The following is a 113,811-nucleotide window of genomic DNA, read 5'->3' on the forward strand; positions in this document are numbered from 1 at the left end:
CCGCGGAAGCTGGTGCCGGAGGTGCGGTTGGCCTTGTCGAAGCTGGACTTGAAGATGAAGTTGATGCCCAGCCGGCCGGTGATCTCCTTGAGCCTGCCGGCGACGTCGAGCTGCAGCTGCATCGACTCGATCACGCACGGGCCGGCGATCAGGAACAGCGGCTGGTCCAGGCCAACGTCGAAGCCACACAGTTTCATTGGATCACCTATCGGTTGAGCGACGCCCAGCCGGGCGCGAGATTGGGGCGAGATTACTCCCCTCTGCCATCGGCAGGGGGTCGGGGTGAGAGTCCGGACGAAGCCCCTGGAATCAAGCCCCTCTCCCACCGGGAGAGGGGTTGGGGTGAGGGTCCGAGCGAAGCCTCATGGAATCGAGCCCCTCTCCCGCCGGGAGAGGGGTTGGGGTGGGGTGCGTGCGACGCCCAGGGAACTGAAACTACACGAAGCTTCGCCCGCACCCTCATCCGGCGCTGCGCGCCACCTTCTCCCGAAGGGAGAAGGAAGTTACGCGCGCGCTTCCTTCAGCAGCTTGCCGCCAGCCTTGCGCTCGCGCGCAGCGCGGACGAAGCCGATGAACAGCGGGTGGCCATCGCGCGGCGTGGAAAGGAACTCCGGGTGCGCCTGGCAGGCCAGGAACCACGGATGCGTCTCGCGCGGCAGCTCCACCATCTCCACCAGGGTGTCGTCCATCGACTTGGCGGCAATCACCAGGCCGGCGTCCTCCAGCTGGGTGCGGTAGCGGTTGTTGAACTCGTAGCGGTGGCGATGACGCTCGGCCACCACGTCCTTGCCATACAACTCGCGCGCCAGCGTGCCCGGCTTGAGCCGCTGCTCCTGCAGGCCCAGGCGCATGGTGCCGCCAAGGTCGGACTTCTCGTCGCGCTTTTCGACATCGCCGCTGGCGGTGCGCCATTCGGTGATCAGGCCGATCACCGGGTACGGCGACTGCCGGTCGTTCTCGGTGCTGTTGGCCGCATCCAGTCCGGCGACATGCCGCGCATAATCGACCACCGCCGCCTGCATGCCGTAGCAGATGCCGAAGTACGGCACGCCATGCTGGCGCGCGTAGCGCGAGGTCAGCACCTTGCCTTCGAAGCCGCGGTCGCCGAAGCCGCCCGGCACCAGAATGCCGTCCACGTCGGCCAGCGCCGCCATGTCGCTGCCTTCCAGGTCCTGCGCTTCCAGCCACTTCAGGTTGACCTTGGTGCGCTGGCGCAGGCCGCCGTGCTTGAGCGCCTCACCGACCGACTTGTAGGCGTCCTGATGGTCCACGTATTTGCCGACCACGGCGATGGTGACCTCGTCGAGCGGATGCTTGATCGCGTCGACCACCGCTTCCCACTCCGACAGGTTGGCCGCGCCGACCTTGTCGCGCAGCTTGAACTGCTCGATGACGATCTCGTCCAGGCCCTGCCGGTGCAGTTCCAGCGGCATGCCGTAGAGCACGTCGATGTCGGCGGCGCTGATCACCGCGCGCTCGGAGACGTTGGTGAACAGCGCGATCTTGCGCCGCTCCGAATCCGGGATCGCCTGCTCCGAGCGGCACAGCAGCACGTCCGGCTGGATGCCGATCGAGCGCAGTTCCTTGACCGAATGCTGGGTCGGCTTGGTCTTCAGCTCGCCGGCCGCGGCGATGTACGGCACCAGGGTCAGGTGCATGAACATGGCCTTCTCGGCGCCGCGCTCGGTACGCACCTGGCGGATCGCCTCCAGGAACGGCAACGACTCGATGTCGCCGACGGTGCCGCCGATCTCGACCAGGGCCACGTCGTAGCCGGCGGTGGCTTCATCCACGCAGCGACGGATCTCGTCGGTGATGTGCGGAATCACCTGCACGGTGGCGCCGAGGTAGTCGCCGCGGCGCTCCTTGCGGATCACGTTCTCGTAGATGCGCCCGGTGGTGACCGAATTCTTGCGCGACAGCCGCGTGCGCACGAAGCGCTCGTAATGCCCCAGGTCCAGGTCGGTTTCGGCGCCGTCGTCGGTGACGTACACCTCGCCGTGCTGGAACGGGCTCATCGTGCCCGGGTCGACGTTGATGTAGGGGTCCAGCTTCATCATCGTGACCGACAGGCCACGTGCTTCGAGAATGGACGCAAGCGAAGCGGCCGCGATGCCCTTGCCAAGCGAGGACACTACGCCGCCGGTAACGAAGATCAGGGGGGTCATGGCTCAAAGGCCTCCCGGAAAGCCATAGTTTAACGGGTGAAGCGGATTTGCCCAAGCGCTTTCGCGCAACAGCCGCCCCACAAAAAAGCGACGCCCCGGGCGACCGGGGCGTCGTGTGCAGGAAACCGTGCGCAGGCTCAGGGCTTGCGCGCTTCCTCTTCCTCTTCCTTCTTCGGCGCGGCCGCATCCTTGCCGGCCTTGTGCTCGGCGGCCGCGGCGGCGCGGCGCTTGGCCTTGGCGTCGGCCTCGGCCTTTTCCTTGGCGACCTGCGCCTCGTAGGCGGCAGCACCGGAGGCGGCCGGGTCGGCGCTCTGCGCCTGGGCCATCGCGACCGGCACGGCCACCGCGGCGGCGACCAGGGCGGCCAGGGTCAACAGCTTGCGAACGTTCATGGCGGACTCCTTTGGGACATGCGACGAAGATGTGGGCGACGTCGCGGTTTTTCCAGGGCCAGCGTAGCGCGGTGCCGCCGCACCCGCCCTGAACACCGGCGACGTGCAAAAAACCGCCGCAGACCGCACACTTCCGGATCTGCTTCGCGCCACCTGCTGAGACGCATGAATACCCGCTACAACGCCGCCGACATCGAAGTTCTCTCTGGCCTGGACCCGGTCAAGCGCCGGCCCGGCATGTACACCGACACCGCACGGCCAAACCATCTGGCGCAGGAAGTCATCGACAACGCCGTGGACGAGGCGCTGGCCGGCCACGCCCGGCACATCGAGGTGACGCTGTACAAGGACGGCAGTTGCGAGGTGTCCGACGACGGCCGCGGCATGCCGGTGGACATCCACCCGGAAGAGAAGATCTCCGGCGTCGAACTGATCCTCACCCGGCTGCACGCCGGCGGCAAGTTCAGCGACCGCAACTACACCTTCAGCGGCGGTCTGCACGGCGTCGGCGTCAGCGTGGTCAATGCGCTGTCCAATCGGGTGGAACTGTTCATCAAGCGCGAAGGCAACGAGTACCGCATGGCCTTCGCCGACGGCCACCCTGCCTCCAAGCTGGAGATCGTCGGCAGCGTCGGCAAGAAGAACACCGGCACCCGGCTGCGCTTCTGGCCGGACCCGAAGTATTTCGACACGCCGAAGTTCGCGGTGCGCGCGCTGCGCCACCTGCTGCGCGCCAAGGCGGTGCTGTGTCCCGGCCTGACGGTCAAGCTGCACGACGAAGCCACCGGCGAGCAGGACACCTGGTACTTCGAGGACGGCCTGCGCGACTACCTGCGCGGCGAACTCGCCGAGCGCGAACTGCTGCCGGCCGAGCTGTTCGTCGGCAGCCTGAAGAAGGACCGCGAGATCGTCGACTGGGCGGTGGCCTGGGTGGTGGAAGGCGAGCTGGTGCAGGAAAGCTACGTCAACCTGATCCCCACCGCGCAGCACGGCACCCACGTCAACGGCCTGCGCAGCGGCCTCACCGACGCGCTGCGCGAGTTCTGCGATTTCCGCAATCTGCTGCCGCGCGGCGTGAAGCTGGCGCCGGAAGACGTGTGGGACCGCGTCGCGTTCGTGCTGTCGCTGAAGATGACCGACCCGCAGTTCAGCGGCCAGACCAAGGAACGCCTGTCCTCCCGCCAGGCCGCCGGCTTCATCGAAGGCGCCGCGCACGATGCCTTCAGCCTGTGGCTGAACCAGAACGTGGAGACCGGTACGCGCATCGCGCAGATCGCCATCGATCGCGCCAGCGCGCGGCTGAAGACCGAGAAGCAGATCGTGCGCAAGAAGGTCACCCAGGGTCCGGCGCTGCCGGGCAAGCTGGCCGACTGCATCAGCCAGGACCTGTCGCGTACCGAACTGTTCCTGGTCGAGGGCGACTCGGCAGGCGGCAGCGCCAAGCAGGCCCGCGACAAGGATTTCCAGGCGATCCTGCCGCTGCGCGGCAAGATCCTCAATACCTGGGAAGTGGCCTCCGGCAGCGTGCTGGCCTCGGAGGAAGTGCACAACCTGGCGATCGCGATCGGCTGCGACCCAGGCAAGGAGGAGATCGACGGCCTGCGCTACGGCAAGGTGGTGATCCTGGCCGACGCCGACTCCGACGGCCTGCACATCGCGACCCTGCTGACCGCGCTGTTCCTGCGCCACTTCCCCGCCCTGGTGCGCGCTGGCCACGTGTTCGTGGCGATGCCGCCACTGTTCCGCGTGGATGTGGGCAAGCAGGTGTTCTACGCGCTGGACGAGGAAGAGAAGCGCTCGCTGCTGGACAAGATCCAGCGCGAGAAGATCAAGGGCCAGGTCAGCGTGACCCGCTTCAAGGGCCTGGGCGAGATGAATCCGCAGCAGCTGCGCGAATCCACCATCCACCCGGACACCCGGCGCCTGGTGCAACTGACCGTGGACGACGGCGACCAGACCAGCTCGCTGATGGACATGCTGCTGGCCAAGAAGCGCGCCGGCGACCGCAAGCAGTGGCTGGAGACCAAGGGCGACCTGGCGTCGCTGGAGGTCTGAGCGGCTGCAGGCGCCACCGCTCGCCTCCGTCGTAGGAGCGGCTTCAGCCGCGACAGGGCTTTCCCGACAACGCCGGGTCGCGGCTGAAGCCGCTCCTACGACAGGCGGCGGCAGCGAAGCTTTCGCACCAGCACGCCTGTTAGTCAGGCAACCGGCGATCGACCGCCACCGGGGGCTCAACCGTGCGCAGGCACCGCCGGCACCACGCCCGTGCATTCGTGATCCTGCAGTTCCTCCGCACCGACCCCGTCGCCGGGACGTGCAGTGGCCGCGAGCAGCACAAAGCCGGGGCGGCCATCGAAATCCGCTCCGACCACCGCCAGGGTCTGCTGCGCCATGCGCTGCTGCGGCGGCAGGTTACGCGCCAGCAGCGTCAGCGGATTCGCATCCAGTTCCTCGCCCTCCACGCGCATCGCGCGATAGGCGTGGCCGTGCAGCGGCCGCGGCAGCGGCGCCCACGCCGGGCCGATCGAGGCCCGCATTGCCTGCAACTGATCGCGCACCTGCGGCGCCAGGCAGTCGATGTGGATGTGCAACTGGTCCTGCGAGCGCGCCGACGGCGGATTGATCGTCAGGCTGGCCAGGTCGTGCGGCAGCGGCCGGCCCAGCGCATCGGCGACCCGACTCCGCGCCTGCCAGGCCAGGCCCAGCCAGTTCGGCGCAGCGGCGGAACGCGCGCGCGGATCCTCGATCCCGCTGACCGGCACGGTCGGAATCAGCAGGTACTGGTAGGCGCCGTGCAGATCCTTCATCAGGGCGTAGCGCTGACCGGGGTCGGCATGCACCTCGCTGCATGGCGCCGGATCGGCGCCGGCGCGCGCCTGCGGCAGGCAGCGCGTGCTCAGCAGCCGCCACAGGCGCTGGCGATCGTGGGCATGCGGATCGTGCGCCGCTGGCGAATCGGCCACGGGCGGCGGCGATGGCATGCTGGCGCAGCCGGCCAGCAACGCCGCCAGGAACAGGCACAGCGGCAGGCGTGAACGAAGGACAGGCATGCGCAGCGGACCGGACACGGGACGAACCGGCGATTGTAGCCAGCGCCGATGAACCGGCATGGCGCGTCCGCGCCGCCGGCGACCATGCCTTTGTGCACATCCGCGCACGCCGCGCCGCGGCCTAGCATGCCGGCTCCCTCACTGCGAGCGACCGCCCGTGCCGACCTTCCCCTCCGTGCTGCTGGCCATGCTGCTGGCCGCGACGCCGATGACCGCGGCGCTGGCCGCCGAGGCCGATGCGGCGAACGCCGACAAGGCCGACAAGCCCGCCGCCACCGAACCGGCGCCGCTGCCGGCCGACGCGCAGACCAGCCAATCCATCCAGCTCGACGGCCGCACGCTGCGCTACGCGGTCAAGGTCGGCACGCTGCCGGTGAAGGACAAGCAGGGCAAGGTCGTCGCCGACGTGGTCTATACCGCCTACACCATGGACGGCAAGGACCGCCCGGTCACCTTTGCGCTCAACGGCGGCCCTGGCGCGGCCTCGGTGTATCTCAACCTGGGCGCGATCGGGCCGAAGGTGGTGGCGTTCGGCAGCGAGGGCGACAGCGCCTCGGCGCCGGCGCAACTGCGCGACAACCCCGGCACCTGGCTGGACTTCACCGACCTGGTGTTCATCGATCCGGTCGGGACCGGCTTCAGCCGCTCGCGCGTGCCCGACGAGCAGGCCAAGAAGCAGTTCTACAATCCGCAGGCCGACATCGAATACCTCTCGCGCACCATCTACGACTGGCTGCTGAAGAACCAGCGCCTGCAATCGCGCAAGTATCTGGTCGGCGAAAGCTACGGCGGCTTCCGCGGCCCGCGCATCACCCACTACCTGCAGACCAAGCTGGGCGTGGCGATGAACGGCGTGGTGCTGGTCTCGCCGTATCTGAACCCGACCCTGGACGACAATGGCGACGTCTCGCCGCTGCCGTGGATGCTGACCCTGCCCTCGATCGCGGCCGCGCGCCTGGAGCGCGAGGGCAAGCTGACCCCGGAGGCGATGCGCCAGGTGATCGACTACACCCGCGGCGATTACGTCACCGCGCTGCTGCGCGGGCGTTCCGACCCGGCCGGCACCACCCGCATGATCCAGCAGGTGACCGCGATGACCGGCCTGGATCCGGCCTTCGTGCGCCGCGCCGGCGGCCGCCTGGAGACCCAGGCCTATCTGCGCGAAGTGTTCCGCGACAAGGGCGAACTGGGCAGCCGCTACGACTCCAACGTCACCGCCTTCGACCCGTTCCCCAACGCCCCCGAGCAGCGCGCCAACGACCCGCTGCTGGACAGCATCATCGCCCCCACCACCACCGCGATGGTCGATTTCGTGACCCGCGTGGTCGGCTGGAAGGTCGACGCCCGCTACCAGGCGCTGAACTACGACGTGAACCGGCTGTGGGACTGGGACGACGAACTGCGCAAGGGCTCGGTGACCGAACTGCGCCAGTCGGTGGCGATCGACCCGAAACTGCGGGTGCTGATCGTGCACGGCTGGAACGACCTGTCGTGCCCGTTCATGGGCTCGGTGCTGACCGTGGACCAGATGCCGGTGATGGGCAACGACCCGACCCGCGTGCAGGTCAAGAACTACCCCGGCGGCCACATGTTCTACAACCGCGCCGACAGCCAGCGCGCGCTGCGCCAGGACGTGATGGCGATGTATCGGGCCAACTAGCGGGGATTGGCCATTAGGGATTCGGGATTGGCAAGAGCGGGCTTCCGGCGCGCGCCGGACCTGCTTCTACGAATCCCTAATCCCGACTCCCCAATCCCTCACGTCCAACCGAACAGCGCAAATCCCCGGAAAATCAGGTACGCCACGCCGGCAGCGGCCGGAATGGTCAGGATCCAGGCCCAGACGATGCGTTCGATGACGCCGAAGCGCAGCGAGCGCGGGTTCTTGGCGAAGCCCACGCCCATGATCGCGGTGGAGATGCTGTGGGTGGTGGACACCGGCATGCCGAAGTGCGCGGCCAGGGTCAGGATCGTGGCCGAGCTGGTCTCCGCGGCGAAACCGTGGATCGGGTGCAGCTTGACCATCTTGTGGCCCAGGGTCTTGATGATCTTCCAGCCGCCGGAGGCGGTGCCGGCGGCCATCACCACCGCGCAGGTCAGCACGATCCAGGTGGCGATGCCCTGCCCCTGACTGGAGCTCGGATGCAGGAACCCCAGCCACGACGGCAGCTCGTCCAGGGCGCCGGTGCTCTGCGCGCCGACCAGGGTCATGGCGATGATGCCCATGGTCTTTTGCGCGTCGTTGTGGCCGTGCGCGTAGCCCATGTATGCGGCCGAGGCGATCTGCGCCTTGCCGAAGAAGGCGTTGACCCAGCGCGGCCGCGCCAGCCGCCCGAGTCGGCCGCCCAGCTTCGCCAGGCCGGCGATCGCCGCCCACAGCAACAGCATCACCGCGATGCCGAGCAGGAAGCCGGCGATCGGCGAGGTCACCATCGGCACGAACACCTTCCACAGCAGGCCCTTGTTCTTGGCCCAGTCGCCGACGTTCTGCGACCAGATCAGCGCGCCCCAGTTGTTGTGCGCGGCAGCCAGGCCGGCGCCGCACAGCCCGCCGATCAGCGCGTGCGAGGACGAGGAAGGCAGGCCCTTCCACCAGGTGATCAGGTTCCAGACGATGCCGCCGAGCAGCGCGCACAGCACCACCTGCGGAGTCACCGCGACCACGTCGGTGTTGAGCAGACCGGAGGCGATGGTCATCGCCACCGCGGTGCCGGTCAGCGCGCCGACCAGGTTCATCGCCGCGGCCAGCATTACCGCCCAGCCGGGGCTGAGCACCTTGGTGGCGACCACCGTGGCGATCGAGTTGGCGGTGTCGTGGAAGCCGTTGATGAACTCGAACACCAGCGCGGCCAGGATCACGATCAGGACCAGGGTCAGCATCGGCGCGCCTCCGCGCACGGGACGGCGACAGCCGGCGCGCGCAGGGCGCCGCGGCCGCGCAGGCAGCAACTCCGCAACGCGTCCATCAGGAGTTCTTCAGTACGATCTGGTAGACCACCACGCCGGCCTCGCGGCAGCGGTCGATGGCCTTCTCCAGGATTTCGAAGAACTCCTTGAGCAGGAACATCTGCAGGTTGTCCAGGCGCCCGGAGTAGATGTCGCGGTACAGCTCCAGCATCAGCCGGTCGGCCTCGTTCTCCAGCGAGCGCAGCTTGTCGTTGAGCGCGCTCATCCGGTCAAGATTCATGTTGCGCAGGTCGTGGACCATGTCCACCACCACCGCCGCGGCCTGCTCCAGCATCGCCGCACGCGGCGCGAAGTCGATGTGCTCCAGGTGCTGGATCGCCAGCGAGTAGCGATCGGCGAACTTCTCCACCTGCTTGGGAATCTTGTACAGCGCCGAGCCCAGCGCCTCGATGTCCTCGCGCTCGATCGGGGTCATGAAGCTGTCCACCAGCGCCTGGCCGATCTTGTCGGAGGCCGCACGCTCGCGCAGGCGCGCCAGCTTGAAGCCGTCCAGCGCCGGCTGCCGGTCGGACTCGCGCATCATCGCGTGCAGGGCCTTGGTGCTGTCGTAGGCGGCCTGCGCCGCCTCGTCGAGCAGGGTGTAGAACTGCTTGCCGGAACCGAAGATGGTCTGCAACGAAAACATGCAACGCGCTTCCCGCCGTCGCGGGAAGGACGGCACTGGGGCGGAATTATGACTGTTTGCTGACACCTGCGGGTAGTCGCGGCCGGTTACAGGGGCTGCGGGCGTGGGCGCGGCGTGGAAGCGGCGCCCTGCGGGGTTTGTTACCATCCCAGCCGCGCCCTTCGTGGGTGCACCCTATGGACGACCACCCTAGCCCCCCTCCCCCGCGCCGCAACGGCGCCCATGTCCCCGCTTTCCTTGGCGCCAAGGAGCGCGCGCATGCTTGAACTATTGATCGTGGCAGCCCTGGTGCTGCTGAACGGTTTCTTCGCGATGTCCGAGATGTCGCTGATGACCTCGCGCAAGAGCCGGCTGAAGCAGATGGCCCAGTCCAGCACGCGTGCGGCCAAGGCGCTGGCGCTGGCCGAGAACCCCGAGCACTTCCTGTCCACCGTGCAGATCGGCATCACCGCGATCGGCATCCTGACCGGTGTGTTCGGCGGCGAGGCCATCGGCGTGGCGATCGCGACCAAGTTGCAGGCGCTGTTCCCGGCGCTGGCAGCCAACTTCACCCTGTTCGGCGATCCGCAGCCCTGGTCGGCGCTGATCGGCAAGACCCTGGCGATCGTGCTGATCACCTTCATGACGCTGATCTTCGGCGAACTGGTACCCAAACGCCTGGCGCTGACCCGTTCGGAAACCATCGCCAGCTTCGTCGCGGTGCCCATGGGCTGGCTGGCCTGGATTGCCGCGCCGTTCGTGTGGGTGCTGTCGCGCTCGACCCGGCTGGTGCTGCGCCTGTTCGGCCTGGGCAAGGAGCAATCGGCCTCGGTGACCGAAGAGGAGATCCGCATGATGGTGGCCGAGAGCCACGAGGCCGGCGTGATCGACGCGCACGAGCGCGACATGATGAACCGGGTCATGCGCCTGGGCGACCGTACCGCCGACAGCCTGATGACCCCGCGCAACCGCATCGCCTGGCTCGACGCCAACGCCGAGCCGCAGCGCAACTTCCAGACCATGCGCGAGCACGAGTTCTCGCGCTACCCGGTGTACCGCGGCAGCGACCAGGACATCGCCGGCGTGCTGGAGGTGAAATCCCTGGTCACGCGCATGGACGGCGACGCCACCCAGCTGTTCCAGAGCCTGCGCGACACCTTGTTCGTGTCCGAATCCACCCACGCGATGAAGCTGCTGGAGATCTTCCGCGAGGAGCAGCAGTCGATGGCGCTGGTGGTGGACGAATACGGCGAGATCCAGGGCCTGGTGACGATCAGCGACCTGATGGGCGCGGTGGTCGGCCGCCTGCAGTCGGCCGACAACGCCGACGAGGACGCGCTGGTGGTGACCCGCGCCGACGGCTCGCTGCTGATCGACGGCTCGCTGGCCATCGAGGACCTGCGCGAACTGCTGGGCGGCGCCGAACTGCCCAGCGCCGAGGAAGGCGACTACAACACCCTGGCCGGCCTGTGCATCTACTACTTCGGGCGCATCCCGCACGCCGGCGAGTTCTTCGACTGGGCCGGCTGGCGCATCGAGATCGTCGACCTGGACGGCGCGCGCGTGGACAAGCTGCTGCTGCGCAAGCTGCAGGACGAGAACAGCGATGACATCACCGGGTGACGTACCCGGTGGCGAGCCGCACGAGCGCGACCACGGCTACAGCGCCGAGGGCATCCGCACCCTGCTCGACACCTTCGTCCTCGGCGATCCCGAGGAGCACCTGCGGCTGCGGCTGATCCTCGCCGACCTGCAGCAGAGCGCGTTCGGCGTGTTCCTGTTCGTGGCGATCCTGCCGGCGTTCCTGCCGGTGCCGGGCCTGGCCGGCGGCATCAGCGGGCCGCTGGTGACGCTGATCGGCCTTCAGATGTTGATCGGGCTGCGCAAGCCGTGGCTGCCACGCTTCATCGGCGAGCGCGGGCCGCGCCGCCGCACCATGCAGCGCTTCGTGGGCCGCATCGCGCCGTGGCTGCGACGCCTGGACCGGCTGCTCAAGCCACGCCTGTCGGTGCTGGTCGACACGCTGCCGGCGCGCGCCTTCAGCGGGCTGTTGCTGATCGTGCTGGGAATCCTGCTGTCGCTGCCGATCCCGTTCACCAACTACGCCTTCGGCGCGATGCTGCTGCTGTTCGCGCTGGCGTTGCTGGAGCGCGACGGTGGGTTGATGCTGCTTTCGTGGCTGGGCAGCATCGCCGTGGCGCTGAGTCTGGGATTGGCCTCGGACCAGGTGGTCGACCTGGGCCGGGAGTGGATGCAGAAGCTGCGCTGATCGCGCGACGGCAGCGGCGATGGTCCGCTTGCCTGCCTCACCTCACCAGCGACAGTTCTGCATCGCTGGCGAACACGTTGCGCATATGCGACGGACGCGGCGATGTGGCCTGCGTCGTACGCTCGGTCGCGCGGCTGCGCGCGCGCTCCAGATACTTGCTCATCTGTTGCAAGGCTGCTTCCAGCCCGCACTCATGCACCGGCGCCTTCGGATGCTGTGCGTTCATTACTGCCCCCTGTTCTACGTCGTTGTCCGGCCATGTTTTCGGGCCGAGCGCCACGCTGATGCGCGACGTGGACCGATGACATACCCGGGAAAATCAAGAGCTCGTGAAACCCGCACATGATGTGATGCATATCAATGCAAATCCAGCACTCCTCGCGGGAGTGTGTCTGCGCTCGTAGACACGCGCGCAGACGCGCGCATCAGGCGGCCGCAGCGACCTGCGTCCATGCGTCCGCCGCCAATTGGAACGAGCGCAAGCGCGCGGCGTGATCGTGGATGTTCGCGGTCAACAGCAACTCGTCCGGACGGTGCCGCGCGACGAAGTCGGACAGGCCCTGCGCGACCGTATCGGCATCGCCGAGCACGGTGCAGGCCAGCGCGCGTTCCACGCCCGCCTTCTCGTGCGGTGCCCAGAATGCCTCGATGTCGTCGATCGGCGGCGGAATCAATCCGGGGCGGCCGCGGCGCAGGTTGACGAAGCTCTGCTGCTGGGTGGTGAACAGGCGCCGCGCCTCGGCCGTGGACGCGGCGGCCACCACGTTCAAGGCCAGCACCGCATACGGTGCCTGCAGCCGCGCCGAGGCACGGAACTCGCGGCGATACACCGCCAGCGCCTCGTCCATCGCGTCCGGGGCGAAATGCGAGGCGAAGGCGAACGGCAGCCCCATCGCCGCGGCCAGGCGCGCGCTGAACAGACTGGAGCCGAGCAGCCACACCGGCACCTCGATGCCGGCGCCCGGCACGGCGCGCACCAGTTGCCCGTCCACCGCCGGTTCGAAATAGCGCAGCAGTTCGGCGACGTCGTGCGGGAACTGGTCGGCGCTGTCGAAGTAGCGGCGCAACGCGCGCGCGGTTGCCTGGTCGGTACCGGGCGCGCGGCCCAGGCCCAGGTCGATGCGGCCGGGATACAGCGAGGCCAGGGTGCCGAACTGTTCGGCCACCTGCAGCGGCGCGTGGTTGGGCAGCATGATGCCGCCGGCGCCGACGCGGATGCGCTTGGTGCCGCCGGCCACATGTCCGATCAGCACCGCGGTGGCGGCGCTGGCGATGCCGGGCATATTGTGATGCTCGGCCAGCCAGTACCGGTGGTAGCCCCAGCGTTCGGCGTGCTGGGCCAGGTCCAGCATGTTGGCGAAGGCGCCGGCGGTGTCGCTGCCTTCGCAGACCGGGGCCAGGTCGAGGATGGAGATCGGCATCATGGTGAGGCGGTTTCCTGCAGGCGATGCGATCGAGGTGGGGACGCCGGCCGCCGATTGCAGCGGTCGCGACCGGAACGCTGATTTGCGCTGGGTGTGGGTGTGGATGAGGCAGGATGCTTGGCTGGCGGCCGTACCCTCACCCCCAACCCCTCTCCCGGCGGGAGAGGGGCTTTGGCGTCTCCCTTCTCCCCTCGGGACCATGGCCCCCTTTTCGGGGGAAAGTGCCCCGCAGGGGCGGATGAGGGTACGGGCGAAGCCTCGCATCGCCAAACCCGCTCGAGCGCTGCGCGCTCCGTACCCTCACCCCAACCCCTCTCCCGGGGGGAGAGGGGCTTTGGCGCCTCCCTTCTCCCCTCGGGACCATGGCCCCCTTTTCGGGGGAAGGTGCCCCGCAGGGGCGGATGAGGGTACGGGCGAAGCCTCGCATCGCCAGACCCGCTCGAGCGCTGCGCGCTCCGCACCCTCACCCCAACCCCTCTCCCGGGGGGAGAGGGGCTTTGGCTCTTCCCTTCTCCCCTCGGGAGAAGGTGCCCCGCAGGGGCGGATGAGGGTACGGGCGAAGCTTCGCATCGCCAGACCCGCTCGAGCGCTGCGCGCTCCGTACCCTCGCCCCAACTCCTCTCCCGGGGGGAGAGGGGCGTTGGCTGCTTGCATTACCGCGCTACCACACGGGTTGCACGGCGCGCTGGCTACGCTGGCGCCCCCGCCCTCGCCTGGTCGCTGCCATGTCGCTGATTCCGCCGCCCGCCCCTGTCCCCGCTTTGCCCTTGCGCGACCGTGTGGTGCTGGTCACCGGCGGCGCCCAGGGCATCGGCCGCGGCGTGGTGCAGGCAGTGCTGGGCGCTGGCGGCAAGGTCGTGTTCGGCGATCTCGACGCCGATGCCGGGCGCGCCTGTGTGGCCGAACTGGATGCCGGCGAACGCCTGCTGTTCCGCCGCGTCGACGTGGCCGCCGAAGCCAGCGTGCGCCGCTTCATCGATGCCGCGTTGGCCCGGTTCGGTCGCATCGACGGGCTGGTCAACAACGCCGGCATCGCCGATCCGCACACCGGACCGCTGGAGCGGCTGTCGCTGCGCGAATGGAACCGACGGCTCGGGGCGAGCCTGGGCGGCGCGTTCCTGTGCAGCAAGCACGCCCTGCCGGCGCTGCGCGACAGCCGCGACGGCGGCGCCATCGTCAACATCGCCTCCACCCGCGCGCAGCAGTCCGAACCGGACACCGAGGCCTACGCCGCGTCCAAGGGCGGACTGGTGGCCTTCACCCACGCACTGGCGATCAGCGCCGGGCCGGCAGTACGGGTCAACTGCATCAGCCCCGGCTGGATCGCCACCGACGCCTGGCGCAAGCCGAACGCGCGACGCACGCCCAAACTGTCGCGGCAGGATCATGCGCAACACCCGGCCGGGCGGGTCGGCACGCCGCCGGACATCGGCGCGCTGGCGGTCTATCTGCTGTCGGCACAGGCCGGCTTCATCACCGGCCAGGAGTTCGTGGTCGATGGTGGGATGACGCGGAAGATGCAGTACGCCTGACGGCGTGGGGATTGGGGAGTCGCTAAAGCGCTGGGATTGGGGAGTCGGGATTGGGGATTCGCTGGAGCGGATTCCTTTGAAGCTCCGAGGGGACGCGGCGGCATGCAGCGAGCCGAAACCCAACGCGCAGAGCGCGAGTGTTCGGGCAGTCGCGGGGCAGCCCGCCTTTGCCAATCCCCAATCCCGACTCCCCAATCCCGCGACGATCAGCCGCCCACCAGCGGCCGCAACTGCGGATCCAGCGCCACGCGCTCGTCGAAGACGAAGCAGCGGCCGTCATAGCCTTCGCCGCCCACCTCCTCGAAGTAGCCGAGGATGCCGCCGTCCAGTTGCAGCACGTTGTCCATGCCATCGGCGCGCATCCACAGCGCTGCTTTTTCGCAGCGAATGCCGCCGGTGCAGAAGCTGACCACGGTGGCGTCGGCCAACGCCTCACGATGCGGGGCCAGCGCTTCCGGCAGGTCGGTGAACTTGACGATCGGCAAGGTCAGCGCACCGGCGAAGGTGCCGTGGACCACTTCCTGCGTGTTGCGCGTGTCCAGCAGCACCACGCGCCGGCCGGCGTCGTCGTGACCCTGGCGCAGCCAGCGCTGCAGCGTGGCCGGCGCCACCGCCGGCGCGCGCGCCGCGTCCAGTGGCGAGGCGGCGGCGCGGCGGAAGCTGATGATCTCCGGCTTGACCTTGACCTTCAGCCGCGCGAACGGCTGCTGGGCGCTGGGGCTGGTCTTGATCCGCAGATCGGCGAAGCGCGGGTCGGCGCGCAGTTGCGCGTAAAAGGCGTCGATCGCCTCTGCCGCGCCGGCCAGGAACAGGTTGATGCCCTCGCCCGCCACCAGGATCGTGCCGCGCAGGTCGCCGTCCTGCGCCCAGGCGTGCAATTGCGCGGCGAGCGCGTCGGGGTCGGCAATGGCGACGAAGTGATAGGCAGCGGTGTTGGCGATCATCGGCGCATTTTAGGGCCTGCGACGCGCGACCGCTGCAGTGACAGCTCTGCCACTGTTGCGCACCGGCGCGTCGGCGAAGCGTGCCGATGCGTTGCCCCGCAGCGCCGCCGCTAGCCGCGCAGCAGCAGGAACGGCAGCAGCACCAGCGAGGCGATCAACAGCATGCCCAACAGCGTCGCCAGCACGAACAGGGGGCGCTGCCGCAGCAGGCTGGCGAAGGTCTCCGCACTGCCATCGCGCAGCGCGGCGGCGCGCTCGGCGCGGGCGCGTTCGCCGCGTCGGGCCTGGTAGTCGGCCAGCAGCGCCTTGGCCCGCGGCTGCTCGGCGTCCTCGCGCAGCCAGATGCCGCCGGCGGAAATGCCGAAGGTACCGGCGCGGGTTTCGTAGTAGCCGATGCCGGCGTCGTCGAGCAGCGCGCAGACCTCGGCGCGTTCGTCGTCGGGCACGTGACGCAGATTGAGCAGCAGTTTGGCCATGCGCCGCATGATAGCCGCTGCGGCGATGCGCTACCCTTGCACGCCCTGCCCGCCGTGGACGTCCCGCATGCGCCGAATCCTGCTGCTGTTGAGCCTGTCGTTGCCGGCGTGGCTGCTGAGCGGCTGCACGCCGCCGGGTCCGCCGCCCGGTGGCAGCATCGCCGCCTTCCAGGCCACCGACGAGCGCGTCGGCGACGGCGCCGAAGCGCGTCCCGGCAGCCGGGTCACCGTGCACTACACCGGCTGGCTGTACGACGAGCATGCCAAGGACAAGCGCGGCGAGAAATTCGATGCCTCCGCCGACCACGGCCAGCCCTTCAGCTTCGTGCTCGGCGCCGGCCAAGTGATCCGCGGCTGGGACGAGGGCGTGGCCGGCATGCGCGTGGGCGGCAAGCGCCTGCTGATGCTGCCGTCGGACTACGGCTACGGCGCCAACGGTGCCGGCGGGGTGATCCCGCCGGGCGCCTCGCTGGTGTTCGAAGTCGAACTGCTCGATGTCCAGCCACGTTGAGCCGCACCCACGCATGTCCGCTGCCAAACACGCCGCGCCGGTGCGCGGCCGACTCGTCATCGTCGGCGGCGGCCCGGCCGGGCTGATCGCCGCCGAGACCGCGCGCGCCGCCGGCGCCGAGGTCGATGTGTACGAGGCCAAGGGCTCGGTGGGACGCAAGTTCCTGATCGCCGGCAAGGGCGGCCTCAACCTGACCCACTCCGATCCGTTCGAGCGTTTCGTCGCGCGCTATCGCGAACGCGCGACGGCGGTCGGCGACTGGCTGGCCGACTTCGATGCCGACGCGTTGCGCGCCTGGGCGCAGGCGCAGGGCGTGGAGACCTACGTCGGCAGCTCCGGGCGGGTGTTCCCGCTGGACCGCAAGGCGGCGCCGCTGCTGCGCGGCTGGGTACGGCGGCTGAAGGATGCCGGCGTGCGCTTCCACGTGCAGCAGCGCTGGCTGGGCTGGGACGCGGACGGCGCGCTGCGCTTCGCCGGCGACGATGGCGAGCAGCGCGTCCAGGCCGAGGCCTGTGTGCTGGCGCTGGGTGGCGGCAGCTGGCCGCAACTCGGGTCCGACGGCGCCTGGCAGGACACGCTGCGCGCGCGCGGCGTGGAAGTGGCGCCGCTGCAGCCGGCCAACTGCGGTTTCGACGTGGACTGGAGCGCGCATTTCCGCGAACGCCACGCCGGCGCGCCGCTGAAGCCGGTGGTCGCGCACTGGCACGATGCGCAGGGCCAGGCGCAGTCGCTGCAGGGCGAATGCGTGGTCGGCGAACACGGCATCGAGGGCAGCCTGATCTATGCGCTGGCCGCGGATCTGCGCGAGGCCATCGCCGCACACGGCCCGACCACGCTGTGGCTGGACCTGGCACCCGGCCGCGACCTGCCACGGCTGCAAGCCGAACTGGGCAAGCCGCGCGGCGGGCGCAGCTTCGGCGAGCACCTGCGCCGCCAGGCCGGTATCGACGGGGTCAAGGCGGCCCTGCTGTTCGAGATCCTCGGCAAGCAGGCCGGCCAGGATCCGGCGCTGGCCGCGGCCACGCTCAAGCGCCTGCCGCTGACCCTGCAGCGTCCGCGCCCGCTGGCCGAGGCGATCAGCAGCGCCGGCGGCGTGCGCCTGGAGGCGCTGGACACACAGCTGATGCTACGGGCCCTGCCGGGCACCTTCTGCGCCGGCGAAATGCTCGACTGGGAAGCGCCGACCGGCGGCTACCTGCTCACCGCGTGCTTCGCCAGCGGCGTGCGCGCCGGGCGCGGCGCGGTGACCTGGCTGCAGCGCCACGCCGCGCACTGACGTCCGGTACGCGCGGCACGCGACGCTCAGAGCACCGCGATCTGCACCCGCGCCTGCGGATCGCGCTTGGCCACGTACATGGCCTCGTCGGCGCGCTGGGTGAGCAGGACCGGGTCGAAGCCGGGCCCGGCCTGCACGGCGATGCCAATGCTCGGCTGCAGCGGCAGATGCCGGCCGCTGACCACGCAGCCATCCGCGCACGCCTCCATGATCCGCGCCGCAGTAGCCAGCACTTCGTGTTTGGCGTCGGCCAGCCCTTCCAGCAGGACCACGAATTCGTCGCCACCCAGCCGGGCGATGCTGTCCTGCCCGCGCAGGCAGCGCTGAAGCAGCCGCGCGAAGTGCACCAGCAGCGCGTCGCCGACGTGGTGACCGAAACGGTCGTTGACGCTCTTGAAGTCGTTCAGATCCAGGAACATCACCGCCACCTGGCCCTGGCTGCGGTGCTCGTTCATGCGCCGCCGCAGGGCCTGGTTCCAGGCCATCCGGTTCGGCAGTCCGGTCAGTTCGTCGCGCAGCGCACGCTCTTCCAGCAAACGCGCCAGCCGGGTCTGCCCGGTGATGTCGCTGATCATCAGGTGCAGGCCGACCCGCTGCGGCGCCAGCGCCACGTCCGGGATCAGGCTGAAATGCATGATCCGCAGGGCATCGGCGGCATCGCACAGTTCGGCATCGAACTGCGCCGGCTCGCCCTGCAGCGCCGCCGGCAGATGCGGTTGCAGCAAGGCAAGTTGCTGCGGGTCCAGCACCTCGTGCAGGGGACGGCCGACGATGTGCTCCGGCGCCAGCGCGAACCACTCCGCATACGGCCGGTTGACGAACTGGTAACGCAAGTCGCGGTCGAGGTAGGCGATCAGCGCCGGCGCGTTGTCGGCGATGGTGCGCAGTTGCGCCTCGCTGTCGCGCAGGCGGTGCTCGGCCAGGTGCTGCTCGGTGATGTCCTGGACATGGGTGACCAGATGCAACGGACGGCCCTGCTCGTCGCGCACCAGCGAGACTGCCAGGCGTGCACGTACGGTATGGCCGTCGCGGTGGCGGTAGCGCTTTTCGACGCGGAAGTCGCTGCCCTGCCCGCTGCGCAACGCCACCGCCCGTTGCATGTCCTCGGCGAGATCGTCCGGATGGGTCAGATCCTGGAAACGTAATTCCAGCAACTCCGCGCGGCTGTAGCCAAGCATCGCGCACAAGGCGTCGTTGACATCCAGCCAGCGCCCTTCCAACGACACCAGCGCCATGCCATGCGCGGCCGCCGAGAACGCGCCGGAGAACCGCTGCCCGGCCAGCAGCGCGGCCTGCGTCGCCGCCCGTTCGGCGCTGACATCGCGTATCACGCAGACCGCGCCCAGGCTGCGGACACCGCCGCCTTCCAGCCGTTCCGCATTGCACAGCACGCTACGTGGCGCCTGCCCCTTGGCGGCGATCACGATTTCCGCATCGCGCACCGATTCGCCGCGCCAGGCGCGGAACAGCGGCACCTCCTCGCGGGACAGTGGGCGCTTGCCGCTGGCGTCGAACAGATCGAAATACTGCGACCACTGCTCGGGCGGCAAGGCGCGCGGATCGGCCCCGTGCCAGTGACGCGCCACCTGGTTGAACTCGCCCAGGGTGCCATCGGCCAGGCACGACACCACGCCATCGGGCATGGTCTCCAGCAGCATGCTCAGGGTCCTGGCCTGCTCGTGGGCGATGCGCGCGTCGCGGCGCGCCTCCAGTTGCGCGGTGACCTGCCTGGCCAGCCGCTGCAGCCCTTCGCGCTGGCGCGCGTCCAGTTGCCGCGGACGGATGTCGATCACGCACAGGGTGCCATAGCTGTGGCCTTGGTCGCCGACCAGCGGCATGCCGGCATAGAAGCGCAGGTGCGGCGCCCCGCCCACCAGCGGATTGCCGGCGAAGCGCGGGTCCAGCGTGGTGTCGGGGATCTCCAGCAATTGCGGCGACAGCAAGGCATAGGTGCAAAAGGCCAGCTCGCGGGGATAGCCGGTGGTGCCGGCGGGCAGGCCGCAACTGGCCTTGAGCCATTGCCGGCGTTCGTCGATCAGCGAGACCAGCGCGATCGGCGCCTCGCACAACTGGCTGGTCAGCCAGATCAGGTCGTCGAATGCCGGCTCCTGCGGGGTATCCAGCATTCCCAGCTCGGCCAGCGCACGCAGGCGCCCCGCTTCGTCGGCAGGCAACGGCACGGGGGCCGGATCGGGGACCGAGGGTCGGTTCATGCGCGGCACCAAGGGAGGTTCCCGCACGATAACGGGCGGCCGCAACGATGGCGAGCCCACCGCGAATGCCACGGCGCAAAACAGCATGGCGACCGCGACCGCCACCTCCGTGCTCCGCCCCTGCCATTCCCACGACGTTCCACGCCCTGCGCCCGCGCCACCCGGGCCACGCCCCGCCGGCAACGATTACCCAGCGACGCCGCGCTTCTCCATGAACACGCACGCGAGGACAATCCCGCTGGGATGCGGATAGCCTCCCTCGCGCAGCACCGCGTAGCCCTGGGCGCGGTAGAACGCCACCGCATTGAGCGCCGCGGCCAGGTGAATGCGCGGGCACGGCGCCAGGCGCTGCTCCAGCGCCTGCAGCAGACGCCGGCCGAGGCCGCTGCCGCGCAGCGCAGGGTCCACGAACAGGCCGTCGATTTCCGCGCCGGCCACGTCGACGACACCGAACCCGAGCACGCGACCATCGGCGTCCTCGGCGACGAGGGCGCCGCCGGTGGCGACCAGCCCGCAGTACGACGCCGGCGCCGGCGCCGCGGACCAGCGCGCGATCACCTCCGGCGGATAGTGGCTGCTGCAGACCTCGCGCACGCAGCGAGTGCGCAGCGCCCACAGCGCCGGGATGTCCTCGGGCACTGCCTGCCGCAATCGCGCCGACGCCGCTTCGCTCATTGCGACTTGCTGTCGCGCAGGCGGCGGATGCGTTCCGGCGGCTGGAACGAATCGCTGCGCGCATCGCCCCAGTAGTCGTGGAAGACCGCGTGGTCGGGCACCGTGCGCAGCAGTTCGCCCGGCTCCAGGTAGCGGTACAGCGAGGCCAGCGAGCGGATCTCCACCTGCGAGATGCGGCGCAGGATGTGTTCCGGCCCCAGCTGCGAGGGATGCGCCAGCCCGGCGGCGCTCAGCAATTCGCGCAACGCCTTGAGCGTGTTGGCGTGGTAATGCGCAACGCGGGTGGCCTTGTCGGTGGGATCCAGATGCTGCCAGCGGCGCCGGTCCTGGGTGGCGATGCCGGTCGGGCAGCGGTCGCTGTGGCAGCTCAGCGACTGGATGCAGCCCAGCGCGAACATGAAACCGCGCCCGGCATTGCACCAGTCCGCGCCCAGCGCCAGGGTGCGCGCGATGTCGAAGGCGCTGGTGATCTTGCCGGCGGCGCCGAGCTTGATCCGTTCGCGGATGTCCAGCCCGACCAGGGTGTTGTGCACCAGCAGCAGGGCTTCGTGCATCGGCACGCCGACGTGGTCGATGAATTCCGCCGGCGCCGCGCCGGTGCCGCCCTCGGCACCGTCGACGACGATGAAGTCCGGATACAGCTCGCTTTCCTGCATCGCCTTGGCGATGGCGAACCACTCCCAGGGGTGGCCGATCGCCAGCTTGAAGCCGGTGGGCTTGCCGCCGGACAGCTCGCGCAGCCGCGCGACGAACTGCAGCAGTTCCAGCGGCGTGGTGAACGCCGAATGCCGCGACGGCGAGACGCAATCCTGGCCCATGGCGACGCCGCGGGTGGCGGCGATCTCGGCGCTGACCTTGGCCGCCGGCAGCACCCCGCCGTGGCCGGGCTTTGCCCCCTGCGAGAGCTTGATCTCGATCATCTTGACCTGCTCCAGCGTCGCGTTGGCGACGAAGCGCTGCGGGTCGAAGCGCCCTTCCTCGTCGCGGCAGCCGAAGTAGCCCGAGCCGATTTCCCACACCAGGTCGCCGCCGCACTCGCGGTGATAGGGCGAGATCGAGCCCTCGCCGGTGTCGTGGTAGAAGCCGCCCTGGCGCGCGCCGGCGTTGAGCGCGCGGATGGCGTTGGCCGACAGCGCGCCGAAGCTCATCGCCGAGATGTTGAACACGCTGGCCGCGTACGGTTGCGCACAGTCGGCGCCGATGGTGACGCGGAAGTCGTGGTCGGCGATCTCGCTGGTGGCCAGCGAATGGTTGATCCACTCGTAGTCCGGCGCATAGGTGCTGCGCTGGGTGCCGAACGGCACCACGTCCATCACGTTCTTGGCGCGCTGGTAGACCAGGGCGCGCTGCTGCCGCGAGAACGGCGCCTCCTCGATGTCGCTCTGCAGGAAGTACTGGCGCATCTCCGGGCCGACCGATTCCAGGCCGTAGCGGAAATGCGCCAGGATCGGATAGTTGCGGCGCAGGGTGCTGCGGGTCTGCAGCAGGTCCACGGTGCCCAGCAGCGCCAGCACGGCGAAGGCCACCACGCCCCAGCCCCACAGCGGCCAGATCGCGCACAGGGCAATGGACAGCGCCAGCAGCAGGCAGCTGGCGATATAGGCTAGGTAGCGGTGCATCGCGGTCCTCGCAGGAGTCGGAAGCCGGCGAGTGTAGAGGGTGTCGCGGGCGTGGCGTTGCCACGGCCGCCGGGTCCGCTCCGCGCAGGTACAGCTTGCGCATGCCCGCCGCGCCGGTGGCGCGGCATGGCGAGCCCCCCTGGGGAGGCGCCTACAGCCGGTCGTCCACCGCCGCGCGCGGCCACACCGACTTGACGTCGTAGACCACCAGGTCGGGCGTGCCGAGTGCGCGGATCTGCGCCGCGTCCAGGTCGCGGTAGGCGGCGTGCGCCACCGCCAGCACCACCGCGTCGTAGCGGCCGGGCACCGGTTCCGGCAGCAGGTCGACGCCGTGCGCCTGCGCCGCCTGCGGATCGGCCCAGGGATCGCAGGCGTCGACGCGGGCGCCGGCCGCGGCCAGCGCCTGCACCAGTTCCAGCGCGCGGCTGTTGCGCAGGTCCGGGCAGTTCTCCTTGAAGGTGACGCCGAGCACCAGCACGGACGCTTCGGCCATCGCCACGCCCTTGCCGGCCAGCAGCGCCTGCACCCGTGCGGCCACGTGCGCGCCGACCCGGTTGTTGACCTGGCGCGCGGTGTGGATCAGGTCCGGGTGGTAGCCCATGCTCTCGGACTTGTGCAGCAGGTAGTACGGATCCACGCCGATGCAGTGGCCGCCGACCAGGCCGGGCCGGAACGGCAGGAAGTTCCACTTGGTGCCGGCGGCGTCCAGTACGTCCTGGGTGTCGATGCCGAGCCGGTCGAAGATCAGTGCCAGTTCGTTGACCAGGGCGATGTTGACGTCGCGCTGGATGTTCTCCACCACCTTGGCCGCCTCGGCCACGCGGATCGACGGCGCGCGCCAGGTGCCGGCGACGATGATGCCGGCATACAGCGCGTCCACGGCGTCGGCGGCGGCCGGGTTCGAGCCGGAGGTGATCTTGCGGATGTCGGCCAGGCGCCGCTGCCGGTCGCCGGGGTTGACCCGCTCGGGGCTGTAGCCGCAATGGAAATCGACGTCGCAGCGCAATCCCGAGCCCTGCTCCAGCAGCGGCACGCAGACCTCCTCGGTGGTGCCGGGATAGACGGTGGATTCGTAGATCACCAGGTCGCCGCGCTTGAGCACGCCGGCCAGCAGTTCGCTGGCCTGGCGCAGCGGCTGCAGGTCGGGTTGCTCGTGCGCATCGATCGGGGTCGGCACGGTGACGATGTACACGTTGCGGTCGCGCAGCTCGGCCGCGTCGTCGCTGTAGCGCAGGTGCACGCCGGCGCGCAGTTCCTCGGCCTCCAGTTCCAGGGTCTGGTCGTGCCCGGCGCGCAGTTGCGCCACGCGCTCTCCATCGATGTCGTAGCCGAGCGTGTCGTGGCGGGCGCCGAACGCCACCGCCAGCGGCAGGCCGACGTAGCCGAGGCCGATCACGGCGATGCGCGGCGGCGCGGAATCGAACACGGGGGCGACGGACATACCAATCCTTTGCGGCACCGGCGGCAGCCGTCGGTGCAGGGGGGGTGAAAAGCATGGGAGTCCGCGGGCGGACGCCGCCCATGGTAAGCCGCACCGCTGACGCCGACCAAGCCGGTCCGCGCAACGCCAGTGTTGCAGGCATGTGTGCGTCTTCACGCGCGCGACGTGCGGCGCCTTCACAACATGGTGTGTGAAGGTCGCTGCCTGGCGTCACGCTTTGCGTCCGCGCCGCCGCGTCTTGCCGCGCAGACGACATAAGCACCACTCCGCCTTTACGCGGGGCGGCCTAGTCTCGGGAAGTGGACGCGTCAGGGGGCGCCTCCGCATCTCCCTTTTCCTCTCACTCAAGGAGAACTCGCGTGAGTCACGCTCCGAGCCTGCTCGTGGATGTCGAAGCCGAATTGGCGCATTGGAAAGCGCTGCACGCGGCGGGCAAACTGGGGTCGCAGTCGTTCAGCGAACATGCGCGCCTGATCAAGATGGCGTGCGACGTGTTCCTGCAACTGCCGCGCGAATCCAACGACGTGCGGCTGCAGCGCCTGCGTCAGCGCTACGACGGCGAGCACCCCTGGCCGCGCATCGCCTGGAGCGATGCCGAAACCCTGGTCGTTGCCTGCTGGGCACGCCTCGACGGATCCGAGCAGCGCGACCACCACCCAGATCCGGCGCACACCCCCGCCTGATCCAGAAGGTCCACACATGTCCCTGCCCGCCAACCGCGACAACGCCCACGATTCCCAGCAACGCAGCCAGACCCCCGACAAGATGCACAACGACGACGCGCAGTGGAAAGCGCGCGATCAACCCGACAGCGATCCCAAGCACGACCACGCCGACCCGGAACACGACTATCCGCGCCCGGACGGCAGCAAGTAGGTAAGCACGTTACCCCTCCCGCTGCGGCCGACCACGGTCATCGCCGCAGCGGCACCCCTCCCGCAACACCACCGACCTGCGGCAGTCAGCGCAGGCTCGACCCACGCACGATGCAGCGGCCGCTGAGCACCACCTTGCGGGTCGGCTGCGCCGGCGCGTTCATCCGCTCCAGCAGCAACGACATGGCGGTACGGCCCATCTCTTCGACCGGCTGTTCGATCACGGTGATGCCGGGTTGGACCAGGTCGGTCCAGCTTTCGTTGTCGAAGCCGGCCAGTGCCAGGTCCTGCGGAATGCGCAGACCGGCAGCCCGCACGGCCTTCATTGCGCCCATCAGCAGCAGGCTGTTGCTGGCCACCAACGCATCCGGGTGCGGCGTCTGTTCCAGCCAGGCCTGGACCTCGGCGATCGCCGCTTCCGCGCTCGGCGCCACCTCGCGGTAGTCCGGCGCCAGGCCGTGCCCGCGCATCGCCTCCAGATAGCCATCGCGGCGCTCGGCGGCGGTGCTGCTGGTCTTGCCGAACAGGCCGCCGATGCGGCGCACGCCTTGGCCGACCAGATGATCGACCAGGGCGGCCATCGCCGCGGCATTGTCCAGGACCACGCTGTCGTGCGTGCCGCCCTTGCCGGCACGGTCCAGCAGCACCACCGGATGGTCGAAATGCAACTTGCCCAGTTGGCTCTGGGTGGTGCGGGTGGGGGCGAAGATCAGCCCGCTGACCCGCTCTTCCTGCATCAGTTGCAGATACAGCGCCTCGCGCTGCGGGTCCTCGTCGGTATTGCACAGGATCACCCGCATGCCGGCACGGTAGGCCACGTCCTCGACTGCGCGAATGGCCGCGGTGAAGAACGGATTGCGGATGTCGGCGACGATCAGGCCCACCACCCCGGAGTGCTGCGAGCGGAGCCGCCGCGCCATCAGGTTGGGGCGGTAGCCAGTCTCGCGGACCGCTGCCTCCACCCGCGCCCGCACCTCTTCGCTGACCGGGCCCTGGCCCAGTGCGCGCGACACCGTGGAAGTCGAGACGCCGGCGACCCGGGCCACGTCGTGAATGCTGACGCTCACTGGCAACGTTCCCGCATTGTTTTCATTTCAACTCCCTGTCACCTGGCGTTTCTTGATAGTAGCACCGGCTTTTTCCGAAGGATTTGTGCACTGCACATTGACTAGAGACTGGGAACGTTCCCACACTGCGCCCACTCGCCGCCCACCCCAAGGAACCCGCGTGTCCCAGACGCCCTCCTCTCCCCTGGTTTCCAGCGACCTGGTCCGGGTCGATGTCCAGGCCCGCGACAAGGCCGACGCGATCGCCCAGGCGGCGCAGTTGCTGGTCGCCGCCGGCTGCGTGCCGCCGGCCTACGAGGCCAGCATGCTGCGCCGCGAAGCGCTGGCCAACACCTTCCTGGGCCACGGCGTGGCGATCCCCCACTGCACCGGCGAAGACCGCCACCTGGTGCGCCGCGACGGCATCGCGGTGCTGCAGCTGCGCGCCGGCGTGGAGTGGAACCCGGGCCAGACCACGCACCTGGTGGTCGCCATCGCCGCCCAGTCCGACACCCACATCACCGTGTTGCGGCGCCTGACCCGGTTGATCCAGGACCAACCGCGGCTGGAGGCGCTGTTCGCCAGCGACGACCCGCAGGCGATCGTCGCCGCCCTGAGCGAGGACGCGGCCGTCGCCGCGCCCACCGCCGCGGCCAGCGACCTGGCGGAACGCTTCGAGTGGACCGTGCGCTATCCCACCGGCCTGCACGCGCGCCCGGCCACGCGCTGGGTGGAAACCGCGCGCGGCTTCGCCGCCCGCATCCAGGTGCGCGCCGGCGACCAGGTTGGCGATGCCAAGAACCTGGTGTCGCTGCTGCAACTGGGCCTGCATGCCGGCGACACGGTGACCATTTCGGCCGAGGGCCAGGACGCCGCCGCGGCGCTGGCGCGGCTGCGCAGCGTGATCGACGGCCTGACCGCGCAGGAGCAGGCCGACGCCGAGGCCGCCGCACAGCGCCGTGCCGCGCCGGTCGCCGGCTGGACCCCGCCGCAGGCGCAGCCGGCCATCGTCGGCATCGGCGCCAGCCCCGGCCTGGCGATCGGCGTGGTGCACAAGCTGGCTGGCCATGACGTGGCGGTGGCGGACACGCCGGTGCCCCTGAGCGACGGCGGCGCCCTGCTGCACGACGCCCTGCAGCGCACCCGCACGCAACTGCAGGCCATCGAAGAGGACACCCGGCGCCGGCTCGGCGCCGGCGATGCGGCGATCTTCCGCGCCCAGGCCGAACTGCTCAACGACACCGACCTGATCACCCTGGCCTGCCAGTTGATGGTCGAAGGCCACGGTGTCGCCTGGTCCTGGCAGCAGTCGGTCGAGCGCCTGGCCAACAAGCTCTCGGCGCTGGGCAACGCCGTGCTGGCCGGACGCGCCAGCGACCTGCGCGACGTCGGCCGCCGCGTGCTGGCGCAACTGGATCCGGGCCTGGCCGGCGGCAGCCTGGAGCAGTTGCCGGCCGCGCCGTGCATCCTGCTCGCGCACGACCTGTCGCCGTCGGACACCGCCAACCTGGACACCCGCCGCGTGCTCGGCCTGGCCACCGCGGTGGGCGGCCCGACTTCGCACACCGCGATCCTCTCGCGCACCCTCGGCCTGCCGGCGCTGGTCGCCGGCGGTGCCGACCTGCTGGACCTGGAGGATGGCGCCACGGTGATCGTCGACGGCACGAGCGGCCGCCTGTACGTGGCGCCGTCGGACGAGGACCTGGCCTCGGCCCGCGCCTACATCGACGAACAACAGCAACTGCGTGCGCGCGAGGCCGAACAGCGCAACCAGCCGGCGCAGACCGAGGACGGCCATCGCCTGGAGATCGGCGCCAACGTCAACCTGCCCGAGCAGGTCGCCGCGGCGCTGGCGCAAGGCGCCGAGAGCGTGGGCCTGATGCGCACCGAATTCCTGTTCCTGGAGCGTGGCAGCACGCCCAGCGAGGACGAGCAGTATGCCACCTACACCGCGATGGCGCAGGCGCTGGACGGCCGCGCGCTGATCGTGCGCGCGCTGGACATCGGCGGCGACAAGCAGGTCGCGCACCTGAACCTGCCGCGCGAGGACAACCCGTTCCTGGGCGTGCGCGGCGCGCGCCTGCTGCTGCGCCGCGCCGACCTGCTGCAACCACAGTTGCGCGCGCTGTACCGCGCGGCCAAGGACGGCGCGCGCCTGGCGATCATGTTCCCGATGATCACCTCGGCGGCGGAACTGCTGACGCTGCGCGTCGAATGCGAGCGCCTGCGCGCGGAACTGCAGGCGCCGGAGGTGCCGCTGGGCATCATGATCGAAGTGCCGGCCGCGGCGATCCAGGCCGATGCGCTGGCCAAACACGCGGATTTCTTCTCGATCGGCACCAACGACCTGACCCAGTACACCCTGGCCATCGACCGGCAGAACCCGGACCTGGCCGCCGAAGCCGACAGCCTGCATCCGGCGGTGCTGCGGCTGATCCGCACCACCGTCGAGGGCGCGGCGCGCCACGGGCGCTGGGTCGGCGTGTGCGGCGGGCTGGCCGGCGACGCGTTCGGCGCGGCGCTGCTGGCCGGCCTGGGCGTGCACGAGCTGTCGATGACGCCCAACGATATCCCGGCGGTGAAGGCGCGCCTGCGCGGCAGCCGCCTGGATGCGCTGCAGGCGCTGGCGCAGCGCGCGCTGGACTGCGCAAGTGCGGCTGAGGTGCGGGCGCTCGACGGCGGGGCCGACGCATGAGCGTCGATGCCGTCACCGTCACCCTGAATCCGGCGATCGACCTGACCGTGGCGATCGACCGGCTGCAGCCCGGCCAGGTGCATCGCGCGCGCAGCGCCCACGCCATCGCCGGCGGCAAGGGCATCAACGTCGCCGCCTGCCTGGCCGACGCCGGCCTGCGCTGCGCCGCGCTCGGCGCGCTCGGCGCCGGCAATGCGCCGGTGTTCGAGGCGCTGTTCGCCGAACGCGGCATCGACGACCGCTGCCTGCGCGTGCCCGGCGACACCCGCAGCAATCTCAAGCTGGTCGCCGCCGACAGCGGCGCCACCACCGACATCAACCTGCCCGGCCTGGCCCTGGACCAGGCCCAGCTCGACACCATCGGCGCGCGCCTGGCCGACGTGCTGCGCCCCGGCCTGCCGGTGGTGCTCAGTGGCAGCCTGCCGGCCGGCCTGGCCGAGGACACCTGGCGGCAGCTGCAGGCGCAGGCCGCCGCCGCCGGCGCGCGGGTGCTGCTGGACACCAGCGGCGCGCCGCTGCATGCCGCCCTCGACGCGCCGCGTGCGCAACTGCCGTTCGCGATCAAGCCCAACCGCCACGAACTGGAGGAATGGGCCGGCGCGCCGCTGGCCACCACCGCCGACCTGCTCGGCGCCGCACGCGCGCTGCTGGCGCGCGGCATCGGTCTGGTCGCGGTGTCGCTGGGCACCGATGGCGCGCTGTTCGTGCGCGGCGAGCAGGCGCTGCTGGCGCAGCCGCCGCAGGTCACCGGCGGCAGCAGCGTCGGCGCCGGCGATGCGATGGTCGCCGGCCTGGTCGCGGCATTGCGCGCCGACGCCGACCTGGCGACCTGCGCGCGCCAGGCCACCGCCTTCGCCGTGGCCACGCTGGGCAGCGGCGTCGCCCGCCGCCTGCCGCGCGAGCGCCTGCCGGCGCTGGCCGCCGCGGTCCGCCTCGAGACCCTGTCATGACTTCCGCCGCGTCGCTACCGTGCGCCGCGTCCTCTTGCGCTCATCGGGAGCCCGCATGAATCCGATCCTCGTGGTGATCGCCGCCGGCGATCGCAGTACCGAAGCCGTCCTCGCCGCCGAGGCGCTGCGCCATGCCGCCACGCTGCGGGGCGCAGTCCTGCAGGCCGAGGTGCGCACGCCGCAGGGCGTGATCGCGCCGCTGGACCTGGCCGCGGCATCCGCGGCCGCGCCGCTGCTGCTGATCGGCGACGGCGAGGCCGACACCGCCCGCTTCGCTGGCCGCAGCCTGCACCGCAGTAGCCTGGATGCGGTGCTGGCCAATGCCGGCGCCGTCCTGGCGCCGCTGCTGGCGAACGCCACGACCGACGCCGCCGTTCCGGCCGCTGCCGGCAGCGCCGAGGGCGCCGGCAAGCGCATCGTCGCCATCACCTCCTGCCCCACCGGCATCGCCCACACCTTCATGGCCGCCGAAGGCCTGCAGCAGGCGGCCAAGGTGCTGGGCCACCAACTCCGGGTGGAAACCCAGGGCTCGGTGGGCGCACAGGACGCGCTCAGCGCCGAGGAGATCGCCGCGGCCGACCTGGTGCTGATCGCCGCCGATCGCGAGGTCGACCTGGGCCGCTTCGGCGGCAAGCGCCTCTTCAAGAGCGGCACCAAGCCGGCGATCAACGACGGCCCGGCGCTGATCCGCAAGGCCCTGGCCGAGGCCAGCGTGCACGCGGCCGGCACTGGCGGCAGCGCCCCGGCCCAAGCCCAGGGCGGTCGCTCCGCCGGTCCGTACAAGCACCTGATGACCGGCGTGTCGTTCATGCTGCCCTTCGTCACCGCCGGCGGCCTGCTGATCGCGCTGGCGTTCGCGCTCGGCGGCATCTACGCCTTCGACGACGCGCACAAGGGCACCCTGGCCTGGTCGCTGTTCCAGATCGGCGCCAAGGCCGGCTTCACCCTGATGGTGCCCGCCCTGGCCGGCTACATCGCCTACTCCATCGCCGACCGCCCCGGCATCGCCCCGGGCATGATCGGCGGCATGGTCGCAGCCAATCTCGGCGCCGGCTTCATCGGCGGCATCTTCGCCGGCTTCATCGCCGGCTACGGCGTGGCCGCGCTGAACCGGGCGATCAAGCTGCCGCGCACCCTGGAAGGCCTGAAGCCGGTGCTGATCCTGCCGGTGCTGGGCACTCTGCTGGTCGGCCTGGCCCTGCTGTACGTGGTCGGCCAGCCGGTGGCCGAGCTGCTGGCCTGGCTCACCGAATGGCTGCGCGGCATGCAGGGCAGCAGCGCGGTGCTGCTGGGCCTGCTGCTGGGCGCGATGATGGCCTTCGACATGGGCGGGCCGGTCAACAAGGCCGCCTACGCCTTCTCCACCGGCCTGATCGCCAGCCAGGTGTACACGCCGATGGCCGCAGCGATGGTCGCCGGCATGACCCCGCCGCTGGGCATCGCCCTGGCCACCTGGGTGTTCCGCAACCGTTTCACCCAGGACGAGCGCGGCAGCAGCGCCGCCACCGGCGTGCTCGGCCTGGCCTTCGTCACCGAAGGCGCGATCCCCTACGCCGCGCGCGACCCGCTGCGCACCATCCCCGCGCTGATGCTCGGCTCGGCGCTGGCCGGCGCCATCTCGATGGCCGCCGGAGCCGAGCTGAAGGTGCCGCACGGCGGCGTGTTCGTGCTGCCGATCCCCAATGCGGTCAGCCACCTGGGCATGTACCTGGTGGCGCTGCTCGCCGGCACCGTGGTCACTGCGGTGGCGTTGCGGGTGCTGAAGAAGCCGGTCGTCGTCGCCTAGTCCCTTCCATGCGCCGGCGCGTCGCCATGCGATGCCCCTCCCCCCGTCGCCGCTGGCGGCGCGCCGGCCTTTCCCTGCTGAGGAGTTCCGCCATGTCCCGTCCCCTCGTCTCGCACCTGCCCCTGGCCACCCTGGCGCTGGCCCTCGCCGCGCCGCTGGCCCACGCCCAGGACGCCAGCGACGCGTTCAAGCTCAAGCTCGCCTACACCGGCGAGGCCGCGGTCTCGCTGGACGGCGGCAAGCATGAGGGCAGCGCCTACGCCGGCCAGCTGATGTTCGGCACCGACGTGGACCTGCAACGGCTGATGGGCTGGAACGGCGCCACCCTGAAGGTCTACGGCATCAACCGCCACGGCACCAATCTGGCCAACGGCAACATCGGCAACAGCACCTCGGTGCAGGAAATCTACGGCGGCCAGGGCACCCGCCTGGCCAACTTCACCATCGACCAGAAGCTGTTCAACGACCGCCTGGAACTGGAAGCCGGCCGCAGCGTGGCCAACATCCACTTCCTGGGCTCGGACCTGTGCGGCTACTTCCAGGGCAACTCGGCCTGCGGCAACCCGACCTTCGTGTTCCGCACCAGCAACTTCACCTACTGGCCGGTGTCCAGCTGGGCCGCGCACGCCAAGGCCTGGGTGACGCCGAACGTCTACGTCCACGTCGGCGCCTACGAGGTCAACCCGATCCAGGCCGAGCGCGGCCAGCACGGCCTGAACTGGAGCACCAACGACCGCACCGGGGTGATCGTGCCGTACGCGATCGGCTACAGCACCCAGACCAGCGGCGCGCGCCTGCCGGCGCTGTACGAGATCGGCGGCTGGCAGGACAACTCCGATTACCGTGACCCGCTCAACGACCGCAACGGCAACCCGGCGCGGCTGAGCGGGCTGGACTACGCCAATCGCAACGGCCGCTCCGGCGCGTTCGTGCGCTTCGAGCAGCAGGTCACCCGCCCCGACCCGGACAGCAAGCGCGGCCTGGTGCTGTTCGGCTCGGCGCTCAAGGGCACCTCCGGGCAATTGATCGAAGACCACTTCCTGGAGCTGGGCCTGGTCCAGCGCGGCACCTTCGCCAGCCGCCCGCAGGACAACATCGCCTTCGTCGTCACCCAGCAGCACTACAGCGACGACGCCCTGGAAGACCTGCGCCTGGCCCGCGCCGCGGCCGGCGGCAGCGGCACCCCGCACCGTTCCCAGACCATGATGGAACTGAGCTACGGCATCGAGGTGACCCCGCAACTGCGCATCGCGCCGAACCTGCAGTACATCGTGCACCCGGACCAGTTCAACGAACCGGCGCGCACCCGCGACCTGCCCAATGCCTTGGTGGCTGGGTTGCGGCTGGACTGGACCCTCTGAAGGGCGGAGAGTCGGGAATCGGGATTGGGGATTCGCAAAAGCGGGCGGGTCGCGGCTGGGGCGGTGCGTGCCGGGTGATGGCGCATGTTGTTTCGGACGCCCCGCGCTCGGCTCCCTGCCCTGGCGTGACGGCTGGACACGGATTGGCGCAGCGGCGGCGATGGCGGGTCTGCGTCCACCCGCGCGTGTGAAGGCCCGGCGCGGTGAACGCCTTTCCGTTGTCGCGCCGTTCGGGCGCAGCGCCCTCCACGCCAGGGAGACCGCACTGGCGCCGATTGCGCGCCGGCCGCCTCCGATGACCCGGCGCTGGATGACAGGACGCTAACCAACGGGCCGAGCGACAAATGGCGGAACGCACGAGGCCCCGGCATGCCGGGGCCTCGTGCGTTCCCTTCCCTGTGATTCCTATCGCAGTGCGGCTACGCCAGTCCATCGGCGCCTGCGGGAGCGAAAAGTGGCCGGCAAATCGAGATCCGTTCGATTCCGTGCGAGCCGTCTCCCTGGCGCGGGAGCGGTGACGTTGCCGGCGCGTTCATGATGCCGCCGCCCGGGGGGCGTGAAGATCGGCGGATGCCGCGGCAGGCTATAGGATTTTCCCTACCCGGCGGAGTCAGGACCAACACCGCGCAAACGATGTCATGGATGACAATCGTCATCACCGCATCGCAGAATCTGGATACAGACTCCACCGAAACTACATCGACGTATGTGAACGTAGCGACTTCGCCGCCGCCGATTACGACGGTTTTCCCACATCCCCGTTGCAAGCATTCGCGTCATGCGCATCCTGGTTGCCGAAGACGATACGTCCATTGCTGTTGCGTTACGCGATTCGCTCGCCGAGTGCGGTCATGTGGTGGACCATGTCAGCGACGGTGCCGCCGCCGAACGCGCACTCGGTAGCGAAAGCTATCAATTACTGGTCCTGGATCTGGGCCTGCCGCGCCGCGACGGGCTGCAGGTACTGCAGCGCCTGCGCGCCCGCCGCGACGAGATCCCGGTGCTGGTGGTGACCGCGCGCGACGCGGTGGAAGACCGCATCCGCGCGCTCGACCAGGGCGCCGACGACTACCTGATCAAGCCCTTCGAACTGTCCGAGTTCCTCGCCCGCACCCGCGCGCTCCTGCGCCGCAGCAGCAGCGGCGGCGTACCCGAACTGGTGCTGGGGCAACTGCGCATCAACCTGGCCGGGCGCCGGGTGTGGCTGCAGGACCAGCCGCTGGACCTGACCGCGCGCGAGTTCGCGCTGTTGGAGACGCTCTTGCTGCGCAGCGGGCGCGTGGTCAGCCGCAGCCAGCTGACCGAAGCGCTGTGCGATTGGCAACACGAAATCACCGACAACGGCCTGGACATCTCTATGCACCGCCTGCGGCGCAAGCTGCACGGCGCCGGCGTCGGTATCCGGACCATCCGCGGCCTGGGCTACCTGCTGGAGGAGTCGCGCGCCGCCTCGCCGGCCGCCGACCACGCACAGATCCCGCAGTGAGCGCGACCGCGGCCGCGCAGTCGCCGGCATACCGCCACCCCAGCCTGCGCCAGCGACTGCTGGCGTTCCTGCTGATCCCCACCGTGCTGCTGATGCTGGTGGTGTCGGCGCTGTTCTACCTGCTGATGCTCAAGTACACCAATCACGTCCACGACATGGACCTGAAGGAGGACACGCAGGGCCTGGCCAACGCGGTCAACGACCCCGGCGAGCGCATGCCGCTGACCCTGCAGGCGCGGCAACTGCTGGAGTACAGCAGCGACGGCCGGGTGTTCTTCAAGCTGGACAGCCGCCGCCACGGGGTGATCAGCGGCAGCACCCTGCCGATTCCCGCACACCCGGATCCAGCCGAGGTCGGCCGGGTGATGCTGTACGACGACCACATGGACAACGGCGTGCCGGTGCGCGTGGCCAGCCTGTTGCTGCCCTCGGCGCTGGAGCCGGGCGATTGGCTCACCGTGTCGGTGGCCGAGACCCTGGACGACCGCCACCGCCGCGCTCGCGAGATCCTGGTGCTGATGCTGCCGACCGAACTGCTGCTCACCTGTTCCCTGCTGGTGCTGGTCTGGCACGGCGTGCGGGTCGGCCTGCGCATGCTGGAGCCGGCGGTGCGCCGACTCGACGACAGCCAGCGCGACCTCAGCCCGGTATCCGGCCCGGACATCCCGGTGGAGATCCTGCCGCTGACCCAGGCCATCGACGGCCTGCTCGGCCGCCTCAAGCACATGATGGCGCTGCAGGAGCGCTTCCTCGCCGACGCCGCGCACCAGCTGCGCACGCCGCTGGCCGGGCTGAGCATGCACGTGCAGCGCGCCCAGTCCAGCCAGCGCCCGGAAGACACCGCGCAGGCGCTGCAGCACATCCGCCAGCTGACCGACCGCGCCACCCGCACCTCCACCCAGTTGCTGGCGATGACCCGCACCCAGGCGCCGCGCGAGAGCATCCGCGAACTGCTGCCGCTGGACCTGGCGCAATGGCTGCCGCAAGCGCTGTCCGAGCGCATCCCCGACGCGTTGCACGCCGGCGTGGACCTGGGCTACGACGGCGCCGACGACGACGCGCCCGCCTGGGTGGCCGCCGACGTCTATGCGCTGCGCGAGCTGCTCGACAACCTGCTGGACAACGCCTTCCGCCATGCCGCCGGCCGCGTGGTCACGGTCAGCCTGCGCCGCGATCCACAGTCTGTCCGCCTGGCCGTGGACGACGCTGGCAACGGCATCGACGAGGCCCTGCTGCCGCGCCTGGGCGAGCGTTTCTTCCGTGCCCCGGACGCGCCCGAAGGCGGCACCGGCCTGGGCCTGGCGATCGTCGCCAACATCGCAGCGCGCCACCACGCCACGCTGCGCTACCGGCGTTCGGCGCTGGGCGGGCTGCGCGCGGAACTGGACTTGCCGGCCGCTGCGGAGCCGCAGGCATGAGCCGGATCCTTATCCGCCCGCTCACGATGCTGACGCTGGCCGCCGCGCTCGCGCTGGGCGGCTGTGCCAGCAAGCCCATCCCCGACCTGCGCCAGCCGTCGATGCCCGCACAGTGGAGCAGCGCGACGCCGCAGGCGGCCGCGCCACGCCCGCCGGGCAACGCCTGGTGGCAGGACTTCCACGATCCGCAACTCGACGCGCTGGTCGCGCAGGCGTTGCGCGATGATCTCGAGGTGGGCCAGGCGCTGGCGCGGCTGCGCGCGGCGCGGCGGCTGGATGCGGTCGCCGACGCGACCCTGCGGCCGCAGCTGCGCGCGCGCACCGAGGACCCGATCGACCCCGACGCCAGCGCCTCGTTCCTGGTGGTCGGCGTCGATTCGGAATGGGAGCTGCCGCTGTTCGGCCGCGGCGAAGCCACCAATCGCGTGGCACGCGGCGACCTGCAGAGCGCCCAGGCCAACCTGGCGCAGGTGCGCGCGGCGACCATCTCCGACGTGGCGCACAACTGGATCGACCTGCGCCACGCGCAGCAGGCCGAACGCCTGCTGCAGGACATCGCCAGCGCGCGCCAGCGCCAGGCCAGCCTGCAGCAGACCCTGGTCGATCTGCACCTGGCCGCACCGGCCACCGCCGCGCAGGCGCAGGCCGCGGCGCTGCAGGCGCAGACCGCGGCGAACGAACCGCGCGACGCCGCAGCCGCGGCCGCGCGGCGCCTGGCGGTGCTGCTGGGCCGCGACACGCCCGACCCGGCGTGGAGCACGGCCGCGGCCGCCATCGCGCCGGGGCAATTGCAGATCGCCGCGGTCGACAGCGTGCCGGCCGACCTGCTGCGCCGGCGCCCGGACATCGCCGCGCACGAGGCCGAGGTGATCAGCGCCGCCGGCGCGCTGGGCATCGCCCGCGCCGACCGCTACGGCAGCATCGGCCTGGGCGGCGCGATCCGCTGGTCGACCAGCCTGCTGACCCATCGCCGCACCGCCACCCATGGCATCGCCTCGTTCGGCCCGGTGATCGACATCCCCCTGTTCGACTGGGGCATCCGCCAGGCCAAGGCGAAGGCGCGCGGCGACCTGCTGGAAGCGGCCACCCTGGCCTACCGGCAGAGCGTGCTGGACGCGGTCAACGAGGTCGAGAACGCCCTGACCACGCTGGAACAGCAGCGGCGCAACACCGAGACCCAGCAGCAGGTGCTGCAGGCACAGCAGCAGGCCAGCGACGTCGCCCAGCAGCGCCTGCGGCTGGGCCTGGGCAGCGACCTGGACGTAGCCACGCAGCAGGCCGCACGCGACCAGGCCGCGCTGGAGCTGCTGGAAGCGCAGCGCCAGCGCGACCTGGCCTATGTCGCCCTGCACACCGCGCTGGGCAGCGCCACCGCGCCGATTCCCGACACCGGCAACGAACACCAAGGCGCGCAGCCCTGATGGTCGCGCTGGCCCGCCAGACCCTGCGCTACGAGTGGCGCCGCTTCCTGCCGGTGGTGGTGTCGGTGGGCTTCGCCAGCCTGTTGCTGCTGCTGCAGACCGCGCTGGTGCTGGGCATCTTCGGCAGCGCCAGCGTCTATGTATCCGGCTCCGACGCCGACCTGTGGCTGGGCTATCCCGGCACGCAGAGCGTGGACCAGGGCCGCGCCATCGATCCGGACGCCGCCGCGCCGCTGTACCTGGACCCGCGCGTGGCGCAGGTCGAGCCATTCATCTGGTTCGACGGCGACTGGCGCGGCCCCGGCGACACCGGTGCGGTGTCGGTCTACATCTCCGGCATCGACACCCGCGACGGCGGACTGATGTTCTCCCGCCTGCTCAACCCCGCCCTGCGTGCGGGCCTGCGCGAACCGGACACGGTGGTGGTGGACCGCGCGGAACTGGACAAGCTCGGCGTCGGCGTCGGCAGCAGCGCGCGCATCAACGGCCACCGCGTGCGGGTGATCGGAGTCGGCCGCGGCCTGCGCGCGCTGGGCGGAGTCAACGTGCTGGCGTCGCTGGACACCGCGCGCGCGCTCAACAGCGACACCGCACACCCGGATTGGCCGACCTACATGGTGGCCAAGCTGCGTCCCGGCACCGACCCGCAGGCGGTGGCGCAGGCGATCGACAGCGCGGTCACGCGGCCGCGCGTGGAAGCCTGGAGCGCCGACGATTTCGCCCGGCGCAGCATCCTGTTCTGGATGTTCGACACCGGCGCCGGCTCCGGCGTGCTGTTCCTCGGCGGCATCGTGCTGCTGGTCGGCGTGGCCATCACCAGCCAGACATTGCTCGGCACGGTGCTCGGCGCGGCGCGCGAGTACGCCACGCTCAACGCGCTGGGCGTGAGCATGCGCAACCTGCGCTGGGTGGTGCTGGAACAGGCGGCCTGGGTCGGCGCGCTGGGCCTGATCGGCGCCAGCGCCCTGGGCGCGGCGCTGGTCGCGCTGGCCCGTGCGCACGACGTGCCGGTGGCGTTCAACGCCAGCGGCTGGGGCCTGTGCGTGTGCGCGGTGATGCTGCTGACCGTGGTCTCGGCCCTGGCCGCACTGCGCGGATTGCGTCGCGCCGATCCGGCGTTGCTGCTGCGATGAGCCGCATCGTCGCCCCTGCCGCGCTGCACCCGGCCGCTGCCACCCTCAGCGGCAGCGGGCTGTGCAAGAGCTTCGTCTCCGGCAGCCTGCGCACGCCGGTGCTGCGCGACGTGGAACTGCAGGTGTGGCCGGGCGAGCTGACCCTGATCTCCGGCCCGTCCGGCTGCGGCAAGAGCACCCTGCTGTCGATCCTTAGCGGCCTGCAGCGCGCCGACGCGGGTCGCGTGCTGGCGCTGGGCGAGGAGCTGGGCGCGCTCGGCGCCACCGCGCTGGAGCAGTTCCGCCTGCGCCACACCGGCTTCATCTTCCAAGGCTTCAACCTGTTCCCGGCGCTGTGCGCGCTGGACCAGGTGCGGCTGCCGCTGCAGTACATGGGTCTGGCCCCGGCCGAGGTGCGCAGCCGCGCCGAAGAGGCGCTGGCCGAGGTCGGCATCGCCCACCGCCAGCACCTGCGCCCGTCCGAACTGTCCGGCGGCGAGAAGCAGCGCGTGGCGATCGCCCGCGCGCTGGCCAAGCACCCCGCGCTGCTGTTCGCCGACGAACCGACCAGCGCGCTGGACGCCGGCAACGGCCAGATCGTGATCGACCTGTTGCATCGCATCGCGCGCCGCCACAACACCATGGTGCTGTGCGTGAGCCACGACCCGCGCCTGATCCGCCACGCCGACCGCGTGCTGTCGATGGAGGACGGCCGCATCCACGACGACCGCCGCGTCATCGCGCCGCCCTCGCCCCTGCCCTCACGGAATCCCGCACCATGAAAGCGTTTGCTGCCGCGCCCCTGCTGAGCCTGCTGCTGGCCGCATGCGCGCCATCGGACCGTACGCCGGCCCCGGCGCCGGCCGCCACCCCGGCCTACCTGGCAGTGGCGCGCGGCCGCATCGACGTGGAAGGCGGCGTGCTCAAGCTCGGCCTGCCGGTCGCCGCGACCCTGCGCGAGGTGCCGGTGCACGAGGGCGACGCGGTGCAGAAAGGCGCCTTGCTGATCGCCGGCGACGATCGCGCCGCCGCGGTCGACCTGGACATCGCCCGCACCCGCGCGCAGGCCGCCGCCGCCCACCTGAAGCAATTGCAGCAACGCCTGCAAAGCGCCCAGCAGAAGCAGCGGCGGCTGGCCGAGGCCGCGCGCCTGGGCGCTGGCGACGGGCAGACCGCCGACGACGCCAGCGACGCGGTGCAGAGCCTGCTCGACGCGCTGGACACCGCGCGCAGCGACGCGGCCCTGGCCGAGGCGCAGGTGCGCGCGGCCGAGTTGCAGCGCGCGCAGTATCGTCTGCAGGCGCCGGTCGCCGGTCGCGTGCTGCAGCTGTCGGCCGCGGTCGGCGCGCGCAGCGAGGCCAACACGCCGCTGCTGACCCTGCTGCCGGACGCACCGCGCCTGGTCCGCGCCGAATTGAACGAAAGCTATGCCGGCAGCGTCACCCCGGGCATGGCCGCCGAGGTGATCAGCGACGACGGCCGCCAGACCGTACTCGGCGAGGCCGTGGTGCGCTGGCTGGCGCCGGCCTACGGTCCCACCCAGCTGCACGACGACGCCACGCCCGCCGGCAACGACCGCAGCGTGGCCTGCGTGCTAGCCTTCACCCAGCCCTCGACCCTGCGCCTGGGCCAGCGCGTGCTGGTGCGCTTCCGCAACCCGGCCGCAGCCAAGCGCTGAGCTGCACGCCGCCACCGCGGCGAAAGGCTGCTGAAACGCGCGGCGGCGACCCTGCACGGATTGCCGAGACTGCGCAGCCGCGCCTATTCACATGATCGAATCTGCCGAGTTCCACTTCGAAGGCGGCCGCAACGGCGTGCTGCTGATCCATGGCCTGACCGGCACGCCCAGCGAGATGCGCCTGCTCGGCAAGAGCCTGAACCGCGAAGGCTTCAGCGTGCACGGCGTGCAACTGGCCGGCCATTGCGGCGACGAGGACGACCTGCTGGCCACCAGTTGGCGCGACTGGTACGCCAGCGTCGAGGCCGCCGCCGAGCGCATGCGTCCGCAGGTCGACCGGCTGTTCGTGGCCGGGCTGTCGATGGGCGCGCTGCTGGCGCTGCGTCTGGCGCAGGAGCGTCCGCAGTGGGTGGACGGGGTCGGCGTGCTCGGCGCCACCTTTCGCTACGACGGCTGGAACATCCCCAAGCGCGCGCGCCTGGCGTTCCTGCTGCCGTGGTTCAAGCGCCTGGGCATCGGCAAGCGCCGCATGTTCCTGGAGGAGCCGCCGTACGGCCTGCGCGACGAGCGCATCCGCGCCCAGGTCAGCAGCGCCATGCTCGGCGGCGACAGCAGCGCCGCCGGCCTGCCCGGCAACCCGTGGCACGCGCTGGCCGAGATGTACCTGCTCTCGCGCGACGTGCGCCGCAACCTGCCCAAGGTCGTCGCGCCGTGCCTGGTCGCGCACGCGGCCGAGGACGACATCGCCGACCTGCGCAACGCGCGGCTGGTGATCGCCAACGTCTCCGGGCCGACCGAGCTGCTGCTGCTGCACGACAGCTACCACATGATCACCCTGGACCGCGAACGGCGCGTGCTCGGCGCGCGCCTGGCGCAGTTCTTCGGGGCCCTGACCACCCCGCAGCAGGCGGCCGCCTGATGGCGATGAGCGGCTCGGTGGTGGCGATCTGGTTGACGACGGTGGTCCTCGACACCGCCGGCCAGTTGGCCTTCAAGTACGTCGCCAGCCGACCGCAAGGTACCGGGATGGCGCGCTGGCAGAACATGGCCCGGCAGCCATATTTGTGGTTCGGCGTGGCCTGCTACGTGCTCGAATTCCTCGCCTGGACCGCGTTCCTGTCGCTGGTGCCGCTGGGCCGCGGCGTGCTGCTGGGCTCGATCAACATCGTGGCGATCATGCTGGCCGGGCGCTGGCTGTTCGGCGAACGCCTGGGGCGCATGCAGGTGGCCGGCATCTGCCTGGTCAGCGCCGGCGTGGCCGTGGTGGGGTTGGGCTCATGAGCCGGCCGCCGCTGCATCGCTACGCGGTGGGCTTCGCCCTGCTGCTGAGCTTCGACACGCTGGCCCAGATCGGCTTCAAGCTGGCCGGCACCCATGCCTTCCCGCCGCAGGCCGAACTGGCGTGGGTACTGCGCCTGCTCGGCAGCCCATGGCTGTACGCCGCGCTGCTCGGCTACATCGGCGCGTTCTTCACCTGGATGAAGCTGCTCGAGCACGCGCCGATCGGCCCGGCCTTCGCCGCCTCGCACCTGGAGGTGGTCAGCGTGATGCTGCTATCGGCCTGGTGGTTCAACGAACACATCGGCGTCCTGCAGGCGCTGGGCGCGGCGCTGATCGTCGGCGGCATCGTCTGCCTGGCGATGGGCGAACGCGCGGATCCTGCCGATGCGCATTGAGATCCCGCCGACTGCCGGCCTGCCGCTGCAGTGGCGCGACCTGTGGCCTGGCCGTGCGCGCACCCGCCTGGCCAGCGCGGTCGGCCTGCCGCAGGCGCTGCTGACCTGCTCCGGCACTGCGGCGCTGATCGTGGCCCTGCGCACCCTGACCGCGGCCAACCGGCGCCGGCAGGTGCTGGTGTCGGCCTATACCTGCCCGCTGGTGGCGCTGGCGGTGGCGCACTGCGGCCTGCAACTGGTGCTGTGCGATCTGCTGCCCGGCTCGCTGGAACTGGACCCGGTGCAGCTGGCGCAACGCTGCGGCAGCGACACCCTGGCGATCATCGCCACCCATCTTGGCGGGCGCCTGACCGACCTGGCGCCGCTGCGCCGTGCCGCCGAAAGCTGCGGCGCGCTGCTGATCGAGGACGCCGCGCAGGCGCTGGGCGGCGTGCACCCCGACGGCCGCCCGGCCGGCCTGGGCGGCGACATCGGCTTCTGCAGCCTGGCCGCCGGCAAGGGCCTGACCCTCTACGAAGGCGGGCTGTTGATGTCGCGGCATGCGCCGCTGCAGCGCAGCCTGGCCGACACCGCCGCCCGCCTGGGCCAGCGCGACTGGCGCTGGGAACTGCGCCGCAGCCTGGAACTGCTCGGCTACGCCGCGCTGTACCGGCCGCAGCCGCTGCGCTGGGCCTATGGCGCGCCGGTACGCCGCGCGCTGCGCCGTGGCGACCGCGTCGGCGCGGCCGGCGACCGCTTCGGCACGGCCATCGCCCAACACGCGGTCGGCGCCTGGCGCGAAGCCGTGGGCGTACGCGCCAGCGCGCGCTGGCCGGCATTCCTTGCACAGATTCGCGAGCAGGGCCGACGCCGCAGCGCACGCCTGGCCAGCATCCCCGGCCTGAGCGTGATCGCCGATACCCCGGGTGCTCAGGGCAGCTGGCCGATCCTGATGGTGCTGCTGCCCGACGCGGCCGCGCGCGAATCGGTGCTGACCACCCTGTGGCCGCGCGGGCTCGGCGTGGCGGTGCCGTTCGTGCATACCCTGCCCGGCTACGACTACCTGCACGGCATCGTCGAGCGCACGCCGATGCCCAACGCCAGCGACTTCGCCGCACGCTGCCTGAGCATCAGCAACAGCCCCTGGCTGGACGAGGCGCGCTTCGAGACCATCGTGGCCACGCTGCAGGCGGCCTGCGCCGGCGCGGTCGGGCCGGCGCCGCTGGATGTCGATCTGGTGCACGCCGCTGCGCCGAGCGCCTGACTGGGCGACGGGCGGCTTCGCCAGCGTCGCGATGAAAATGCGCCTCGCGTAACGACGGGAAGAATCCTGTAGGAGCGGCTTCAGCCGTGAGGGCGTTACCGGTAACGCCTCTCGCGGCTGAAGCCGCTCCTACAGACAGGCAGGGCCCGCGTTAACCGACGCTGGCCGCGTCCAACGCCGCCAGCAGCCGCAGGTTCAACGCATGCTGCTGCGCCTGCCAGGCCGACAGATCGGCCGGCGACGGTTCCGGCTGCGCATCCAGCGATGCCAACGTGCGCTTCCACCATTGCGGATAGTGGGCCAGCGAGACCTCGCCAGTGATGTCGCTGCCGCACACCTGCCCGCGCAGCGCGTCGATCGCCTGCAGCAACTGCGGCACGCGCAGTTGGCCCTGGTCCCAGTTGGTGCGCACGTCCTGCGGATCCAGCACGTCCTTGTCCAGCGACAGATAGGTCGGCATCGGCGTGCGCCGCAGGTGCTCCACGAACGCATCGCTCAGTTCGCTCACGCTGGCGAAGCCGCGCACCGCCTGGCCCAGGCCCAGCCGCCGCGCCCAGCCCACGTCCACGCCGCTGCACCAGTAGCGCAGCTTGCCGCGGTACAGCGGCAGCAGATGGTTCTCCCAGGCATGGCCGGGGCCGACGTCGCCGGAGGTGATGCCGGCCACCTCGACCTGCGCCACCTGCGGCAGCGCGGCGATGCGCCGCACCCACGAGCCGCAATGCACCCCGAACGGGAAGCGCATGTTGTCCGGATGGTTGTCGAACACCACCACCCGCAACGGTGCCTGCGCGCGCTGCGCCAGGCGCACGATCAGCGGCAGGCTCAAGTGATGGAAATCGCCGCTGCCCAGCAGCACGGTGCCGTACTGCGCCGGCAGTGCCTGCTCCAGCGCCGCGCCGAAGCGACGCAGCCGCGCCATCGAGCAGGCGAAGCGCAGGCCGTCGCACCAGTCACGCAGCGGCAGACGCACCGCGTCGGGCACTGCGCCCAGCGAATCGTCGAGATCGAGCAGGACCGGGGTGCGCATCTCAGTCCTCCTCGGCGGCATCGGCCGCCGGCCCGACGTCGTCGGATTCGAACAGCGGCCGCAGCCGGCGCAGCACGGCGCGCAGCAGCGGATTGCGCAGATACACCGCATGCCAGGTGTAGGTGAAGCTGGCGCCGAGCTGGGCCTTCACTTCCGGATCGGTCCAGCCGGCGACGTAGGCGGTCAGGCCGTGGCGGCAGGCGTAATCGAGATTCTCGATCCAGCTCAGCGCGTACAGGTTGTGGTCGCGCGCATCCGGGTAATGCAGGCCGATGTACTTGTCCAGCAGCCGGCCCTGGTGCACATAGCACAGGTTCCAGCCGATGATGCGACCCTGGTGGCGGTACACGAACACCTGCCCACCGGACGCGGCGTCGGTCAGCAGCGCATCGAAGAACGGCTCGGTGAGCAGGTCGAAATGGATCTCGCTCTGCGCATACACCTCCTGGTACAGCGCATAGCAGTGCGCGCGCAGCGCCGGGTCGGCGAAGGCCGGGCCGGTCGGCAGCACCTCGATCTCCAGGTCGGCGCGCGAGCGCAGCTTGCGGCGAATGTTGCGCCGGCGCCCGCGCGAGAGCCGCGCCAGGTACTCGTCGGTGGAGGCGAAATCGATCGGCACCCAGGCCAGTGCCTGCCCGCGCAGCAGTACGTAGCCATTGCGCTCGCAGGCGTCCAGGAAGATCTGCGCCCAGGCGTTGTCGGCCTCATCCAGCAGCGGCGAGCGCTGCGGCACGTCCTTGACGATCATCAGCGCGCGGCGCCGGCCCAGTTGCGTGCGCCACTGCCGCGGCAACTGCGCCGGGTCGGCCGCGCGCGGCAGCCAGGCGTACTCGCTGACGGTGCTGCCGACGAAGCTGGTGCGCGGCCGCAGCAGGCGTTGCCACAGGCGCTGCAACGGTAGCCGCGCCACGCGGTCGCGCAGCGCCGGCTCGGCCGTGGTCAGCAGGTCGAAATCGGCCTCGAAGGCCGGCACCCCGTGCTCCAGGGGCTGGATCAGGAAACCGGACGGCGGGTGCTGCAGGAACTGCCGCTGCAAGGCCTGCGGCTCGAGTTGGTTGACGAAAGGCATCTGCAAGATTGATCGTCTAGCGTGGAGAATGGATGCTGCGGCCCAGGCCGCAGCGTGCGATCCACCGGCGGCGGGTGCCGCACGGTGGCCCTTCATTTCGCGGAGCACTGCCATGACCCCGTCCATCGAGTCGCAAATCCACAGCATCGTCACCAAGCATGGCGAGATCGACCCGGCGCGCCTGACCCCCGATGCCAAGCTGCAGGACCTGGGCGTGGATTCGCTCGAGGCCATCGAAATCCTGTTCGACATCGAAGAGCACTTCGACATCACCTTCCCGCAGCGCGACCCGAACCTGGACGACGGCTCGCTCGGCAAGCTGGTGCAGGCGGTCGAGGACGCGCTGGCGGCCAAGGCGGCGGCCGGCGCGGCGCAACCGGCGCACTGACGCACCATGGGCGCCTCCCCGCACGTGCGGCGCGTGGTCGTCACCGGCACGGGCGCGGTCAGCGCGCTCGGCCTCGGCGCCGAGGCGCTGTGGAGCGCGATGCGCGAGGGCCGCAGCGGCATCGCCGCCCTGCCCTCGCCCGATCCGCTCAGCACCCTGAAGATGCGCGTGGCCGCGACCCTGCAAGGGTTCGCGCCGGACGCCACGCAGACCGGCGGCATCGCCCCGGGCCAGCTCGACCGCATGACCCAGATGGCCCTGGTCGCCGCCCAGGAAGCGATCGTCCAGGCCGGCCTGCCACGCGACGATGCCGCGCTCGGCGCGCGCTGTGCGGTGGTGGTCGGTACCGGTGTCGGCGCCGAACTCAGCCGCGACGAGCAATCGCGCCGGCTGTACCGCGACCAGGCCGAACGCCTGCATCCGCTGACCATCGTGCGCAGCATGGCCAACGCCCCGGCCAGCCAGATCAGCATCGCCTTTGGCCTGCGCGGCCCGGCCTTCGCCGTGTCCAGCGCCTGCGCCTCGGCCAACCACGCCCTCGCCCAGGCCGTGCTGATGCTCCGTCACGGCCTGGCCGACGTGGCCATCGCCGGCGGCAGCGAAGCCTGCCTGAGCCTGCCACTGATCCGCGCCTGGGAAGCGATGCGGGTGGTCAGCGACGACACCTGCCGGCCATTCTGCGCACAGCGCAGCGGCCTGGTGCTGGGCGAAGGCGCCGGGATGTTCGTGCTGGAAACCGCCGAGCACGCCGCCGCCCGTGGCGCCGTACCGCTGGCGGAACTGGCGGGATTCGGGATGAGTTCGGATGCCGGCGACATCGTCGCGCCCAGCATCGACGGCGCCGCCACGGCGATGCGCCTGGCGCTGCAGGATGCCGGCCTGGCCCCGGAACAGATCGACTACATCAACGCCCACGGCACCGGCACGCAGGCCAACGACCGCTGCGAGACCAAGGCGTTGCGTCAGGTGTTCGGTGCGCACGCCGAGGCGCTGGCGGTCAGTTCGACCAAGGCGGTGCACGGCCATGCACTCGGTGCGGCCGGCGCGCTGGAACTGGTGGCGGCGATCGGCGCGCTGCGCGAGCAGGTGGTCCCGCCCACGGCCAACTTCCTCGACGCCGATCCGGAATGCGATCTGGACTACGTGCCGAACCAGGCGCGCGCCCGCCACGTGCAGGCGGTGCTGAGCAATTCCTTCGCCTTCGGCGGACTCAATGCGGTGATCGCGCTGCGCGCGGTGGGCTGAAGCGCCCGCCGCCGCGGCGAACGGCGGGAGGCAACGCGAACCGCGCGCGTCGTCTCCCGCCCGGCTCATGCGACCTGCTTGGCGCGGGTCAGCAACTGGTCCAGCAAGGACAGGCCCAGATCGATCTCTTCGTGGCTGATGTGCAGCGACGGCGCCAGCGTGATCACGTTCTTGTAGTAACCGCCCACGTCCAGGATCAGGCCGATGCGCTTGCCGTTGTGGCGCAGTTCGCCTTCCAGGCCCATGTCGACCATGGTGTCGAGCAGCTTGCGGTTCGGCGTGAAGCCGTCCGCCTGGCAGATTTCCGCACGCAGGGCCAGGCCCAGGCCATCGACGTCGCCGATTTCCGGGTGACGCTTCTGCAGGTCGCGCAGGCCGTCCAGGAAGTGCGCGCCCTTGGCCATCACCATCGACTCGTAGTCGGTCTCGGCCAGCATGCGCATGGTTTCCAGGCCGACCGCGGTGCCCAGCGGGTTGGAGGCGAAGGTGGAGTGGGTCGAGCCCGGCGGGAACACGGTCGGGTTGATCAGCTCCTCGCGCGCCCAGATGCCCGCCAGCGGATTGAGGCCGTTGGTCAGCGCCTTGCCGAACACCAGCACGTCCGGGGTCACGCCGAAATGCTCGATCGCCCACAGCTTGCCGGTGCGGAAGAAGCCCATCTGGATTTCGTCGACCACCATCAGGATGCCGTACTTGTCCAGCACCCGCTTCAGGCCGGTGAAGAAGTTCGGCGGCGGGATCACGTAGCCGCCGGTGCCCTGGATCGGCTCGACGTAGAACGCCGCGTACTCGCACTGCCCGGCCTTGGGATCCCACACGCCGTTGTACTCGGTCTCGAACAGGCGCTCGAACTTGGCCACGCACTGCTCACCGTACTCTTCCTTGGACATGCCCTTGGGGCCGCGGAAGTGGTACGGGAATTCGATGAACTGGGCGCGGTCGAAATGACCGAAGCGGCGGCGGTAGCGGTACGACGAGGTGATCGCCGAGGCGCCGAGGGTACGGCCGTGGTAGCCGCCTTCGAAGGCGAACACCAGGCTCTTGCCGGCGCTGGCGTTGCGCACGATCTTCAGCGAGTCTTCCACCGACTGCGCGCCACCGACGTTGAAGTGCACGCGGCCCTTGCGGCCCCACTTGCGCTCGGCGTCGACGGCGATGGTCTTGGCCAGCTCGATCTTGGTCGGATGCAGGTACTGGCTGGCGACCTGCGGCAGCGTCTCGATCTGGCGGGTCAGCGCCTGGTTCAGGCGCGGATTGGCGTAGCCGAAGTTGACCGCCGAGTACCACATCTGCAGGTCCAGGTACGGCACTTCTTCGGTGTCGTACAGGTAGCTGCCGTCGCAGCGGCCGAAGATGCGCGGCGGCTCGCTGTAGTGCACGGTGTCGCCGTAGGAGCAGTACTGGGACTCGTCGGCCAGCATCTGCGCATCGCTCAGCGCGCGATGGTGGTCGGCGCCGGTGCGCAGCAGCGCCTCCGGATCGGGCGCGGCATCGCCATGCAGCGGTGCGAGCGAGGAAAGCGGGACATTCCGGTTCATCGGGATCAGGCTCGTTGGGTGAGAGGAAGCGGGAAGGACACGGCGGCCGTCGCCGGCTCGGCCAACTCGGGCAGCAGGGCGATGGCGTCGTCGAAACCGGTGATCGCGCAATGGGCGATCCCGTTGGCGCGGCAATGGCGCAGCAGACCGTCCTTGGCGAACACCAGATCGGCCTTGCCGGCCAGGCAGAAATCGGAGCGGCCGTCGCCGATCAGCAAGGTGGCGCGCTCGGGCGGCTGTTGCGCCATCACCGCGCACTTGCAGGTGCCGCTGGGGCAGTCCGGCCGCGCATGCGGCGAGGCCATGCGCCACTGCCCGGCGTCGGTACGCAGCAGGCGGTTGGCGATGATCGGCAGATGGTGCAGGCCGTGGCGGGCCAGGATCCGGGCGATGCCGTAGTCCAGGCCGTCGCTGACGATGCTCAGCGGGATGCCCAGGCGCTCGGCCAGCGCGACGAAGCGCACGAAGGCCGGATCGATCCGCACCGCATCCAGCACCCGGTGCAGCGCATCGACGTCGCCGTCGAGCAGCGCGACCTGCTTGCTCATGCACTCCCGGGCCCCGATCCGACCGGCGACCCAGTCGTCCTCCAGCTCCCGCCAACCGGGGCTCCCGAGGTGTTCGAGCAGGCTGTCGGTCACGTCCTGCAGGGACACGGTACCGTCAAAATCGCAAAGGATGTTCCATTGGGCGCGCAAGGTGGCTCTCCGGCTGATGGGGCAGAGCCTAGGCACGCTGTCTTTCGCACTCCTTTCGGCGGGGTGAAAGAAAGCGGAGCGTTCACATTGCGCGTGGTAACGCCTACCCGCGCGTCGCGCTCCCGTCAGGGAGTGATGCATTGCACAGCCCAAGTCCATCACGATCCGGGTCGCTGTCCTGCCAGACGGCGGGATCGCCCGGGGCCGCCGCGAGCACATGCCCGTCCGCATTTACCGATATCCGCCGCGCGCATCCACCACCTCCCTGCTTGGTCTGCCGCCATGCCGGAACCAGGGTCGAGACAACCCACGCGGCCGTTACGGCAGCAGGCTTGTGCCGGCATTGGCCTATCCGCGGCGCGCGAAGGTGGGAGTGCAACACCTGACCTCGCGACCAGTGCGCCGAAGGCGGCGGTCTTCAGGAAATGATGGCGTTGCAGTATTGGATGACTGCGACACTGAAGTCTTCAAAGTCGATTGTTGAAAGCAGCGGATTCCTCGTCGACTCCTGGGATGGCTGTGCGCCAGGATCACGGCGGCCGGACTCAAGCGCAGCGCCCTCCCCTCTAGGCTGCATCTCACATCCCGCGATCTCGATAGGCCACCCGACTGAGGCCGCATTGGGTGTCGGCCTCCATCGGTCGTTCCAGAGCCGCCTGATGTTGATGAAGGTTGATCTTTCGCGCATCATGAAACATCATTAGTTACATGAAACGCGACGGCCGCCTTTCCTCGGTCCTTCATGCCTTGCTGCACATGGCCGAGCAGGAGGGCCCGATGACCTCGGACGCCCTGGCCCAGTGCCTCGGAACCAATCCCGTCGTCGTCCGGCGCACCATGGGATTTCTGCGGGACGCCGGCATCGTCCAGTCCGAGAGAGGCCATGCGGGTGGATGGCGCATCCAGGCCGACCTGCGTGCCGTCACCCTCCGCCAGTTGCACGAGGCGCTGGGCGAGCCTGCGATGTTCGCCATCGGCAACCGCCACGAGACGCCGGAGTGCCTGGTCGAGCAATCGGTGAACGCCGCGCTCGAAAGCACGTTTGCCGAGGCCGAGGCGTTGCTGCTGCAGCGTTTCTCCGAGATCACCCTGGCCGATCTTGCCGCCGACTTCGCGCGCCGGCATGCGGCTGTTCGACGCAAAAGGAGCTGAGCATGCAGCACGACGCCATCATCATCGGTGGAAGTTATTCGGGCATGGCCGCGGCGCTGCAATTGGTCCGCGCGCGGCGCAACGTGCTGGTGATCGACGCGGGCGAACGGCGCAACCGGTTCGCCAGCCACGCGCATGGGTTTCTCGGCCAGGACGGCGTGCCGCCAGGCGAGATCGCGGCACAGGCGCGCCGCCAGCTGGAGATCTATCCCACCCTGACCTGGCGTGAGGAGCGGGCCGGGTCGGTCACGGGACGGGTGGACGGGTTCGAGGTCACCACGGCCGATGGCGTCTCGCACCATGCGCGCCGCATCCTGTTCGCCAACGGGGTAGCCGACCAACTTCCCGCCGTGCCGGGCCTGGCCGAGCGCTGGGGGCAGTCCGTCTTCCATTGCCCGTACTGCCACGGCTATGAACTGCACAAGGGGCGCATCGGCATCGTCGGCAGCAGCCCGCTGTCGCTCCACCAGGCCGAACTGCTCACCGAGTGGGGCGCCGTGACACTGCTCGTCAACGGCGCCGTGGAGCTGACCCCCGAGACCCGCGAAAAATTGGAGCACCGGGGAGTGGCGATCGAGTCCACGCCCATCGACCGCATCGAAGGCCCTGCCGATGTGGTGCTGGCCGACGGGCGGCAGCTGCCCTTCGCGGGCCTGTTCGCGGCAACGCGCACGTCTCCATCGAATGCCTTGGCCGAGGGCATCGGTTGTGCGTTGGAAGAGACGCCCATGGGCATCCAGATCCGCACCGATGCGGAGAGCAAGACGTCGGTCGCCGGGGTGTTCGCCTGTGGCGACGTGGCGCGCGTGCCGCATTCCGTCTCGCTGGCCGTGGGCAGCGGGGCCATGGCGGGCGCCCAGGTGCACCGTTCGCTGGTCTGGCCCGAAACGCTCGCACCGTCGTGAGCGAGCGAGAGCGCATTCGGTGACCCTGTTCTCCGACCCGGCAGCGGTGGAAGGTTATGCGGAGCGGGCCGCCCGGATGGTGCCCGGGCTGCGCGACCTGCACCGCATGGCCGGCCTGCTGTTGCGCGAGCGCGCGGCTGCCGATGCGCGGATTCTCGTGCTCGGCGCTGGCGGCGGGCTGGAGCTGAAAGCCTTCGCCGAGATGCAGCCGGATTGGCAATTCGATGGTGTCGATCCCTCCGCGCAGATGCTCGACCTCGCGCGCACGACGCTGGGGAACCTGGCTGCCCGCACGCGCCTGCACCACGGGTATATCGACCATGCGCCGATGGGGCCTTTCGATGGGGTGACCTGTTTGCTGACGTTGCATTTCCTGCCGGCGGCCGAACGCCTGCAGACGCTGAAGCAGGTGTTCGCAAGGCTCGCGTCCGGGTCGCCTCTGGTCGTCGCGCACCACAGCTTTCCGGGGGAGGAGCCGGCCAGGACCCGCTGGCTCCAGCGCAATGCCGCCTTCGCGGCGGCTTCCGGCGCGCCTGCGCTACAGGCCGAAGCGAGCATCGCCGCCATCAAGGAGAAGCTGCCGGCACTCTCGCCGCAGCAGGACGTGGATCTGCTGCGGGAGGCCGGATTCGTGGACATCGAGCTTTTCTACTGCGCGTTCACGTTCAAGGGGTGGGTTGCGCGCAGACCGTGAGCGGGCATGGACGTGTCCGAAGTCCTGTGCTCGACATCGCCTGTACCGTGCTGCGCGAACGCGTTGCGACCCATTTCACGCGCGATGGTGATGTGGGATGCGGCGCTTGCACTGTCGATGCCGCATAGGATCCTCGAGGTGACCACCTTGGCGCCGCAGTAATCGAAGATCCCGTGATCGATCTGTGCGCGCAGCGCCGTGTCGTAACCGTGCCGCGCATATGTTCTCTCGTCGGCAGCGCCGATGCCGAGCAGGTGGACGGGAAGACGGCCGAGCCGTTTCTCGATGGCACCTTCCGGGGTTTCCGAGTACGCCCACCCATTGCAGAAAACGCGGTCGATCCACCCCTTGAGCTGCCCTGGAAACGACCACCAGTAGACAGGGTAGACAAGCACCAGCGCATCGGAGCGGTCGATACGCTCCTGCTCGCGTAGGACGTCGGGCGGCGCGGATGCCTGCAACAGGAACGTGGCCCGGTCTGCCGGATTGAATGCGGGCTGGAATCCCTCTGCCGCGATGTCTGCCAGCTCCGTGGTGTGCTGGCCAAGCGCTGCAACGCCCTCGGCAAACGCGTGCGCGACTGCGTGGGTCAACGACTGCGGATCGGGGTGACTGACGACGATGAGGGCATGCATGGGAAATCCTTGGGGATGGGCATAAACTACCATTGGTATATTAGTCCCTTTAAATTACTTTTGGTAGGTTATCGATGCCCAACCACCCGACGAGGCCAGACGCGGACCGTGCGATCAAGCGGCGCCTTCCCAAGCAGGCCCGGCAGCGCCAACTGCTGGATGTCGCCTGGTCCATCGTTCGCAGCGAAGGCAGCGATGCGCTCACGCTGGGCTACCTGGCCGAGCGCGCAGGCGTGACGAAGCCCGTCGTCTATGACCATTTCGGGGCGCGCAACGGTTTGCTCGCGGCGCTCTACGAGGAGTACGACCGCAGGCAGCACGCACTGCTGGACGAAGCCCTCGCAGCCTGTGCCAGGACACTTCCCGCGGTCGCCAAGGTCATCGCCGCGAGCTACGTCGACTGCGTCATGACCATGGGGCGGGAAATGCCGGGAGTGAGCGCGGCACTGACCGGTTCACCGGAGCTGGAAGCCCTGAAGAAGGAACATGAAGCCCTTTTCCTGGACAAGTGCCGTCACGCGCTCGCGCCTTTTGCGAAGAAGCCTTTGAAGCCGGTGGCCATGCATGCCTTGCTGGGGGCGGCCGAAGCGGTGTCCTTCGCGGCGCTGGCAGGGGAGGTGCACCCTGTGGATGCAGAGAACGAGATCTACGACGCGATCCAGCGGATCACGCTCAGGGGTTGATGCACTTCGCCATCAGGGCTTGGCGCGGTGCGCGGCGGCATCCCAGACCTGCATGACCTCGGTCACCGCGTTGTCCAGGGCCGCCGGCGTCAGGCCGTCCCGGGCCAGGGTGGACAAGCCCACCAGAAAGCTCCCGAACACCATCGCCAGCGCGCGTACGTCGGTACCGGCCGGCAGCTCACCCGACGCCACCGCGCGCTCGACGCAGGCTGCAATGCCCTCGCGCGTGCGTGCACGCGCCTTGGCCAGCAGTTTTTGCACGTGGGCATGCTCAGGCGAACAGACGGCAGCTGACAGCACCATCAGGCAGCCCTTGGGATGGCCGCGTTCGCTTTGCATCTTCGCCGAGCAGCGCAAGGTCAGTTCGATGGCCTGGCGTGCCGGAACGCTCGCGTCCCAGAGACTTTCCTCCACGCGCCCGTGCGTGGCCAGGTAGTGCGCCACGACCTCCTTGAACAGCGCCTCCTTGGAACCGAACGCCGCATAGAAGCTGGGCGCCGTGATGCCACCGCCCATGCCGGCCTTGAGTTGAGCGAGCGAGGTGGATTCGTAGCCATGCTCCCAGAAGATGTGCATGGCCTGACGGATGGCCTCGTCACGGTCGAAGCTGCGGGGGCGGCCCATCTGCGCCATGGAAGACTCCTTAAGAAGCTAGATAGATACTAGTCGATACAAAAGTCGTTGACGAGGGGTACCGAGCATCACTATATTTGTACCAATCGATATAAATGTTAGACCTTCAAGCTCGGTGGCTATACCAGCCGTCGGTGCCCCCTCCCCGACTCTCCCTTGGACGTGATCCAATGACCGAAACGATCCTGCCGCCCCGCAAGGGCGTGCCCCCCGCTGCCGATGCCGGACGACTGCCGATCGCGGCGCTGCTGGCCCTGGCCATGACCGGCTTCATCTGCATCGTGACCGAGACCCTGCCCGCCGGCCTGTTGCCGCAGATCGGTGAAGGCTTGGGCGTGTCGCCGTCGTATGCGGGGCAGATGGTCACGGCGTATGCCATGGGGTCGCTGCTGGCAGCCATTCCATTGACCATCGCGACGCGTGGCTGGCGGCGCCGCAACGTGCTGTTGCTGACCATCGTGGGCTTTCTGGTCTTCAACTCCGTCACCGCACTGTCCTCGCACTACTGGCTGACGCTGGTGTCGCGCTTTTTCGCCGGTACGGCGGCGGGGTTGGCTTGGAGCTTGCTGGCAGGGTATGCGCGGCGGATGGTCGAGCCGCACCAGCAGGGGCGTGCCATGGCCATCGCCATGGTGGGAACGCCCGTTGCGCTCTCGCTGGGAGTGCCGCTGGGAACCTGGCTCGGTGCGCTCGCCGGCTGGCGTACGGCATTCGGCATCATGTCGCTGCTGACGCTGGCGCTGATCGTCTGGGTGCAGGTGAAGGTGCCCGACTATCCGGGCCAGTCGGGCCGCGAACCGATGCCGCTGCGCCGGGTATTCACGACCCCGGGCGTGCGCCCGGTGCTGGGCGTGGTGATCGCGTGGATGCTGGCCCACAACATCCTCTACACCTACGTGGCACCGTTCGTGGCTCCCGCCGGTCTGACGGCCAAGGTGGACCGGGTCCTGCTGCTATTCGGGCTCGCTGCGCTGGTGAGCATCTGGATCGCCGGGCGATGGGTCGATCGTCGTCTGCGCTCGGGTGTCCTGGTCAGCCTTGCCGCGTTCGCCCTGACGGCGCTGGCGCTCGGCTTGTGGATGGCGTCGCCCCTGGTCGTCTACGCAGGCGTTGCGGTCTGGGGGCTGACCTTCGGTGGTGCCGCCACATTCCTGCAAACAGCCCTGGCCGATACCGCAGGCGATGGCGCCGATGTGGCCCTGTCGATGAACGTGGTGGCCTGGAACGGCGCGATTGCCGGCGGCGGCCTGTTGGGTGGCGTCCTGCTGGAAACCCAGGGGGTTGCCTCTCTGCCCTGGGCTGTCCTGGCGTTGCTGCTGGTCGGTTGGCTGGTGGCCTGGTCAGCCCGCACGCGGGGGTTTCCTGCAGGTCCTCGGGCATCCAACGTGGCGGTAATGGGGCATTGATACCGGCTTGGTTGAAACCCAGCTGGCAGGTGCTTCGGCCAGCCCCTGGACTGGTGCCGCTGTGGGCCTGCTACACCTCGTACCCTAGAGCGTGTTATGAACTTCCCGTCGCAGCGAGCGACCGTGTAGCGGCGGGCAACATACGCACTGCAAAGACTAGGAAATGCAGTTCGCGAGCACGTCCGGCAACCGCTCATAGTCGCGCGAGAGCCTGTGGAACCTCGCTAGCCAGCCGAAGCTTCTCTCTCCACCCAGGGCCGGAGCAGCAACTCTAAATCCTTTTTCACCTCGGGCAGCTTCACGATCTGCAGGTCGATGCCGTTGTTTGGCGCTGCCTTGGATGCCGCTGCACCCTTGTAGCCCCTGATCCGCACAAGCCAGTTGCACTGGGTGGCCTGTGGCCTGCTGCACGTCTTTGCACAGCGTGTCCATTTGGGCGCGGTCTTGCTCGTCTGCCGACGTGACATGCACCGACAGCACCATGATGTAAAACACATCAGAAATGCAGTTCTCCGCGCCGTCAGTCACTTGCACATCCAGTATATAAGTCCGCGAGCATTACCATCCCGACAAAGCGCAATACCAACACTCCCTTATGCCAAAAAAGTCATTAATGCATAGTCACCCGAGCCCAAAAAATTAGATTGACCTATACTCAGGAGCCACCTAGCGTTTCAATGCCCCTCCGACAAACCAGATGGCGCCCTGCATAAAACCTTAAGCACCTCACTAGAAACCGGCTCAATATAATAGAATTTATTCCCATCATGAACTTTAAGCAGACCGAGCCCCTCACCGCCACACCTGTAATAATAATTATTCACTCCACCAGGATACTTTGCTGGCGAATGCACCAAAGAAAATGCTCGTTCAGCAGATGTAAAATACGAATGATCGAGTTTGGAAAAGCCCTTAAGAAAGTTGTCACTGGGCGCAGAAAATACAACTGCAACCCCACCAGCATCAACACTATGCCGCTCATAGATATCGGTAGCACTCTGCGGCAAAAAGTCCGGAATCCACCCTTTTGCGATAGCATCATCCGCTACCGCCTCACCATAAGTCGCATAGAATTTCGAAGAATTACCCGCACACCCCGAAATAAAAAAAGCCAACATAAAAAATACAATAAATATTTTCACGGGCCACTCCAGTCAGGTCTATACTCAAGCATGAACGGTCGGCGACTAGCTGGCAAGTTATCCAAAAGATGGGAGCATCTAGCCCCGCATTCCACATTTGATGGGCAGGACGCCCCCACCTTATTGACCGCCATGTCTGCAGCATTATCCTTCAGCATTTCTGGTATCGGCAGCTTCTTATCGCCATATTTCCCAGCCAAATTTAAAACAAAATCCCGAATCTCCTTGTTTTGCATTTGATCAAGAACTAGCTGAGGATTACCAGTTTCTTTTACCGCGCGACACGCTGCCAAACAATGGAAAAACTGGTCAGTTCCTCTAACATTTTTTCTGAGCATCTCCTGATACGTCTGCGTCAATTGAGACATCGACTTCTGCCGCTGACGTGAATATTCAGTCTCAGCTTGAATTTGCTGTTGACTAGGCAATTGATTGTCATTAATCAACCCAAAAGGATCAATTGACGCAAACGTCCTACTTCCACCGTAAGAATATGTTGACACTCCTCCTTGCAACCCAATCGGATCGCTCTGCACATACCGCCCCGCGCCCGCCTCATAGTCGCGGAAGTAATTCTGGTTAAGTCCACTCAGCGCGTCATAGCGCTGCCCAGGGAAGCGCATATCGAACACGAAGGTGGTGCCGTCCTTGTCCGGGTCCTGGTCCGGAGCCGTGGTGCCGAAGGCCTCGCCTTTCAGGTCCCAGCGCCAGATCGCCACGTCGCGGACCGGATCGATCACTGCGCGAGGCGTGCCTAGGTGATCCGGCTGCACATAGCGCAACGTGGCCTTGGCGAGCACACCGACCGGCAGATCGTCCAGCCAGATCGCCTGCTGCACGACCGCGCCGTTGTTGTCGTAGTCGCCCAGCCAATGGCCGCTCTCGTCGTACAGCGTGTAGACGTTGGTCTTACCCACCCGCCGCACTTGCTCGCCGCGGCCGTTGTAGGCGTAGTTCGCCACGACCGTGCCGCTGCGCTTGACCTGTGTCAGCCGTCCATTTGCTCCATATACGTACTGCACTGCCGTGCCACCGATGGCCGCCGTGTTGCCGGCCGCGTCATAGCTGCGTGCGGTACCGGCCACGCTGCTCAGGCGGTGGCTGGTGGTCGGATAGCTGTAGGTCTGCGTGGTGGTGTTGACCTTGGCGCTGAGGCGGTTGCCGGTGACGTCATAGGTATAGCCATCGATCACCGTGTCGGTCGGGCCATCCTTGAACGCGGTCAGCCGGCCAAGCGGGTCGTAGTCCAGTTTGACCACCGGTGCGGTGTTGCCCGGCGCGGTCAACGCGCTGAGATTGCCGACCGGGTCGAAGGCGAAGCCCACCGCCAGACCGTCACTGCGGGTATCGTTCACCGCCAGCGGGCGGTAGTCCTGGTCCAGCACGCGCTGCATCGGCCGGCCGTTGCCATAGGTCCAGCCGGCGACCGGGCCGAACGGATAGTAGGTGGCCTGGTTCAGCAGAACCTGTCTTGTACCGCCAGGCGGGGTCACGCCGACCTCAGTGGTCTGGCCCTGGGCATTGCGCACGTAGTCCACCACCGCCCCATCCGGGTAGATCAACCGGCTCAGTTGCCCGGCCTTGGTGTAGGCGTAGCGGACCACGAACACCTTGCCGTTGGTGGTCTGCACCTTGCGCACCAACTCGCCGAAGCGGTCGTAGCAGTAGTCGGTGCTGCCGCTACCGTCCTGCATCCGGGTCAGGCGGGCGATGCCGTAGGTCTCGCCGCTGGCGCAGGTGGTCTGGCTGACGTCGTACGTGTAGCTGACATTGAGGCTGGTGGTCGGATAGGTGACCTGGGTCAGCCGGTTCAGCGCGTCGTAGCCGTAGGTCGTCTTGATGTTGCGCGCATCGGTCTGGGTGGCGCGGTTGCCGGCGCTATCGTAGGTGTAGGTCGTGCTGCCGGTGTCCGGACTGGTGAGCTTGGTCAGGTCACCCAGGCCGTTATAGGCGTAGGTGGTGTCCAGGCCCTTGGGGTCGGTGACCTTGGTCAGGTTGTCCAGTGCGTCGTAACCGAACTTGGTCTCGGCGGCGATGCCGCCCACGTCCTGCAGGGTCCGCGCCAGGCGGTTGAGCGGGTCGTAGTCGTTCTGGGTCACATGACCGAGCGCGTCGGTGACGGTCTTGGTGTTGCCGTTAGGGTCGTAGCCGAAGTCGGTCGGGTCGCCCTGCGCGGTGGCCTGCGTGGCGAGCTGGCCGAGTTGGTTGTATATCCGCGACAAGGTTCGCTTGAGCGTACCAGACGCGTCCTTGGTGTCTTCCTTGGATCGGTTCCCGGCATTGTCCAGCGTGTAGTGGATGGTGTTGCCGGCGTTGTCGGCAATATCGGTCAGCCGGTGCGCCGCATCGTAGGTGAAACGAGTGAACGCACCATCGGGTTGCGTCACCTGCTTGACCAGACCAGTCGGCCAGTAGTCGATCGCAGTGATGCGATCGTCGCTCTCGCTGCTGTCGTCGCCCCCGCGCACCTTGCTGGCGGCCAGCCAGCCACGCGGGTGATAGGTGAAGTCAGTGACTACACCGTTGGCGTCCTTTGCGGACAGCACGCGGCCGGCGCCGTCGTAGGCCAGGTATTCGGTGACCTGGCCCAGCGCATTGGTCACCTTCCAGAGATCGCCCTTGCGGTGCGGGCAGGTGGTCGGGGACGTCGTGCAGGTGCTGTCGTCGCTGGGGTAATACGTAAAACTGGTGATGTCGTTGACATCGGTGCGCGCGCCATCGACTGACTTGGGGAGGCCGATGATCGGGCAAGCACTGTCGGTCGCCGCCACATCAGATGCTTCGCAGTAGCTATAGGTGACAGTGCGTTGCTTGCCCGAGCTCGTGTCACTGCTCGTCATCTGCACAGGCTGCAGGCGATCGTTATAGGTGTAGGACACGATGCGCCCGCCGGTCTGCACTGACAGCAGGCGATTGCTGCCAGCCGCGGTACGCATCGTTGTGGTGCGCTCCTGCGGCTGCCCGACCGCTTCGCGGACGGTATGGATGTTTACCGCAATACCATTTTCGGTCGCTTCGGCGTAGCTGTACTGGGTTTGGATACCACGCCGATCAGTGACGCTACTCAGCCGGCGGCGGAAGTCGCTGGACTGGTCGTTGTAGCTGTACTGCAAGGTACCGTCGTTACGGGCGACGGCGGCCACCTTCGGCGAGGCACCACCCGCCTCGGTCATCGTGTAATCGTTGACATCGCCCAGCGCATCGGTGACACGAGTGCCAGCCGCCGAGTACGCCAGGGTGATGCCATCGATGCCACCAGCGTGCTGGCTGGAGATCGCCCGCCCGACCTCGTCGTAGGCGAAGGTGCTGAAACGCTGACCATCTTCCGTGGTCACGCCGGTCAGATGGCGCGGGAAGCGCGTGTCCTCGTAGTGATAGATCCGGCTCTTGCCGTCGGCATACGTGACGCTCGCAAGGCGCTGCTGGTCGTAGCCGTAGCTCGCCAGTTGCACTCCACCGGAGACGATGCCGGTGATCAGCGCGTCGTCATTGTCGTCGGCATACACCAGCTCGATGGAGCGGCCCTGCAGCGAGGCGATATTCTGCAAGCGCCCACGCGCGTTGTAGCCGTATACCCACCCACTGCCATCCTCGGCCATGCGCGAGACCAGCTTGCCCTTGGCATCGAAGGTGTAGATCGCATCCTCGCGATACAGCACCCACTGGTCGCCATTGGCGACGATGCGTTCGCCCGACGCATTGGCCGCGCGATACTCGGCACCCATCTTGCGGAAGGGAACGGCATAACCGCTGCCCTCCACCAGGCCCAGCGCGTCGCCCTGATTCGTCAGGTGCAGGCTGTGCGAGAAGGTCCAGCCGGGGCCGAAGCCGCCAGTGTTCAGCGCGATGCCCGAGTGGTAGTAGCGCGTAAGCGTGATCCAGCCCAGATCCAGATCGCGCTCGGTCTGGAATTTCTCGCCGGTCTTGACATCGCAGGGGTTGCCAACCAGCCCAGAATCACCATCGCATTGCAACTGGTTAGTGACGATTACTGCCGTAATATCTTCATTTATGCAGGAATTTTGCTTTCGACTCCAACGCATGTAAGGGTTCGGGCAAGTTGATACCCTGTAAGCTTGGAACTGTCCCGAATAAGGATCACATGACCCATCGCTTGCATCAAAATCAGAACCAGTATAATGATAATCACCAAGATCCAGCCCGTCATTTTCTGAAGAATAGGGATACCAATCGCCAGTTCTCGCAAACGTTGATGATGCGCATGGCGGGCTATTACCTTGATTTGCCAAGGCAACCATCTTTTCTACAAGATCTTCTTCCTTATCCGAATTGAGGGAGTTTATTCCCCAATATTGAAATTTACGTTCCCTTTCCCCCATCCAATATGTTATGGAAATCTGGCCACCCTCAGAAAGAGCCGTTGATTTTATTTCCGTTACGTACTGATAGGCATCGGGTGCATCAGATGGCCCGGGGATAGTCCGAATAACCGCTTCGGCTTGCGCTTGCGTGTCGTACGGCCCATATGAATTCCCCGCCGCATCGCGGACTAGAAACTGCTGCTTCTTCCCTTCTGTAGATGCAAATACGCCCCCCGAGAACAGAAGCAACATCGCGATCAAAAGCGCGAATCGCCCAATACTGGTGCTTGTGTGATTACGGCACGGTGTATTCATCGCCATTCCTTGGGAGAAGTGCATTAACCAAATGCGCTAGTGGCGCATCCTGGACAAATTTCCGTCTAGCAGCGATGCGATTAATCGCTGCTAGGTAAGTAATGTACAAATTTGATGGCTTGTGGGCCGGGACGGGAAGGAATTGTGTCCTGGCTGCCGCCCGGCGAGCGCCTGCGATCCATACCCTGAGCGCGAAGCAATGCGGAAAACGGGTGACCCACGTCGCGCATAAGACCATCCTTGTCAGCACTGAAGAACAATACTAGACCACCGGGCGTAGACAGGCAATCGACCCCCAGCAGCGCCTGCAGACCGACCTCCACTCAGCCCGACGAACTCATATCGTGGCGCGTCTTTATTGCATATTTCGGTCAGCTCACCTAGGCGACATCCATTGGCTTGGCACGGAGCCACATCTGGATAACGCAGGTGTCAGAGATGCCGCCGACATCCGATTTGCCCCACAGTCGATTTGAGCCGACTGACGCGATGAAACTCTTACGTACCCATGGTGCCCGGAGCCGGAATCGAACCGGCATGGGGTCGCCCCCGGCGGATTTTAAGTCCGATGCGTCTACCAGTTTCGCCATCCGGGCCTGGTGGCGCGTAGCGTGCCTGATCGGGCGGCGCTTGTGAACCGCAGGGCGCTGCCGACCCGGCAGACGCGCCGAACAGAGACACCACATACCGGCATCGGCAGGCCTGAGTACCACCACCAAAAAGCCCCGGCGCCGCCGCCACGGCGGCACCGGGGATGCCAACGGCAAGCAAGAAGCACGGCGCGCTCAGATCGCGCGCGAGTAGCGCGCCGGTTGGTCCGGCTGGCGCAGGTAGCGGTCGAAGCACATGGCGATCAGGCGCAGCAGCGGGCGGCCGCGCGCGGTGGCCTGGACCACGCCGTCGCGGTAGTCGGCCAGGCCGTCCGCGCACAAGGGGGCCAGCGCGCGCAGTTCCTCGCGGAAATAGCTGGCGAAGTCGATGCCGTGGCGCTGCGCCAGCGCTGCCACGTCCACCCGCCCCTGGCACATCAGTTGCTGGATCAGCTCGGCACGCAGGGCGTCATCGGCGCTGAGCTGCAGGCCGCGCAGCACCGGGCTGTCGCCGGCGTCCACCGCCGCTTCCCAGGCAGGCAGGTCGCGCTGGTTCTGGCTGTAGCTGGCGCCGATGCGGCTGATCGCGCTGACGCCCAGGCCCAGCAGGTCGGTGTCGGCCTGGGTGGTGTAGCCCATGAAGTTGCGGTGCAGGCTGCCCTGCCGCTGCGCGCGCGCCAGGTCTTCCTGCGGCAGCGCGAAGTGGTCCATGCCGATGTATTGGTAGCCGGCCGCCGAGAGCCGGCTTACCGCCAGGCCGAGCAGCGCCAGCTTCTGTTCGGCGTCGGGCAGGTCGGCATCGGCGATGCGCCGCTGCGCCTTGAACAGTTGCGGCAGGTGCGCGTAGCCGTAGACCGCCAGGCGGTCCGGACGCGCCGCGATCACCGTCTCCAGGGTCTGCTCGAACCCGGCCAGGGTCTGCCGCGGCAGGCCGTAGATCAGGTCCACGTTGACCGAGCGCATGCCGTGCACGCGGCAGGCGCGCAGGATGTCCAGGGTTTCGTGCACGCCCTGGCGGCGGTTGATCGCCTGCTGCACCAGCGGATCGAAATCCTGGATGCCCAGGCTGGCGCGGTTGAAGCCCAGCTCGGCCAGCGCGGCGATGTCCTGCGGCGTCACCGTGCGCGGATCCAGTTCGATGGACATCTCGCGGTCCGGCACCTGGCTGAAGCGGAACAGGCCGCGCAGGCCCTGCACCAGTTCGCCGAGCAGCTCCGACGCGAGGAAGTTCGGGGTGCCGCCGCCCAGGTGCAGCTGCACCACCTCGCGCTCGCCCTCTAAACACGCGGCCATCATCGCCGCCTCGCGCAGCAACCGCTGCACATACGCGCGGCCGCGCTCCGGGTCGCGGGTGATGACCCGATGGCAGCCGCAGTAGAAGCAGGGATTGCGGCAGAACGGCACGTGCACGTACAGCGACAGTGGCCGGCGCGGATCGCTGGCCTGGACCGCGTCGAACAACTGCGCCGGGCCGAAGCCGGTCTGGAAATGCGGCGCGGTCGGGTACGAGGTGTAGCGCGGGCCGGGACGGTCGTAGCGGCGCAGCAGGTCGGCGTCGAAGGTCCAGGCGGCGGAGGGATCGGGCGCGGTGAGGATGTCCATGGACCGAGCATGCGCGGCACCGGGCGCGGCCGCCTTGACCTGGATCAATCCGCGCACGCGGCCGGCGGCAGCGGCGACACCGGCTCGAATGGACGCCAGCTCATCTGGTGCCGGCGCCAGAAGGTCTCGGCGATGCGCTGGGCAACGTCGTCGGCCAACAACCGCATCGGCGCGTTGTGCAGCTCGGCGGTGCTGGCGCGGAACAGGCCCAGCCAGCGCTGGAACAGCAGTTCGCTGAGTTCGCGCATGGCCATGTGCCGGGGCATCGGCGCACCGCGGAAGCGGCGGGTGCCGCGCAGCATCGCCGACCAGAAATCGCACAGCTGCTGCTCATGCGCCTCCCAGTCCTCGATGTGCGCGGCGAACACCGTCGACAGGTCGGCGTCGGCGCGCACACGGCGGTAGAACGCTCCCACCAGCGCTTGCACGTCCGTCTCGCTGCACAGGTCCGGCCCCGGCAAGGGCATGCCTTCGATCTCGTCCTGCATGGTCGGCTCCACAGCGTGCGATCTCATCAGTCTCCACGTCGCGGCGGCAGCGGCCTTGATCAGGATCAATGTCGGGCCGGCCCGCGCTGCCTAGTCTGCAGCTGCGGCATGCGCCGACGCCGGTGTCGACGGGGGATCGGCGGCCAGGCGGCTGGCAGGCGCGGCGACGTGTGGCGCCGCTGCCTTGGCGCATGCCGCATCCTTCTTTCGCGATGGAATCCACCGTCATGGTCTCTCCCGACGATCCGCTGCTCGATCCGCTCGATCCCGGCGCGCCGCGCCCGCTGGTGCAGCGGCTGGGGGTGATCCTGTGGCCGAGCTTCCTGGTCGCAGGCGCCATGAGCGTGCTGTTCTTCGCCCTGGTCGATCCGTTGGCGCTGCGCGACATCACCTTCCCCGGCCGCCAGATCAGCCGGGAACTCGGCTATACGGTGGGTTTCTTCATGTTCTGGCTGGCGACGCTGGCCTCGAGCCTGCTCACCGGTTTCCTGTTGCGTCCGGCGCCGCACGGCGACGCCGCCGCGCCGCTGTCGTGAGCGGGCTGCCGATGGCGCGCACGATTCCCTTGCATGTCGTCACGTCGCCCGCCGCCGCGGCGGGGCCCGCGCCGCCACATCGGTACACGCAACTGCGGCGCGTGGTGCTGTGGCTGCTGTTGGCGGGGTTCTACCTGCTGCCGTGGCTGCGCTGGCAGGGCCGGCAGGCCCTGCTGCTGGACCTGCCAGCGCGGCGCTTCGATCTGTTCGGCTGGACCCTGTGGCCGCACGACGTCGGCTGGCTGCTGCTGGCGCTGGGCGCCGCCGCGGCGTCGCTGGCAGTGCTCACTACGCTGACCGGGCGCCTATGGTGCGGCTTCGCCTGTCCGCAGACGGTGTGGAGCCACGCCTTCGCCTGGATCGAACGCCGCTTCGCCGACTGGCCGGCCGCGGCGCGGCACCTGCTGTGGGCGACCGTGGCGCTGTGGACCGGGGTCAGCTTCGTCGGTTACTTCGTGCCGATCGCCGATCTGGTCGTGCGCCTGCATCCATTCGCCTGGAGCGGCTGGGAGACGTTCTGGGTGCTGTTCTACGCACTGGCCACCTGGGGCAATGCGGGCTTCCTGCGCAGCCAGGCCTGCCGCTACCTGTGTCCGTACGCGCGCCTGCAACCGCTGCTGTGCGACCGCGACACGCCGCTGATCGGCTACGACGCGATGCGCGGCGAACCGCGCGGCGCCCGCGCATGCGGCCAAGGCAGCGTCGCGCAGCGCGGGCGGCGCTTGCTGGATCCCGTCACCGCACGCGACTACGCCTTGCGCGCCAGCATCGCGCAACTCGCCGGCCAAGGCGGCAGCCGCGGCGAGGCCCTGGCCGCGTATGCCGGCACCCTACCCAAGTTCAGCGCCGAGCAGCTCGGCGACTGCGTGGCCTGCGATGCCTGTGTGCAGGCCTGCCCCGCCGGCATCGATCCGCGCAACGGCGCGCACTACGCGTGCACCGCCTGCGGTGCCTGCGTCGATGCCTGCGACCGCAGCATGGATCAGCATGCGTTCGCGCGCGGCCTGCTGCGTCGGGCCGGCGCCAATGCCATCGACCGCCAACCGCGGCGCTGGTGGCGACGGCCGCGCTTGCTGGGCGGCGGCGCTATCTTGCTGGTGGCGCTGCTGGCGTGGTGGTGGCTGGCGGCGTGAATCGGCGCAGGCCGGCACGGGGCTCTTTCACAACATCGGATGCCTCCCGGCTTACGCTCTGCAGCATGCGCGCCGCAAGACCGAAGCGCAGGAGTGGGAGCAACGCGCGACGTTGAGGGCGCGACATCCATCGCGTTTCGAACACCATCGAAGTGGCGCTGTTCCCACGGCTCGGTATGCGGCTTGGCCGAATTTGGACAGGAGCAAACATGAGGCAGGTCAGGAATGGGCGAGTGCTGCTCGCCGTTTGCCTAGCGATTGGCCTTTCGACCAGCGGTCTTTCAGCGAGCGCGGCGCCGGCGACGCACGCTGTCGATCTCGCCACGCCGTTCGAAAAGACCGCGATCGAGACCGCGGGCCAACCGGACGCTGCCCGAATTGCGGCGATTCGTTCCCGGATCGATGCGATGCTGCCTGGCCTCTATCCAGAAGGTGCCGGCACGGACAAGCGGATCGGCGCCGCACTGCATCGGTTTTCCGTCGGCCATGACGACTACGACCGTGTGGTCGCCGATTTTCCGATCGCCTTGAACGGCGCGATCGCGCGATTCCAGCGCGTTTTTCCCGGCTTCGTGTCGCCACTGCCGATCTACCTCTATCACTCGCTCGGGCAGCGCGATGGCGGGTCGGATGACCTGCAACCGGGCAATCGGCACGTCATGCTCTTCGGTGCCGACATGATCGCGAAGTACCACGCCGACGATTCGCTCGAACCGTTCCTGATCCACGAGATCTTCCATTTGGAACATGCCCGCCACTTCGCCGATTGCGACCCGCTGTGGTGCACGCTGTGGCAGGAAGGATTGGCGGTCGAGGCGACCGCCGCGATGGTGCCGCAGGCGACGGATCATCAGCTGCTTCTCGACATCCCCGCTCCCATTCGCGCCCCGACCGATCGGCGCTGGTCGGTGGCCCTGTGCGTCGTCGCAGCCCATTTCGAGGATCGCGACGGCGCAGCGACCGCCAGCGCCTTGCAGATGGGGGGTCATCCGCCGGATGGACTGCCGGATCGCTTCGGCTACTACGTCAGCTTGCGCCTTGCGCAGGCAACGGGCCTGCAGATCACCGAGCTTTCCCGGCTCGACCACAAGGCCGCGCGCGCCGTTGCGCGGGCGGCGTTGTTGAAGCTTATGACAGAGGCGCATACCACCTGCCCCGCGCCTCCTGCGATCCGATCGGCGGTGCGCTAGCAAACCAACGGCGGTGCCAGCGATGGAGGCTGGCGCCCTTGCGGTCCGACCTCAATCGGTTCGCATCACTGTCCAGATCGCGATATGCCTCGGCGCAACCAGGATGTCGTCCAGCGCGGCATTCCACTCCTGACGATAGCGCCGATGCAGTTGAACCTTGAGGACATCGTCGCGATCGGTCCAGGTCTCGTGAAGCTGGAAGACCGTCGGCCGCTCGGGATCGACGTGCAACGCCGCACGCACGAAGGTCCGCTCGTGACGCATCGCATCGAGCACCGGGTCGAGCAGCGCGCGAAAGCGTTCCACCTGATCCGCTTTGACGTGGAAGGTGATGACGTAGGTCTCCGGGCGTGTCGTCGAGTTCATGCGGGTGCCACCACCGGATCGACGACCATTCCCAGCGAGCGCGCCACAACTGCGCCCGGCGGCCGGTCTGCGCTGCCTGCCTGTGCAGTGGCCAGCCAGCTCATGACGCCGCTCGGCTGACGATGTCGCCGGCAAGCCGTGCGGCATGCGTCACCATCACCCCATGCGCCGCACCTTCATAGACGAGCAGTTCGGCGCCGGGGATGGTCGCGGCATAGACACGCCCACTGACATCGAGTGGCGCGGACGCGTCGCGGTCGCCATGAATGATCGTGACCGGCAGCTGGAGCGCGGCGGCTTCCGCCGAAAGATCGCTCAGCGCGATCGTGCGCTGGAATGCGACCACGGCGCGACGCGAGCAGTCGAGCACCATGGTGGCCATCCATGCGTTGACGCGGCCCGACGCACCGGGCGCAAAAGGATCGATGTTGGCGTCGATCCAGCCCGGCAAATCGCAGGCAAGCTGCGCGCACAGCGCATCCAGCATCGCAGGGGTCACGCCGGTGTCGCCGATGACCCGCGGGCCTGTCGCGCCCACGAGCATCAGTCGTGCGATCCGCCGACGACCGTGCCGCGCGAGGTAACGGATCGCCTCGCCGCCAGCGCCCGAATGCGCCACCAGGGTGACGCCCTCCAGGTCGAGCGTTTCCAGCACGGCGGCCAGGTCGTCGGCGAGCGCGTCGTAGCCATAGTCCGCTCGGTCGGTCGATCGCCCGTGGCCATTGCGATCGCACGCGATGGCGCGCAGGCCGGCGGCATTGAGATGGAGCATGGTGTCGCCCCAGATCCGGCCATCCATCGCCCAGCCCGCCAGCAGGACCACAGGCGGTCCCTCGCCCCAATCGCGAACGAACAGCGCATGACCGGGGCCACGCGGGATGAATGCCGGCGTCATGCGATGTCCTTGTCGAGGAAGCCGATGACCTCGGCGATGCGCCCGTCCGGGGCGATCCGGGCGATATCGGTGCCGCCGGCAATCGGCGCGCCGTGTTCGGGCGCCAACGTCCAGGAGAAGCGTACGAACGGACCATGCGCATCGGGCGTGCCGCGCAGCGCAAAGAGGTGGCCGGGGACCTGAGCGCGTGCGGCCGCGATCATCGCGGCGATGCCGTCACGACCTTCGCCCGCCATCATCGGATCGGCGTAGCGAGCATCAGGGGTCCAGCCGTCCGCCAGGCGACGCGCGCGCGATGCGGCATCGGCATCGTTCCAGAGCGCCAGATAGGCACGTGCCAGCGTGTTCGGGTCGTTCATCGCCATCTCCTCGTCGTCGATGGGCCGAGCATGCCGATGGCAATCGGGCAATGCGATTACCTCGCAGGTAATGGCATCGCCGCAGCGGGCCGGTAGGATGAAGGCATGGCGACACGACCGATCACCGTTGGCGACGTACTGCGCGACTGGCGGGCCAGGCGCCGACTGAGCCAGCTCGATCTCGCCGGCGCGGCGGAGGTGTCGACGCGCCATCTGAGCTTCGTCGAGAGCGGGCGAGCGGCTCCCAGCCGCGACCTGCTGCTGCGTCTGGCCGAACCGCTGGCGATGCCGCTCAGGGAGCAGAACCGGCTACTGCGCGCGGCGGGCTATGCGCCCGTGCATGGCGAGCGTGCACTGGACACGCCGGACATGGCGGCGGCGCTGTCGGCCGTCGACATGGTCCTGCGCGCGCACGCCCCGTTTCCTGCACTCGCGGTCGACCGCCACTGGAACTTGGTGCGCGCCAACGATGCAGCGGCCGCACTGCTGGTCGGTATCGATCCGGCGCTTCTGGCGGCGCCCGTCAATGTGCTGCGTGCGACCCTCCATCCCAATGGCCTGGCGCCACGCATCGTCAACCTGGCCGAGTGGCGGCATCATCTGCTGGCCCGGCTTCGCCTCGAGATCGACCAGTCGGCCGATCCCGAACTCGAAGCGCTGCATGCCGAACTCAAGGGCTTGCCCTGCCCGGCCAGCGACCGCCCGCCCGGGCCTACGGAGCGCATCGCGGTGCCGCTCTCGATCCGCAGCGGAACCAGCGGCGGCATCCTGTCGTTTCTCTCCACCACGACCGTCTTCGGCACCGCGACCGACGTGACCCTGGCGGAGCTGACGCTGGAATGCTTCTACCCTGCCGACGATGCGACCAGGCAGGCGCTACTCACCGGCCCACTTCCGTAAGCGAACGTTGGGCATGTCCGTGATGCCGACGACATCGTAGTGCCCAGCATCGGCGCCGAGGCCGTGCCTGGCGTCTCCGGGACAAGAACGCATCGCGGAAACGAAAAAAGGAGCCGAAGCTCCTTTTTTCAGGGGTTCACTCGCGCAACAGGTGGCAAGTGACGCAATTTGGAGCGGGAAACGAGACTCGAACTCGCGACCTCAACCTTGGCAAGGTTGCGCTCTACCAACTGAGCTATTCCCGCTTGGGAGCCGCGCATTCTACACGCCTCCCAGGAGGCGCGCTAGCCCTTCGTTGCAAAAACATGTCCGCCGCCGGCGGCGTGGTGTCATGGTGCGATTCGGCACTTTCCCGTTCGCGGTGCTACGGGCGTCGGATTCGCATGGACAGCGATCCCGTTCGCGCCGGATCGGGCGGCCGGCAGACGACGCTGCACGCCACCTCGGCCGTTCCAATCCTGAACGCGCAGAACGATGGCCAGGCGGTGTCGGCACCGGGCATCAAAGCGGCGCCATCGTCCGATGGACTCGTTCGGCCGAGCGACGCCGCCTCGGCGAATCGCAACGCCGCCGCCAGGAGGTGGAGCGGCGCTTTCCCCTCGCCGACAGCAAGCCGATCCAGGCTGCAGTGAAACCGCCGGCCAACCTGCCTCGATCCACATCCTCGGCAGCAGCGTCTCCTCCGATGGCACCGCTGCGGCAACGCGCTGCGGAGCGAAGGCGCTACTTCAGCGGATTCTCCGGCTCCTTGACCTGCAGCGCCTTGTCCTGCAGGCAGATCTTCAAGGGCTGAACTGTGGCCGCCACGATGGTGGTCACCTCCTGGGTGTTGGCACGCGCGCGCACCTTCAGGCAGGCGCAGCCATAGCCGGCACTGCCCGTCCCGGTCGCCACCCAGCGCGCGCGGGGAAACGTAGGCCAGTTGCCCTCGGCCTGGTGCCCGCCCTGTTGGCCGACCGTCCATTCGCCGTCCTTGTCCACGAGCGTGGCGTTGCCTGGCGAGGGATTGTCGAACCAGCCGCAGCGCGTGACGGTGTCCGTGGGCGGCGCAGCCTGCACACCAGCGCACAGACCGAGCGCCACGGCTAGGGCCGCACTGAACACGCGTGTGCACTGCAGGACAGGTCGCGATGAAGTCATGACGTCAGGATCGAATGTCGAGGCCGGCATCATCGCAAATTGACGTCTGCCGGCATTGCCGAGAAACCGCTACAGGCGGCCAAGCTTCGCGATGATGTACCGCGCAAGTAAAGCCGATCGACCAAGAGCCTGACGATCGACACACCCTCGTTTGGCGCTTCGTCGGTATGGAGCAGCGCATGGGAAATAGCTTGAGATTGCGCAACGCAAAAGGGCCGCAAAAAGCGGCCCAATGCGTTGAAACGAAATGGAGGCCTGGGTCGGAATTGAACCGGCGTACGCGGATTTGCAGTCCGCTGCATAACCACTCTGCCACCAGGCCGGTGGACTGACGTCTTGCCGCAACGCCTGTAGCGTCCGACAAAAACAAAGCCCCGCTGCCGGGGCCCTTGCGGCGGGAACTGGACGATGCCTGGCGGCTGTCTTCCAACGCATTGATTCAAAAGATGTTTTTGAATCAACCCGGCGCACAACGGACTGCATTGTGTACCAAGCTCCCCGGCTTGGCAACCCTGCGCCGCGCGTGCGCGGGATTTGCGGAGACGTGCTGCGGACACTGCAACTCGCACGCGGCATCGCCACCCGACTGGAATGCCGACCACAGCGCCACGCCGGTGGCAGTAGACAAGCTCGGCCTCGCGCGGATCGGCGCACGATCGGCACGCCGCCGCGCTCTAGCATGGCGCCACACCCGAACGAGAGATCGCCATGAACCGATGGACACGCTGGAGCGGGGCCGCGCTGTGCCTGGCCGCGAGCGCCACCGCCGCCGCGCAGACCTGCGCGCTGCAGTCGCAGACCGTGAACCTGCCGCTGGCCTCCAAGGCCACGCCGACGTTCGCCTACCAGGTGCGGGTGCAACTCGGCAGCGACGCCGATGGCCGCAGCAGCGGCAGCCAGGTGCTGGAGGTGGATACCGGCTCCACCGGCGTGGTGGTGCCGTTGAGCGACGCACTGCGCAGCGCCTGGGACGCCTCCAACACGCCCGGCCACATCTTCTATTCGAGCGACAGCAAATATCACCCCGGCAAGTACGTGGACGTGCCGATGCGGCTCGGCGTCTCCGCCGACGGCAAGCGTGCTGCGGCGCGCGTGGACCGCATTACCGTGCTGGCTGCGCAGTGCACCTGCGATGTCGCCAGCGTGGCCCAGCAGCCCAAGCCGCTGGCGCAGGTGCCGGCCACCTGCGCCGGCTACGACGGCAGCCCGGCGTTGAGCAGCAGCACGCAGGTGCTGCGCAACTGCAGCACCATCTCCCCCAAGTTCGGCATGATGGGCGTGGGCTACGACCGCGGCGTCGACGCCGCGCGCAACCCGTTCCTCAACCTGGCGCAGATGCGCGCGCAGCGCATGAGCCCCGGCTACATCGTCAGCGCCAAGGGCATCACCCTGGGCGTCAGCAAGGCGGCGCTGCAGGGGTTCGCCCTGGTCCCGCTGCAGCGCGGTGCCGCCACCGCCGATGCGCCGAGCGACTGGCAGGCGCCCACCGCCTGCGCCAGCTTCCCCGGCAGCGGCAGCGACTACCGCGTCTGCGGCAAGCTGCTGCCCGATACCGGCGTGTCCTACATGATGCTCAACCCGGTGGTGCCGCCCGCCACGCCCGACAGCCTGCAACAGACCGTGGAGATGGCCGGGCATCCCACGCGGGTGGTGCCGGACGCCACCCAGTTGCGGCTCGACGTCGTCGACGCGAAGGGACAACCAGTGTTCGGCTACGGCTTTGCGGTCGGCGACGGCAAGGCGGCGACGCCGGACAGCGTGCAGTGGCGCGGGCCGCTGAAAACGCCGCCAGCGCACATCAACAGCGGCCGCCACTTGCTCGCCGCCGGCGACTACGCCTACGACGCCGCCTGCGGGCATGCCGGCTTCCGTGCGGCCACCCCCGCGCCCTGAGCCTGCGCGAAACGGAGAGGCGTCATCTGCCGCATCGCGATCGCGTCTGGACGACGCGATCGCTGCTGGCGCGCGACATGGTCGGTGCGCGATCGCGCTGCCCGCGTTCCGATGCAGCGCTCGCGGCGTGGATCAACCCAGCCCGGATGTCTGCGCAATGCGATGGCGGCGGCCAAACTGGCGCCGTGCGTGTTGGCCATTGCGCTGCTGGCGGCCGCATGACGCGAGGCGGAATTGCGCGATGGCTTAGCGGGGTGTGGCGCGTCTGCCACGCAGTGCAGCCGCCCAAACGAAAACAGGACCCGAAGGTCCTGTTTTCATGATCTGGAGCGGGAAACGAGACTCGAACTCGCGACCTCAACCTTGGCAAGGTTGCGCTCTACCAACTGAGCTATTCCCGCTTGAGGCCGCGAATTCTACCGGGTACGCGCAGGCTGTCAACCATTGCCTTCGATTTTTTTCGCGTTCTTTTCCGCCATCGCCGCACGCTCGTCGTCGCGCAGGCTCGGCCAGGCCGCATGCAGATACTGGATGCCCGACAACAGGGTCAGGATCGACGCGATCGCCAGGGTCCAGTCGCCGACGTGGAAGATGAACAAGCCCATCCACACGCTCTCCGGCGGGGAGCCGTCGGGCATCACCGAGTACAGCAGGCACAGCAGCGCCACCATCTGCGCGGTGGTCTTGATCTTGCCGATCATCGCCACCCGCACCTTGGCGCGCTGGCCGATCTCGGCCATCCATTCGCGCAGCGCCGACACCGCGATCTCGCGGCCGACGATCACCGCCGCCCAGAACGCCATCCACGGCGTCGGATGGCCCTGCACGATCAGGAACAGCGCCACCGCCACCATCAGCTTGTCGGCCACCGGGTCCAGGAACGCGCCGAACGCGGAGTACTGGTGGTAGCGCCGCGCCACCCAGCCGTCCAGCCAGTCGGTGAACGCGGCCAGGCCGAAGATCGCCGCCGAGGCGAAGTTGGTCCAGGTGTACGGCAGATAGAACACCAGCACCAGCACGGGGATCATCAGGATCCGCAGCAGCGTGAGCCAGGTGGGGATGGTCAACTTCATTGCGCTGCTCTACTCGCCTGCCGGATCGGGCACCGGCAGTCCGTGCAGGTTAGCGTAGATTCGTGCGGCCAGTGCGTCATTGATGCCCTCCACCCGCGCGATCTCGGCCTCGCCGGCGGCCTTGAGCCCGGCCAGCCCGCCGAAATGCTTGAGCAGGCTGGCGCGCCGCCGCGGGCCGATGCCGGGGATGTCCTCCAGCTTGCTGGTCATGCGCGCCTTCTGGCGGCGCCCGCGGTGGCCGGTGATGGCGAAGCGGTGCGCCTCGTCGCGCACCTGCTGGATGAACTGCAGCGCCGGCGACGCCGCACCCGGTCGCAGTTCGCGCCCGTCCGGCATCACCAGGGTCTCGTGGCCGGCGCGGCGCTCGGCGCCCTTGGCCACGCCGATCAGCAGCACCCCGTCCACGCCCAGGTCGGCCAGCGCGCCATTGGCCTGCGCCAACTGGCCGGCACCGCCGTCGATCAGCAGCACGTCCGGCAGGATCGCATCGCCCTTGCCCTCGCCTTCGGCGGCACGGCGGAAGCGGCGCTCGATCGCCTGGCGCATCGCTGCGTAGTCGTCGCCCGGCTCGATGCCGCTGATGTTGTAGCGCCGGTACTGGCTGCGCACCGGGCCGCTGGCGTCGAACACCACGCACGAGGCCACCGTGGCCTCGCCCATGGTGTGGCTGATGTCGAAGCACTCCACCCGCTTGACCGGCTCGGCCAGGCCGAGCATCTCGCGCAGCGCCTCGCTGCGCGCGTGCTGGGCGTTGCGGCTGGTCAGTTCGGTGACCAGGGTGGCCTGGGCGTTGCGGCTGGCCAGCTCCAGGTACCCGGCGCGCTCGCCGCGCACGTTCCACTTCAGCTGCACCTTGCGCTCGGCGGCCGAACTCAGCGCCGCCTCGATCAGCTCGGCGTCGGGAATCTCGCGGTCCAGCAGCACCTCGCGCGGCGGCGCGTGCTCGACGTAGTACTGCGACACGAACGCGCCCAGCACCTCGGCGGCGCTGTCCTCGCCGTTGGTCTTGGGGAAGAACGCACGGGTGCCGAGGTTGCGGCCGTCGCGGAACGCCAGCAGCAGCACGCAGGCGTTGGCGCCCTGGGTGGCGCAGGCCAGCACGTCCAGATCGGCGGCGCGGCCGTCCACGTACTGCCGGCTCTGCATGCTGCGCAGCGAGCCGAGCAGGTCGCGCAGGCGCGCGGCGCGCTCGAACTCCAGGCGCTCGCTGGCGTCCTGCATGGCTTGCACCAGCTCCTCGCCGAGCTGGTCGCTGCGCCCTTCCAGGAACAGCGTGGAGCGACGCACCGCCTCGGCGTACTCGTCGGCCGCCACCAGCGCCACGCACGGCGCGCTGCAGCGGCCGATCTGGTACTGCAGGCACGGCCGCGAACGGTTGCGGAACACGCTGTCCTCGCAGCTGCGCAGCTTGAACAGCTTGTGCATCAGGTTCAGCGTCTCGCGCACCGCGGTGACGCCGGGATACGGACCGAAATAGCGACCGGGCACTGCGCGCGGGCCGCGATGCAGGGTGATCCGCGGCCACTCCTCGCGGGTCAGCAGCACATAGGGATAGCTCTTGTCGTCGCGCAGCGACACGTTGTAGCGCGGCGACAGCGACTTGATCAGCTGGTTTTCCAGCAGCAGCGCCTCGCCCTCGCTGCGGGTGACGGTGACATCCATGCGCGCCACCTGCGCCAGCATGGCCATGGTCCGCGCGTTCTTCGGCGAGCCGCTGAAATAGCTGGAGACGCGCTTGCGCAGCGCGCCGGCCTTGCCGACGTAGAGCAAGGTATCGTCGGCGGCGTACATGCGGTAGACGCCGGGCGCGGTACTGAGGTTGGCGGCAAAGGCCTTGCCGTCGAACGGGGGCAATTCGGGGGTGCTCATTCGCCGATCGCGACGTCGTGCAGTTCGCCGCTGGCGATGTCGTAGCGCAGCACCGCATGCGCGTCGGACTCGGCGATCCACACCGTGCCGGCGCTCACCGCCAGCCCGCCCGGGCCGTGCAGGCGCCGCGGCAAGGCCGCGGTGGACAGTTCGCCGCCGCCCAGGCGCAGGCTGCGCAGGCTGCCGTTGCCGCTGTCGGCGATCCACAGCAACGGCGCGTCCGGGCTCAGCGCGATCGCCTGCGGGAACTGCAGGCGGGCGCGGCTGCGTGGTCCGTCCTCGTTGCCGAAATCCCACGGCCCCTGGCCGCCGAGCAAGGTCTGCACCAGGTCGCCGCGCAACTGCATCGAGCGCACCGCCGAACCCAGCGCATCGCATACGTACAGCACCTGCTGCACCGCGGCCAGGCTGCACGGTTGCGCGAACGCGGCCAGATGCCCGCTGCCGTCGCGCAGTTCCAGCGCGCCCGCACCGGCACGCCAGCGCAGGCTGCGGCTGCCCAGGTCGTAGCTCCAAATGCGGTTGTCGCCGGCCATCGCCAGGTGCACCTGGTTGTCGGCGATCACCAGACCCTGCGGATGATTCAGTGGTGCCAGCAGCGGTTGCTCCACCGGGCCTTCCACCGGCTCGCCGGCACGGCCGTTGCCGCACAGCGTGTCGACCTGGCCGGTGAGCAGGTTGATCCGGCGCAGCGCGTGGTTGCCGGTATCGGCCACGTACAGCACGCCGCGCTCCAGGGCCAGCCCGCGCGGACGGTGGAACGCCGCCTCGCCGATCGCGCCGTCGATGAAGTCGGCGGTGCCGATGCCGAACTGGCGCAATACGCGGCCGCTAGTGCTGCATTCGAGGATGCGGTGATGGCCGCTGTCGGCGATGTACAGGCGGTCCTCGGCCACGGCCAGCCCAGTCGGGAAGCGCAGCGGCAGGCGCGGTTCCGGCTGGGTCTCGCGCGCGTCGCGCAGGTCCTCGTCCAGCGGCAGCGGCTGCCCGGCGCACAACGCGTGCAGCGCCTTGTCCAGTTCGGCGCCGCCGATCCCGACCAGGCGCTCGCGCTCGACCCCGCCGGCGTCGATCAGGACCAGGGTCGGCCAGGCCTGGATGTCGAAGCGCTGCCAGGCGGCCCAATCGGCATCGAGCAGGATCGGCGCGGACACGCCCTGGCTGCGCAACAGCTTCAATGCCCGTTGCGGCTCGCGCTCGCTGTCGAAGCGCGGCACCTGTACCACGATCAGCTGCAGCCTCCCGGGATTGCGCGCCTGCCACTGGCCGAGTTCGGCCAGGCGCTGCGCGCACCACACCGAGGCGGCGTTGACGAAGGCCAGCACCAGCGCCCGCCCCTGCAGGTCGCGCAGGCGGAGCGGCGCCGCGTTGAGCCAGGCGCCGGACGCGGGAAGTTCCAGGGCGGCGATGGAATTCATCGGCCGATTATGCCGGAGCCGAGGTCGACGGACAGTCGTGCCACGCTGCCGGCGGCGGCTTCGTCTACCAGTTTCCAGACCTGCTCGAACTGCGCGCTGCCACCGGTGTACGGATCCGGGATCTCGCTGCGGCTGTGCACCCCGGCCCACGGCAGCCACAGCGCCACGCGCTCGCGCGCCGCCGCCGGGGCGCGCTGAAGCACGTCGCGCAGATTGGCCGCATCGGCGCACAGGATCCAGTCGAAGTCGGCAAAGTCGCGATCGCGCAGTTGCCGCGCGCGCAGGCCGGCGATGTCCACGTCATGCGCGGCCGCGCAGGCGACCGCGCGCCGGTCCGGCGGCTCGCCGCGGTGCCAGTCGCCGGTGCCGGCCGAGTCGACCTCCACTAGCCCGGCGAGCGGCGAGCGCTGCAGGTGGTGGCGCAGCGCGCCCTCGGCCATCGGCGAACGGCAGATATTGCCCAGGCACACCAGCAGCAGCTTCATGCCTGCCCCTGCAGGTAGGCCTCGGCGCGCGCCAGATCCTCGGGCGTGTCCACACCGGGCGGGAATGGTGCCGGCGACAGCGCCACCGCGATGCGGAAGCCGGCTTCCAACACCCGCAGTTGCTCCAGCGACTCGATCCGCTCCAGCGTGCCCGGCGGCATCGCCGCGAACCGGCGCAGGAAGCCGGCGCGATAGGCGTAGATGCCGATATGCCGCAGCCACGGGCCGGGCAGCGGCAACTGCGCCTGCGAGGCGGCAAAGGCGTCGCGGTGCCACGGGATCGGCGCGCGGCTGAAGTACAGCGCATCGCCAGTCGCGCTGCGCACCAGCTTGACCACGTTGGGATCGAACAGGTGCTCGGCCGCGTCCACCGGCGTGCCCAGCGTTGCCATCTCGGCGCCGCTGTCGGCCAGGGTCCGGGCCACCGCGACGATGCCGGCGACCGGCGCGAACGGTTCGTCGCCCTGCAGGTTGACCACCAAAGTCGCATCGTCCCAGCCGGCGATGTCGGCGCACTCGGCGAGGCGGTCGGTGCCGGAGGCGTGGTCGGCCGACGTATTCGCCACGTGCACGCCGTCCAGGTCGGCCACCGCGGCGGCGATGCGCGCATCGTCGGCGGCCACCCACACCTGCGTGGCACCGGCGGCGAGCGCACGCCGCGCCACGTGGCGGATCAACGGCTCGCCGCCGAGCGCGCGCAAGGGCTTGCCCGGCAGCCGCGATGCGGCATAGCGGGCCGGAATGGCGACGACGAACGGCGGCGCGGCGGCGCTCATGCGCGGGCGGCGCCGGCAGCGGCGCGCGGGCGCCGAGGATATCGCGAGAAGACGGTCATCGAAAGCTCTCCGCATGGCTGGCCGGAAACGGCCGGGTGGGCGCCGGACAGCGGCCCGGTGGCGGCCGCGCGCAGCAACGGCCCGAAGGGCCATTGTATCGACCGGGCCGGCATCGCCGGTGAGCGGGTCGTGGCGACGGCCAGCGACCGCGCGGGTGCCTGCCACGTGGTGCGAAACGCCTCGGCATGATGGGTCGTGCACTCACTTCGCGCGCATCCCGCACACGCACCGTGTTGGCGCGTGCCCGTGGCAAAGAAGCGCGAGGACGTGGGCGCCATGCCTAGCGAGACTCCGCGCGCGCACAACGCTGCGCCCTTTGGCTGGCTGGCGCATGCGCCGCGGACGCCTCTCGCGGTTGGACACGGCCAAGGCCGCGCTGCGCCACGCACGTCGGTGGCGTACCCGCAGACCACAGCGCCGCGCGCGGGGATGGGCAGACGCCCTAGTCGCCTGTCCCGCCCGCGCGGCCACGCAGCTTGTCCAGCCGGTCGAGCAGGCCGATCCAGAACGCCGCCGGCAGTTCGGCGGCCAGCGGCACGCTGAAGCACCAATCGTTGACGAAGGCGGCGCATTTGACCGCGTCCTTCTCGGTCATCAGCACCGGCAGTTCGCTGCCGAAGGCCAGGTCCGTGGCGCGGTACTGGTGGTGATCGGGAAAGGCATGCGGGACCACGCCGATGCCCTGCGCGCGCAGCATGTCGAAGAAGCGCTGCGGATGGGCGATGCCGGCGACGGCGTGCACACGCTGGCCGGCGAAGCTGCGCAGCGGCCGCGCACGGCCGCCGCGCAGCGGCTGCGCGCTGTCGATGCGCAGGCGCATCGCCCATTCGCCGAAGCCCGCTTCAAGCTCGCCGCTGTCGCTGGCCTGCCCCAGGTTGATGACGCGGAAATCGCATTCGTTGCCGCGCGCGACCGGCTCGCGCAGCGGCCCGGCCGGCAGCAGGCGGCCGTTGCCGTAGCGGCGCTGGCCGTCCACCACCTCGATCTCGATGTCGCGCTGCAGGCGGTAGTGCTGCAGGCCGTCGTCGCAGACCACGATGTCGCAGCCGGCCTGCAGCAACGCCCGCGCCGCGGCGACGCGGTCGCGGTCCACCCGCACCGGCACCCCGGTCTTGCGTGCGATCAGCACCGGCTCGTCGCCGCCCTGCTCGGCCGAGGTACCCGGCTCGATCCAGCGCGGCTCCTGCGGCTGGCTGCGGCCGTAGCCGCGGCTGGCCACGCCCGGGCTCCAGCCGGCGTCGCGCAGGCGCTGCACCAGGGCGATGGTCAGCGGCGTCTTGCCGGTGCCGCCGGCGGTGAGATTGCCGACCACCACCACCGGTGCAGCGATGCTGTGGCGCTTGCGCCAGCCGCGCCGGTACAGCGCGCGGCGCAGCGCGATCGCCGCCGCGTACAGCGGGGTCAGCAACCGCGCGTGCAGCGGCGGCGCGCCCTTGCCGTACCAGTAGGCCGGTGTGTATGGCCCGCGCTCGCTCATCCGTACTGCCTTTCGCGGAATTGCATGCTGTGCAGGTGCGCGTAGACCCCGCCCAGCGCCAGCAACTCGTGGTGGGTGCCGCGCTCGACGATGCGGCCATGGTCCATCACCAGCACTTGGTCGGCGTGCTCGATGGTCGACAGCCGGTGCGCGATGACCAGCGTGGTGCGGTCGGGCATCAGCCGGTGCAAGGCGTCCTGCACCAGCCGCTCGGATTCGTTGTCCAGCGCCGCGGTGGCCTCGTCGAGGATCAGGATCGGCGCATCCTTGAGCATCGCCCGCGCGATCGCCAGGCGCTGACGCTGGCCGCCGGACAGACGCCCGCCCTTGGCCCCGACCTGCGCCTGCAGGCCTTCCGGCAGGTGGTCGACGAACTCCATGGCATTGGCGTCGGCGACCGCCTGGCGCAGCTGCGCCGGGCCTGCCTCGCGCATCTCGCCGTAGGCGACGTTGTCGGCGATGCTGCCGTCGAACAGCATCACCTGCTGGCCGACCAGGGCGATCTGCCGGCGCAGGTCCTCCAGCCGATAGTCCTGCAGCGGATGGCCGTCGAGCAGGATCTGCCCGGACTGCGGGTCGTAGAAACGCGGGATCAGCTTGACCAGGCTCGACTTGCCGCTGCCGGAGCGGCCGACGATGGCGGTGACGGTGCCGGGTTCGGCGACGAAGCTGACCTCGGCCAGCGCCGGCCGCGCCTGCCCCGGATAGGCGGCGGTGACCTCACGGAATTCGATCCGTCCCTGCGCGCGCTCGATGTGGCGGGTGCCGCTGTCCTGTTCCTCGGGCGCGTCCAGCACCACGAACAGCCGCTGCGCCGAGGCGACGCCCCGCTGCAGCATGTTCTGCACGTTGGTGAGGTTCTTCAGCGCCGGGATGATCGCCATCATCGCGGTCATCAGCGAGACGAACTCGCCGGCGGTCAGGCGCCCGGCCAGCGCTTCGTGGCCGGCGATCAGCAACAGCGCGGCCAGACCGATCGCGCCCAGCAACTGCACCGCGGCCGAGGAAATGCCGCGGGTGGATTCGACCTTCATCGCCAGATGCAGGTTGGTGTTGGCCAGTTGCTGGTAGCGCTCCATCTCGCTGGGACGCGCACCGTAGACCTTGACCTCCTGGTTGCCGGACAGCGCCTGCTCGGCGGCCTGCATCAGTTCAGCGTTGCTTTCCTGGATGCGGTGGCTCACCCGCCGGTAGCGCTTGGCCACGCGGTCCATCACCCACGCCAGTGGCGGCGCCACCAGCAGGATGGTCACGGTCACGGTCCAGCTGTACCACAGCATCACCGCCAGCGCGCCGACGATCTGCAGGGTCTGCTGCACCATCACCTTCATCGCGTCGACCGCGGCCTGCGCGACCTGCTCGCTGTCCGAGCCCAGCCGCACCAGCATCGAGGCCACCGGCTCGGCGTCGAAACGGCTGCCCGGCAGGCGCAGGTACTTGTCCAGCACGTTGACCCGGAAATCGCGGGAGATGCTCCGCGCCGCACGCCCCATCGACATGTCGGTGACATAGCCGGCAATGCCGCGCAGCACGAACAGGCCGACGATCTGCAGCGGCAGCCACATCGCCACGTCGCGGTTGCGCGCGATGAAGGTCTCGTCGGTGATCGGCTTCATCAGCGCCAGGAAGCCGGAGCCGGCCAGCGCCTCCAGCAGCGCGCCGACCGCGGCGATCAGCAGCAGTCCACGGTAGCCGCCGGCATAGGACAACAGGCGGCGATAGGTCCGCCAGGGGGAATCCTGGACGGGCACGTCGGAGGGTAGATTCACTTGGAGCTTCCGTCCCTGTTGACTTCGGGAGCAGTGGCGATGGCGATGCGGCGGAACCCGAGCTGGCCCAGCGCATCCTGTGCGGTGACGACCGCCTGGTAGGGCGTGCGCGCGTCGGCGCGCAGCAGCACCGGCTGCTCGCGGTCGTCGCCGGCGACCTGGGCGATGCTGCGTTTGACCGACTCCACGTCGGTGCGCAGCACTTCCTGGTCGTTGATGAAGTAATGCCCGTCGGCGTTGATCAGCACGCTCAGCGCGCGCGCCGGGGGCGGCGCGTTGCGGTCGCTGGCATTGGGCAGTTGCAGTTGCAGCGTGGAACGCGCATCGAAGGTGGTGGTCACCACGAAGAAGATGATCAGCACCAGGATGACGTCGATCAACGGCACCAGGTCGATCTGCGGCTCGTCCTGGCCACGGTCGTCGCGGATCCGCACCGGCTCAGCCCTTGGCCGCCGCGGCGTTCGACGCGGCGCCGCGTGCCGGTGCGGCCGGCGCAGCGGCACGGCCGTGGCCGTCCAGCGCGTCGGTCAGCGCGGTGGCTTCCTGCTCCATCTCGATCACGTAGCCGGCGATGCGGCTCTTGAAATGGCGATGGAAGATCAGCGCCGGCACCGCGATGATCATGCCGGTGGCGGTGCACACCAGCGCCTTGCCGATGCCGCCGGCGAGCTGGTTCACGTCGCCCAGGCCGTGGTCGAGGATGCCCAGGAACATCTGAATCATGCCGACCACGGTGCCGAGCAGGCCCAGCAGCGGCCCGGCCGATGCGACCGTGCCCAACGCGTTCAGGTAACGCTCCATGCGGTGCACGACGTGCCGGCCGGTGTCCTCGATGCGCTCGCGCACGATCTCGCGCGGGCGGTTGCGCACGTCCAGGCCGGCGGCGAGCAGCGCGCCCAGCGGCGAATTGCGCCGCAACGATTCGATGTGGGTGGGGTCGAGCTTGCCGCGCGTGGCCCAGTTGCGCACTTCCTGGCCGAGTCCCGGTGGCAGCACCTCGCTACGGCGCAGGCTCCAGAACCGCTCCAGGACGATCGCCAGCGCGACCACGCCCAACAGCAGCAATGGCACCATCGGCCAGCCACCGGCCTTGACCAGTTCCCACACGTCGCAACCCTCCGGCACGCTCGGCCGTTCGTTCACTGGCCGATAGGATAGCAGCCGCCCGCGCCCGCTCCGCCGCATCCCACAACCGCGCCCGCCAGGGCCGCCGTTCGCGCAGTTGCAGGCCGGCGCGCCCCAGCCACACGCGCAGCGCACCACTCTGCGGCGTGCCGGCGACCTCGGCGCCGGCCGCCTGCCAGCGCGCCACCACGCCGGGATGCGGATGGCCGAAGCGGTTGCCGTAGGCCGCCGAGACCAGCACCAGCCGCGCGCCGGTGGCGGCGACGAAGGCCGGCTGCGAGGAATGCGCGCTGCCATGATGCGGCGCCACCACCACGTCGGCGCGCAATGCCTGCGGCGCCTCGCGCAGCAGCTTGCGCTCGATCACGTCGCCGATGTCGCCGGCCAGCAACAGCGCGCCATGCGCGGTTTCCACGCGCAGCACGCAGCTGGACTCGTTGCGCAGATAGGGAAAGTGCGGCGCCGGATGCAGGAACCGGAAACGCACCCCATCCCATTCCCAGGCGCTCCCGGCCACGCAGGCCCGGCCCACCGGCAACGGCGCGCCGGCCGGTGCCTGGACCAGGCCGATCGGCAGCGCCGCACGCACCGCGGCGAGACCGCCGGCGTGATCGTTGTCGGCATGGCTGATCACCGCGCGATCCAGCCGCGCCACGCCGAGCGCATGCAGCGCCGGCACCACCACGCGCTCGCCGGCGTCGTAGCCGTCCTCCACCGCTGGCCCGGTGTCGTACAGCAATTGGTGGTTGGCCGTGCGCACCAGCAACGACAGCCCCTGCCCCACGTCGAACATCACCAGATCGACCTCGCCCGGCCGCGGCCGCTCCAGCGGCGGATACAGCAAGGGCAACCACAGCAGCGCCGCCAGCGGCTTGCCCGGCACCCCGCGCGGCAACAGCAGCCAGAACGCGCCCAGCAGGGCCAGCGGCAGCGCCCAGTCGCGCGCCTCCGGCAGCCAGCGCAGTGCGAAGCGGCTCTCGCCCAGGGCCACAAACAGCGGCCAGGTCAGGTCGAAGCAGGCCGCGGCCAGGCGCCACAGCCAGGCCCCAGCGCCGGCATGCAGCGCCTCCAGCGCGGTCCCGAGCAGCGCCAGCGGCACCACCACCAGGCTCCACCACGGAATCGCCAGTAAATTCGCCAGTGGCCCGACCAGCGAGGCCTGCCCGAACAGCATCGTGCTCACCGGTAGCAGGCCGACCGTCGCCACGCCCTGCGCGGTGAGGAAACTGCGCAGCGTCTCGCGCCAGCCGCGCCCGGCGTCGGGCATGCACCAAGCCAGCCAGGCGACGCCGAGGAAGCTCAGCCAGAAGCCGGCCGAGAGCACCGCCAGCGGGTCGCAGAGCAGCATGGCGATCGCCGCCAGCGCCAGCGCGTCGGCGACCCGCACTGGCCGCCGCCACAGCCGTGCCGCCACCACCACCGCGATCATCAACGCAGTGCGCACGGTCGGCAGGGCCATGCCCGACACCAGCGTGTAACCACCGGCGCCGAGCAACGCGAGCGCGGCCGCGGCCTGGCGTCGCGGCCAATAGCGGCCCAGTCGCGGCCACAGCCGCCACACGCCGCCGCCGAGCAAGGCGAAGGCGCCGGCGACCAGGCCGACATGGAAGCCGGAAATGGCGATGAGATGGGTCAGCCCGGCGGCGCGCAGAATGCGCCAGTCGCGATCGTCCAGCCGCCGCGTGTCGCCCAGCGCCAGCGCCTGCACGTAGCGCGCCGAGGCCTGCGGCACGGCAGCGGGGATGCGTGCGGACATGTCCGCACGCCAGGCATCGATGCCCTGCCCCGGCGCCAGTGGCGCTGCCGCGTGCGGCGCCACCACGTAGCCGCTGGCGCTGATCCGCTGCGCCAGCGCATAGGCTTCTGCGTCGAAACCGCCGGGATTGCTCAAGCCGCGCGGTGCACGCAGGCGCACCTGCAACTGCCAGCGCGCGCCGGCGCGCAAGGCGCTGCGCGGTCCGGCCTGATGCGTGCCGAAGTCGTCGTACCACGCCAGTTGCAACAGGCGCCCACGCAACGGCGCCGGCTGCGCCGCATCGGCGTCGACGCGGAACAGGAAGCGGGTGCGGCGGGTTTCGGCCTGCGGCAGTTCCACCACTTGGCCGCGGACGTCGACCACGCGCTTCTCCCAGTCGGCCGGCAACTGCCGCGCCAGCACCATGCCGGCGACCAGCGCCAACCAGCCGGCGCCGATCGCGGATGCCCCCAGCCAGCGCCAGCGCGGCGCCGCCACGTACAGCAGCGCCCCGGCGAGCAAGATCGCCAAGGCCAGCGGCCAGGGAAGCAGGCGCGGCAGCCACAGCGCGGCCAGCACGCCTGCGGCAAGGCTGGCGGCGACCGCAGGACCGAACGGCGCCATTACCGGCCAGCGCGAGTCGGGAACAGCGGCGTCCTGGCGCAGCACGCTGTCTGCAGACGCTTGCATGTGCTTGCCCTCCTTGGCCTCGACGGATCGAAAGCAGCGACATGCCGCCGCACGAGATGCGCATCGCGCGACACCATCGCGATCGCAACGCCAGCGTCGCATCGCCTCTCGCCGCGGACCATCGGTCTACCCCGGGACACCTCGTCAGAATTTGCCTAACACGCAGGCGCGCGCCGCGTCACAGTCCTGGCGCAGTTCGCCGCAGCTTCATCGCCCCGCGCCTATGGTGCGATACCCCACGTCGTAAGGAGTTCGCGCATGCGCAAGGGCATCGCACTGATCGTCGGAGTCACTGGCATCTCAGGCTACAACCTCGCCAACGTGCTGGTTGCCGATGGCTGGACCGTCTATGGGCTGGCACGCCGCCCGGTGCCGCAGGAAGGCGTGATCCCGGTGGCGGCCGACCTGCTCGATCGCGAGGCCACCATCGCCGCGCTGCGCGGGTTGCCGATCACCCACGTGTTCTTCTGCACCTGGACGCGGCGCGACACCGAGAAGGAGAACGTCGCCGCCAACGGCGCGATGCTGCGGCATCTGTGCGAGGGCCTGGACGGCGCCACACTGCAGCACATGGCGCTGGTCACCGGCACCAAGCACTACCTGGGCTCGTTCGAGCACTACGGCAGCGGCAAGGCGGAGACGCCGTTCCGCGAGAGCGAACCGCGGCAGCCGGGCGAGAATTTCTATTACACGCTGGAAGACCTGCTGTTCGACGCCGCCGCGCGCCATGGCTTCGGCTGGAGCGTGCATCGCTCGCACACCATGATCGGCCAGGCCAACGGCAGCAATGCGATGAACATGGGCGTGACCCTGGCGGTGTATGCGACGCTGTGCAAGCACACTGGCCAGCCGTTCGTGTTCCCCGGCTCGCGCGCGCAGTGGGACAGCCTCACCGACCTCACCGACGCCGGCCTGCTCGGCCGCCAGCTGGCCTGGGCCGCGACCAGCCCGGCCGCACGCAACCAGGCCTTCAACACGGTCAACGGCGACGTGTTCCGCTGGCGCTGGATGTGGGGCGAAATTGCCGCGTTCTTCGGCCTGGAACCTGCCCCCTATCCCGACACGCCGATGCCGCTGCAACCGCGCCTGCAGGACACCGCACCGGCACTGTGGCGCGAGATCGCCGAACAACATGGGTTGGTCCAGGCGGACGTGAACCAACTCGCGTCGTGGTGGCACACCGATGCCGACCTCGGCCGCGAGATCGAGTGCGTCAACGACATGACCAAGAGCCGCGACCTGGGCTTCTTCGGCTACTACGACAGCCGCGCCTCGTTCCTGGAACTGTTCACGCGAATGCGCGCGCAGCGGTTGATTCCCTGAGGGGCGCAGTCTGATCAGGAGCGCCGAAGCAGTGGGAAACGGCACTCCAAAGGTTGCCGTTTATGGGGCACGCGACGTGCTCCAGGACGATCGCCGTTGTATGGCGTTGTATGGACATGCGCCGCATTGCCGTGGCGACGCGTTTGCTGGGCATGCTGTGCGAAGTTTTTAGGCGCCGACAGCAACCAAGGCCGGCTACCTACCCGGCTTCGTTCGTCGCGGCTGAAGCCGCTCCTACATGGGACCACGTATAGGAGCGGCTTTCAGCCGCGACGGGCTCTACCGGTGATGCTCCTTCGCGGCTGAAGCCGCTCCTGAGGGCCGCTTGCGCTAGAAGTGCTTCGCCTGCCCGAGGATCTTCGGCGTCGGCAGATGCACTGAAGCCGCTGCGACTTGCTGCCTCGTTCGTCGCGCCTGACGTCGCTCCACTGCTCGGCGAAGCGGCGATATGCACTGTGGGAGGGACTTCAGTCCCGACGCGCACTGCATCGGGTAGCGGGACACTGCTCTTGTCGTGACCGCTGGCGCACAGCAAACCAGGCTGTCACGCCTGGCCCCGCATGCAACGGGCTTCAGCGGCTCACGACCCTCAGGCCGCGATCGTGGCCCGACAATGCTCGACGCGGCGGCACATGCGGCCGCCACCGCGCCCTCAAACGTCCGCAGGCGCCAGTTCGCGCAGCTTGCCCTGGTGCAGCTCCAGCACGCGGTCCAGCTTGCGTGCCAGGCTGCGGTCGTGGGTGACCAGGACCAGGCTGGTACCTTGCGCGCGGTTGAGTTCGAGCATCAGCGCGAACACGTTGGCCGCGGTCTTGTCGTCCAGGTTGCCGGTCGGCTCGTCGCCGAGCACGCAGGCCGGGCGATTGACCAGCGCGCGCGCCACCGCGGCGCGCTGACGCTCGCCGCCGGACAGTTCGCCCGGCTTGTGCTCCAGGCGGTGGCCCAGGCCCACCGATTCCAGCAGCGCGCGTGCGCGCGCATCGGCGTCCTGTATTGGCGCGCCGCCCAGCAGCACCGGCATCATCACGTTCTCCAGCGCGGTGAACTCCGGCAGCAGGTGATGGAACTGGTAGACGAAACCCAGCGAGCGGTTGCGCAACTGCCCGCGCGCCGCATCGGTCAGCGCCGACATACGCTGGCCGGCCACATAGACCTCACCCGAGGTCGGCACGTCCAGACCGCCAAGCAGGTGCAGCAAGGTGCTCTTGCCGGCACCGGAAGCGCCGACGATGGCCACGGTCTCGCCCGCCGCCACGCTCAACTCCAGGCCGTCGAACACCGGCGTGCGCATCTTGCCTTCGGCGTAGGTCTTGGCCAGGCCTTCGGCACGGATCGCCGCGTCCGCTTGTGGCTTCTGCATTCCCGATTCCCGATTTCCCATTCCCGATTCCCGGCCCTCATTCATAGCGCAGCGCCTCCGCCGGCTGCGTGCGCGCCGCGCGCCAGGCCGGGTACAGCGTGGCCAGGAAGCTCATCAGCAAGGCCACGATGGTGATCACCATGACGTCGTGCGGCTGCATGTCGGTCGGCAGGCCGGTGATGTAGTAGACGTCCTCCGGCAGCAGCTTGATGTTGAACACCGCCTCGATGCCGGCCAGGATCCGCTCCAGGTTGAGCGTCAGCACGATGCCGCCGATCACGCCGGCGACGGTGCCGATCACGCCGATCAGCGTGCCCTGCACCATGAACACCTGCATCACCCCGCCCGGGCTAAGCCCCAGCGTGCGCAGGATGGCGATGTCGGCCTGCTTGTCGGTCACCAGCATCACCTGCGAGGACACCAGGTTGAACGCGCCCATCGCGATGATCAGCGACAGCAGGATGCCCATCACCGTCTTTTCCATCTTCAGCGACTGGTACAGGTTGGCGTTCTCGCGGGTCCAGTCGCTGACCATGTACGGGCCGTGCAGGTTCAGCGCCAGGTCGCGCGCCACGTTCCAGGCCTGGTCCATGTCGTACAGCCGCAGGCGCACGCCGGTGACGCCGTCGCCCATGCGCAGCACGCGCTGCAGGTCGGGCATGCTGGTCACCGCCAGGCCGCGGTCGATTTCGTTGTAGCCGGCCTCGAAGATGCCGCTGACGGTGAAGCGCTTGTAGCGCGGCACCATGCCCATCGGGCTGGCCTGCGGCTCGCCCAGCATCACCACGACCTTGTCGCCGACGCCCACGCCCAGCCACAGCGCCAGCTCCTGGCCGAGCAGGATGTTGTAGGAACCGGGGGTCAGGCTGTCGACCGAGCCCTGCTTCATCTTCTGCGCCAGCACCGAGACCTTGGCCTCTTCCTTGGGCAGGATGCCGCGGACGATCGCCGGCTGGTTGCGCTGGCCGGTGAGCAATGCCTCTTCCTCGACGTAGGGCGCGGCGCCGGCGACGCGCTTGTCGCGCATGGCCACGTCCACCGCGTGCTGCCAGTCCTCCATCGGCGCGCCCTGCGCGCTGACCGTGGCGTGCGCGGCCATCTGCAGCAGGCGATCGCGGATCTCCTTCTGGAAGCCGCTCATCACCGCCAGGGTGGTGATCAGCACGGTCACGCCCAGGGCGATGCCGAGGATCGAGGCCATGGAGATGAAGGAGATGAAGTTGTTGCGGCGCTTGGCGCGCAGATAGCGCAGGCCGATGGCCACGGGTAAGGGTTTGAACATGCGCAGCCACCATCCAGGGAGCGCTATGGTGCCATTTGCGGCGGCGCAGACGAAGCGGCAAGGGCCGAAGCGGCCAGACGCAGTTCACGTCGTGCCGCCGCCGGCAGCGTGTCCGGCCACCACGCCAGGCGCTGCGTGCGCCCCTGCGCGTCGCGCCAGCGCACGAATGCCAGCGGTCCGCGCCAGGCGACCTGCAGCTCGGTCACCGCCACGCCGTCGACGCTGGGCGCACCGGCACCGGTGGGCAGCAGCAGCGTGCGCGGCGCGCGCCGGGCCTCACGGCGCAGTAGCCACGCCGCGTACAGCAGCGCCAGCGCGGCCGCCGGCCAAGCCAGGCGCGGCGGCAGGTCGGAGCCGAGCAGCGACAGCGGCGCCAGCGTGCCGAGCAGGGTCAGCGCGGCCAGCAGCCAGCGCGAGGGGCGCCAGTCAAGCCGGCATGGCGCGGATGGAGGCGATGAGATCGGCGGCGCGTGCATCGGGACAGGCCTCGTAGCCCATGAACCAGCGCCACAACTTATCGTCCTCGCAATCGAGCAGGTATAGGAAAACCCCGCGCTCGTCCTCGGACGCATGCGCCCAGCGCCGGTCCAGGTAGCGGCCGAACAGCTGGTCCAGTTCGCGCATGCCGCGCCGGCAGCGCCAGCGCAGCTTCTTCAGTTCGGTGGTCTCGTCCATCGCATGCGCCCTTGCCTGGGGGCAGCGCCGCATGGCCGCCGCCGAAAACGAACGCGGCACCGAACCCGAAAGCCGGTGCCGCGCGGTCGGCGGGCAGGCCCGCCGTTTGGAACGTTCGCCGCTGCGATCAGGCGCGGCGCGCCATCATCAGCTTCTTGATCTCGGCGATCGCCAGCGCCGGGTTCAGCCCCTTCGGGCAGGTCCGCGCGCAGTTCATGATGGTGTGGCAGCGGTACAGCTTGAACGGATCTTCCAGATCGTCCAGGCGCGCACCGGTGTCCTCGTCGCGCGAATCGATGATCCAGCGGTAGGCCTGCAGCAGGATCGCCGGGCCTAGGTAACGCTCGCCGTTCCACCAGTAGCTCGGGCAGCTGGTCGAGCAGCAAGCGCACAGGATGCACTCGTACAGGCCATCGAGCTTCTTGCGGTCTTCCGGCGACTGCAGCCGCTCGCGATCCGGCGGCGGCGGGGTCTGGGTGCGGATCCACGGCTTGATCGAGGCGTACTGCGCGTAGAAGTGGGTCAGGTCCGGCACCAGATCCTTGACCACGCTCATGTGCGGCAGCGGGTAGATCGGCACTTCCTTCTTGCCGCAGTCGGCGATCGCCTTGGTGCAGGCCAGCGTGTTGGTGCCGTCGATGTTCATCGCGCACGACCCGCAGATGCCTTCGCGGCACGAGCGGCGGAAGGTCAGGGTTGGGTCGATCTCGTTCTTGATCTTGATCAGCGCGTCCAGAACCATCGGGCCGCACGCGTCCAGATCCACCTCGTAGGTGTCGGTCCGCGGGTTGCTGTCGTCGTCCGGATTCCACCGGTAGACCTTGAAGGTCCGCACATTCTTCGCGCCCTTGGCGGGAAAGTGCTTGCCCTTGCCGATCTTGGAATTCTTGGGGAGGGTGAACTCTGCCATGGCTTTTAAATCCGGGATTGGGGATTAGGGATTGGAGATTCGGGCGAGAGCAGGAAACGAAGCATGTTTCGAATCCCGAATCACCACTCCCCAATCCCGGCTTTGGTCAGTAAACGCGCGGCTTCGGCGGCACCACGTCCACGTCGCTGCTGAGCGTGTACATGTGCACCGGGCGATAGTCGAAGCTGCACTGGCCCTTGTCGTCGACGGTGACCAGCGTGTGCTTCTGCCAGTTGACGTCGTCGCGGTCGGGGAAATCCTCGTGGGCGTGGGCGCCGCGGCTTTCCTTGCGCTGTTCGGCCGAGTTGATCGTCGCCACTGCGTTGAGCAGCAGGTTGTTCAGCTCGTAGGTCTCGATCAGGTCGGAATTCCACACCAGCGAGCGGTCGGAGACCTTGACGTCTTCGAAGCTGGCGAAGATGTCGGCCATTTTGTCCACGCCTTCCTTCAGCGTCTTGCTGGTGCGGAACACCGCCGCGTCGGACTGCATGGTGCGCTGCATCTTGTCGCGGATCACCGAGGTCGGGGTGCCGCCGTTGGCGTTGCGCAGCTTGTCCAGCAGGCCCAGCGCCTTGTCGCAGGCATCGCCCGGCAGGCCCTTGTGCGGTGCGCCGGTCTTGATCGTCTCGGCGCAGCGGTTGGCCACCGCGCGGCCGAACACCACCAGGTCCAGCAGCGAGTTGGAGCCCAGGCGGTTGGCGCCGTGCACCGACACGCAGGCGGCCTCGCCGATGGCGTACAGGCCCGGCACCACCGAATCCGGGTTGTCGCCGTCCTTGCGCACCACTTCGCCGTGGTAGTTGGTGGGGATGCCGCCCATGTTGTAGTGCACGGTCGGGATCACCGGGATCGGCTGCTTGTGCACGTCGACGCCGGCGAAGATGCGCGCGCTCTCGGCGATGCCGGGCAGCTTCTCGTCGATCACGCCCGGGCCGAGGTGGGTCAGGTCGAGCAGGATGTGGTCCTTGTGCTCGCCGACGCCGCGGCCTTCGCGGATCTCGATGGTCATCGAACGCGACACCACGTCGCGCGAGGCCAGGTCCTTGTAGTGCGGCGCGTAGCGCTCCATGAAGCGCTCGCCGCCGCTGTTGCGCAGGATGCCGCCTTCGCCACGCACGCCTTCGGTGATCAGGCAGCCGGCGCCGTAGATGCCGGTCGGGTGGAACTGCACGAACTCCATGTCCTGCATCGGCAGGCCGGCGCGCATCACCAGGCCGCCGCCGTCGCCGGTGCAGGTATGCGCCGAGGTGGCGCTGAAGTAGGCGCGGCCGTAGCCGCCGGTGGCCAGCACCACGCCGTGGGCGCGGAACAGGTGCAGCGAGCCTTCGGCCATGTCCAGGGCGAGCACGCCGCGGCACACGCCCTCTTCGTCGAAGATCAGGTCGAGCGCGAAGTACTCGATCATGAAGCGCGCGTTGTGCGCCAGCGACTGCTGGTACAGCGTATGCAGCATGGCGTGACCGGTACGGTCGGCGGCGGCGCAGGTGCGCTGCGCGGACGGGCCTTCGCCGTACTTGGTGGTCATGCCGCCGAACGGACGCTGGTAGATCTTGCCGTCCTCGGTGCGGCTGAACGGCACGCCGTAGTGCTCCAGCTCGATGATCGCCGGAATCGCCTCGCGGCACATGTACTCGATGGCGTCCTGGTCGCCCAGCCAGTCCGAGCCCTTGATGGTGTCGTAGAAGTGGTAGCGCCAGTCGTCCTCGCCCATGTTGCCGAGCGCGGCGGAGATGCCGCCCTGCGCGGCCACGGTGTGCGAACGGGTCGGGAAGACCTTGGTCAGGCAGACCGTCTGCAGGCCCTTTGCGGCCAGGCCGAAGGTCGCGCGCAGGCCGGCGCCGCCGGCGCCGACCACGACCATGTCGTACTTGTGTTCGGTGATCTTGTAAGCGGACATCTACTTTGAATTCCTGTTCCGGGCGCCGATCAGGCGCTGCCCAGGGCGATGCGGGCGACCGCGAATACACCGACGATCGCGCCGAGCACGGCGACGAACTTCACCGTGGTCTGCAGCGCCAGGGCCAGCAGCGAGTTGTGCACGTAATCTTCGAGGATGACCTGCAGGCCGATCTGCGCATGCCAGAACATCGCGATCAGGAAGCCGACCAGGAGCACCGCGTTCCACGGCTTGGCCACGGCCTCGGTGGCGGTGACGTAGTCGGCGCCGAGCAGGCTCAGCACGAACACCAGGAACCACACGGCCAGGCCGACCAGCGCGGTGGCGGTGAGCCGCTGCAGCACGAAATGTTCGGTGCCGGACTTGGCCGCGCCCAGGCCGCGGACGTTCTTCAGAGGGGTGCGGTAGCGGCTCATGCGGCGGCTCCGTTGAGGACGTAGGCCCAGATCAGCGCCACGATCACCAGGCTGGCGATCACCGACATCCAGCTGCTGCGCACGAACGCGGGGATGCTGAAGCCGTGGCCGAAGTCCTGCACGATGTGGCGCAGGCCGTTGCACAGGTGGTAGGCGAAGGCCCAGCTCCAGGCGAACAGGAACACCTGCCCGTACCAGGCGCCGGCCATGCCGCGGAAGCAGTTCCAGGACGCCGGGCCGAGCATCAGCACCAGCAGTGCGGCGGCGATGATCAGCGCGCCGAGCGACAGCACGATGCCGGTGGCACGGTGCAGGATCGACGTGACCATCTGGATCTGCCAGCGATAGACCTGCAGATGGGGGGAAAGAGGACGTTCGCGGGTCGCCATGCGCTTGGCTCGTTGTCTCGGCTGGGCGGCGTGCTTAAGGCCGCGTTGGCTCAAAGCTGCTCAAAAATCGATGCAGCGTCCGTTTTTCTCCCAGTCGCCGTAGCGCGTCGGCTCGAGGCCGCCGCGTCCGCCGATCTCCCGCGGCGCAGGCGGGGTCTGCGGAGGGGTGTCCTCGGCGGGCCGCTGCGTTTCGGGATCGGACTCGGGTGTGGGGGTTGGTTGGCCTATCATGCGGGTCTCACAACTCGTCAATTTTAGTCCTCCCCTCTCGTGCCTGACAACCTGAATCTCGATTTCGGCGGTTTTTCCGCCTTGCCACACCTGCAATACGTCGCATTGCGCGGTCCGGATGCAGTGGCCTTCGCGCATGCCCAGTTCGCCAACGACGTGCAGGCGCTGGCGGCGGGCCAGTGGCAGTGGAACGCCTGGCTCACCGCCAAGGGCCGGGTGATCGCGGTGTTCGCGCTGCTGCGCCAGGCCGACGACGCCTTGCTGATGCTGCTGCCCGATGGCGGCGCCGAGGAGTTGGCGACAGCGCTGGGCCGCTTCGTGTTCCGGCGCAAGCTGCGCCTCACCGTCGAGGACACGCTGCTTGCTTTCGGTCGTCCGAGCCTACCGGACCAGGCCCGGGGCGCGACGTCGGCGCACGATGAGGCCGGCGTGATCGAACTGGACATGGGCGGCGACGACCTGCCGCGCACGCTGCGCCTGGTGCCGGCAGCGGTGGCGGATGCGCCGGCGGCCGACCCGGGACTGACGCAGGCCTGGCGCGCGGCCGACCTGCGCCTGGGCCTGGTCCGGCTTGCGCCGAGCCAGCGCGAACAGTGGACGCCGCAGCAACTGGGCCTGGACCGTCTGCACGCCTTCAGCGTCAAGAAGGGCTGCTACCCCGGCCAGGAAATCGTCGCCCGCACTCATTTCCTGGGCAAGGCCAAGCGCGCGGCGCAGTTGCTGGAGCTGAAGGACGCCGTCGCGATCGACGCAGCGGTGCTGCGCGACGGCCAGCCGTTCGGCAGCGTGGTCAGCGTCGCCGGCACCCTGGCGCTGGCGGTCCTGCCGTTGGAGGACGCACCGCCGACCGGGCTGGAGGTCGAGGGCCATCCGGCGCACTGGCAGCCCCTGGTCGACGGCCTGGCGCGCTGAGCGCGCCGGCGCTTCGCGCTGTTGCTACTGCGATTCCCGATTCCCGATTCCCGAATCCCGGCTCTCCAGGCGCACGCCGCTCTCGGCGTCGAAGAAGTGCAGCGCGTCGCCGCGCACCACCACTCGCAGGCGCTCGCCCAGGCCCGGCAGCGCACGCGGCGCCACCCGCATCACCAGCGGCTGCGCGCCGTGGCTGAGATTGACGAAGATCTCGTTGCCGACCGGCTCGATCACCTCGATGGTGGCCTCGAAGCCCGCCTGCGCCTCCTCGCTCGGCTGCAGGTGCTCCGGCCGCACGCCGATCGCCAGCTCCCGGCCCAGCCACTGCGGCGCGATCTGCGCACCCGGCAGCGGCACCCGCCCGCCGTCCTGCAACTGCAGGTGCAGGCCACCCTCCTCCACCAGCCGCCCGCGCAGCACGTTCATCGCCGGGCTGCCGAGGAAACCGGCCACGAACAGGTTGGCCGGGCGGTCGTACAGTGCCATCGGCGTGTCGATCTGCTGGATCAGCCCGTCCTTGAGCACGACGATGCGCTGGCCCAGGGTCATCGCCTCGACCTGGTCGTGGGTGACGTAGATCATGGTGGTGCCGAGCTTGCGGTGCAGCTGCGCGATCTCGGTGCGCACCGAGTGGCGCAGCTTGGCGTCCAGGTTGGACAGCGGCTCGTCGAGCAGGAACACCGCCGGCTCGCGCACCAGCGCGCGGCCCAGCGCCACGCGCTGGCGCTGGCCGCCGGACATGGCGCGCGGCAGCTTGTCCAGCATCGGGGTCAGGCCCAGGGTGTCGGCGGCGGCGGCCACCCGCTGGCGGATGACCTCCTTGCTCTCGCCGCGCAGCTTGAGCCCGAACGCCAGGTTCTCGGCCACGGTCATGTGCGGGTACAGCGCATAGCTCTGGAACACCATGGCGATGTCGCGGTCCTTGGGCGCCACGTCGTTGACCACGCGCTCGCCGATGCGCAGCTCGCCGCCGCTGATCTCTTCCAGGCCGGCGATCATCCGCAGCAGCGTGGACTTGCCGCAGCCCGACGGCCCGACCAGCACCATCAGTTCGCCGTCGGCCACTTCGAAGCTGGCCCCGTGCACGGCGACCTGGCCGTTGTCGTAGACCTTGCGGATGTTGTCCAGTTGTACTTTCGCCATGGTGCGGTATCCGGTTTCCGGCAGTGAGGAACGGGCTGCCGCCGGTCCCTCCCGAAGGCAGTGCATACGAATGCGGGTCGCATCGTGCCAGCGCGCAGGCAACAATGGATCGCGATGCGGTATTCTGCCATGTAACCGTTTTCACGGGGCAACATCGAGCCTGGGAGGGCACGCAATGCGATCCGCCAGCCGCCGATCCGGCGCGCCGTCGTTATCCGGCCTGCAGCACGCGGCATGGGAGAGGTATGCTCAGAGGTCTGGCAGTCGTATTCATCTCCTGGATCGTGCGTTCCCGTCTGGCGGCCTTTCCGCGTCACGCTTTCGCCCGAACCGGCCGGATACAGGCCGTTCCCGCCGTCCGCTTCCCCACGCCACGTCACTCCTAGCCCCCAGGTGATCGACACCATGTCACCCGAAACCGAAACCCGGTCGATGCACGATACCTTCCTGTTGTTCGGCGCCACCGGCGATCTGGCCCAGCGCTATCTGTTCCCCTCGTTGCTGCGCATGCTCGACGACGGCTTCCTGCCGGAGGACTTCCGCATCCGCGCGCTGGCGCTGTCGCCGCACGACACCGCCAAGTTCCACGAACTCCTCAAGCCGCGCCTGCAGGCGGCGATGCCGCAGATCGGCGAATCGATCGTGCAGGCGCTGCTGGCGCGCATCGACTACCGCTCGGTGGACCTGCGCGATGCCGAATCGGTGGCCGCCGCGGTGCGCGACCTGACCGCGCGCCGCTGCGTGAGCTATCTCGCGATCCCGCCGGGGCTGTACATCAGCACCTGCCAGGGCCTGGCCCTGGGCGGGGCGCTGGCCGCGCCGCACCGGCTGATGCTGGAGAAGCCAATCGGCCACGATTCGGACAGCGCCCGCGAAATCGTGCAGGCGATCGGCGCGCTGATCGACGAGGACCGCGTATTCCGCCTTGACCACTACCTGGGCAAGGCCGCGGTGCAGAACCTGATCGCGCTGCGTTTCGGCAACACGCTGCTGGAAGCGGTGTGGAACCGCACCTACATCGAGTCGGTGGACATCCTGGTCGCCGAGAGCGAGGGCGTGGACGGCCGTGACGCCTACTACGCGCGTTCCGGCGCGCTGCGCGACATGGTGCAGAGCCATATCCTGCAGTTGCTGTGCCTGGTGGCGATGGAGCCGCCGGCGTCGTTGGAAGCCGACCGTATCCGCGACGAGAAGGTCAAGGTGCTGCGTGCGCTGCGTCCGCTGAGCGCAGAGCATGCCGCCCGCGACAGCGTGCGCGGGCGCTACACCGCCGGCACCATCAACGGCCAGCCGGCGCAGGCCTACCAGCCGCCGGAAGGCAGCGACGTGGAAACCTTCGCCGCGGTCACCGCCTACATCGACAACTGGCGCTGGGCCGGGGTGCCGTTCCGGCTGTGCACCGGCAAGCGCCTGGCCGAGCGCTCCACCCGCGTGGTGGTCACGCTCAAGCCGGTCACCCACTGGCTGTTCGAGCGCCCGGCCGCGCAGCAGGCGGCGCCGAACCGGCTGACCTTCCAGCTGCAGCCGCAGGAGAACATCGAACTGGGGCTGATGAGCAGCCTGGCCGGTCCGGAATGGGGCGCGCTGGAACTGCAGCAGCTGGAACTGGAACTGTCGGTGCCCACCGGCCTGCACCGGCGCATCGCCTACGAGCGGCTGATGCTCGACGCGCTCAACGGCAACCACGCGCTGTTCGTGCGCGACGACGAGGTGCGTGCCGCCTGGGCCTGGATCGACAGCGTCAGCGCCGCCTGGGCGCAGGCGCAACTGCCGCTGCTGCCCTACCCGGCCGGCAGTTGGGGGCCGGAGGAAGCGCAGGCCTACGTGTCCTGCGACCAGTCCGGCGCCGCGCCGCGGGGCACGCCGTGAGCGCGCCGCAACGCCCGGTGCTGGTGGCCGACATCGGCGGCACCAATGCCCGTTTCGCCCTCGCCGATCTCGACGCCTCGGTGCCGCTGCTCGACGACAGCACCCAGACCTACTCGGTGGTGGAGTTCCCGTCGCTGGGCGACGCCGCCCGGCACTACCTGGAACAGACCGGGGTGGACGCGCGCAGCGGCACCTTCGCGGTCGCCGGCCGCGTCGATGGCGACGAGGCGCGCATCACCAACCATCCGTGGGTGATCTCGCGGGCGCGTACCCGCGCCATGCTCGGCTTCGACGAACTGCACCTGATCAACGACTTCGCCGCGCAGGCGATGGCGATCAGCCTGCTGCGGCCGCAGGACGTGGTCCAGGTCGGCGGCGCCAGCTGGACGCCCTCGCCGATCGAGGTGCCGCGCAACTACGGCGTGATCGGCCCCGGCACCGGCCTGGGCGTGGGCGGCCTGCTGGTGCGCGGCGGGCGCTGCTTCCCGCTGGAGACCGAGGGTGGTCACGTCAGCTTCCCACCGGGCACGCCCGAGGAGATCCGCATCCTGGAACTGCTCTCGCAGCAGTTCGGCCGCGTTTCCAACGAGCGCCTGATCTGCGGCCCCGGCCTGGTCAACATCCACCGCGCGCTCAGCGAGATCGCCGGCGACGACCCGGGTCCGCTGCAGCCGGAAGACATCACCGCGCGCGCCGCGCAGGGCGACTACCGGGCGATGCGCACGGTGGACGTGTTCTGCGCCGTGTTCGGCGCCATCGCCGGCGACCTGGTGCTGATGCAGGGCGCCTGGGACGGCGTGTTCCTGACCGGCGGGCTGGTGCCGAAGATGCTCGACGCGATCCAGCATTCCGGGTTCCGCCAGCGCTTCGAGCACAAGGGCCGGTTTTCGTCGATCATGGCGCGGGTGCCGTCGCTGGCGGTGATCCACCCCCGTCCCGGCCTGCTCGGCGCCGCCGCCTACGCGGTGGACGCCGCGCGGCAATCCCCAGGAGTCATTGCATGAGCCCCACGCTGTCCGACCGCATCACGCTGATCCGCTACGACGATCCGGATGAATGGATCGACGCGGCGGCGGCCGAGATCGGCACCGCGCTGCGCGAGGAGATCCAGCGCCGCGGCGGCGCGCGCCTGCTGCTGTCCGGCGGTACCACCCCGGCGCCGGTGTACCAGGCGCTGGCCGAGCTGCCGCTGGACTGGTCCAAGCTGGAGGTCGGCCTGGTCGACGAGCGCTGGCTCTCGCCGCAGGACAGCGACAGCAATGCCTACCTGATCCGGCACAGCCTGCTGGATCGCACCGAGGACGCGCGGTTCGAGCCGCTGGTGCGGGTCGGCAAGCCGCTGCAGGACTGCGTGCACGCGGCCAACCTGCATGCGCAGCACGCCCCGGCCGCATGCATGGCGGTGCTGGGCATGGGCGGCGACGGCCACACCGCCTCGCTGTTCCCCGGCGCCACCGATTTGAACAAGGCCCTGACCAACCCGCTGCCCTACGCCGCGCTCGACGCCACCGGCTGCCCCGGCGCCAACACCTGGCCGCTGCGCATCACCCTGACCCCGGCCGGCCTGGCGCCGATCGGCCAGCGCATGCTGCTGTTGCGCGGCAAGCAGAAGCTGGAGGTGCTGGAACGTGCGCTGGCCGGCACCGATCCGCACGAGTATCCGATTCGCGTCGCCTTCGATACGCCCGGTGCGCGCCTGCGCGTGCATTGGTGCGAGTGAGGCCGGGAGTGGAGAGTCGGGATTGGGGATTGGCAACGGCCGCGTGCTGACGCATCCCCGCTCTCCCGAGTCCCCATTCCCGAGTCCCGATTCGCGACGCCTCCCCACACTTCATAGCCATTTCCGCCAATGAGCCTGCATCCGACCCTCCACGCGATCACCGAACGCATCCGCCAGCGCAGTGCGCCGTCGCGGCGCGCCTATCTGGCCGGCATCGACGCCGCGTTGCGCGACGGCCCGTTCCGCAGCCGCCTGAGCTGCGGCAACCTCGCCCACGGCTTCGCCGCCTGCGGCCCCACCGACAAGAGCCGGCTGGAAGGCGGGATCACTCCCAACCTCGGCATCATCACCGCCTATAACGACATGCTCTCGGCGCACCAGCCGTTCGAGCACTACCCGGAGATCATCCGCAACACCGCGCGCGCGCTCGGCGCCACCGCGCAGGTGGCCGGGGGCGTGCCGGCGATGTGCGACGGCGTGACCCAGGGCCGGCCGGGCATGGAACTGTCGCTGTTCTCGCGCGACGTGATCGCCCAGGCCACCGCCATCGGCCTCAGCCACGACATGTTCGACACCAGCCTGTACCTGGGCGTGTGCGACAAGATCGTGCCCGGCCTGCTGATCGGCGCGCTGGCCTTCGGCCACCTGCCGGCGGTGTTCGTGCCGGCCGGGCCGATGACGCCGGGCATCCCCAACAAACAGAAGGCGGAAGTGCGCGAGCGCTACGCCGCCGGCCAGGCCACCCGCGAGGAGTTGCTGGCCGCCGAATCGGCGTCCTACCACGCCCCCGGCACCTGTACCTTCTACGGCACCGCCAACTCCAACCAGGTGCTGCTGGAAGCGATGGGCGTGCAGTTGCCCGGCGCCTCCTTCGTCAACCCCGGCACCCCGCTGCGCGACGCGCTGACCCAGCAGGCGACCGAGCGCGCGCTGCGCATCACCGCCCTGGGCAGCGACTTCCGCCCGCTGGGCCGGCTGATCGACGAGCGCGCCATCGTCAACGCCGTGGTCGCGCTGATGGCCACCGGCGGCTCGACCAACCACACCATCCACTGGCTGGCGGTGGCGCGCGCGGCCGGCATCGTGCTGACCTGGGACGACCTGGACGCGCTGTCGCAGCTGGTGCCGCTGCTGGCGCGGGTGTATCCGAACGGCGAGGCCGACGTGAACCACTTCGCCGCCGCCGGCGGCATCGGCTTCGTGTTCCGCGAGCTGATGGACGCCGGGCTGATGCACGACGACCTGACAACCATCGTGCCAGGCGGCATGCGCGCCTACGGCGACGAGCCCTGCGTGCAGGACGGCAAGCTGGCCTACGTGCCGAGCCCGGCCAAGAGCGCCGACGAGGCGGTGGTGCGTCCGGCATCCAACCCGTTCGAGGCGCAGGGCGGCCTGCGCCTGCTGCGCGGCAACCTCGGCCGCTCGCTGATCAAGCTGTCGGCGGTGAAGCCGCAGTTCCGCAGCATCGAAGCGCCGGCCGTGGTGATCGACGCGCCGCAGGCGCTGAACAAGCTGCACGCCGCCGGCGCGCTGCCGCACGACTTCGTGGTGGTGCTGCGCTACCAGGGCCCGCAGGCCAACGGCATGCCGGAGCTGCATTCGCTGGCGCCGCTGCTGGGCCTGCTGCAGAACCAGGGCCGGCGCGTGGCGCTGGTCACCGACGGGCGCCTGTCCGGCGCCTCCGGCAAGTTCCCCGCGGCCATCCACGTGACCCCGGAAGCGGCACGCGGCGGCCCCCTGGCACGCGTGCGCGAAGGCGACATCGTGCGCCTGGACGGCGAGGCCGGCACCCTGGAAGTGCTGGTGGATGCCGCCGAATGGGCGGCGCGGCCGCTGGCGCCGAACACCGCGCCGGCCGCGCACGACATGGGCCGCAACCTGTTCGGGCTCAACCGCCGCATGGTCGGCCCCGCCGACCAGGGCGCGCTGTCGATCTCCTGCGGCCCGCCGGCCGCCGATGGCGACCTGTGGAACTACGACGCCGAGTACGACCTGGGCCGCGATGCCGAGGCCGCCGCCGCGCCGCACGAATCCAAGGACGCCTGACGCCTGACCGGCGGCGCTACCGCGCGCCCCACCCTGCCCCGCCCGTACGCGGCCGGGGCCTTGCCCCCTCGCAACCGAGACGCTTATGACCATCGCCGAACACCAGACCAAGGCCGAGCAGCTGCTGCGCGCGGCCGGCATCCTGCCCGTCGTCACCGTCCACAGCCTGGAAGAGGCGCGCCGCGTGTCGGCCGCGTTGCTCGAAGGCGGCCTGCCGGCGATCGAACTGACCCTGCGCACGCCGGTGGCGATGGAAGCGCTGGCGATGCTCAAGCGCGAGCTGCCGGACATCGTGATCGGCGCCGGCACCGTGCTCAACGCCACCCAGCTGCAGCAGTCGATCGACGCCGGTGCCGACTTCATCGTCACCCCGGGCACCACCCCGACCCTGGCCGACGCCCTGGCGCAGGCGCCGCTGCCGGTGGTGCCGGGCGCGGCCACCCCGAGCGAACTGCTGGCGCTGATGGAGCGCGGCTTCCGCGTGTGCAAGCTGTTCCCCGCCTCCGCGGTCGGCGGCCTGGCGATGCTCAAGGGCCTGGCCGGCCCCCTGGCCGAGCTCAAGCTGTGCCCCACCGGCGGCATCGGCGAAAGCACCGCCGCCGAATACCTGGCGCAGCCCAACGTGGTCTGCATCGGCGGCTCGTGGATGGTGCCCAAGGACTGGCTGGCCGACGGCGCCTGGGACAAGGTGCGGGAGAGTTCGGCGAAGGCGGCGGCGATCGTGGCGGCGGCGCGGTAGCGCCGCGGCCGCCGGGATTGGGGAGTCGGGATTGGGGATTCGCAAAAGCAGCTCCACCCAACACCTCAAAAAAAGCGCCGGCATGCCGGCGCTTTTTTTGCTTTAGCTGTTACGAATCCCCAATCCCGACTCCCGAATCCCAGCTTCACCGCACCTCGATCTGCACATCCGCCGGCAACGCATGGATGCGCAGTTCGCCGTGCTCCCATTGCGCCGCTTCGCCATTGACCACGGTGCGGCCCGGTTCTCCGGGGTACGGCCACGGCAGCACCAGGCCGCCGCTGGGCATGCGCAGGCCCTCGGGGATGTTCAGCAGCAAGCGGTTCTTCTGCCGCCGCAGCTGATAACTCAGCGGCCCCTGCGGGGTGCGCAACTGCTCGATCGCCACGCCCTTGCCGTCGAGCCAGTCGGCCGGGATGCCGGCGGCCAGCACCAGGCTGTCGTCGACGTCGCGGGCGTAGGCGAACATGTCCAGCACCGAGCGCACGAAGTCGGACGCGACCCAGGCATGCGGCAGGTCGCCGAGGAAGAACGGCTTGCGCGGCGTGCGCGAGACCACCTCGGCCCACTGGTTCCAGGGCTGCGGAGCGCGGTCCTTGAAGAAGAACTGCGTCGCCTCCCAGGCGCGCTCGCGCCAGCCCAGGCGTACGAACGCGGACACGTTGCGCCACTCGTAGGGGGTGTAGTCCTTCCACTCGCGGGTGCCGTCGCGGCGGCCGACGAACTCGCTCCAGTAGCGCTCGAAGGTGTTGTCGAGCAGGGCCTGCGGCAGCCGGCCCTGTTCGCCGCCCGGTGCCAGCGCGATGGTGGTCGAGGTCGGATCGAAATCGCCCAGTTCCGCCGAGCCCGGCAGGAAGGTGATGTGGTGTTGCTGGGTGGCCGCGTCCAGCGAGGCGTACAGGTCCTGGCGGAACTGGTCGCGCGAGGCGGCGAAGCGCGCGGCATCGTCGATGCGGCCCAGTTCGGCGGCGATGCTCACCGCGTCCTTGTAGCCGCGCAGCGCCCAGAAATTGTCCCAGTACGAATGCATCGGCTTGGCCGAATAGCCCTCGTGGCTGATCGACACCGGCATCATCCCGTAGAAAGCCGCGTTGCGCGCACGGTTCTCGTCGGTTCGCTCGCTCAGCCGCAACTGCTCCATGTAGGTGTAGGCGCCGAGCACGTGCGGCCACATCTGCTCCAGGAAGGCGCGGTCGCCACTGTAGCGGTAGTAGTCGGCGACGCTGTAGATCAGTTCGCCGTGGCTGTCGTTCTCCGGCACCGGGTCGCTGCCGCGGTCGTCCACGCAGCACGGCACCATGCCGTTGGCGAACTGGTAGGGCGCGTACCATTCCACGTACTCGCGGACCACGTCGGCGCGGCCCAGCCGCAGCAGGCCTTCGGAGATCATCGCGCCATCGCGGATCCAGCTGCGCGAGTACGAGCGCGTGCCCGGCTGCAGGCGCGGCCCGATCCGCGAGATCAGCATGTGCGCCAGCGCGGTGCGCAGCGTGTCGGCGACCGCCTTGCCCTGCGCCGGCACGCGCAGCTGCACGCGATCCAGCTTCTCGTGCCACTGCGCGGCCACCTGCTGCTGCGCGCGTGCGGCATCGAAGCCCGCCGGCAGCGCGGCGTTGCCGGTCTGCGGAATCACCAGCGCCACCTCGCGCACCTCGCCCGGGGCCAGGCGCCCGCGATACAGCAGTGCGCCGGAGGCCAACCCGTCGGGATCCTGCGCCTGCTGCGGCAAGCCGCTGGCATCGGTGCTCAGCCGTTCGACGTCGATGCCGGCGTCGAACGCAGTGGCATAGGCCGCATCCGGCTTCTGCACCGCGAACACCCGCGGCTGGCCGTTGACCTGCACCTGCGTGCCGGCGATCGCCAGCGAACGGATCTGGCTGACGCCGCCGACGGTATTGAGGAACTGACTGGGCGGATTCACCTGGAACGGACGCACCGCCAGCGCCAGGGTGTAGTCGTGCGGCTGCTTGCTCGGATTGCTGAGCCGGTAGCGCGCCACCAGTTGCGCCTGCTCCGGCTCGCCCTGCACGAAGGCGGTCACGCGCAGCGCGGCGTTGTCGTGGGTCCAGTCCACGCTGGGAATCGGCAGGTAGTCGTCCTGCAGGCTCTGCGCCGTCTTGACGTCGGCCCAGCTCAGGCGCTTGCCGTCCAGCAACAGGAACGGCTCGATGCTGAAGCCGCCCTTGCCCACCTCGATCGCGCCATCCTCGCCGACCAGGCCCTGTTCGCGGCCGCCGTCCAGGCCGACGATGGTCCAGTACGGCTGCTCGCCGCTGAAGCCGCGCGGGAACCAGCCGCGGGTCGATTGTGCCGCCACCGACTTGATGAAGTCGTTCTGGGTCGCGGCGAAGGCCAGCGGCTGCAGCGCGATATCGGCGATGCCGTAACGGAAGCTGGGGCCGTCCTGCAGGTCGAAGCGCACATAGCGTGCCTCGGTGTCCGGCAGCGCCAGCCAGTCGGTGCCGCCGTTGCCGGCGGTCACCTGGCGCAACTCGCGCCAGCTGCGTCCGTCGGCCGAGCCCTGCACGGTGTAGCGCGAGGCGTACACGCCCGGCGCCCACTGCACCTTGGCGCCGCCGAACTCGCGCACCTTGCCCAGGTCCAGCATGATCGTCTGGTTCTTGGCGTTGCCGCTGTACCAGACCGTGTCCGGCTTGCCATCGGCGATGCGCTGCTCCAGCGCCGGCGCGGTATCGGCGTTGACCTTGACCGTCAGCGGCGAGGTGTCCTGCGGCGGCAGCGGGGTCAGGGTCAGCTGGTCGAAGCACACCGTGCCGGCGCCACCGACCTGGTTGTAGATGGTGAACTCGATCTGCGCGCTGCGGGTCAGTTCCTTCTCTGGGCTCGGCCCCCAGGCCTTGTCGATCTGCCGCTTCTTGAAGGTGACCGTGCTCCATTGCGTGGGGAACGCATAGCGTGGCCGGTTGACCCACCACACGTTGTCGCCGCTGGCGTCGGCCAGCTTGAACTGCAGGTCGTTGCTCGGCGACTCGCCGCGCAGCTGGAACGCGAACTGGTAGTTGTCCGGGTAGTCGATCGGCACGCTGCGGCGGATCCCGGCGTAGCCGGATACGCCGTTGAAGTCGTAGTCCAGGCATAGCGCCTTGGCGCGGCCGCCGCTGGGCGCCTGCACCAGCCGGGTCGAGGCGGTGACCTGGTTGGAGACGACGATCTGCCACTTGTCCAGATCGTTGAAGCTGTCCAGCGTCACCGTGGAGGTCGGCGGCGCGGCGACGGCATGGGCGGCCGCCAGCCCCAGCATCGTCAGCATCGCGCGTGCGCACGTTATCGCCATCCCGTCCCTCATCGCCTTCCCCGTTGCTGTCGTGTCGTTGCGTGTCTGCTTGTATGCGAGGGCGTCCGCCCCCGGTGCCCCAGTGGCATTGCCCGTCTGCTGACGCGGCTGAAGCCGCTCCTACATCTGCGGCATGACCATCCATGGCCGGGCGTTCGGCGCAACGCGCGCCAGTGGCGCGCAAGCGTTGCGCCTCACCCCTTCACGCTGCCGAGCAGCAGGCCCTGGATGTAGTAGCGCTGCAGGGCCAGGAACAGGGCCAGCACCGGGATCACCGTGACCACCGCGCCGGCCATCATCATCTCCACGTCCATGATGTGCTCGCGCGACAGCGCCGCCAATGCCACCGGCAAGGTGTAGTGCTCCTGGTCGGTCAGCACGATCAGCGGCCACATGAAGTCGTTCCACGCGGCCATAAAGGTGAAGATGGTCAGCGTCACCAGCACCGGCTTGAGCATCGGCAGCACGATCTGGAAGAAGATCCGCAGCTCGCCGGCGCCGTCGATGCGCGCGGCCTCCAGCAGCTCGTCCGGGATCGACCGCGCGTACTGGCGCACCAGGAAGATGCCGAACACCGTCGCCAGCGCCGGAACGATCACCCCGCCGAAGTTGTTGACCAGGTGCAGCTGCTTCATCAGCAGGAACAGCGGCAGCATCGCCACCTGCGCCGGGATCACCAGTGCCGCCAGCAGGATCTGGAAGATACGTTCCTTGCCGACGAAGCGCAGCTTGGCGAAGGCATAGCCGGCCATGGTGTTGACCAGCAGCGAGCCGAAGGTGATCGCGCAGGACACCAGCAGGCTGTTGGCGAAATTGCGCGCCATGCCGGTGCGCGAGAACAGCTCGCCGTAGTTGGCCAGGGTGGCGCCGGTGGGCAGCATCGGCGGCGGGAAGCGGCTGGCCTGCCCCGCCGGCATGAACGACACCGACACCATCCACAACAGCGGCGCCAGGCTGATCACGGCGAGCAGCAGCAGCCCGCCGTTGACCAGCAGCGTGTTCCAGCGCGAGGCGCCGATCTCACGGCTCATACCAGGTCCCTCTTGCGGCCGAAGCGCAGCATCACCGTCGTCACTCCCAGGATGATCAGGAACAGCAGGAACGCCACCGCCGACGCGCGGCCGAGGTTCCACCACTTGAAGCCTTCCTCGAACATGTAATACAGCACGCTGACCGTGCTCTGCAGCGGATCGCCGCGGGTCATCACGTAGGGTTCGGCGAACAACTGGAAGTAGCCGGACACGGTGATCACCCCGACCACCAGCAACACCGGCCCGAGCATCGGCAGGGTGATGTGCAGGAACTGCCGCCACTTCGAGGCGCCGTCGATGCGCGCGGCCTCGTACAGGTCCTGCGGGATCGCCTGCAGGCCGGCGAGGAAGATCACCATGTTGTAGCCGAAGTTCTTCCACACCGCGAACAACATGATGGTCGGCATCGCCCAGTGCGGGTCGCCGAGCCAGTCGATCGGGCCGATGCCCAGGTGCGCCAGGCCGTAATTGACCAGGCCGTAGCTGGTGTGGAACAGGTAGCGCCAGATCACCGCCACCGCCACCAGCGTGGTCACCACCGGCGCGAACAAGGCAGTGCGGAACAGCGCCTTGAACCGCGCCACCGGCGCGTTCAGCAGCAGCGCCGCGCCCAGCGAGGCGGCGATGGACAGCGGCACGCCGACGATCACGAAGTAGGTGGTGTTCCACAGCGACTTCCAGAACATCGGCGTCTGCAGCAACTCGCTGTAGTTGCCGAAGCCGACGAAGCGCAGGTTGTGGCGGTCGGCCAGCGAATACAGGTCGAAGTCGGTGACGCTCAGCGCCAGCGCCGACAGCACCGGCAGGCCGAAGAACACGCCGATCACGATCAGCGCCGGGCCGGCGAACAGCCAGCCGATCAGGGAACCGCGCTTCATGGCGTGGCTCCCGCGGCCGGCGCCGCCGTGCCTTCGCGATGCTGCTGATGGATCCAGCGGCGTTTCTCCAGGATCTCGTCGACCCGCTTGTCCAGTTCCCGCATTGCCTTCTCCTGCGGTTCGCCGCCGCGTACCACCCGCTCGGTGGCCAGCCGCATCTCCTGCACGATGCGCTCCCACTCCAGGACCTTGGGTGCCGGCTTGGCCCGTTCCAACTGGTCGCGGAACGCGTGCGCCAGCGGATCGTCGGCCAGCGACGGATACGCCCAGGTGCTGCGCCGTGGGGGCATGTCGCCGATCAGCGCATGGAAGCGCGCCTGGATCTGCGGCCGCGACAGGAACTCGATCAGCTTCCACGCCGCGTCCTTGTGCTCGGACTTGCGGAAGATCACCAGGCTGGTGCCGCCGGCGATGCCGGCGCCGGGACCGTCCGGACCCGGCAGCGGCATGGTGCCCCACTGATCCTTCAACGCCGGCGGCTGCACCTTGCGGAATTCGCGGATGTTCCACGGGCCGGAGATGTAGAAGGCGTAGAAGCCATTGAAGAACTCGTCCCAGACGTTGGAGATCTGCGTCTCCGACATCTTCGGCGCCCAGCCCTGGTCGAACATGTTGGCGTAGAACGCCAGCGCCTTGCGGAAACCGGGGCTGTTGAAGTTGCCGTAGTTGTCGTGGTCGCGCAGCAGCGGATCGGGCAACTGCAGGCCCAGCGACAGCTGCTGCTCGAACTCGTTGAGCGGCATCAGGATGGCGTAGCGCTTCGGCCCGACATGCTGCTTGACCGCCGCCATCGCCTGTTCCCACTCGGCCCAGGTCTGCGGCAGCTTGGTCACGCCGGCGTCGCGCAGCATGTCCTTGCGGTAGAACAGCAGGCGCGTGTCCACGTACCAGGGGATGCCGTAGAGATGGCCATCGATGACGCTGGTGTCCCAGATGCCGGGAAAGTAATCCTTCGGGTCGACCACCTTGGAGCGGTCGACATAGGGCTGCAGCGGCTGCAGCGTGCCCAGCTCGGCGAATTCCGGGATCCAGGTGTTGCCGAGCTGGCACACGTCCGGCAGGCCGTCGGCGGCGAACGCGGTGAGCAGCTTCTCGTGCGCGGCGGTCCACGGGATGTTCTGGATGTCCACGTGGATGCCCGGGTTCTCCTTCTCGAACTGCGGGATCAGCTCGGCCACCACCTCGGCCTCGCGGCCCATCGCCCAGAACCGCACCACCTCGCCCTGCGGCGCGCGTGCGCAGCCACAGATCGCCACCACAAGCAAACCCAGCGAAAACCAACGACCGATCATGCGTGCTGTGCTCATTCCGGTTGCTGCGGCTGGCGCTGTGGGGGGGTGGACTGCGCCTCGGCGGCGGCGGCGCGCGACTCGGCGATGCCCAGCGCACGCGCATTGGCCGCCTGCTCGTCCTTCTTGGGCAGCGGCTGGGTCTCGCCTTCCGGGGTCAGCCAGCCGCCGGTGAAGCCGGCGCGCTCCAGTCCGGTGCGGATGTACTTGTTCTTCTTCATCACGTTCCAGACGAACTCGTTGCGGTAGTTGGCGATCATGGTGACGATCGCGCCCTGGTCGATGCCGATGTAGTCGCTGGCGACCCAGCCGCGGTTGGGGATCATGCGGCCGGTCTTGAGCGGGATATCGTAGTTGAAGCTGGGGTTGAACGAATCCAGGAAACCGTAGCTCGAATACAGGAAGTCGCCGAAGCGCTTGTGCATTTCCTGGGTCGCCGGAATCACCACCTCCGGCGCGAACACGATCGAGGACACCGCTGCGGTCGGCGCGATGGTGCCGTCGTCGAAGGCCTCGAACAGGCCGGCGCCGCGGGTGCGGTAGTGGAAGAACTGGCGCTGCTCGCCGCGGTAGTCCTGGGTGGTGTTCTGCGGACCGTCGCTGGCGGTCAGGCCCCACACGTTCTCGCCGTACTCCTTCCACTTCATCGGATTGTCGATGGCGTACTCGCGCTGCGCCAGCGTGGCGCGGCGGCTGTTGAGGAAGTAGTCGATGCCATGCTCGCGCATGTACTGGTCCTGGATGTCGCGGAAATCGATCCAGACGTGGTTGTACTGGTGCGCGAACAACGGGCCGAACGCCAGGTATTCCTGGCCGTAGTACACGCCCCAGTCCTTGTTGTAGGTGCGCGTCCACTCCTGCCACGCGTCCGGCTCCACCGGATGGGTCGGCGAACCCAGCGCCAGCAGGTACACCATCATGCCTTCGTTGTAGCCCATCCAGTCGTGCTGGATGAAGCCGCGCTCGGGATACCAGCCCATCGAGATCAGCGGCTTGCGCTGCTGCATCCACGGCCAGTCCACGCGCCGGTACAGCGTGTCGGCGATCTGGCGGATCTCCTTCTCGTCGGCAGTGTCGCCTTCATAGTAGGACTGGGCGAACAGCACGCCCATCATCAGCAGCGCGGTGTCCACGCTGGACAGTTCCACCCACTGGTCGTAGCGCAGCCCCTTCTGCATGTCCAGGAAGTGGTAGTAGAAACCCTTGTAGCCGGCGCGGCCGGTGCGTTGCGGACCGACCGGCAGATCGCGCAAAAAGCGCAGCGTGGTCAGGGTGCGCTGCACCGCCTGCTCGCGACTGATCCAGCCGTTCTCGTAGCCGATGGGGTAGACGGTGAGCGCGAAGCCGACCGACGCGATGGACGCGAACGGCCGCGACGGATAGCGATCCACCGCCATGCCGTTCTGCTCGTTGGTGGTGTCCCAGAAGAACTGGAAGGTGCGGCGTTCGATGTCCTCGAACAGGGGCGGCAGTTCCGGCTTCAGCAGTTTCGGTGGCAGTTCGGCTTCGACCAGGATGACCTTGACCGGCTTCTTCTCCACCGCCTTCGGCTCCTCGGTCTTCTTGCACGCCGTCAGCAGCACCCCTGCTGCCATCACCATCAACGAAAACCTGATGAAACTGCGCTGCTTCTTCATCGTGCCCCCCGTGAAATCGTTTACATGCACGCAAAAAATACCCCACTTCCGCATCGCCGCGGCCCCCGGTGCACGGGAGCCGCGGCGACCCTACTTACCAGTTCAAGCCAAACGACAGCTTGAACGTCCGCATCGGCGAGGCGAGCACGCCGTTCGGCGTGCCGAACGCCGTGTTCAGATCGGCGTAGGTGCCGGTATCGGTGTTGTAGTCCGCGTAATTGGTCCAGTTGAACAGGTTGATGACATCGGCACGGACGTTGAACTTGATGCCCGAACCGGTATCCCATTCCTTGTTCGCCGCCAGGCTGAATTCCTTGTAGCCCAGCGTGGAATCCGGCTTGTACTGAATGATATAGCACTGGTCGTTGCCCGCCAGGCAGTCGGTGCCGTAGCGCGGGGTCTGACTGGCCAGCGACAGCTTCGCCGACAGGGTGACGTCGTACGGCAGGTCGTAGATGCCGGTGACCACCAGGCGGTTCTTCGGGATGCCGCCGGCCTCACGCCAGCCGTAGCCGGCCATCGACGGCTGGTCCAGTGCGTAGTGCTCGCCGTACTGACGGTTCTCCTTCGCATCGGAGAAGGTGTAGGCCACGGTCAGGCCCCAGCCGGATTCCTTGTCGTAGGGCTTGTCCAGCTTCAGCGCCAGCTGGTTGTTGCGCGTCTTCAGGCCGTTGGTGCCGAGCACGATCGCACTGTAGCCATTGGGCGAGTCGGTCGGCACACCGGAGGTGGTGCCGGGCAGGAAGAACGAGCCGTCGGCACGGCGGTTGCCGCGCAGGAACACGAAGCCGTCCTCGCTGACGATGTGGCTCAGGGTCACGTCCGTGTACCAGTCGTTGCCCCAGAAATGCACCATGTTGCGCATGCCCAGACTGAACTGGTCGGAGTAAGGCACCTTGATGTTGTTGTCGATCAGGTAGACCTCGCGGCCACCGCCGGCACCACCGGTGTTGGACGCCGCCAGCCCGGCCAGGCCGGCCTGGGTCGCATAATTCGGATCCCATGCCACGCACGGCTGGCCGAGGCACGGCGTGTTGGCGCTGTTGAAGTAGTAGCTGTAGGAACGGAAGTTGTTGTTCAGCTGCTCCAGCGCCAGGTAGTCGAACAGGTTGCGATCGTACGCGCGACCGGCGCCGCCGTAGATCACGTGCGCCTGGTCGCCGAACAGGTCGTAGGAGAAGCCCAGGCGCGGCTGCCAGGCATCCTTGAACGCCTTGCGGTTGTTGCCGGTGCTGATGTAGTTGGCGATGTCGTAGTTGGCGTTGTCCAGGTTGCGCCAGTTCAGCAGCGCGCTGGCGACGTCGGCCGGGGTGACGAAGTCGAGGAACGACGGGGTCTTCTCGTAGTCGTAGCGCACGCCCAGGTTCAGGGTCAGGTGTTCGTTGACCTCCCAGTCGTCCTGCAGGTAGATGCCGTACTGCTTGTTCTGCGACTGCACCGAACCGCCGTCGCCGGTGTCGCCGAAGCGCACCCGGTACGGCGTGCCGACATCGCTGAGGATGTTGTAGTAGTACTGCGGATTGGCCGGATTGATCTGGGTCGAATCGAGCTGGATGTCCTTGTACTTCACACCCATCTTGATGGTGTGGCTGCCGTGCCAGTCGAGGCTGTTGAGGGTCAGGTCGTCCTGCAGAGTCCAGCCCTTCTGGCCCTTGTTCTGGAAGCTGCTGCCGGCGCCGGCGCTGAGGATGGTGGTCTCGTTGCCGGCCTGCGGCACGTAGGACAGCACGTAGCCGCTGCCGTCGGTGAGCGGGGTCTGGGTCCAGAACGCGCTCTCGTAGCTCAGGTTCAGATCGTTGAGGAAGGCCTCGCCGCTGTACTGCCAACGCAGGTTGGCGCGCTTTTCCTTCTGCCCGTTGGTGCTGCCGTGCTGGTAGGTGGTGGTGTCGCCGATGTCCGACAGCTCATCTTCCTTGCGGTACTTGCCGGTCAGCTCGAACAGGTTGTTGTCGCCCAGGGTCCAGTCGATCTTGCCGAAGTACAGGTCTTCCTTGAACGGGGTGCTGTAGGTGGCGACCAGCGGCTGCAGCTGCGCCGGCAACTGGTCGACGCGGTCGGCGTAGATGCCGCCCGGGATCACCGTGTTCGGCGTGTTGTATTCCTTGGCCTCGTAGGCCACGAAGAAGTGCGCACGGTCCTTGAGGATCGGGCCGCTGAAGGTGGCGCCGTACTGAGTCTCGGAGAAGTCGTCGCGCTGGCCGGCCTTGCGCTCCAGCGGGCTTTCGGCGCGCCAGTCGTCGTTGGTCGTATCCCAGAAGAAGCTGCCGTGGAAATCGTTGGTGCCGGACTTGGTCGAGGCGACGATCGCCGCGCTGCTGACCTGGTCGAACTCCGCCTTGTAGTTGGAGGTGATGACCTTGTACTCGCCGATCGCCGACTGCGGGAACGGATTGCCGCGGCTGGAATCCTGGCCGCTGACGCCGCCGGTCAGCACGTAGTTCTTCTGGCTGATGCCGTCGATGTAGACGTTGGTGCCGTTGGCCGAGGTCGCACCGGAACGCACCGTGGTGTTGCCCTTGGCATCACGCTGGAACTGCACGCTCGGCACGCTGTCGGCCAACTCCAGGAAGTTGCGCGTGGCCTGCGGCAGCTTCTCGATCTGCACGTTGGAAATGTAGGTGGCGTTCTCCGAAGTGCGGGTTTCCACCAGCACCGGCGGCGCCTGCACCTGCACCGCGTCGAGCGTGGTCGCGCCCTGCCCGTTGGCGGTGGCCGCTTCGCCGCCCACGCCCAGGTCCAGGGTCGCGGTCTGGCCGACCTGCACGGTGACGTTCTGCGAGGTGGTCTTGCCGTCGGCGGTGACGTCGATGCGGTAGGAACCCGGCGGCAGGCCGCCGACCGAATAGGTGCCGTTGCTGGTCTGCACGCTGCGGGTCAGACCGGTGGCCAGGTTGGTGGCGGTGACCTGCGCGGACGCGGCCGGTGCCGAATCGACCTTGACCTGGCCGCGGATGGTGGCGCCGGTGCTTTGTGCGAATGCCGGCGCGGCGCCCAGCAGCAGGCAACTGGCGAGGGCGCAGGTCAACAGCTTGCGCGTGGGCCGGGCGGAGTGCGGGGTGTGTTGCATGTGGGGTTTTCCCTCCAGGAAGACGTGATGCTCGTTATGGGTGGTGCGTGGTGCTTCGATGGAACGAAGTGGAACAAGCGATGCGGCGCGGACACCGCGTCGCATCAGGAACGGGCCGTGCTGGAATCGCGCACGACCAACGTAGGAACCAGGGTCTGCCGCTGTCCGTCGTCCGCGTCGGGCCGATCGATCAGCTGCAGTAGGCGATGCATCGCCTGCTCACCAAGCCCGGCGATGCTGACGCGCATGGTGGTGAGGGATGGGTGAACGAAACGCGCCAACGGGATGTCGTCGAAGCCTGCGAGCGCGACGTCGTCGGGCACGCGCACATCGCGCTGGGTGAAAGCGTAGAGGCAGCCGAGCGCGGTCATGTCGTTGGCGGCGAACACCGCATCGGGCAGCGCGTCGGCCTGCAGCATCGCCTGTCCGGCGCGGTAGCCGGAGGCTTCGTCGAAGTCGCCCGGAAACTCCTGGCCGTGCGCCTCGCCGGGATGGCGCGCGATGGCATCGCGGAAGCCGCGCAGGCGTTCGCGCGCGTCGAAGTTCAATTCCGGCCCGCCGATGAAGGCGATGCGGCGATGTCCCATCGCCAGCAGGTGCTCGGTCATCGCCACCGCACCGGCATGGTCGTCGATGCTCAGCACCGGGTACTCGGTGCCCGGCAGGTGGGTGTTGATCAACACCGTCGGCAACGCCTGCGGCAGGTTGTCGGTGAGGAAACCCGGGCGCTCGGCATACGGCGACAGCACCAGCAGGCCGTCGACGCGGCCGCGCATCGCGCGCAGCGCCCGCCCCTGCTCTTCCGGGTCGCCGTGGTAGCTGGACACCAGCAGGTGCTGGCGGCGCGCGCGGGCGGCGCCGTCGATGCCGCGGATCAGTTCGGAGAAGAATTCGCCGTACAGGTCGGGCAGCACCACGCCCAGGGTCTGGGTGCGGCGGCTGCTGAGGCTGCGCGCCGCCGCATGCGGGCTGTAGCGCAGGCGTTCGGCCACTTCCAGGACCAGGGTCCGCACCGGCGCGGCCACGTTCTCGTGACCGTTGAGCGCACGCGACACGGTGGCCACGGAAACCCGGGCCTCGCGTGCGACATCTTTGATGGTGACCGCGCTCTTCGCCATCGTGCCGCCCTCCGCGGCAGAGACCTTGAGAAACTGGCGCGGACTGTAATCGTTTTCAGCGCGAGGCAGAAGCCTTTTGTTATTTTTACAATAAACGCCTTATTTTTCAGCCACTTGAATAATGCGAAAGCGACCGGAATCGTGCCGCAACGCAACATAATCCAGGTGCAGATTCCGGTTTTCCGCGGGGTGCGCACCCCGATTCGGGCTGGCGGCACCCGATCGGCCACAGGCGTCAGCCGGCCGTGACCGGCACCTCGGCGCGGATCGACAGCGCATGGATATCGGTCTGCATCATCTCGCCCAGCGCGGCATAGACGGCGCGGTGCCGGGCCAGCGGCGGCGCCCCAGCGAAGGCGGCACTAATGATGTGGACATTGAAATGCCCGCGGCCATCGCGCGCGCCGGCGTGGCCGGCATGGCGATGGCTGTCGTCCTCGACCTCCAGCGCCTGCGGCGCGAATGCCGCCTCCAGCGCGGCGCGGATGCGCGCCACCCGCTCGGCACCGACCTGGCTCATGGCAGCACCTTGCGGAACGGCCGCACCTCGACCCGGGCGTAGACCCCGGCAGCGACATACGGATCGGCCTCGGCCCAGGCCTGCGCCTCGGCCAGCGAATCGAACGCAGCTACCACCAGGCTGCCGCTGAAGCCGGCCGGGCCCGGATCCTCGGCGTCGATCGCCGGGCACGGCCCGGCCAGCAACAGCCGCCCGGCCTCCTGCAACTGGGTCAGCCGCTGCAGATGCGCCGGCCGCGCCACCGCCCGCCGCGGCAGCGCATCGGCCACGTCGTACCCCTCGATCACGTACCACATCGCGTCTTCGCCCTCGTTCTATCTTCACAGACGTGC

101 protein-coding genes, 4 tRNA genes and 1 pseudogene (1 of these 106 cut by a window edge) are annotated in these 113,811 nt (G+C 68.9%); 43 read left to right on the plus strand and 63 right to left on the minus strand.

Going from position 1 to position 113,811, the window contains the following annotated elements:
* The 3 genes from kdsA to GGR66_RS12965 form a co-directional block, all read right to left on the minus strand.
* Window positions 1-197, minus strand: partial view of a 3-deoxy-8-phosphooctulonate synthase gene (gene kdsA, locus GGR66_RS12955; protein WP_160964941.1) — the start only. The gene continues 634 nt to the left of window position 1, outside the view; only the first 197 of its 831 coding nucleotides appear in the window; it begins with the start codon at window positions 195-197; its stop codon lies off the left edge, out of view.
* 306 nt (window positions 198-503) lie between these two features.
* Entirely contained in the window at window positions 504-2,168 is a 1,665-nt protein-coding gene (locus GGR66_RS12960) for a CTP synthase (protein WP_019799956.1), read from the minus strand.
* Between the two features lie 137 nt (window positions 2,169-2,305).
* Window positions 2,306-2,560, minus strand: a complete 255-nt coding sequence (locus GGR66_RS12965) for a hypothetical protein (RefSeq protein WP_010343426.1) — start codon at window positions 2,558-2,560, stop codon at window positions 2,306-2,308.
* A gap of 165 nt (window positions 2,561-2,725) precedes the next feature.
* Here GGR66_RS12965 and parE point away from each other — a divergent pair, with 165 nt between their 5' ends.
* The gene (gene parE, locus GGR66_RS12970; RefSeq protein ID WP_160964943.1) at window positions 2,726-4,615 is read left to right on the plus strand and encodes a DNA topoisomerase IV subunit B; all 1,890 of its coding nucleotides are present in this window, start codon (window positions 2,726-2,728) and stop codon (window positions 4,613-4,615) included.
* 176 nt (window positions 4,616-4,791) lie between these two features.
* Here parE and GGR66_RS12975 read toward each other — a convergent pair whose 3' ends face one another.
* A complete protein-coding gene (locus tag GGR66_RS12975; protein ID WP_255421688.1) occupies window positions 4,792-5,610 on the minus strand; it encodes a CDP-diacylglycerol diphosphatase in 819 nt (272 codons plus the stop codon).
* Window positions 5,611-5,767: 157 nt separating this feature from the next.
* Here GGR66_RS12975 and GGR66_RS12980 point away from each other — a divergent pair, with 157 nt between their 5' ends.
* A complete protein-coding gene (locus GGR66_RS12980; RefSeq protein ID WP_184448524.1) occupies window positions 5,768-7,270 on the plus strand; it encodes a S10 family peptidase in 1,503 nt (500 codons plus the stop codon).
* Between the two features lie 98 nt (window positions 7,271-7,368).
* Here the strand turns inward: GGR66_RS12980 and GGR66_RS12985 are convergent, their stop codons facing one another.
* Window positions 7,369-8,490, minus strand: coding sequence for an inorganic phosphate transporter (locus GGR66_RS12985; RefSeq protein ID WP_184448525.1), 1,122 nt, complete (start codon window positions 8,488-8,490; stop codon window positions 7,369-7,371).
* 85 nt (window positions 8,491-8,575) lie between these two features.
* A complete protein-coding gene (locus GGR66_RS12990) occupies window positions 8,576-9,202 on the minus strand; it encodes a DUF47 family protein (RefSeq protein ID WP_160964949.1) in 627 nt (208 codons plus the stop codon).
* Window positions 9,203-9,460: 258 nt separating this feature from the next.
* Here GGR66_RS12990 and GGR66_RS12995 point away from each other — a divergent pair, with 258 nt between their 5' ends.
* Complete coding sequence (locus GGR66_RS12995; protein WP_160964951.1) at window positions 9,461-10,804, plus strand: hemolysin family protein; 1,344 nt, start codon at window positions 9,461-9,463, stop codon at window positions 10,802-10,804.
* Window positions 10,788-11,450, plus strand: a complete 663-nt coding sequence (locus GGR66_RS13000; protein WP_184448526.1) for an exopolysaccharide biosynthesis protein — start codon at window positions 10,788-10,790, stop codon at window positions 11,448-11,450. Before GGR66_RS12995 ends, GGR66_RS13000 begins: the two co-directional genes overlap by 17 nt.
* Before the next feature lie 37 nt (window positions 11,451-11,487).
* Here the strand turns inward: GGR66_RS13000 and GGR66_RS13005 are convergent, their stop codons facing one another.
* Window positions 11,488-11,730: a hypothetical protein gene (locus GGR66_RS13005; RefSeq protein WP_255421689.1), complete on the minus strand. Its 243-nt coding sequence runs from the start codon at window positions 11,728-11,730 to the stop codon at window positions 11,488-11,490.
* Between the two features lie 145 nt (window positions 11,731-11,875).
* Complete coding sequence (locus GGR66_RS13010; protein WP_160964957.1) at window positions 11,876-12,874, minus strand: LLM class flavin-dependent oxidoreductase; 999 nt, start codon at window positions 12,872-12,874, stop codon at window positions 11,876-11,878.
* Window positions 12,875-13,599: 725 nt separating this feature from the next.
* On the opposite strand from GGR66_RS13010, the gene GGR66_RS13015 reads away from it, so the two are divergent.
* Window positions 13,600-14,406 carry an SDR family oxidoreductase gene (locus GGR66_RS13015; protein ID WP_184448527.1) on the plus strand — a complete coding sequence of 269 codons (807 nt, stop codon included), beginning with the start codon at window positions 13,600-13,602 and terminating at the stop codon, window positions 14,404-14,406.
* 206 nt (window positions 14,407-14,612) lie between these two features.
* Here the strand turns inward: GGR66_RS13015 and GGR66_RS13020 are convergent, their stop codons facing one another.
* On the minus strand, window positions 14,613-15,350 hold the full coding sequence (locus GGR66_RS13020; protein ID WP_184448528.1) for a sulfurtransferase: 738 nt from the start codon (window positions 15,348-15,350) through the stop codon (window positions 14,613-14,615).
* 110 nt (window positions 15,351-15,460) lie between these two features.
* Window positions 15,461-15,826, minus strand: a complete 366-nt coding sequence (locus GGR66_RS13025; RefSeq protein ID WP_184448529.1) for a DUF6164 family protein — start codon at window positions 15,824-15,826, stop codon at window positions 15,461-15,463.
* A gap of 67 nt (window positions 15,827-15,893) precedes the next feature.
* Between GGR66_RS13025 and GGR66_RS13030 the strand changes: the two genes are divergently transcribed.
* Together GGR66_RS13030 and GGR66_RS13035 are read left to right on the plus strand one after the other, a co-directional pair.
* On the plus strand, window positions 15,894-16,337 hold the full coding sequence (locus GGR66_RS13030) for an FKBP-type peptidyl-prolyl cis-trans isomerase (protein ID WP_160964965.1): 444 nt from the start codon (window positions 15,894-15,896) through the stop codon (window positions 16,335-16,337).
* Window positions 16,338-16,350: 13 nt separating this feature from the next.
* The gene (locus tag GGR66_RS13035; protein ID WP_184448530.1) at window positions 16,351-17,613 is read left to right on the plus strand and encodes a TIGR03862 family flavoprotein; all 1,263 of its coding nucleotides are present in this window, start codon (window positions 16,351-16,353) and stop codon (window positions 17,611-17,613) included.
* Between the two features lie 26 nt (window positions 17,614-17,639).
* On the opposite strand, the gene GGR66_RS13040 is transcribed toward GGR66_RS13035, so the two are convergent.
* The 4 genes from GGR66_RS13040 to GGR66_RS13055 all read right to left on the minus strand — a co-directional run bounded on the left by GGR66_RS13040 (window position 17,640) and on the right by GGR66_RS13055 (window position 23,561).
* Window positions 17,640-19,826: a diguanylate cyclase gene (locus GGR66_RS13040; protein WP_184448531.1), complete on the minus strand. Its 2,187-nt coding sequence runs from the start codon at window positions 19,824-19,826 to the stop codon at window positions 17,640-17,642.
* Between the two features lie 186 nt (window positions 19,827-20,012).
* Window positions 20,013-20,501 carry a GNAT family N-acetyltransferase gene (locus tag GGR66_RS13045; RefSeq protein ID WP_184448532.1) on the minus strand — a complete coding sequence of 163 codons (489 nt, stop codon included), beginning with the start codon at window positions 20,499-20,501 and terminating at the stop codon, window positions 20,013-20,015.
* Window positions 20,498-22,120, minus strand: a complete 1,623-nt coding sequence (locus GGR66_RS13050; RefSeq protein WP_160964973.1) for an FMN-binding glutamate synthase family protein — start codon at window positions 22,118-22,120, stop codon at window positions 20,498-20,500. Before GGR66_RS13050 ends, GGR66_RS13045 begins: the two co-directional genes overlap by 4 nt.
* Window positions 22,121-22,271: 151 nt before the next feature.
* Window positions 22,272-23,561 carry a nucleotide sugar dehydrogenase gene (locus GGR66_RS13055; RefSeq protein ID WP_160964975.1) on the minus strand — a complete coding sequence of 430 codons (1,290 nt, stop codon included), beginning with the start codon at window positions 23,559-23,561 and terminating at the stop codon, window positions 22,272-22,274.
* A gap of 359 nt (window positions 23,562-23,920) precedes the next feature.
* Between GGR66_RS13055 and GGR66_RS13060 the strand changes: the two genes are divergently transcribed.
* Both GGR66_RS13060 and GGR66_RS13065 read left to right on the plus strand, forming a co-directional pair.
* The gene (locus GGR66_RS13060; protein ID WP_160964977.1) at window positions 23,921-24,244 is read left to right on the plus strand and encodes a transposase; all 324 of its coding nucleotides are present in this window, start codon (window positions 23,921-23,923) and stop codon (window positions 24,242-24,244) included.
* A gap of 16 nt (window positions 24,245-24,260) precedes the next feature.
* The gene (locus tag GGR66_RS13065; RefSeq protein WP_184448533.1) at window positions 24,261-24,437 is read left to right on the plus strand and encodes a hypothetical protein; all 177 of its coding nucleotides are present in this window, start codon (window positions 24,261-24,263) and stop codon (window positions 24,435-24,437) included.
* A gap of 85 nt (window positions 24,438-24,522) precedes the next feature.
* Here GGR66_RS13065 and GGR66_RS13070 read toward each other — a convergent pair whose 3' ends face one another.
* Window positions 24,523-25,503 carry a LacI family DNA-binding transcriptional regulator gene (locus GGR66_RS13070; protein WP_184448534.1) on the minus strand — a complete coding sequence of 327 codons (981 nt, stop codon included), beginning with the start codon at window positions 25,501-25,503 and terminating at the stop codon, window positions 24,523-24,525.
* Between the two features lie 160 nt (window positions 25,504-25,663).
* Here GGR66_RS13070 and ptsP point away from each other — a divergent pair, with 160 nt between their 5' ends.
* From ptsP to GGR66_RS13140, 14 genes are all read left to right on the plus strand, one after another.
* Entirely contained in the window at window positions 25,664-28,177 is a 2,514-nt protein-coding gene (ptsP, locus tag GGR66_RS13075; RefSeq protein ID WP_184448535.1) for a phosphoenolpyruvate--protein phosphotransferase, read from the plus strand.
* Window positions 28,174-29,127 carry a 1-phosphofructokinase gene (pfkB, locus tag GGR66_RS13080; protein WP_184448536.1) on the plus strand — a complete coding sequence of 318 codons (954 nt, stop codon included), beginning with the start codon at window positions 28,174-28,176 and terminating at the stop codon, window positions 29,125-29,127. The genes ptsP and pfkB overlap by 4 nt, the downstream gene beginning before the upstream one ends.
* 55 nt (window positions 29,128-29,182) lie before the next feature.
* Window positions 29,183-30,913, plus strand: a complete 1,731-nt coding sequence (locus tag GGR66_RS13085; RefSeq protein WP_184448537.1) for a fructose-specific PTS transporter subunit EIIC — start codon at window positions 29,183-29,185, stop codon at window positions 30,911-30,913.
* A 92-nt stretch (window positions 30,914-31,005) separates the two neighbouring features.
* Window positions 31,006-32,274, plus strand: a complete 1,269-nt coding sequence (locus GGR66_RS13090; protein ID WP_184448538.1) for a carbohydrate porin — start codon at window positions 31,006-31,008, stop codon at window positions 32,272-32,274.
* 778 nt (window positions 32,275-33,052) lie between these two features.
* Complete coding sequence (locus tag GGR66_RS13095) at window positions 33,053-33,760, plus strand: response regulator (protein ID WP_160947424.1); 708 nt, start codon at window positions 33,053-33,055, stop codon at window positions 33,758-33,760.
* Window positions 33,757-35,178, plus strand: a complete 1,422-nt coding sequence (locus GGR66_RS13100) for a sensor histidine kinase (RefSeq protein ID WP_184448539.1) — start codon at window positions 33,757-33,759, stop codon at window positions 35,176-35,178. The genes GGR66_RS13095 and GGR66_RS13100 overlap by 4 nt, the downstream gene beginning before the upstream one ends.
* On the plus strand, window positions 35,175-36,599 hold the full coding sequence (locus tag GGR66_RS13105) for an efflux transporter outer membrane subunit (RefSeq protein WP_184448540.1): 1,425 nt from the start codon (window positions 35,175-35,177) through the stop codon (window positions 36,597-36,599). The genes GGR66_RS13100 and GGR66_RS13105 overlap by 4 nt, the downstream gene beginning before the upstream one ends.
* Window positions 36,599-37,732 (plus strand): ABC transporter permease, encoded by a 1,134-nt coding sequence (locus GGR66_RS13110; protein WP_184448541.1) that lies wholly within the window; start codon window positions 36,599-36,601, stop codon window positions 37,730-37,732. Before GGR66_RS13105 ends, GGR66_RS13110 begins: the two co-directional genes overlap by 1 nt.
* Window positions 37,729-38,493 (plus strand): ABC transporter ATP-binding protein, encoded by a 765-nt coding sequence (locus tag GGR66_RS13115; protein ID WP_160964995.1) that lies wholly within the window; start codon window positions 37,729-37,731, stop codon window positions 38,491-38,493. Before GGR66_RS13110 ends, GGR66_RS13115 begins: the two co-directional genes overlap by 4 nt.
* A complete protein-coding gene (locus GGR66_RS13120) occupies window positions 38,490-39,389 on the plus strand; it encodes an HlyD family efflux transporter periplasmic adaptor subunit (RefSeq protein ID WP_184448542.1) in 900 nt (299 codons plus the stop codon). Before GGR66_RS13115 ends, GGR66_RS13120 begins: the two co-directional genes overlap by 4 nt.
* A 91-nt stretch (window positions 39,390-39,480) precedes the next feature.
* Entirely contained in the window at window positions 39,481-40,308 is an 828-nt protein-coding gene (locus GGR66_RS13125; RefSeq protein ID WP_184448543.1) for an alpha/beta fold hydrolase, read from the plus strand.
* Window positions 40,308-40,670, plus strand: a complete 363-nt coding sequence (locus GGR66_RS13130) for an EamA family transporter (protein ID WP_184448544.1) — start codon at window positions 40,308-40,310, stop codon at window positions 40,668-40,670. The genes GGR66_RS13125 and GGR66_RS13130 overlap by 1 nt, the downstream gene beginning before the upstream one ends.
* A complete protein-coding gene (locus GGR66_RS13135; RefSeq protein ID WP_019802414.1) occupies window positions 40,667-41,065 on the plus strand; it encodes a DMT family transporter in 399 nt (132 codons plus the stop codon). Before GGR66_RS13130 ends, GGR66_RS13135 begins: the two co-directional genes overlap by 4 nt.
* Window positions 41,055-42,308, plus strand: a complete 1,254-nt coding sequence (locus tag GGR66_RS13140) for a DegT/DnrJ/EryC1/StrS family aminotransferase (RefSeq protein WP_184448545.1) — start codon at window positions 41,055-41,057, stop codon at window positions 42,306-42,308. The genes GGR66_RS13135 and GGR66_RS13140 overlap by 11 nt, the downstream gene beginning before the upstream one ends.
* Before the next feature lie 151 nt (window positions 42,309-42,459).
* Here GGR66_RS13140 and GGR66_RS13145 read toward each other — a convergent pair whose 3' ends face one another.
* Window positions 42,460-43,338: an arginase family protein gene (locus GGR66_RS13145; RefSeq protein WP_160965005.1), complete on the minus strand. Its 879-nt coding sequence runs from the start codon at window positions 43,336-43,338 to the stop codon at window positions 42,460-42,462.
* Window position 43,339: 1 nt separating this feature from the next.
* Window positions 43,340-44,407 carry a GNAT family N-acetyltransferase gene (locus GGR66_RS13150; protein ID WP_184448743.1) on the minus strand — a complete coding sequence of 356 codons (1,068 nt, stop codon included), beginning with the start codon at window positions 44,405-44,407 and terminating at the stop codon, window positions 43,340-43,342.
* A gap of 112 nt (window positions 44,408-44,519) precedes the next feature.
* Between GGR66_RS13150 and GGR66_RS13155 the strand changes: the two genes are divergently transcribed.
* A complete protein-coding gene (locus GGR66_RS13155) occupies window positions 44,520-44,795 on the plus strand; it encodes an acyl carrier protein (RefSeq protein WP_160965009.1) in 276 nt (91 codons plus the stop codon).
* A gap of 6 nt (window positions 44,796-44,801) precedes the next feature.
* Window positions 44,802-46,040, plus strand: a complete 1,239-nt coding sequence (locus GGR66_RS13160) for a beta-ketoacyl-[acyl-carrier-protein] synthase family protein (protein ID WP_184448546.1) — start codon at window positions 44,802-44,804, stop codon at window positions 46,038-46,040.
* 65 nt (window positions 46,041-46,105) lie between these two features.
* Here GGR66_RS13160 and GGR66_RS13165 read toward each other — a convergent pair whose 3' ends face one another.
* Both GGR66_RS13165 and GGR66_RS13170 read right to left on the minus strand, forming a co-directional pair.
* Window positions 46,106-47,461, minus strand: coding sequence for an aminotransferase class III-fold pyridoxal phosphate-dependent enzyme (locus GGR66_RS13165; protein ID WP_184448744.1), 1,356 nt, complete (start codon window positions 47,459-47,461; stop codon window positions 46,106-46,108).
* A 122-nt stretch (window positions 47,462-47,583) separates the two neighbouring features.
* Complete coding sequence (locus GGR66_RS13170; RefSeq protein ID WP_184448547.1) at window positions 47,584-48,276, minus strand: MtnX-like HAD-IB family phosphatase; 693 nt, start codon at window positions 48,274-48,276, stop codon at window positions 47,584-47,586.
* Between the two features lie 708 nt (window positions 48,277-48,984).
* Here GGR66_RS13170 and GGR66_RS13175 point away from each other — a divergent pair.
* From GGR66_RS13175 to GGR66_RS13185, 3 genes are read left to right on the plus strand one after another with little or no spacing between them, the layout of a single operon-like run.
* Entirely contained in the window at window positions 48,985-49,428 is a 444-nt protein-coding gene (locus tag GGR66_RS13175; RefSeq protein WP_160965017.1) for an Rrf2 family transcriptional regulator, read from the plus strand.
* 2 nt (window positions 49,429-49,430) lie between these two features.
* Window positions 49,431-50,333, plus strand: a complete 903-nt coding sequence (locus GGR66_RS13180; protein WP_160965019.1) for an NAD(P)/FAD-dependent oxidoreductase — start codon at window positions 49,431-49,433, stop codon at window positions 50,331-50,333.
* Between the two features lie 19 nt (window positions 50,334-50,352).
* The gene (locus GGR66_RS13185) at window positions 50,353-51,027 is read left to right on the plus strand and encodes a class I SAM-dependent methyltransferase (protein ID WP_160965021.1); all 675 of its coding nucleotides are present in this window, start codon (window positions 50,353-50,355) and stop codon (window positions 51,025-51,027) included.
* On the opposite strand, the gene GGR66_RS13190 is transcribed toward GGR66_RS13185, so the two are convergent.
* Window positions 50,982-51,662 carry an NAD(P)H-dependent oxidoreductase gene (locus GGR66_RS13190; RefSeq protein ID WP_160965023.1) on the minus strand — a complete coding sequence of 227 codons (681 nt, stop codon included), beginning with the start codon at window positions 51,660-51,662 and terminating at the stop codon, window positions 50,982-50,984. The two genes, GGR66_RS13185 and GGR66_RS13190, sit on opposite strands and share 46 nt — an antisense overlap.
* A gap of 74 nt (window positions 51,663-51,736) precedes the next feature.
* On the opposite strand from GGR66_RS13190, the gene GGR66_RS13195 reads away from it, so the two are divergent.
* Window positions 51,737-52,345, plus strand: a complete 609-nt coding sequence (locus GGR66_RS13195) for a TetR/AcrR family transcriptional regulator (RefSeq protein ID WP_160965025.1) — start codon at window positions 51,737-51,739, stop codon at window positions 52,343-52,345.
* A gap of 12 nt (window positions 52,346-52,357) precedes the next feature.
* Here the strand turns inward: GGR66_RS13195 and GGR66_RS13200 are convergent, their stop codons facing one another.
* The gene (locus GGR66_RS13200; protein ID WP_184448548.1) at window positions 52,358-52,978 is read right to left on the minus strand and encodes a TetR/AcrR family transcriptional regulator; all 621 of its coding nucleotides are present in this window, start codon (window positions 52,976-52,978) and stop codon (window positions 52,358-52,360) included.
* Window positions 52,979-53,148: 170 nt separating this feature from the next.
* Here GGR66_RS13200 and GGR66_RS13205 point away from each other — a divergent pair, with 170 nt between their 5' ends.
* Window positions 53,149-54,384, plus strand: a complete 1,236-nt coding sequence (locus GGR66_RS13205) for an MFS transporter (protein WP_184448549.1) — start codon at window positions 53,149-53,151, stop codon at window positions 54,382-54,384.
* Window positions 54,385-54,478: 94 nt separating this feature from the next.
* On the opposite strand, the pseudogene GGR66_RS13210 reads toward GGR66_RS13205, so the two are convergent.
* From GGR66_RS13210 to GGR66_RS13235, 6 genes and pseudogenes are all read right to left on the minus strand, one after another.
* Window positions 54,479-54,864, minus strand: a pseudogene (locus GGR66_RS13210) (transposase); the annotation flags it as partial.
* Between the two features lie 194 nt (window positions 54,865-55,058).
* Complete coding sequence (locus GGR66_RS13215; protein WP_184448551.1) at window positions 55,059-55,526, minus strand: hypothetical protein; 468 nt, start codon at window positions 55,524-55,526, stop codon at window positions 55,059-55,061.
* A complete protein-coding gene (locus tag GGR66_RS21040) occupies window positions 55,523-60,163 on the minus strand; it encodes an RHS repeat-associated core domain-containing protein (RefSeq protein WP_221236446.1) in 4,641 nt (1,546 codons plus the stop codon). The genes GGR66_RS13215 and GGR66_RS21040 overlap by 4 nt, the downstream gene beginning before the upstream one ends.
* 509 nt (window positions 60,164-60,672) lie before the next feature.
* A tRNA-Leu gene (locus GGR66_RS13225) sits at window positions 60,673-60,759 on the minus strand.
* A 189-nt stretch (window positions 60,760-60,948) separates the two neighbouring features.
* A complete protein-coding gene (hemN, locus tag GGR66_RS13230; protein WP_184448552.1) occupies window positions 60,949-62,355 on the minus strand; it encodes an oxygen-independent coproporphyrinogen III oxidase in 1,407 nt (468 codons plus the stop codon).
* A 44-nt stretch (window positions 62,356-62,399) separates the two neighbouring features.
* Entirely contained in the window at window positions 62,400-62,870 is a 471-nt protein-coding gene (locus GGR66_RS13235) for a group III truncated hemoglobin (protein WP_160965045.1), read from the minus strand.
* Window positions 62,871-63,070: 200 nt separating this feature from the next.
* Between GGR66_RS13235 and GGR66_RS13240 the strand changes: the two genes are divergently transcribed.
* The 3 genes from GGR66_RS13240 (at window position 63,071) to GGR66_RS13250 (ending at window position 65,702) form a co-directional block, all read left to right on the plus strand.
* A complete protein-coding gene (locus GGR66_RS13240; RefSeq protein ID WP_167087683.1) occupies window positions 63,071-63,379 on the plus strand; it encodes a hypothetical protein in 309 nt (102 codons plus the stop codon).
* Between the two features lie 101 nt (window positions 63,380-63,480).
* Window positions 63,481-64,512 (plus strand): 4Fe-4S dicluster domain-containing protein, encoded by a 1,032-nt coding sequence (locus tag GGR66_RS13245; protein WP_184448745.1) that lies wholly within the window; start codon window positions 63,481-63,483, stop codon window positions 64,510-64,512.
* 233 nt (window positions 64,513-64,745) lie between these two features.
* Window positions 64,746-65,702 (plus strand): hypothetical protein, encoded by a 957-nt coding sequence (locus GGR66_RS13250; protein WP_184448553.1) that lies wholly within the window; start codon window positions 64,746-64,748, stop codon window positions 65,700-65,702.
* A gap of 51 nt (window positions 65,703-65,753) precedes the next feature.
* Here GGR66_RS13250 and GGR66_RS13255 read toward each other — a convergent pair whose 3' ends face one another.
* The 3 genes from GGR66_RS13255 to GGR66_RS13265 form a co-directional block, all read right to left on the minus strand.
* Window positions 65,754-66,068, minus strand: a complete 315-nt coding sequence (locus tag GGR66_RS13255) for an antibiotic biosynthesis monooxygenase (RefSeq protein WP_184448554.1) — start codon at window positions 66,066-66,068, stop codon at window positions 65,754-65,756.
* Between the two features lie 100 nt (window positions 66,069-66,168).
* Complete coding sequence (locus GGR66_RS13260; RefSeq protein WP_184448555.1) at window positions 66,169-66,963, minus strand: alpha/beta hydrolase; 795 nt, start codon at window positions 66,961-66,963, stop codon at window positions 66,169-66,171.
* On the minus strand, window positions 66,960-67,322 hold the full coding sequence (locus GGR66_RS13265) for a nuclear transport factor 2 family protein (protein WP_184448556.1): 363 nt from the start codon (window positions 67,320-67,322) through the stop codon (window positions 66,960-66,962). The genes GGR66_RS13260 and GGR66_RS13265 overlap by 4 nt, the downstream gene beginning before the upstream one ends.
* Before the next feature lie 105 nt (window positions 67,323-67,427).
* Between GGR66_RS13265 and GGR66_RS13270 the strand changes: the two genes are divergently transcribed.
* Window positions 67,428-68,222 (plus strand): helix-turn-helix transcriptional regulator, encoded by a 795-nt coding sequence (locus GGR66_RS13270; RefSeq protein ID WP_184448557.1) that lies wholly within the window; start codon window positions 67,428-67,430, stop codon window positions 68,220-68,222.
* 169 nt (window positions 68,223-68,391) lie between these two features.
* Here GGR66_RS13270 and GGR66_RS13275 read toward each other — a convergent pair.
* Window positions 68,392-68,467, minus strand: a tRNA-Gly gene (locus tag GGR66_RS13275).
* A 138-nt stretch (window positions 68,468-68,605) separates the two neighbouring features.
* Here GGR66_RS13275 and GGR66_RS13280 point away from each other — a divergent pair.
* The gene (locus GGR66_RS13280) at window positions 68,606-68,854 is read left to right on the plus strand and encodes a hypothetical protein (protein WP_184448558.1); all 249 of its coding nucleotides are present in this window, start codon (window positions 68,606-68,608) and stop codon (window positions 68,852-68,854) included.
* Between the two features lie 91 nt (window positions 68,855-68,945).
* On the opposite strand, the gene GGR66_RS13285 is transcribed toward GGR66_RS13280, so the two are convergent.
* Entirely contained in the window at window positions 68,946-69,326 is a 381-nt protein-coding gene (locus GGR66_RS13285) for a DUF4087 domain-containing protein (protein WP_326521007.1), read from the minus strand.
* A gap of 284 nt (window positions 69,327-69,610) precedes the next feature.
* Window positions 69,611-69,684: transfer RNA gene (locus GGR66_RS13290), tRNA-Cys, on the minus strand.
* 386 nt (window positions 69,685-70,070) lie between these two features.
* Here GGR66_RS13290 and GGR66_RS13295 point away from each other — a divergent pair.
* Window positions 70,071-71,255 carry a hypothetical protein gene (locus GGR66_RS13295; RefSeq protein WP_184448559.1) on the plus strand — a complete coding sequence of 395 codons (1,185 nt, stop codon included), beginning with the start codon at window positions 70,071-70,073 and terminating at the stop codon, window positions 71,253-71,255.
* A gap of 325 nt (window positions 71,256-71,580) precedes the next feature.
* Here the strand turns inward: GGR66_RS13295 and GGR66_RS13300 are convergent.
* From GGR66_RS13300 to GGR66_RS13350, 11 genes are all read right to left on the minus strand, one after another.
* Window positions 71,581-71,656 (minus strand) — tRNA-Gly (locus GGR66_RS13300).
* Between the two features lie 36 nt (window positions 71,657-71,692).
* Window positions 71,693-72,328: a CDP-diacylglycerol--glycerol-3-phosphate 3-phosphatidyltransferase gene (pgsA, locus tag GGR66_RS13305; protein WP_160965063.1), complete on the minus strand. Its 636-nt coding sequence runs from the start codon at window positions 72,326-72,328 to the stop codon at window positions 71,693-71,695.
* Window positions 72,329-72,337: 9 nt separating this feature from the next.
* Window positions 72,338-74,197, minus strand: coding sequence for an excinuclease ABC subunit UvrC (uvrC, locus tag GGR66_RS13310; protein WP_184448560.1), 1,860 nt, complete (start codon window positions 74,195-74,197; stop codon window positions 72,338-72,340).
* Entirely contained in the window at window positions 74,194-75,615 is a 1,422-nt protein-coding gene (locus GGR66_RS13315) for a hypothetical protein (RefSeq protein ID WP_160965067.1), read from the minus strand. The genes uvrC and GGR66_RS13315 overlap by 4 nt, the downstream gene beginning before the upstream one ends.
* On the minus strand, window positions 75,612-76,100 hold the full coding sequence (locus GGR66_RS13320) for a low molecular weight protein-tyrosine-phosphatase (RefSeq protein WP_160965069.1): 489 nt from the start codon (window positions 76,098-76,100) through the stop codon (window positions 75,612-75,614). Before GGR66_RS13320 ends, GGR66_RS13315 begins: the two co-directional genes overlap by 4 nt.
* Window positions 76,097-76,876, minus strand: a complete 780-nt coding sequence (kdsB, locus tag GGR66_RS13325; RefSeq protein WP_184448561.1) for a 3-deoxy-manno-octulosonate cytidylyltransferase — start codon at window positions 76,874-76,876, stop codon at window positions 76,097-76,099. The genes GGR66_RS13320 and kdsB overlap by 4 nt, the downstream gene beginning before the upstream one ends.
* Window positions 76,877-77,378: 502 nt before the next feature.
* Window positions 77,379-78,413, minus strand: a complete 1,035-nt coding sequence (lpxK, locus tag GGR66_RS13330; RefSeq protein WP_184448562.1) for a tetraacyldisaccharide 4'-kinase — start codon at window positions 78,411-78,413, stop codon at window positions 77,379-77,381.
* Window positions 78,410-80,182 carry a lipid A export permease/ATP-binding protein MsbA gene (msbA, locus tag GGR66_RS13335; RefSeq protein WP_167087598.1) on the minus strand — a complete coding sequence of 591 codons (1,773 nt, stop codon included), beginning with the start codon at window positions 80,180-80,182 and terminating at the stop codon, window positions 78,410-78,412. Before msbA ends, lpxK begins: the two co-directional genes overlap by 4 nt.
* Window positions 80,179-80,616 carry a biopolymer transporter ExbD gene (locus GGR66_RS13340; protein WP_019800228.1) on the minus strand — a complete coding sequence of 146 codons (438 nt, stop codon included), beginning with the start codon at window positions 80,614-80,616 and terminating at the stop codon, window positions 80,179-80,181. Before GGR66_RS13340 ends, msbA begins: the two co-directional genes overlap by 4 nt.
* Before the next feature lie 4 nt (window positions 80,617-80,620).
* Window positions 80,621-81,289 (minus strand): MotA/TolQ/ExbB proton channel family protein, encoded by a 669-nt coding sequence (locus GGR66_RS13345; protein ID WP_184448563.1) that lies wholly within the window; start codon window positions 81,287-81,289, stop codon window positions 80,621-80,623.
* The gene (locus GGR66_RS13350; protein ID WP_184448747.1) at window positions 81,183-83,666 is read right to left on the minus strand and encodes a DNA internalization-related competence protein ComEC/Rec2; all 2,484 of its coding nucleotides are present in this window, start codon (window positions 83,664-83,666) and stop codon (window positions 81,183-81,185) included. The genes GGR66_RS13345 and GGR66_RS13350 overlap by 107 nt, the downstream gene beginning before the upstream one ends.
* Before the next feature lie 324 nt (window positions 83,667-83,990).
* On the opposite strand from GGR66_RS13350, the gene GGR66_RS13355 reads away from it, so the two are divergent.
* Entirely contained in the window at window positions 83,991-85,055 is a 1,065-nt protein-coding gene (locus tag GGR66_RS13355) for an SDR family oxidoreductase (protein WP_184448564.1), read from the plus strand.
* Between the two features lie 652 nt (window positions 85,056-85,707).
* Here GGR66_RS13355 and lolD read toward each other — a convergent pair.
* From lolD to GGR66_RS21205, 9 genes are all read right to left on the minus strand, one after another.
* Complete coding sequence (lolD, locus tag GGR66_RS13360) at window positions 85,708-86,436, minus strand: lipoprotein-releasing ABC transporter ATP-binding protein LolD (protein WP_184448565.1); 729 nt, start codon at window positions 86,434-86,436, stop codon at window positions 85,708-85,710.
* Window positions 86,437-86,452: 16 nt separating this feature from the next.
* Window positions 86,453-87,697, minus strand: a complete 1,245-nt coding sequence (locus GGR66_RS13365; RefSeq protein ID WP_160965081.1) for a lipoprotein-releasing ABC transporter permease subunit — start codon at window positions 87,695-87,697, stop codon at window positions 86,453-86,455.
* A gap of 23 nt (window positions 87,698-87,720) precedes the next feature.
* Window positions 87,721-88,173 (minus strand): hypothetical protein, encoded by a 453-nt coding sequence (locus tag GGR66_RS13370; RefSeq protein ID WP_184448566.1) that lies wholly within the window; start codon window positions 88,171-88,173, stop codon window positions 87,721-87,723.
* Window positions 88,124-88,372 (minus strand): succinate dehydrogenase assembly factor 2, encoded by a 249-nt coding sequence (locus tag GGR66_RS13375; RefSeq protein WP_184448567.1) that lies wholly within the window; start codon window positions 88,370-88,372, stop codon window positions 88,124-88,126. Before GGR66_RS13375 ends, GGR66_RS13370 begins: the two co-directional genes overlap by 50 nt.
* A gap of 127 nt (window positions 88,373-88,499) precedes the next feature.
* Window positions 88,500-89,282: a succinate dehydrogenase iron-sulfur subunit gene (locus tag GGR66_RS13380; protein WP_010342653.1), complete on the minus strand. Its 783-nt coding sequence runs from the start codon at window positions 89,280-89,282 to the stop codon at window positions 88,500-88,502.
* 106 nt (window positions 89,283-89,388) lie between these two features.
* Entirely contained in the window at window positions 89,389-91,179 is a 1,791-nt protein-coding gene (gene sdhA / locus GGR66_RS13385; RefSeq protein ID WP_160965085.1) for a succinate dehydrogenase flavoprotein subunit, read from the minus strand.
* Between the two features lie 29 nt (window positions 91,180-91,208).
* A complete protein-coding gene (gene sdhD, locus GGR66_RS13390) occupies window positions 91,209-91,595 on the minus strand; it encodes a succinate dehydrogenase, hydrophobic membrane anchor protein (protein WP_160965087.1) in 387 nt (128 codons plus the stop codon).
* Window positions 91,592-91,984, minus strand: coding sequence for a succinate dehydrogenase, cytochrome b556 subunit (gene sdhC, locus GGR66_RS13395; protein ID WP_160965089.1), 393 nt, complete (start codon window positions 91,982-91,984; stop codon window positions 91,592-91,594). Before sdhC ends, sdhD begins: the two co-directional genes overlap by 4 nt.
* A gap of 60 nt (window positions 91,985-92,044) precedes the next feature.
* Window positions 92,045-92,353, minus strand: a complete 309-nt coding sequence (locus GGR66_RS21205) for a DUF1674 domain-containing protein (RefSeq protein ID WP_255421690.1) — start codon at window positions 92,351-92,353, stop codon at window positions 92,045-92,047.
* On the opposite strand from GGR66_RS21205, the gene GGR66_RS13405 reads away from it, so the two are divergent.
* Window positions 92,255-93,127 carry a folate-binding protein gene (locus GGR66_RS13405; RefSeq protein ID WP_326521008.1) on the plus strand — a complete coding sequence of 291 codons (873 nt, stop codon included), beginning with the start codon at window positions 92,255-92,257 and terminating at the stop codon, window positions 93,125-93,127. The genes GGR66_RS21205 and GGR66_RS13405 overlap by 99 nt on opposite strands.
* Before the next feature lie 24 nt (window positions 93,128-93,151).
* Here the strand turns inward: GGR66_RS13405 and ugpC are convergent, their stop codons facing one another.
* On the minus strand, window positions 93,152-94,270 hold the full coding sequence (gene ugpC / locus GGR66_RS13410) for a sn-glycerol-3-phosphate ABC transporter ATP-binding protein UgpC (protein ID WP_184448569.1): 1,119 nt from the start codon (window positions 94,268-94,270) through the stop codon (window positions 93,152-93,154).
* Window positions 94,271-94,702: 432 nt separating this feature from the next.
* Between ugpC and zwf the strand changes: the two genes are divergently transcribed.
* From zwf to GGR66_RS13435, 5 genes are all read left to right on the plus strand, one after another.
* Window positions 94,703-96,139 (plus strand): glucose-6-phosphate dehydrogenase, encoded by a 1,437-nt coding sequence (gene zwf / locus GGR66_RS13415; protein WP_184448570.1) that lies wholly within the window; start codon window positions 94,703-94,705, stop codon window positions 96,137-96,139.
* A complete protein-coding gene (glk, locus tag GGR66_RS13420) occupies window positions 96,136-97,143 on the plus strand; it encodes a glucokinase (protein ID WP_184448571.1) in 1,008 nt (335 codons plus the stop codon). Before zwf ends, glk begins: the two co-directional genes overlap by 4 nt.
* On the plus strand, window positions 97,140-97,859 hold the full coding sequence (gene pgl / locus GGR66_RS13425; RefSeq protein ID WP_048488905.1) for a 6-phosphogluconolactonase: 720 nt from the start codon (window positions 97,140-97,142) through the stop codon (window positions 97,857-97,859). Before glk ends, pgl begins: the two co-directional genes overlap by 4 nt.
* 129 nt (window positions 97,860-97,988) lie before the next feature.
* Window positions 97,989-99,905, plus strand: coding sequence for a phosphogluconate dehydratase (gene edd / locus GGR66_RS13430; protein WP_184448572.1), 1,917 nt, complete (start codon window positions 97,989-97,991; stop codon window positions 99,903-99,905).
* An 85-nt stretch (window positions 99,906-99,990) separates the two neighbouring features.
* Window positions 99,991-100,644 carry a bifunctional 4-hydroxy-2-oxoglutarate aldolase/2-dehydro-3-deoxy-phosphogluconate aldolase gene (locus tag GGR66_RS13435; RefSeq protein ID WP_160965101.1) on the plus strand — a complete coding sequence of 218 codons (654 nt, stop codon included), beginning with the start codon at window positions 99,991-99,993 and terminating at the stop codon, window positions 100,642-100,644.
* Window positions 100,645-100,789: 145 nt separating this feature from the next.
* Here the strand turns inward: GGR66_RS13435 and GGR66_RS13440 are convergent, their stop codons facing one another.
* The 9 genes from GGR66_RS13440 to GGR66_RS13480 form a co-directional block, all read right to left on the minus strand.
* Window positions 100,790-103,906: a discoidin domain-containing protein gene (locus tag GGR66_RS13440; protein ID WP_184448748.1), complete on the minus strand. Its 3,117-nt coding sequence runs from the start codon at window positions 103,904-103,906 to the stop codon at window positions 100,790-100,792.
* A 227-nt stretch (window positions 103,907-104,133) separates the two neighbouring features.
* Window positions 104,134-104,970 (minus strand): carbohydrate ABC transporter permease, encoded by an 837-nt coding sequence (locus tag GGR66_RS13445; protein ID WP_160965105.1) that lies wholly within the window; start codon window positions 104,968-104,970, stop codon window positions 104,134-104,136.
* Entirely contained in the window at window positions 104,967-105,848 is an 882-nt protein-coding gene (locus GGR66_RS13450) for a sugar ABC transporter permease (RefSeq protein WP_160965107.1), read from the minus strand. Before GGR66_RS13450 ends, GGR66_RS13445 begins: the two co-directional genes overlap by 4 nt.
* Window positions 105,845-107,140, minus strand: coding sequence for a sugar ABC transporter substrate-binding protein (locus tag GGR66_RS13455; protein WP_184448749.1), 1,296 nt, complete (start codon window positions 107,138-107,140; stop codon window positions 105,845-105,847). The genes GGR66_RS13450 and GGR66_RS13455 overlap by 4 nt, the downstream gene beginning before the upstream one ends.
* Window positions 107,141-107,151: 11 nt before the next feature.
* Window positions 107,152-108,774 (minus strand): glucoamylase family protein, encoded by a 1,623-nt coding sequence (locus GGR66_RS13460; RefSeq protein ID WP_160965109.1) that lies wholly within the window; start codon window positions 108,772-108,774, stop codon window positions 107,152-107,154.
* 94 nt (window positions 108,775-108,868) lie between these two features.
* Window positions 108,869-111,841: a TonB-dependent receptor gene (locus GGR66_RS13465; protein WP_184448573.1), complete on the minus strand. Its 2,973-nt coding sequence runs from the start codon at window positions 111,839-111,841 to the stop codon at window positions 108,869-108,871.
* A 104-nt stretch (window positions 111,842-111,945) separates the two neighbouring features.
* Window positions 111,946-112,959, minus strand: coding sequence for a LacI family DNA-binding transcriptional regulator (locus GGR66_RS13470; protein ID WP_184448574.1), 1,014 nt, complete (start codon window positions 112,957-112,959; stop codon window positions 111,946-111,948).
* 235 nt (window positions 112,960-113,194) lie between these two features.
* Entirely contained in the window at window positions 113,195-113,479 is a 285-nt protein-coding gene (locus GGR66_RS13475) for a BolA family protein (RefSeq protein ID WP_184448575.1), read from the minus strand.
* Window positions 113,476-113,775, minus strand: coding sequence for a YciI family protein (locus GGR66_RS13480; protein WP_160965117.1), 300 nt, complete (start codon window positions 113,773-113,775; stop codon window positions 113,476-113,478). The genes GGR66_RS13475 and GGR66_RS13480 overlap by 4 nt, the downstream gene beginning before the upstream one ends.
* Window positions 113,776-113,811 lie beyond the last annotated feature (36 nt).

The sequence above is a fragment of the Xanthomonas sp. 3498 genome (genome assembly GCF_014199795.1).
Lineage (GTDB): Bacteria > Pseudomonadota > Gammaproteobacteria > Xanthomonadales > Xanthomonadaceae > Xanthomonas_A > Xanthomonas_A rydalmerensis.

Coding starts and splice junctions, on each gene's coding strand:
- GGR66_RS13130 (WP_184448544.1), top strand. CDS start 40,308: ATGGCGATGAGCGGCTCGGTGGTGGCGATCTGGTTGACGACGGTGGTC.
- lolD (WP_184448565.1), bottom strand. CDS start 86,436: ATGGGAAATCGGGAATCGGGAATGCAGAAGCCACAAGCGGACGCGGCG.
- GGR66_RS13450 (WP_160965107.1), bottom strand. CDS start 105,848: ATGAAGCGCGGTTCCCTGATCGGCTGGCTGTTCGCCGGCCCGGCGCTG.
- GGR66_RS21205 (WP_255421690.1), bottom strand. CDS start 92,353: ATGCGCGAAGGCCACTGCATCCGGACCGCGCAATGCGACGTATTGCAG.
- GGR66_RS13320 (WP_160965069.1), bottom strand. CDS start 76,100: ATGAAGCTGCTGCTGGTGTGCCTGGGCAATATCTGCCGTTCGCCGATG.
- GGR66_RS13065 (WP_184448533.1), top strand. CDS start 24,261: ATGTCCCTGCCCGCCAACCGCGACAACGCCCACGATTCCCAGCAACGC.
- pgl (WP_048488905.1), top strand. CDS start 97,140: ATGAGCCCCACGCTGTCCGACCGCATCACGCTGATCCGCTACGACGAT.
- GGR66_RS13370 (WP_184448566.1), bottom strand. CDS start 88,173: ATGCACGCGCCGCCGATCTCATCGCCTCCATCCGCGCCATGCCGGCTT.
- GGR66_RS13030 (WP_160964965.1), top strand. CDS start 15,894: ATGCGCCGAATCCTGCTGCTGTTGAGCCTGTCGTTGCCGGCGTGGCTG.
- GGR66_RS13445 (WP_160965105.1), bottom strand. CDS start 104,970: ATGAGCCGTGAGATCGGCGCCTCGCGCTGGAACACGCTGCTGGTCAAC.
- GGR66_RS13435 (WP_160965101.1), top strand. CDS start 99,991: ATGACCATCGCCGAACACCAGACCAAGGCCGAGCAGCTGCTGCGCGCG.
- GGR66_RS13045 (WP_184448532.1), bottom strand. CDS start 20,501: ATGAGCGAAGCGGCGTCGGCGCGATTGCGGCAGGCAGTGCCCGAGGAC.
- parE (WP_160964943.1), top strand. CDS start 2,726: ATGAATACCCGCTACAACGCCGCCGACATCGAAGTTCTCTCTGGCCTG.
- GGR66_RS13050 (WP_160964973.1), bottom strand. CDS start 22,120: ATGCACCGCTACCTAGCCTATATCGCCAGCTGCCTGCTGCTGGCGCTG.
- GGR66_RS13120 (WP_184448542.1), top strand. CDS start 38,490: ATGAAAGCGTTTGCTGCCGCGCCCCTGCTGAGCCTGCTGCTGGCCGCA.
- GGR66_RS13295 (WP_184448559.1), top strand. CDS start 70,071: ATGAACCGATGGACACGCTGGAGCGGGGCCGCGCTGTGCCTGGCCGCG.
- GGR66_RS13265 (WP_184448556.1), bottom strand. CDS start 67,322: ATGAACGACCCGAACACGCTGGCACGTGCCTATCTGGCGCTCTGGAAC.
- GGR66_RS13375 (WP_184448567.1), bottom strand. CDS start 88,372: ATGGACGAGACCACCGAACTGAAGAAGCTGCGCTGGCGCTGCCGGCGC.
- zwf (WP_184448570.1), top strand. CDS start 94,703: ATGCACGATACCTTCCTGTTGTTCGGCGCCACCGGCGATCTGGCCCAG.
- GGR66_RS13480 (WP_160965117.1), bottom strand. CDS start 113,775: ATGTGGTACGTGATCGAGGGGTACGACGTGGCCGATGCGCTGCCGCGG.
- GGR66_RS13160 (WP_184448546.1), top strand. CDS start 44,802: ATGGGCGCCTCCCCGCACGTGCGGCGCGTGGTCGTCACCGGCACGGGC.
- GGR66_RS13240 (WP_167087683.1), top strand. CDS start 63,071: ATGGTCTCTCCCGACGATCCGCTGCTCGATCCGCTCGATCCCGGCGCG.
- GGR66_RS12990 (WP_160964949.1), bottom strand. CDS start 9,202: ATGTTTTCGTTGCAGACCATCTTCGGTTCCGGCAAGCAGTTCTACACC.
- GGR66_RS13255 (WP_184448554.1), bottom strand. CDS start 66,068: ATGAACTCGACGACACGCCCGGAGACCTACGTCATCACCTTCCACGTC.
- GGR66_RS13260 (WP_184448555.1), bottom strand. CDS start 66,963: ATGACGCCGGCATTCATCCCGCGTGGCCCCGGTCATGCGCTGTTCGTT.
- GGR66_RS13095 (WP_160947424.1), top strand. CDS start 33,053: ATGCGCATCCTGGTTGCCGAAGACGATACGTCCATTGCTGTTGCGTTA.
- GGR66_RS13465 (WP_184448573.1), bottom strand. CDS start 111,841: ATGCAACACACCCCGCACTCCGCCCGGCCCACGCGCAAGCTGTTGACC.
- GGR66_RS13165 (WP_184448744.1), bottom strand. CDS start 47,461: ATGCTGGCCGACGAGTCCCAGTACTGCTCCTACGGCGACACCGTGCAC.
- GGR66_RS13150 (WP_184448743.1), bottom strand. CDS start 44,407: ATGCCTTTCGTCAACCAACTCGAGCCGCAGGCCTTGCAGCGGCAGTTC.
- kdsB (WP_184448561.1), bottom strand. CDS start 76,876: ATGAGCGCCGCCGCGCCGCCGTTCGTCGTCGCCATTCCGGCCCGCTAT.
- lpxK (WP_184448562.1), bottom strand. CDS start 78,413: ATGAGCGAGCGCGGGCCATACACACCGGCCTACTGGTACGGCAAGGGC.
- GGR66_RS13315 (WP_160965067.1), bottom strand. CDS start 75,615: ATGAATTCCATCGCCGCCCTGGAACTTCCCGCGTCCGGCGCCTGGCTC.
- GGR66_RS13280 (WP_184448558.1), top strand. CDS start 68,606: ATGGACAGCGATCCCGTTCGCGCCGGATCGGGCGGCCGGCAGACGACG.
- GGR66_RS13015 (WP_184448527.1), top strand. CDS start 13,600: ATGTCGCTGATTCCGCCGCCCGCCCCTGTCCCCGCTTTGCCCTTGCGC.
- GGR66_RS12995 (WP_160964951.1), top strand. CDS start 9,461: ATGCTTGAACTATTGATCGTGGCAGCCCTGGTGCTGCTGAACGGTTTC.
- GGR66_RS13195 (WP_160965025.1), top strand. CDS start 51,737: ATGCCCAACCACCCGACGAGGCCAGACGCGGACCGTGCGATCAAGCGG.
- hemN (WP_184448552.1), bottom strand. CDS start 62,355: ATGGACATCCTCACCGCGCCCGATCCCTCCGCCGCCTGGACCTTCGAC.
- GGR66_RS13025 (WP_184448529.1), bottom strand. CDS start 15,826: ATGGCCAAACTGCTGCTCAATCTGCGTCACGTGCCCGACGACGAACGC.
- GGR66_RS13040 (WP_184448531.1), bottom strand. CDS start 19,826: ATGAACCGACCCTCGGTCCCCGATCCGGCCCCCGTGCCGTTGCCTGCC.
- sdhC (WP_160965089.1), bottom strand. CDS start 91,984: ATGGCGACCCGCGAACGTCCTCTTTCCCCCCATCTGCAGGTCTATCGC.
- GGR66_RS13090 (WP_184448538.1), top strand. CDS start 31,006: ATGTCCCGTCCCCTCGTCTCGCACCTGCCCCTGGCCACCCTGGCGCTG.
- GGR66_RS13440 (WP_184448748.1), bottom strand. CDS start 103,906: ATGCTGGGGCTGGCGGCCGCCCATGCCGTCGCCGCGCCGCCGACCTCC.
- GGR66_RS21040 (WP_221236446.1), bottom strand. CDS start 60,163: ATGAATACACCGTGCCGTAATCACACAAGCACCAGTATTGGGCGATTC.
- GGR66_RS13205 (WP_184448549.1), top strand. CDS start 53,149: ATGACCGAAACGATCCTGCCGCCCCGCAAGGGCGTGCCCCCCGCTGCC.
- GGR66_RS13140 (WP_184448545.1), top strand. CDS start 41,055: ATGCGCATTGAGATCCCGCCGACTGCCGGCCTGCCGCTGCAGTGGCGC.
- sdhA (WP_160965085.1), bottom strand. CDS start 91,179: ATGTCCGCTTACAAGATCACCGAACACAAGTACGACATGGTCGTGGTC.
- GGR66_RS13365 (WP_160965081.1), bottom strand. CDS start 87,697: ATGTTCAAACCCTTACCCGTGGCCATCGGCCTGCGCTATCTGCGCGCC.
- GGR66_RS12965 (WP_010343426.1), bottom strand. CDS start 2,560: ATGAACGTTCGCAAGCTGTTGACCCTGGCCGCCCTGGTCGCCGCCGCG.
- GGR66_RS13180 (WP_160965019.1), top strand. CDS start 49,431: ATGCAGCACGACGCCATCATCATCGGTGGAAGTTATTCGGGCATGGCC.
- GGR66_RS13350 (WP_184448747.1), bottom strand. CDS start 83,666: ATGGCGCCGTTCGGTCCTGCGGTCGCCGCCAGCCTTGCCGCAGGCGTG.
- GGR66_RS13470 (WP_184448574.1), bottom strand. CDS start 112,959: ATGGCGAAGAGCGCGGTCACCATCAAAGATGTCGCACGCGAGGCCCGG.
- GGR66_RS13270 (WP_184448557.1), top strand. CDS start 67,428: ATGGCGACACGACCGATCACCGTTGGCGACGTACTGCGCGACTGGCGG.
- GGR66_RS13115 (WP_160964995.1), top strand. CDS start 37,729: ATGAGCCGCATCGTCGCCCCTGCCGCGCTGCACCCGGCCGCTGCCACC.
- GGR66_RS12960 (WP_019799956.1), bottom strand. CDS start 2,168: ATGACCCCCCTGATCTTCGTTACCGGCGGCGTAGTGTCCTCGCTTGGC.
- pgsA (WP_160965063.1), bottom strand. CDS start 72,328: ATGAAGTTGACCATCCCCACCTGGCTCACGCTGCTGCGGATCCTGATG.
- ugpC (WP_184448569.1), bottom strand. CDS start 94,270: ATGGCGAAAGTACAACTGGACAACATCCGCAAGGTCTACGACAACGGC.
- GGR66_RS13200 (WP_184448548.1), bottom strand. CDS start 52,978: ATGGCGCAGATGGGCCGCCCCCGCAGCTTCGACCGTGACGAGGCCATC.
- GGR66_RS13155 (WP_160965009.1), top strand. CDS start 44,520: ATGACCCCGTCCATCGAGTCGCAAATCCACAGCATCGTCACCAAGCAT.
- GGR66_RS13055 (WP_160964975.1), bottom strand. CDS start 23,561: ATGTCCGTCGCCCCCGTGTTCGATTCCGCGCCGCCGCGCATCGCCGTG.
- GGR66_RS13010 (WP_160964957.1), bottom strand. CDS start 12,874: ATGATGCCGATCTCCATCCTCGACCTGGCCCCGGTCTGCGAAGGCAGC.
- GGR66_RS13110 (WP_184448541.1), top strand. CDS start 36,599: ATGGTCGCGCTGGCCCGCCAGACCCTGCGCTACGAGTGGCGCCGCTTC.
- GGR66_RS13105 (WP_184448540.1), top strand. CDS start 35,175: ATGAGCCGGATCCTTATCCGCCCGCTCACGATGCTGACGCTGGCCGCC.
- GGR66_RS12985 (WP_184448525.1), bottom strand. CDS start 8,490: ATGCTGACCCTGGTCCTGATCGTGATCCTGGCCGCGCTGGTGTTCGAG.
- GGR66_RS13085 (WP_184448537.1), top strand. CDS start 29,183: ATGAATCCGATCCTCGTGGTGATCGCCGCCGGCGATCGCAGTACCGAA.
- GGR66_RS13475 (WP_184448575.1), bottom strand. CDS start 113,479: ATGAGCCAGGTCGGTGCCGAGCGGGTGGCGCGCATCCGCGCCGCGCTG.
- GGR66_RS13020 (WP_184448528.1), bottom strand. CDS start 15,350: ATGATCGCCAACACCGCTGCCTATCACTTCGTCGCCATTGCCGACCCC.
- GGR66_RS13190 (WP_160965023.1), bottom strand. CDS start 51,662: ATGCATGCCCTCATCGTCGTCAGTCACCCCGATCCGCAGTCGTTGACC.
- GGR66_RS13460 (WP_160965109.1), bottom strand. CDS start 108,774: ATGAAGAAGCAGCGCAGTTTCATCAGGTTTTCGTTGATGGTGATGGCA.
- GGR66_RS12975 (WP_255421688.1), bottom strand. CDS start 5,610: ATGCCTGTCCTTCGTTCACGCCTGCCGCTGTGCCTGTTCCTGGCGGCG.
- sdhD (WP_160965087.1), bottom strand. CDS start 91,595: ATGAGCCGCTACCGCACCCCTCTGAAGAACGTCCGCGGCCTGGGCGCG.
- GGR66_RS13455 (WP_184448749.1), bottom strand. CDS start 107,140: ATGATCGGTCGTTGGTTTTCGCTGGGTTTGCTTGTGGTGGCGATCTGT.
- GGR66_RS13380 (WP_010342653.1), bottom strand. CDS start 89,282: ATGGCAGAGTTCACCCTCCCCAAGAATTCCAAGATCGGCAAGGGCAAG.
- GGR66_RS13035 (WP_184448530.1), top strand. CDS start 16,351: ATGTCCGCTGCCAAACACGCCGCGCCGGTGCGCGGCCGACTCGTCATC.
- pfkB (WP_184448536.1), top strand. CDS start 28,174: ATGAGCGTCGATGCCGTCACCGTCACCCTGAATCCGGCGATCGACCTG.
- GGR66_RS13145 (WP_160965005.1), bottom strand. CDS start 43,338: ATGCGCACCCCGGTCCTGCTCGATCTCGACGATTCGCTGGGCGCAGTG.
- GGR66_RS13175 (WP_160965017.1), top strand. CDS start 48,985: ATGAAACGCGACGGCCGCCTTTCCTCGGTCCTTCATGCCTTGCTGCAC.
- GGR66_RS13125 (WP_184448543.1), top strand. CDS start 39,481: ATGATCGAATCTGCCGAGTTCCACTTCGAAGGCGGCCGCAACGGCGTG.
- GGR66_RS13000 (WP_184448526.1), top strand. CDS start 10,788: ATGACATCACCGGGTGACGTACCCGGTGGCGAGCCGCACGAGCGCGAC.
- edd (WP_184448572.1), top strand. CDS start 97,989: ATGAGCCTGCATCCGACCCTCCACGCGATCACCGAACGCATCCGCCAG.
- GGR66_RS13135 (WP_019802414.1), top strand. CDS start 40,667: ATGAGCCGGCCGCCGCTGCATCGCTACGCGGTGGGCTTCGCCCTGCTG.
- GGR66_RS13235 (WP_160965045.1), bottom strand. CDS start 62,870: ATGAGATCGCACGCTGTGGAGCCGACCATGCAGGACGAGATCGAAGGC.
- uvrC (WP_184448560.1), bottom strand. CDS start 74,197: ATGAGCACCCCCGAATTGCCCCCGTTCGACGGCAAGGCCTTTGCCGCC.
- GGR66_RS13355 (WP_184448564.1), top strand. CDS start 83,991: ATGCGCAAGGGCATCGCACTGATCGTCGGAGTCACTGGCATCTCAGGC.